The sequence below is a fragment of the Acinetobacter sp. UBA991 genome (assembly GCF_002292065.1).
GTDB classification, from domain to species: domain Bacteria; phylum Pseudomonadota; class Gammaproteobacteria; order Pseudomonadales; family Moraxellaceae; genus Acinetobacter; species Acinetobacter higginsii.
This window is the reverse complement of record NZ_DBBF01000024.1, coordinates 1-115343: the sequence shown is the minus strand read 5'-3', so window position 1 is coordinate 115343 and position 115343 is coordinate 1. Positions and strand designations below refer to the sequence as shown.

The 115343-nt window shown below is 41.3% G+C and carries 104 protein-coding genes, 2 pseudogenes and 1 riboswitch (1 of these 107 running past the window's edge); of the genes and pseudogenes, 32 read left to right on the top strand and 74 right to left on the bottom strand.

What is annotated here, in order from left to right:
• Positions 1-80 (bottom strand): annotated as a pseudogene (locus B2727_RS10130) (hypothetical protein) (it extends 294 nt beyond the left edge of the window).
• A 216-nt stretch (positions 81-296) separates the two neighbouring features.
• On the opposite strand from B2727_RS10130, the gene B2727_RS10125 reads away from it, so the two are divergent.
• The 3 genes from B2727_RS10125 to B2727_RS10115 all read left to right on the top strand — a co-directional run bounded on the left by B2727_RS10125 (position 297) and on the right by B2727_RS10115 (position 3146).
• A complete protein-coding gene (locus B2727_RS10125; protein ID WP_033133097.1) occupies positions 297-1184 on the top strand; it encodes a sulfite exporter TauE/SafE family protein in 888 nt (295 codons plus the stop codon).
• A 118-nt stretch (positions 1185-1302) separates the two neighbouring features.
• A complete protein-coding gene (locus tag B2727_RS10120; protein WP_004653380.1) occupies positions 1303-2394 on the top strand; it encodes a 3-deoxy-7-phosphoheptulonate synthase in 1092 nt (363 codons plus the stop codon).
• A 149-nt stretch (positions 2395-2543) separates the two neighbouring features.
• On the top strand, positions 2544-3146 hold the full coding sequence (locus B2727_RS10115) for a LysE family translocator (protein WP_005315656.1): 603 nt from the start codon (positions 2544-2546) through the stop codon (positions 3144-3146).
• A 24-nt stretch (positions 3147-3170) separates the two neighbouring features.
• Here the strand turns inward: B2727_RS10115 and B2727_RS10110 are convergent, their stop codons facing one another.
• Positions 3171-3989 carry an AraC family transcriptional regulator gene (locus B2727_RS10110; RefSeq protein WP_033133096.1) on the bottom strand — a complete coding sequence of 273 codons (819 nt, stop codon included), beginning with the start codon at positions 3987-3989 and terminating at the stop codon, positions 3171-3173.
• 119 nt (positions 3990-4108) lie between these two features.
• Between B2727_RS10110 and B2727_RS10105 the strand changes: the two genes are divergently transcribed.
• The 3 genes from B2727_RS10105 (at position 4109) to B2727_RS10095 (ending at position 8264) form a co-directional block, all read left to right on the top strand.
• Positions 4109-4612 (top strand): hypothetical protein, encoded by a 504-nt coding sequence (locus tag B2727_RS10105; protein ID WP_033133112.1) that lies wholly within the window; start codon positions 4109-4111, stop codon positions 4610-4612.
• 73 nt (positions 4613-4685) lie between these two features.
• Positions 4686-6797: a TonB-dependent receptor gene (locus B2727_RS10100; RefSeq protein WP_033133095.1), complete on the top strand. Its 2112-nt coding sequence runs from the start codon at positions 4686-4688 to the stop codon at positions 6795-6797.
• A 3-nt stretch (positions 6798-6800) separates the two neighbouring features.
• A complete protein-coding gene (locus B2727_RS10095; RefSeq protein ID WP_033133094.1) occupies positions 6801-8264 on the top strand; it encodes a PepSY domain-containing protein in 1464 nt (487 codons plus the stop codon).
• A gap of 62 nt (positions 8265-8326) precedes the next feature.
• Here B2727_RS10095 and B2727_RS10090 read toward each other — a convergent pair whose 3' ends face one another.
• From B2727_RS10090 to ybaK, 16 genes are all read right to left on the bottom strand, one after another.
• Complete coding sequence (locus tag B2727_RS10090; protein WP_033133093.1) at positions 8327-9070, bottom strand: adenosylcobinamide-GDP ribazoletransferase; 744 nt, start codon at positions 9068-9070, stop codon at positions 8327-8329.
• Between the two features lie 100 nt (positions 9071-9170).
• On the bottom strand, positions 9171-10754 hold the full coding sequence (locus B2727_RS10085) for a histidine-type phosphatase (protein ID WP_033133092.1): 1584 nt from the start codon (positions 10752-10754) through the stop codon (positions 9171-9173).
• A gap of 110 nt (positions 10755-10864) precedes the next feature.
• Positions 10865-11470, bottom strand: a complete 606-nt coding sequence (locus B2727_RS10080; protein WP_033133091.1) for a histidine phosphatase family protein — start codon at positions 11468-11470, stop codon at positions 10865-10867.
• Positions 11460-12530, bottom strand: coding sequence for a nicotinate-nucleotide--dimethylbenzimidazole phosphoribosyltransferase (cobT, locus tag B2727_RS10075; RefSeq protein WP_033133090.1), 1071 nt, complete (start codon positions 12528-12530; stop codon positions 11460-11462). Before cobT ends, B2727_RS10080 begins: the two co-directional genes overlap by 11 nt.
• A gap of 1 nt (position 12531) precedes the next feature.
• Positions 12532-13050 carry a bifunctional adenosylcobinamide kinase/adenosylcobinamide-phosphate guanylyltransferase gene (gene cobU / locus B2727_RS10070; protein WP_033133089.1) on the bottom strand — a complete coding sequence of 173 codons (519 nt, stop codon included), beginning with the start codon at positions 13048-13050 and terminating at the stop codon, positions 12532-12534.
• 2 nt (positions 13051-13052) lie between these two features.
• Complete coding sequence (locus B2727_RS10065; protein WP_033133088.1) at positions 13053-13676, bottom strand: 2'-5' RNA ligase family protein; 624 nt, start codon at positions 13674-13676, stop codon at positions 13053-13055.
• 84 nt (positions 13677-13760) lie between these two features.
• Complete coding sequence (mtlD, locus tag B2727_RS10060) at positions 13761-15884, bottom strand: bifunctional mannitol-1-phosphate dehydrogenase/phosphatase (RefSeq protein WP_033133087.1); 2124 nt, start codon at positions 15882-15884, stop codon at positions 13761-13763.
• A gap of 200 nt (positions 15885-16084) precedes the next feature.
• Entirely contained in the window at positions 16085-17341 is a 1257-nt protein-coding gene (locus tag B2727_RS10055; protein ID WP_033133086.1) for an MFS transporter, read from the bottom strand.
• Between the two features lie 26 nt (positions 17342-17367).
• Positions 17368-19635, bottom strand: a complete 2268-nt coding sequence (locus tag B2727_RS10050; RefSeq protein ID WP_004807313.1) for a TonB-dependent receptor — start codon at positions 19633-19635, stop codon at positions 17368-17370.
• 9 nt (positions 19636-19644) lie between these two features.
• Entirely contained in the window at positions 19645-20895 is a 1251-nt protein-coding gene (locus B2727_RS10045; RefSeq protein WP_033133085.1) for an MFS transporter, read from the bottom strand.
• Entirely contained in the window at positions 20892-21263 is a 372-nt protein-coding gene (locus B2727_RS10040; RefSeq protein ID WP_033133084.1) for a hypothetical protein, read from the bottom strand. Before B2727_RS10040 ends, B2727_RS10045 begins: the two co-directional genes overlap by 4 nt.
• Positions 21260-21898 carry an acinetoferrin biosynthesis acetyltransferase AcbD gene (gene acbD, locus B2727_RS10035; RefSeq protein ID WP_004807319.1) on the bottom strand — a complete coding sequence of 213 codons (639 nt, stop codon included), beginning with the start codon at positions 21896-21898 and terminating at the stop codon, positions 21260-21262. The genes B2727_RS10040 and acbD overlap by 4 nt, the downstream gene beginning before the upstream one ends.
• Before the next feature lie 29 nt (positions 21899-21927).
• The gene (locus B2727_RS10030) at positions 21928-23745 is read right to left on the bottom strand and encodes an IucA/IucC family protein (protein WP_005315685.1); all 1818 of its coding nucleotides are present in this window, start codon (positions 23743-23745) and stop codon (positions 21928-21930) included.
• Complete coding sequence (locus B2727_RS10025) at positions 23742-25223, bottom strand: lysine N(6)-hydroxylase/L-ornithine N(5)-oxygenase family protein (RefSeq protein WP_033133083.1); 1482 nt, start codon at positions 25221-25223, stop codon at positions 23742-23744. Before B2727_RS10025 ends, B2727_RS10030 begins: the two co-directional genes overlap by 4 nt.
• Positions 25216-27000 carry an IucA/IucC family protein gene (locus tag B2727_RS10020; protein WP_033133082.1) on the bottom strand — a complete coding sequence of 595 codons (1785 nt, stop codon included), beginning with the start codon at positions 26998-27000 and terminating at the stop codon, positions 25216-25218. Before B2727_RS10020 ends, B2727_RS10025 begins: the two co-directional genes overlap by 8 nt.
• A 339-nt stretch (positions 27001-27339) precedes the next feature.
• The gene (ybaK, locus tag B2727_RS10015) at positions 27340-27804 is read right to left on the bottom strand and encodes a Cys-tRNA(Pro) deacylase (RefSeq protein ID WP_005315694.1); all 465 of its coding nucleotides are present in this window, start codon (positions 27802-27804) and stop codon (positions 27340-27342) included.
• A gap of 165 nt (positions 27805-27969) precedes the next feature.
• On the opposite strand from ybaK, the gene B2727_RS10010 reads away from it, so the two are divergent.
• Both B2727_RS10010 and B2727_RS10005 read left to right on the top strand, forming a co-directional pair.
• The gene (locus B2727_RS10010) at positions 27970-28275 is read left to right on the top strand and encodes a hypothetical protein (RefSeq protein ID WP_004807329.1); all 306 of its coding nucleotides are present in this window, start codon (positions 27970-27972) and stop codon (positions 28273-28275) included.
• A gap of 183 nt (positions 28276-28458) precedes the next feature.
• Positions 28459-29835, top strand: a complete 1377-nt coding sequence (locus tag B2727_RS10005; protein ID WP_033133081.1) for an ABC1 kinase family protein — start codon at positions 28459-28461, stop codon at positions 29833-29835.
• 74 nt (positions 29836-29909) lie between these two features.
• On the opposite strand, the gene pobA is transcribed toward B2727_RS10005, so the two are convergent.
• Complete coding sequence (gene pobA / locus B2727_RS10000) at positions 29910-31121, bottom strand: 4-hydroxybenzoate 3-monooxygenase (protein WP_033133080.1); 1212 nt, start codon at positions 31119-31121, stop codon at positions 29910-29912.
• Between the two features lie 139 nt (positions 31122-31260).
• Here pobA and pobR point away from each other — a divergent pair, with 139 nt between their 5' ends.
• Positions 31261-32076, top strand: a complete 816-nt coding sequence (pobR, locus tag B2727_RS09995) for an IclR family transcriptional regulator PobR (RefSeq protein ID WP_033133079.1) — start codon at positions 31261-31263, stop codon at positions 32074-32076.
• A gap of 55 nt (positions 32077-32131) precedes the next feature.
• On the opposite strand, the gene B2727_RS09990 is transcribed toward pobR, so the two are convergent.
• The 13 genes from B2727_RS09990 to paaA all read right to left on the bottom strand — a co-directional run bounded on the left by B2727_RS09990 (position 32132) and on the right by paaA (position 44711).
• The gene (locus B2727_RS09990) at positions 32132-33586 is read right to left on the bottom strand and encodes a benzaldehyde dehydrogenase (RefSeq protein ID WP_033133111.1); all 1455 of its coding nucleotides are present in this window, start codon (positions 33584-33586) and stop codon (positions 32132-32134) included.
• Positions 33587-33800: 214 nt separating this feature from the next.
• Entirely contained in the window at positions 33801-34403 is a 603-nt protein-coding gene (locus tag B2727_RS09985) for a carbonic anhydrase (RefSeq protein WP_033133078.1), read from the bottom strand.
• Positions 34390-35349 (bottom strand): PaaX family transcriptional regulator C-terminal domain-containing protein, encoded by a 960-nt coding sequence (locus tag B2727_RS09980; protein ID WP_033133077.1) that lies wholly within the window; start codon positions 35347-35349, stop codon positions 34390-34392. The genes B2727_RS09985 and B2727_RS09980 overlap by 14 nt, the downstream gene beginning before the upstream one ends.
• 62 nt (positions 35350-35411) lie before the next feature.
• Positions 35412-36701: a phenylacetate--CoA ligase PaaK gene (gene paaK, locus B2727_RS09975; protein ID WP_033133076.1), complete on the bottom strand. Its 1290-nt coding sequence runs from the start codon at positions 36699-36701 to the stop codon at positions 35412-35414.
• Positions 36702-36743: 42 nt separating this feature from the next.
• A complete protein-coding gene (gene pcaF / locus B2727_RS09970; protein ID WP_016163594.1) occupies positions 36744-37955 on the bottom strand; it encodes a 3-oxoadipyl-CoA thiolase in 1212 nt (403 codons plus the stop codon).
• Between the two features lie 12 nt (positions 37956-37967).
• Positions 37968-39506 (bottom strand): 3-hydroxyacyl-CoA dehydrogenase, encoded by a 1539-nt coding sequence (locus B2727_RS09965; RefSeq protein ID WP_033133075.1) that lies wholly within the window; start codon positions 39504-39506, stop codon positions 37968-37970.
• 2 nt (positions 39507-39508) lie between these two features.
• Positions 39509-40300 (bottom strand): 2-(1,2-epoxy-1,2-dihydrophenyl)acetyl-CoA isomerase PaaG, encoded by a 792-nt coding sequence (paaG, locus tag B2727_RS09960; RefSeq protein ID WP_005212165.1) that lies wholly within the window; start codon positions 40298-40300, stop codon positions 39509-39511.
• Positions 40300-41073 (bottom strand): enoyl-CoA hydratase-related protein, encoded by a 774-nt coding sequence (locus B2727_RS09955; RefSeq protein WP_033133074.1) that lies wholly within the window; start codon positions 41071-41073, stop codon positions 40300-40302. Before B2727_RS09955 ends, paaG begins: the two co-directional genes overlap by 1 nt.
• Positions 41074-41081: 8 nt before the next feature.
• Complete coding sequence (locus B2727_RS09950) at positions 41082-42143, bottom strand: 2Fe-2S iron-sulfur cluster-binding protein (protein WP_005188882.1); 1062 nt, start codon at positions 42141-42143, stop codon at positions 41082-41084.
• Between the two features lie 23 nt (positions 42144-42166).
• Positions 42167-42667 carry a 1,2-phenylacetyl-CoA epoxidase subunit PaaD gene (paaD, locus tag B2727_RS09945; RefSeq protein WP_005188886.1) on the bottom strand — a complete coding sequence of 167 codons (501 nt, stop codon included), beginning with the start codon at positions 42665-42667 and terminating at the stop codon, positions 42167-42169.
• Positions 42668-42683: 16 nt separating this feature from the next.
• Positions 42684-43439, bottom strand: a complete 756-nt coding sequence (gene paaC / locus B2727_RS09940) for a 1,2-phenylacetyl-CoA epoxidase subunit PaaC (protein WP_033133073.1) — start codon at positions 43437-43439, stop codon at positions 42684-42686.
• Positions 43440-43451: 12 nt separating this feature from the next.
• Positions 43452-43742 carry a 1,2-phenylacetyl-CoA epoxidase subunit PaaB gene (gene paaB / locus B2727_RS09935; protein WP_005188892.1) on the bottom strand — a complete coding sequence of 97 codons (291 nt, stop codon included), beginning with the start codon at positions 43740-43742 and terminating at the stop codon, positions 43452-43454.
• Between the two features lie 33 nt (positions 43743-43775).
• Positions 43776-44711: a 1,2-phenylacetyl-CoA epoxidase subunit PaaA gene (paaA, locus tag B2727_RS09930; RefSeq protein ID WP_005188895.1), complete on the bottom strand. Its 936-nt coding sequence runs from the start codon at positions 44709-44711 to the stop codon at positions 43776-43778.
• A 265-nt stretch (positions 44712-44976) separates the two neighbouring features.
• On the opposite strand from paaA, the gene paaZ reads away from it, so the two are divergent.
• The 6 genes from paaZ (at position 44977) to B2727_RS09900 (ending at position 53432) form a co-directional block, all read left to right on the top strand.
• Entirely contained in the window at positions 44977-47079 is a 2103-nt protein-coding gene (paaZ, locus tag B2727_RS09925) for a phenylacetic acid degradation bifunctional protein PaaZ (protein WP_033133072.1), read from the top strand.
• 75 nt (positions 47080-47154) lie between these two features.
• Positions 47155-47445: a DUF1330 domain-containing protein gene (locus tag B2727_RS09920; protein ID WP_033133071.1), complete on the top strand. Its 291-nt coding sequence runs from the start codon at positions 47155-47157 to the stop codon at positions 47443-47445.
• A gap of 412 nt (positions 47446-47857) precedes the next feature.
• On the top strand, positions 47858-49270 hold the full coding sequence (locus B2727_RS09915) for a spinster family MFS transporter (RefSeq protein ID WP_033133070.1): 1413 nt from the start codon (positions 47858-47860) through the stop codon (positions 49268-49270).
• A gap of 108 nt (positions 49271-49378) precedes the next feature.
• Positions 49379-50647 (top strand): OprD family outer membrane porin, encoded by a 1269-nt coding sequence (locus B2727_RS09910; protein ID WP_033133069.1) that lies wholly within the window; start codon positions 49379-49381, stop codon positions 50645-50647.
• 276 nt (positions 50648-50923) lie between these two features.
• The gene (locus B2727_RS09905) at positions 50924-52210 is read left to right on the top strand and encodes an acyl-CoA dehydrogenase family protein (RefSeq protein WP_241345106.1); all 1287 of its coding nucleotides are present in this window, start codon (positions 50924-50926) and stop codon (positions 52208-52210) included.
• 22 nt (positions 52211-52232) lie between these two features.
• Positions 52233-53432 carry an acyl-CoA dehydrogenase family protein gene (locus tag B2727_RS09900; protein WP_033133067.1) on the top strand — a complete coding sequence of 400 codons (1200 nt, stop codon included), beginning with the start codon at positions 52233-52235 and terminating at the stop codon, positions 53430-53432.
• A gap of 62 nt (positions 53433-53494) precedes the next feature.
• Here the strand turns inward: B2727_RS09900 and gorA are convergent, their stop codons facing one another.
• Together gorA and B2727_RS09890 are read right to left on the bottom strand one after the other, a co-directional pair.
• Positions 53495-54847 carry a glutathione-disulfide reductase gene (gene gorA / locus B2727_RS09895; RefSeq protein WP_033133066.1) on the bottom strand — a complete coding sequence of 451 codons (1353 nt, stop codon included), beginning with the start codon at positions 54845-54847 and terminating at the stop codon, positions 53495-53497.
• A 159-nt stretch (positions 54848-55006) separates the two neighbouring features.
• Positions 55007-56251, bottom strand: a complete 1245-nt coding sequence (locus B2727_RS09890; protein ID WP_033133065.1) for an alkane 1-monooxygenase — start codon at positions 56249-56251, stop codon at positions 55007-55009.
• A 189-nt stretch (positions 56252-56440) separates the two neighbouring features.
• On the opposite strand from B2727_RS09890, the gene B2727_RS09885 reads away from it, so the two are divergent.
• Complete coding sequence (locus B2727_RS09885) at positions 56441-57373, top strand: cupin domain-containing protein (RefSeq protein ID WP_033133110.1); 933 nt, start codon at positions 56441-56443, stop codon at positions 57371-57373.
• 43 nt (positions 57374-57416) lie between these two features.
• Here B2727_RS09885 and lpxA read toward each other — a convergent pair whose 3' ends face one another.
• The 12 genes from lpxA to rimO form a co-directional block, all read right to left on the bottom strand.
• Positions 57417-58205, bottom strand: coding sequence for an acyl-ACP--UDP-N-acetylglucosamine O-acyltransferase (gene lpxA / locus B2727_RS09880; RefSeq protein ID WP_033133064.1), 789 nt, complete (start codon positions 58203-58205; stop codon positions 57417-57419).
• The gene (fabZ, locus tag B2727_RS09875) at positions 58202-58687 is read right to left on the bottom strand and encodes a 3-hydroxyacyl-ACP dehydratase FabZ (protein WP_004653316.1); all 486 of its coding nucleotides are present in this window, start codon (positions 58685-58687) and stop codon (positions 58202-58204) included. The genes lpxA and fabZ overlap by 4 nt, the downstream gene beginning before the upstream one ends.
• 6 nt (positions 58688-58693) lie before the next feature.
• A complete protein-coding gene (gene lpxD / locus B2727_RS09870) occupies positions 58694-59764 on the bottom strand; it encodes a UDP-3-O-(3-hydroxymyristoyl)glucosamine N-acyltransferase (protein ID WP_033133063.1) in 1071 nt (356 codons plus the stop codon).
• 3 nt (positions 59765-59767) lie between these two features.
• A complete protein-coding gene (locus B2727_RS09865; protein ID WP_004807405.1) occupies positions 59768-60268 on the bottom strand; it encodes an OmpH family outer membrane protein in 501 nt (166 codons plus the stop codon).
• Positions 60269-60312: 44 nt separating this feature from the next.
• On the bottom strand, positions 60313-62823 hold the full coding sequence (bamA, locus tag B2727_RS09860) for an outer membrane protein assembly factor BamA (RefSeq protein ID WP_033133062.1): 2511 nt from the start codon (positions 62821-62823) through the stop codon (positions 60313-60315).
• 34 nt (positions 62824-62857) lie between these two features.
• Positions 62858-64213, bottom strand: a complete 1356-nt coding sequence (gene rseP / locus B2727_RS09855; protein ID WP_033133061.1) for an RIP metalloprotease RseP — start codon at positions 64211-64213, stop codon at positions 62858-62860.
• A gap of 5 nt (positions 64214-64218) precedes the next feature.
• Positions 64219-65415, bottom strand: coding sequence for a 1-deoxy-D-xylulose-5-phosphate reductoisomerase (ispC, locus tag B2727_RS09850; protein ID WP_005315764.1), 1197 nt, complete (start codon positions 65413-65415; stop codon positions 64219-64221).
• Complete coding sequence (locus tag B2727_RS09845; protein WP_004807412.1) at positions 65416-66240, bottom strand: phosphatidate cytidylyltransferase; 825 nt, start codon at positions 66238-66240, stop codon at positions 65416-65418.
• A gap of 2 nt (positions 66241-66242) precedes the next feature.
• Positions 66243-66992 carry a polyprenyl diphosphate synthase gene (gene uppS / locus B2727_RS09840; RefSeq protein ID WP_004807414.1) on the bottom strand — a complete coding sequence of 250 codons (750 nt, stop codon included), beginning with the start codon at positions 66990-66992 and terminating at the stop codon, positions 66243-66245.
• A gap of 7 nt (positions 66993-66999) precedes the next feature.
• On the bottom strand, positions 67000-67554 hold the full coding sequence (gene frr / locus B2727_RS09835; protein ID WP_004807417.1) for a ribosome recycling factor: 555 nt from the start codon (positions 67552-67554) through the stop codon (positions 67000-67002).
• A gap of 76 nt (positions 67555-67630) precedes the next feature.
• On the bottom strand, positions 67631-68359 hold the full coding sequence (gene pyrH, locus B2727_RS09830; protein WP_004807419.1) for a UMP kinase: 729 nt from the start codon (positions 68357-68359) through the stop codon (positions 67631-67633).
• Between the two features lie 52 nt (positions 68360-68411).
• A complete protein-coding gene (gene rimO / locus B2727_RS09825) occupies positions 68412-69755 on the bottom strand; it encodes a 30S ribosomal protein S12 methylthiotransferase RimO (protein ID WP_004807421.1) in 1344 nt (447 codons plus the stop codon).
• A 328-nt stretch (positions 69756-70083) separates the two neighbouring features.
• Here rimO and glnL point away from each other — a divergent pair, with 328 nt between their 5' ends.
• The 5 genes from glnL (at position 70084) to B2727_RS09800 (ending at position 75162) form a co-directional block, all read left to right on the top strand.
• On the top strand, positions 70084-71193 hold the full coding sequence (gene glnL, locus B2727_RS09820) for a nitrogen regulation protein NR(II) (RefSeq protein WP_004807423.1): 1110 nt from the start codon (positions 70084-70086) through the stop codon (positions 71191-71193).
• Positions 71180-72673, top strand: a complete 1494-nt coding sequence (gene glnG, locus B2727_RS09815) for a nitrogen regulation protein NR(I) (protein ID WP_033133060.1) — start codon at positions 71180-71182, stop codon at positions 72671-72673. Before glnL ends, glnG begins: the two co-directional genes overlap by 14 nt.
• A gap of 145 nt (positions 72674-72818) precedes the next feature.
• Positions 72819-73460 (top strand): TetR/AcrR family transcriptional regulator, encoded by a 642-nt coding sequence (locus B2727_RS09810; RefSeq protein WP_033133059.1) that lies wholly within the window; start codon positions 72819-72821, stop codon positions 73458-73460.
• Positions 73461-73571: 111 nt separating this feature from the next.
• Positions 73572-74492 (top strand): ornithine carbamoyltransferase, encoded by a 921-nt coding sequence (argF, locus tag B2727_RS09805; protein ID WP_004807430.1) that lies wholly within the window; start codon positions 73572-73574, stop codon positions 74490-74492.
• Positions 74493-74637: 145 nt separating this feature from the next.
• Entirely contained in the window at positions 74638-75162 is a 525-nt protein-coding gene (locus B2727_RS09800) for a protein tyrosine phosphatase family protein (protein ID WP_005188959.1), read from the top strand.
• On the opposite strand, the gene ispF is transcribed toward B2727_RS09800, so the two are convergent.
• Positions 75150-75641, bottom strand: a complete 492-nt coding sequence (ispF, locus tag B2727_RS09795; RefSeq protein WP_004807433.1) for a 2-C-methyl-D-erythritol 2,4-cyclodiphosphate synthase — start codon at positions 75639-75641, stop codon at positions 75150-75152. The genes B2727_RS09800 and ispF overlap by 13 nt on opposite strands.
• Positions 75642-75739: 98 nt before the next feature.
• Between ispF and B2727_RS09790 the strand changes: the two genes are divergently transcribed.
• Positions 75740-76387 carry an A1S_1983 family putative colistin resistance protein gene (locus B2727_RS09790; RefSeq protein WP_005315780.1) on the top strand — a complete coding sequence of 216 codons (648 nt, stop codon included), beginning with the start codon at positions 75740-75742 and terminating at the stop codon, positions 76385-76387.
• Positions 76388-76434: 47 nt separating this feature from the next.
• Here B2727_RS09790 and B2727_RS09785 read toward each other — a convergent pair whose 3' ends face one another.
• Together B2727_RS09785 and B2727_RS09780 are read right to left on the bottom strand one after the other, a co-directional pair.
• The gene (locus B2727_RS09785; protein ID WP_033133058.1) at positions 76435-77679 is read right to left on the bottom strand and encodes a D-amino acid dehydrogenase; all 1245 of its coding nucleotides are present in this window, start codon (positions 77677-77679) and stop codon (positions 76435-76437) included.
• Positions 77680-77858: 179 nt separating this feature from the next.
• Positions 77859-77948: riboswitch (glycine riboswitch) on the bottom strand.
• A 136-nt stretch (positions 77949-78084) separates the two neighbouring features.
• A complete protein-coding gene (locus tag B2727_RS09780; protein ID WP_004807438.1) occupies positions 78085-78576 on the bottom strand; it encodes a hypothetical protein in 492 nt (163 codons plus the stop codon).
• A 514-nt stretch (positions 78577-79090) separates the two neighbouring features.
• Between B2727_RS09780 and B2727_RS09775 the strand changes: the two genes are divergently transcribed.
• Complete coding sequence (locus B2727_RS09775) at positions 79091-79744, top strand: hypothetical protein (RefSeq protein WP_227505273.1); 654 nt, start codon at positions 79091-79093, stop codon at positions 79742-79744.
• A 78-nt stretch (positions 79745-79822) separates the two neighbouring features.
• Here B2727_RS09775 and fumC read toward each other — a convergent pair whose 3' ends face one another.
• Positions 79823-81217: a class II fumarate hydratase gene (gene fumC, locus B2727_RS09770; protein WP_033133056.1), complete on the bottom strand. Its 1395-nt coding sequence runs from the start codon at positions 81215-81217 to the stop codon at positions 79823-79825.
• Positions 81218-81332: 115 nt separating this feature from the next.
• Positions 81333-82340: an NAD-dependent epimerase/dehydratase family protein gene (locus B2727_RS09765; RefSeq protein ID WP_005315793.1), complete on the bottom strand. Its 1008-nt coding sequence runs from the start codon at positions 82338-82340 to the stop codon at positions 81333-81335.
• 66 nt (positions 82341-82406) lie between these two features.
• Here B2727_RS09765 and tusD point away from each other — a divergent pair, with 66 nt between their 5' ends.
• Genes tusD through B2727_RS09745 form a run of 4 tightly spaced genes read left to right on the top strand, consistent with a single transcriptional unit; the run spans position 82407 to position 83804 of the window.
• Positions 82407-82775: a sulfurtransferase complex subunit TusD gene (tusD, locus tag B2727_RS09760; RefSeq protein ID WP_005203370.1), complete on the top strand. Its 369-nt coding sequence runs from the start codon at positions 82407-82409 to the stop codon at positions 82773-82775.
• Between the two features lie 43 nt (positions 82776-82818).
• Positions 82819-83169, top strand: coding sequence for a hypothetical protein (locus B2727_RS09755; protein WP_033133055.1), 351 nt, complete (start codon positions 82819-82821; stop codon positions 83167-83169).
• Positions 83170-83178: 9 nt separating this feature from the next.
• The gene (locus B2727_RS09750; protein WP_033133054.1) at positions 83179-83454 is read left to right on the top strand and encodes a hypothetical protein; all 276 of its coding nucleotides are present in this window, start codon (positions 83179-83181) and stop codon (positions 83452-83454) included.
• Positions 83455-83492: 38 nt separating this feature from the next.
• Entirely contained in the window at positions 83493-83804 is a 312-nt protein-coding gene (locus B2727_RS09745) for a TusE/DsrC/DsvC family sulfur relay protein (RefSeq protein WP_004807454.1), read from the top strand.
• A gap of 8 nt (positions 83805-83812) precedes the next feature.
• Here B2727_RS09745 and B2727_RS09740 read toward each other — a convergent pair whose 3' ends face one another.
• Positions 83813-84676 carry a DMT family transporter gene (locus tag B2727_RS09740; protein WP_033133053.1) on the bottom strand — a complete coding sequence of 288 codons (864 nt, stop codon included), beginning with the start codon at positions 84674-84676 and terminating at the stop codon, positions 83813-83815.
• A gap of 125 nt (positions 84677-84801) precedes the next feature.
• On the opposite strand from B2727_RS09740, the gene B2727_RS09735 reads away from it, so the two are divergent.
• Entirely contained in the window at positions 84802-86199 is a 1398-nt protein-coding gene (locus tag B2727_RS09735; RefSeq protein WP_033133052.1) for a PLP-dependent aminotransferase family protein, read from the top strand.
• A gap of 1 nt (position 86200) precedes the next feature.
• On the opposite strand, the gene B2727_RS09730 is transcribed toward B2727_RS09735, so the two are convergent.
• The 8 genes from B2727_RS09730 to B2727_RS09695 all read right to left on the bottom strand — a co-directional run bounded on the left by B2727_RS09730 (position 86201) and on the right by B2727_RS09695 (position 94346).
• Complete coding sequence (locus B2727_RS09730) at positions 86201-86683, bottom strand: winged helix-turn-helix transcriptional regulator (RefSeq protein ID WP_005203362.1); 483 nt, start codon at positions 86681-86683, stop codon at positions 86201-86203.
• A 181-nt stretch (positions 86684-86864) separates the two neighbouring features.
• On the bottom strand, positions 86865-88094 hold the full coding sequence (locus tag B2727_RS09725; RefSeq protein ID WP_241345100.1) for a molybdopterin molybdotransferase MoeA: 1230 nt from the start codon (positions 88092-88094) through the stop codon (positions 86865-86867).
• Entirely contained in the window at positions 88094-89017 is a 924-nt protein-coding gene (gene moaCB / locus B2727_RS09720; protein WP_033133050.1) for a bifunctional molybdenum cofactor biosynthesis protein MoaC/MoaB, read from the bottom strand. Before moaCB ends, B2727_RS09725 begins: the two co-directional genes overlap by 1 nt.
• A gap of 17 nt (positions 89018-89034) precedes the next feature.
• The gene (locus B2727_RS09715; RefSeq protein ID WP_033133049.1) at positions 89035-89574 is read right to left on the bottom strand and encodes a molybdenum cofactor biosynthesis protein MoaE; all 540 of its coding nucleotides are present in this window, start codon (positions 89572-89574) and stop codon (positions 89035-89037) included.
• 2 nt (positions 89575-89576) lie between these two features.
• Complete coding sequence (locus B2727_RS09710) at positions 89577-89828, bottom strand: MoaD/ThiS family protein (protein WP_033133048.1); 252 nt, start codon at positions 89826-89828, stop codon at positions 89577-89579.
• 24 nt (positions 89829-89852) lie between these two features.
• Positions 89853-90890, bottom strand: coding sequence for a GTP 3',8-cyclase MoaA (gene moaA / locus B2727_RS09705; RefSeq protein ID WP_374755506.1), 1038 nt, complete (start codon positions 90888-90890; stop codon positions 89853-89855).
• 282 nt (positions 90891-91172) lie between these two features.
• Complete coding sequence (locus tag B2727_RS09700; RefSeq protein ID WP_033133046.1) at positions 91173-93452, bottom strand: molybdopterin-dependent oxidoreductase; 2280 nt, start codon at positions 93450-93452, stop codon at positions 91173-91175.
• 18 nt (positions 93453-93470) lie between these two features.
• Positions 93471-94346, bottom strand: a complete 876-nt coding sequence (locus B2727_RS09695) for a MaoC/PaaZ C-terminal domain-containing protein (RefSeq protein WP_033133045.1) — start codon at positions 94344-94346, stop codon at positions 93471-93473.
• Between the two features lie 327 nt (positions 94347-94673).
• Between B2727_RS09695 and dsdA the strand changes: the two genes are divergently transcribed.
• A complete protein-coding gene (dsdA, locus tag B2727_RS09690) occupies positions 94674-95999 on the top strand; it encodes a D-serine ammonia-lyase (RefSeq protein ID WP_033133044.1) in 1326 nt (441 codons plus the stop codon).
• A 74-nt stretch (positions 96000-96073) separates the two neighbouring features.
• Here the strand turns inward: dsdA and B2727_RS09685 are convergent, their stop codons facing one another.
• Positions 96074-97906: a DUF1302 domain-containing protein gene (locus B2727_RS09685; protein ID WP_033133043.1), complete on the bottom strand. Its 1833-nt coding sequence runs from the start codon at positions 97904-97906 to the stop codon at positions 96074-96076.
• Between the two features lie 230 nt (positions 97907-98136).
• Entirely contained in the window at positions 98137-98730 is a 594-nt protein-coding gene (locus B2727_RS09680) for an RBBP9/YdeN family alpha/beta hydrolase (RefSeq protein WP_033133042.1), read from the bottom strand.
• A 300-nt stretch (positions 98731-99030) separates the two neighbouring features.
• Here B2727_RS09680 and B2727_RS09675 point away from each other — a divergent pair, with 300 nt between their 5' ends.
• Positions 99031-100047 (top strand): AraC family transcriptional regulator, encoded by a 1017-nt coding sequence (locus B2727_RS09675; RefSeq protein ID WP_033133041.1) that lies wholly within the window; start codon positions 99031-99033, stop codon positions 100045-100047.
• 73 nt (positions 100048-100120) lie between these two features.
• On the opposite strand, the gene B2727_RS09670 is transcribed toward B2727_RS09675, so the two are convergent.
• The 8 genes from B2727_RS09670 to B2727_RS09635 all read right to left on the bottom strand — a co-directional run bounded on the left by B2727_RS09670 (position 100121) and on the right by B2727_RS09635 (position 107565).
• Positions 100121-101125 carry a YeiH family protein gene (locus B2727_RS09670; protein ID WP_033133040.1) on the bottom strand — a complete coding sequence of 335 codons (1005 nt, stop codon included), beginning with the start codon at positions 101123-101125 and terminating at the stop codon, positions 100121-100123.
• Positions 101118-101444: a Rieske (2Fe-2S) protein gene (locus tag B2727_RS09665; protein ID WP_033133039.1), complete on the bottom strand. Its 327-nt coding sequence runs from the start codon at positions 101442-101444 to the stop codon at positions 101118-101120. Before B2727_RS09665 ends, B2727_RS09670 begins: the two co-directional genes overlap by 8 nt.
• Positions 101445-101449: 5 nt before the next feature.
• A complete protein-coding gene (locus tag B2727_RS09660) occupies positions 101450-102097 on the bottom strand; it encodes a DsbA family oxidoreductase (protein ID WP_033133038.1) in 648 nt (215 codons plus the stop codon).
• A complete protein-coding gene (locus tag B2727_RS09655; RefSeq protein ID WP_033133037.1) occupies positions 102094-103434 on the bottom strand; it encodes an MFS transporter in 1341 nt (446 codons plus the stop codon). The genes B2727_RS09660 and B2727_RS09655 overlap by 4 nt, the downstream gene beginning before the upstream one ends.
• Before the next feature lie 117 nt (positions 103435-103551).
• Positions 103552-104604, bottom strand: a complete 1053-nt coding sequence (locus tag B2727_RS09650) for a 3-keto-5-aminohexanoate cleavage protein (RefSeq protein WP_033133036.1) — start codon at positions 104602-104604, stop codon at positions 103552-103554.
• 60 nt (positions 104605-104664) lie between these two features.
• The gene (locus B2727_RS09645) at positions 104665-105513 is read right to left on the bottom strand and encodes a TauD/TfdA dioxygenase family protein (RefSeq protein ID WP_005315873.1); all 849 of its coding nucleotides are present in this window, start codon (positions 105511-105513) and stop codon (positions 104665-104667) included.
• Positions 105514-105524: 11 nt separating this feature from the next.
• A complete protein-coding gene (locus B2727_RS09640) occupies positions 105525-106511 on the bottom strand; it encodes a quinone oxidoreductase family protein (protein ID WP_033133035.1) in 987 nt (328 codons plus the stop codon).
• A gap of 175 nt (positions 106512-106686) precedes the next feature.
• Positions 106687-107565, bottom strand: coding sequence for a LysR family transcriptional regulator (locus tag B2727_RS09635; RefSeq protein ID WP_033133034.1), 879 nt, complete (start codon positions 107563-107565; stop codon positions 106687-106689).
• A gap of 102 nt (positions 107566-107667) precedes the next feature.
• Here B2727_RS09635 and B2727_RS09630 point away from each other — a divergent pair, with 102 nt between their 5' ends.
• Positions 107668-107793: a hypothetical protein gene (locus B2727_RS09630; RefSeq protein ID WP_017402313.1), complete on the top strand. Its 126-nt coding sequence runs from the start codon at positions 107668-107670 to the stop codon at positions 107791-107793.
• A gap of 19 nt (positions 107794-107812) precedes the next feature.
• Positions 107813-108970, top strand: a complete 1158-nt coding sequence (locus B2727_RS09625; protein WP_033133033.1) for a YbfB/YjiJ family MFS transporter — start codon at positions 107813-107815, stop codon at positions 108968-108970.
• Here the strand turns inward: B2727_RS09625 and mobA are convergent.
• The 4 genes and pseudogenes from mobA to B2727_RS09605 all read right to left on the bottom strand — a co-directional run.
• Positions 108967-109593: a molybdenum cofactor guanylyltransferase gene (gene mobA, locus B2727_RS09620; protein ID WP_033133032.1), complete on the bottom strand. Its 627-nt coding sequence runs from the start codon at positions 109591-109593 to the stop codon at positions 108967-108969. The genes B2727_RS09625 and mobA overlap by 4 nt on opposite strands.
• Positions 109590-112370 (bottom strand): nitrate reductase, encoded by a 2781-nt coding sequence (locus B2727_RS09615; protein ID WP_033133031.1) that lies wholly within the window; start codon positions 112368-112370, stop codon positions 109590-109592. Before B2727_RS09615 ends, mobA begins: the two co-directional genes overlap by 4 nt.
• A 318-nt stretch (positions 112371-112688) precedes the next feature.
• Positions 112689-114308, bottom strand: coding sequence for a nitrite reductase small subunit NirD (gene nirD / locus B2727_RS09610; protein ID WP_033133030.1), 1620 nt, complete (start codon positions 114306-114308; stop codon positions 112689-112691).
• Between the two features lie 11 nt (positions 114309-114319).
• Positions 114320-115343, bottom strand: a pseudogene (locus tag B2727_RS09605) (nitrite reductase (NAD(P)H)); the annotation flags it as partial.

Here is a 115343-nt window from a genome sequence, read left to right as displayed (position 1 = left end):
GACATAGCCATTGCATAGCTATTGGTGATAAAACACATAGCAATCAGCAATGAAATGAGGCTTCGAATAAAGATAGACATAGAGCGAAATGATCAAACATACAATCCGTGTATGAATCTCAAAATAAACCAATCACAGTTCATAAAGCAAGCTGATCTGACTAAAGATGATCTAAAAATCTAGAAAATTGGCTTTCTTTAGCTTTTTTTTGCATAAGCAAATCATTATTCATCACAACGAGTTATCTAAAAAAAGCATAAGATATGCTGATTTTTGCATAATTAGGCATATTGTCGATGTTTGGTCCTATAGAATTTATTATGGCTGGGGTATTGGTTGGCTTCTGTGTCGGTATCACAGGTGTCGGTGGCGGCTCATTGATGACCCCAATCCTGATCAGTCTATTTAAGATCGAACCGCATATTGCCATTGGTACTGATCTACTTTATGCCTCAATCTCAAAATTCTGTGGTTCAGTGGTTCATGCCAAAAAACTAAATATTGTCTGGCCAATTGTACTCTGGCTCGCGTTAGGCAGTATTCCAGCCTCTTTTGCAACCTCTTGGGTACTTGAACATTATCTCAGTCAGTCCACCCATTATAAAGCGGTATTGACCATGGTTTTGGGCTTTATGCTGACCTTGACCGGTATCTCAATTGTGTTCCGTGCGCAAATTGAAAAGTTCTTTGACAAATTCCGTAACCGTGAACAAGCGGATATGGAAAGTGAACAGCATGCATTGCAACACAAACGTCATTACATTGTGATTATGGGTATTGTGCTCGGTATCTTTGTAACCTTGTCTTCTGTGGGTGCAGGTGCTTTCGGTATCATGGCCTTAGTGCTTATGTTCCCGAACCTTCCTATGATCCGTATCATTGGTTCAGACGTGGTACATGCGGTATTACTGACAGCAGTTGCTGGTCTAAGTCATATGTCCTCAGGTAATGTCGACTTTACCCTGTTAATGTGGTTATTGGTGGGTTCAATTCCAGCCATTATTGTCGGTACACTCATCAGCTCACGTATGCCAGAACGACTAATCCGTAAAATTCTAGGCATTACCCTATTTGCTTTGGGTGTGAACTTCATGGTGAACCCAATTAAGGCGAAACCAAAGCCAGTTGAAACACATCAAGCAGTTGTGGTTCAGCAAACAAAGCACGTAACAACAACTGTTTAAGCGTTGTAATGCCGATTATTTCTACATAAATTATGCTTTTCGCTAGTTAATCAATCGGCATTTCATGCTATATTCGTAGACAAAATAACCTTTTCTTTCGATTGAATTTGTGACAGCAATGAATACTCTACAGTCAAATCCAGTTTCTCAGCCAGATATCGACGACGTTAATATTAAAAGCATTCAAACTTTGATTACCCCAGCAGAACTGAAAGCTGACCTCCCTTTATCTGATGCTGCTTCTCAAACTGTGTTACAAGGACGTGCAACTGTACGTAACATTTTAGATGGCAACGACAAACGCTTGTTTGTGGTGATTGGCCCTTGTTCGATTCACGATCCTAAAGCTGCACATGAATATGCTGATCGCCTCAAGGTTCTCAGCGAAAAAGTAAAAGACACCTTATATTTGGTGATGCGTGTTTATTTTGAAAAACCACGTACCACAGTTGGTTGGAAAGGTTTAATCAACGACCCTGACATGAACGACTCTTTCAATATTGAAAAAGGTTTGCATATCGGTCGTGGATTACTAATTGATTTGAATGAAAAAGGTTTGCCATGTGCAACTGAAGCACTTGATCCAAACTCACCACAATACTACCAAGACTTGATTTCATGGTCTGCGATTGGTGCACGTACCACGGAAAGCCAAACTCACCGTGAAATGTCTTCTGGCTTATCATCTCCTGTTGGCTTCAAAAACGGTACAGATGGCGGCTTAACTGTTGCGACCAATGCGATGCAATCAGTTAAACATGGTCACAGCTTCTTGGGCCTGAATGAAAATGGTCAAGTTGCGATTATCAATACCAAAGGCAACCCTTATGCACACGTGGTATTACGGGGTGGTAATGGCAAACCTAACTATGATGCAACTTCAGTTGCTGAAGCGGAAGCAGCTTTGGCAAAAGCTAAAGTAAGCAACAAGATCATGATTGATACTAGTCATGCCAACTCAAACAAAGACCCGTACTTACAACCTTTGGTTTTGAAAAACATCACGGAACAAATCCTTGATGGTAACAAATCAATCGTTGGGATCATGGTAGAGAGTCACTTAAAAGGTGGTCGTCAGGATATTCCTGAAAATCTATGCGATCTTGAATACGGTAAGTCAGTGACTGATGGCTGTATCGATTGGGAAACCACAGAAAAAGCATTACTCGAAATGCATGAAGCATTGAAAGACGTCTTACCAACACGTTAATTCGATCTTTTAACTGCGATGAAAACAGGCTCTTATGAGCCTGTTTTTTTTGTTCGTCAATTCGGCTAGCTTGCACAAACGTACAATACAGCCCATAGTACTTTGCCCTATTTTGATCATCCTTTGTTATTGATTCATTTAGGTTGGTCATGGAAATTTTTCTTTATACCTTAAGTGTGATGTACAGCCCAGGTCCAGTGAACTTTATGGGATTAAATGCTGGGCTAACAGGACAATTCTCCAGAACATTAGGCTTTTTTGCAGGTGTGGGCTGCTCCATGCTGATGCTATTTGTTGTATTTGGTTATGCAGGTGCGGCACTGATTCCCCATGCGTATTTGCATTTTATTGCCTTGATCGGGGCGCTTTATACCTTTTATATCGCCTATAAAATGATGACAGCGCATACCGAATTAAAAACAGATCAAACCCTATACAAAAGCCTCAGCTTTTGGAATGGTTTCTGGATTCAAAGCTTGAATCCGAAAGCGATTTTGGTGATTTTACCTGTGACCACCATTATGTACCCTGCAGCACATATCACTGGTAGCTTGATTCTGATTGTTTCATTACTCATTTCTCTCGGTGCAGCGGGTGCTCCGTTGCTTTATTCATTTGCTGGAACAGTAATTGGCAAAAAATTGAGTAATCCAATTTGGCTCAATCATCTAAATAAAATACTGGGTATCTTTTTAATTATTTCAGGTCTATTTATGTTGAGTGATTTCTTAAAAGGTATGCATCTTATTTAAAGCTTTTTTAGTCGCAAGCACAGCTTATTTCTGATGTGTATAAATCTCTTTCCATCTTGCTGGGGTAATTCCAAAGGCTTTGCTAAAGTGCCGAGTCATATGGCTTTGGTCAAAAAAACCAGCAATGATGGCGGCCTGAGTCAGTGACTCTCCATACATCAAACACCTTTTCACGATATCTAGCCGACGCATGGTCATATAACGATGCGGACTGGTGCCAAATAGCAGTCTAAAATCACGAGAAAGGCTCCAACGATCACGTTGGATATTCTGTTCTAAATCATCCAAACTGATGTTCTGACCCAGTGAAGCGTGTATAAACTCTCTAGCACGCTCCGCCGCAATATAATCATAGCGTTGCCGCGCACGTACTGGCTGACCTGCAACTTCATACAAGGTTGTCGCCAAGTCATATAAAGCATCTTCTTCTTCTAAAAGATCCAATGGATCCTGCATATTTTGCAAAAGTGTGTGGGTGACTCGATAAAGCCGTGGATCATCACTCAGCCCATCTTTGAAAAAAGGCAGTGGTTTGCCTTTCATGATCTTTTGAATCAACGCAGGTTCAACGTACATCATTCGGTAGTGAAAGCCGTCTTGAGTCCCTGCACTACCGTCATGTTTTTCATCTGGATGCAATACCATGGTCATGCCATGCTGGCTATGTCTAACCTCACCACGATAATGAAAGCTTTGCACACCAGACAAGGTTCGACCAATCGCAAAGGTATCATGTTGATGTGACTCATATGCATGATCAGAAAAGAAAGCTTCAATCCTTTCCAAGCGATCACTATCTGAAGCTCTGACAATCCAATCAGAATGATTTGCTATTTTTGACACGCTGATCTGCCTATAAAAAATTGAATTCAGCAGTCTCAGAATACCTTAATTTTGCTTTGATCTATAAGTCATTTTTTGATTATACTGCTGCCACATTTCTCCTACGACGTATCGCTGATATGAAGTCCAGTTTTCGTCAACATTTGCTTAAGTGGCGTGCCTATTTTGGCGCGATTACTTTGCTATGTTTACTCTGGCATATCTTCCTACCAACGATGGTCCATACAGGCGTCGTTCCTGCACTTTATGCAATGCCAAGCCATTGCCAAGTCACAGAAATTCAAAATGTCTCGTTGATGTCACAGACACATTCAGGTCATCATCAACAGAGTATGCACGACATGCATCACGGACCGCAGCTAGAGCATGTCAAACATGCCCAGCTGAGTGAATATGCACAACACGTGTATGCACTGGCCAGCCAAATCATGAAGCATTGTCCATTATGCTCCCATGGTTTAGATGCCGCTGTGATCGTCCCGCTGATTGCATTCATTATTATATTTCTACTGGCTTGGTTCAGTCGTGTTCGCTGCCTGTGCCATACGTGGACAGAAGATCTGCACATCGCCCGCATCTTTTATATTTTTCCGATCAAACAAGCCCCACCACTGACTTTATAAATCGCAAATTTTACTTCGTGCCCCGTTAATAACGTTGGTGCGCCCTTAGTTATTGCTTTTTATAGAGTTCATAATGAATACTCAATTCCGTTTGTCTGTATTAGCGGCTGCGTGCCTGTCTGTTGGCTATAGTTCTGCTACTTTTGCTGAAACTGTGCCATCTGATACCACCAAAACCTTAGCCACCATTGTTGTCACCGCAAGTCGTGAAGGTGAATCGATTAATAATACCCCTGCTGCGATCAGTAAAATGAATAGCAAGGAGATTGAAGATAAACATGCAACCTTTATTGGACAAGTGCTGAATCAAACCCCAGGCGTGTTAATGAATGACTTGGGCAATGAACAGCATATGATGTCCATTCGCCAACCGATTACCACAGCAGCCGTTTATCAATATTTAGAAGATGGTATTTCGATTCGTCCTGTGGGTGTGTTTAACCACAATGCCTTATATGAGGTGAATTTGGCGGGCATTGATAGTATCGAAATTTTACGTGGCCCTGCTAGCAGCTTATATGGCAGCAATGCGATTGGTGGAACCATTAATTTCCTCACCAAAGCACCGAGTACTACACCCACAGCCAATCTGGGCATCAGTGCCAGTTCTAAAGGGTATCGCCGTGTCGATGTCGGTGCATCGAATAGCTTTGATAGCGAATGGGGTGAGCATGGGTTAAGACTTTCTGCCTATGCCAGTGATCGTGGTGATAGCTGGCAAGACCATGCTGAAAGCAATAAACAGAGTGTGACACTCAGACACGACTGGCATATCTCTGATGCCACCCAAATCAAAAATATCCTCAGCTATAACCATTTAAAAGCGGATATGACCGGTAGCTTAAATCCGGATGATTATCGCAAACGTCCTGGATACAGCTACCAAACATTCACCTATCGTGAAGTCGATGCCACACGGCTTTCTTCTCAAATTAGCCATCAATGGAATGATCAGCAACAGAGTCAAGTTACCTTATATTATCGTGACAATACTACCGAACAAAATCCAAGTTATAACATCCGTACCGATGTTAAAAATGGCACACCGACGGGTACTTATAGCGGTCAAACTACCTATAACGCCTTTCAGTCCTATGGCTTAAATGCGCAGCATTCAGCGACATTTGATCAGGTCAAACTGATTGTTGGGGCGATGGCTGACCATTCTCCTAACCAAGCCAGAACCAATGATATTCAGGTATTCCGTGACCCGAATACCTTGGTATATACCGGTTATCAACAACGCCAGCGCTTACGCGACTTTAATGTAGACGTCAATAACCAAGCCCTCTATGCACAAGCCAATTGGCAAGTGTTACCGACTTTAAATTTAGTTGGTGGTGCACGCTATGACTGGATTAGTTATGACTATGAAAATAAATTAATTCCATCAAAAACCACAGGCGCACCGAATGAGAAACGTGATTTTCAGAAAGCTAGCCCGCAAGTCGGTTTTGTCTGGAACATCACCCCAGCGCTTGATCTTTATAGTAATTGGTCGCAAGGTTTTGTACCGCCAGAGGTGAGCAGTTTATACGGGGCGAATCTGGTGACACCTGACTTGAAAGAAGCCACATTTAATAATATTGATGCAGGTCTGCGCTTTAAATTATTCGATGATCGCTTAGATGGTGAAATCACCCTATATCGCTTAGAAGGCGAAGATGAAGTGATGAGCTATACCAAGCCAGATAACACACGCGAGCCACGCAATGCAGGCAAAACCTTACATCAGGGAATTGAAATTGGGGGAACATGGAAACTCAGTGATTTATATAATCAGCGCTTAAAACTCTCAGGTAGTGTGGCCAAACATGAATATCAGCAATTTCAACCGTCGAGTGTTTTAGATTATAGCGGCAACACCATGCCAAGTGCGCCTAAAACATTTGGTACGCTTGAATACCAGATCAAACCAATACCTGAGCTATTACTCTCTGCAGAAGCGGTTTATGTCGGTTCTTACTGGATTAATGATGCCAATACGGAAAAGTATGATGGCCATACTTTGCTGAATCTGCGCGCCAATTACCGTAAAAATGCTTATGAAATCTACGGGCAAATCCTGAATGCCACAGATCAGCATTATGCGGAAAGTACCTCATTTAGTAATAACCAAGTCAGTTATACCCCCGCTGCACCACGTACCTATTTATTAGGTTTACGTTATCATTTTGGGAAATAAGCAATGAATGCCAAACAACTGAAAAAACTACTGGCATTGCACCGTAGTTTTGGGATGGTGTTGGGCGTTCTCGTTTTACTTTGGTCTTTAACAGGTGTGTTGCATCCGATGATGAGTGCAACACAACCTCAGCCTGTAAAACGAATGCCTCCATCTCAACAATTGGATTTAACACATGCCTTAGCGGCAACAGATGTTCTCAAGCAACATAAAATCGTGCAATTTTCAGCCTTGCAGGTAATTGAATTAGAAAATCAGCAGATTGCCTATCGCATATTACAGCCTAATCAAAAGATTGCTGAATACTATGATAGTCAGACCAGTCAATTGCTGGTTAATGCAGAACAACAAGATGCCGAACGTTTAGCGCGCTGGTACACGGGTCTCTCTCAACAAGAAATTGTATCCAGTCAAATCATCACCGAATTCAGCGATGATTATCCGAGTGTCAATCGTTTACTGCCAGTTTGGCGTGTTGATTTTCAAAATGGTTTACGTGCCTATGTGGATCCTTCACAAGCACGACTGGCCACGCTGTCTAATGATCAAATGATGTGGATGGCAAAAATATTCCGCTTAGGTCATACCTGGACGTGGGGTGATCAAACTTGGACAGGTCAAACTATTCTCATGCAAATCGCTTTGATTGGCATATTGTGCATGCTTTTTATGGGGATTGGCTTATTCTTTAAGATTCATAATCGGCGCAATCACCGTCTAGGGCAAAAACCGATCCAATTTCTACATCGCTATTTAGGTATCAGTTTAAGTGTCTTTATTCTGCTCTGGGTGTTCAGTGGTTTCTATCATATCTGGCAAAAAAAGCCCGATATAAAAAATATTCAACCTGTGTTCCATACGGCTGATCTAAGTACCAAAGTATGGCAGCAGGTTACTCAGCAGCCCATTCAGCGTCTGGATCTTGTGCCCACCACCTTTAGCCAGACACATACTCGTGCTGCATGGATGATTCAAGCTATCGGACAAGCTCCTTTACAAGGCAGCATGACGGCGGCAAACAAAGCGCATGATCATCACGTGACCAAAACAGCAGCTCCCGCGATTCAGTTTATAGATGCGGGTAATGGTAAAGCGCTTGATATTCTCGAACAAAGCAAACAATTAGCTGCTAGCTACTTAGATTTAAAGCCAGAGCAGATTAAACAATCCTCATGGGTGACAAGTTTTGGAGGAGAATATGGATTTATCAACAAACGCTTACCTGTGATCAAGGTTGAGACCCAGTTAGAGAATCAACTCAGACTGTATATAGAACCGAGCAGCGGTGTGATTGCAGCTCAGGTCACACAACAAGATGCCTTAGAAGGATTTAGTTTTGCTTATTTACACAAATGGACATGGTTGCCGATAGATAAAACGCTTCGAGATATCATTCTAGCTACGATTGCAGCACTGGTTGCCTTACTCGCTGTGTTGGGTTTCTGGGTTCAACTGCATAAACGCTAACATCACTCAAAGTGATTCTTCTGTTTACAGGAGGATCACGCCAATCCAAGTGATCAATTTTTTTAAATGATATAGAACGAAGCAATCACAGCACTGAGAAGCACGCCAGTTTCAGCCAGCTCAATTGCAGCACCTATAGTATCCCCAGTAATCCCGCCAATTCTTTTAATAAATAATGATCGCATATAAAAAAGCAGCACTAAAAAAACCAGTAAGGCAATTAATCCAAGCCATTTAAACATACAAAGCAATGCTATTGTAATGACAAAAACCATCCAAAGTTGTTTTTTAGGCATAAAATCTGTCATAGAACGGCCTAAGCCTTGAGCACGTACATAAGGCGTAGTAAGGAATAAAAACAGTGGCACACTGCGCCCAAGCATAGGCAAGACGATTAAAAAAACAGCCATTTGTTGTTCAAGCAAAACGTATAAGGCCACAAATTTCAGCAAGCAGACGACAACTAAACTCAGCACCCCGATTGGACCACATGCAGGGTCCTTCATGATTTTCAAGGTTCGTTCAGGATCACCAAATCCACCGACCCATGCGTCGGCTGTATCCGCTAAACCATCCAGATGTAATCCACCTGTCAGCCAAATCCAGAGTACGAGAATCACTGCCGCACTCAAGATGATCGGAAGCTTTGCCAATAACATGGCAGATGCAAACAAAATCAACCCAAGCAATAAACCCACCAAAGGATAAAACAGCATGGCCTGACCATTCTGTTTTGCGCTTGGCATCGTTTTGAGTTCAATTGGTAAAACAGTCAAAAACTGCAAGGCAATCCAAAAAGGTGTCATGCAACCTCTCAATGACAACGGGTTTATCATGCATGGATTATGAAGAAATAAAATTGGGAATAGCAAGCTATTCCCAAATGAAAAGACTGAATATCTTAGTTTATTGAATTTGATAACATTGTTTAAGCTTCAAATAATCATAATAAAAACTGTTCGTACTATAACGTGCGTAGTTACAACTCGACTTAAACAACGTTTCTTTCTCGTTATAGAACATTTTTACCAAGGTTGTGCCTTGCTTGTCTTGATAGATATCCCACTGTAGATTCGCTGCCATGGGTGACACCACCTCACCTCGCCAAGTGCTGCTGTTGTAGCTATAGGTTTGACGTAAAGGCAAAGGTTGCATCATATTGTGCAACTCTAAACTGGTCGCCAATGGAATGATAATTTCGGCATGGGCAAAACGTAATACCGCACGATGTGCTTGCTGCTGATCTACAATCGCATCGACTTGTTTAAATAAGTCCTGCTTTAGGCCTTGAGCAATTGCACTGGTGACGTTCTTCGATTCGGTAAAACTTGGCCCTTTGCTATAAAAATCATTGGCATCGTTAAATTCAGCATAAAATTTTGCAGCATCTACAGGCATATACTGATCAAAATTCACACCCTTCAATTCAGTTTTCATACCGCCTGATATTGAATATAACTCATAGACATAGGCCGCAGCATCCACAGCACTGGCAATACTGTTTTTACCCTTACCTTTTTCAGTGATGGTTTCACCTTTAGGCGAAGTGACGCTATATGAACCAGTATTGCTAAATACATAGCCCGTGGTTCCCAACTTTTGAATAAATTCTGTTTTGAACAGTGGATTCAATACGCTCTTTGCCACTTGTTCAGCACGACTATTTTTCGCAAGTTCATTTAACTTATTGACCAGACCTGCATCCTCTTCTTCAAAATGCTGATAGGCTTGGCTGGCATCGTAAATTGCCTGTTGTTGTCCTGATAAAGGCTGTGCTAAATCTTGATCTTTATTCAAACTATGAAAATAAAGCTTAAAACGATCCACCCCACCATCTTCAATCGTTGGCACACTACTACTAGCTAAACTGGTGTATGAAATTGGGGTGATGTGTGCCTTTAATTGCGGTTGCTGTTGAATCAATTCAGCAGTAAAAAACTTGGCGCTATCTACCGCACGGTCTACACCCGAACTTTGCACTAAAATTGATGTCGGTTGTTGTGCTGCGGTTTTAAACAGATTTGGTAAGCGTTGTAATAAGCGATCAGCAATACCACGATGCTCCTGAATACCTTGCATCGTTTCATTGCCATAGCCAAACTGACGAATGCCATCCACACCATAACCCAAAAGAATATTGGCTTTCATCATGCTTTCTAAATCTGCTCCCAGCTTTTCGCCTAAAGGTGTGAGTGCATGTTCAGCTTTGGCTTGTTTCCAAAGGTTATACAGCGCTAAATCATATTTAATACTGGATAAACCGCGTGAGCCATGACGTGCAACCAGTTCTGTAAATACAGGCTGAAAGCCTTGCGGAATGGCTTCATATTTTTTGAAATCTTGTTGTGGTTGGTATGGAGTTTTAGTCTGATAATATTTTGATTCAGCGTTATTTTCAGGGGTTGTTTGCGATTCTGAGTGATCGTCGTTATTACATGCCGCTAATACAATGCTCGCGCATAACACACTGCTTTTCAATAATATATTCATGAATGATTTGCTTATAGGTCAAGAAATGCCATGTATCATAGGCAGTCGCAATGACAATTCGATTACATGACCCAAGCAAATACTGGAAACAGAATAAGATTTTATGACTACTAAGTTGCTGTCATTTCAGAAAAGTGAATTTGATTGTCAACTTGAGTTAGCTTTAAAGCATATAACGTTCCTAACTCTGCGGGCATGGTTAATAGTTCATCTAGTTTGTGCTGACGTGCCAAACAGGTCAGCAACTTAATCACCCCACCATGCGTCACAATCAATGCTCTATTCCAGTTATGTTGCTGCATTTGAACATAAATTTCAGTAAAACCGTGCATGACACGCTGTTGAAATTGATTCAACGACTCTCCATTCGGCGCATGATATCGAGTTGGGAATTGCCAGAAATTTGCCAATAATTCAGGTGCTGTTTCATAAATAGTTTGAGTCGCAACACCTTCCCAATCACCAAAATACATTTCCTTGATTTCAACATTGAGTAGTAAGGGCAATTCGAGTTGTTTGGCTAATGCGGCCGCAAAGTTTTGGCAGCGTTGCAAGGGCGAGCTGATGATCACATCCCAGTGTACCTGAGCATCAAGCTGCTGTTGAACGGTGGATTGCATTTGCAACCAACCGTGTTCAGTCAAGGCATCATCGAGATGCCCACGCAAAGTATGGCTCAGTGTGGTTTCACCGTGCCGCAGCAAATCAAGGTGCAACTTTATCACCTGTCACAGCAGCTTCAGCAAAGGTGGCCATTTGGTTATGCAACACACAAGCCAGTTGCAGCATCGACAATGCAGCTCCTGCACCACTACCTTCACCAAGACGCAAATTCATATTTAAAATAGGCTGAGCCTCTAGGGCTTTTAGCACACGATGATGGCCATATTCAGCCGATTGATGCCCAAACAGCATCCATGCACGACTGTGGGGCTGAATGCGTACCGCACATAAAGCGGCAACCGAGCTAATAAAACCATCCACCACGATTGGCAAACCAAGTTGTGCACAGCGAATATAGGCACCCGTCATTGCAGCAATTTCCAAACCACCAACAGCAGCCAAGATTTTTAAAGCATCGTCAGCAACAGCTGCTTGATGTTGTTTCACTGCCTGATCAATGACAGAGATTTTATGTTGCAGCTGTTGATTATTAATCCCTGTTCCCACACCGGTCAGTTGTGCGGCATCTTCATTCAACAATAAACACGCCAGTGCTGAAGCTGAACAGGTATTACCAATCCCCATTTCACCTGCAATAAAAATATCAGCAGCTTGTGCTTTGGCGCGATCAACGCTGTCTTTACCCAATTGCAAAGCTGCTAAGCATTCTTGCTCCGTCATTGCAGCTTGTTGAGCGAAATTGGCTGTACCTGCACGAATGCAATGGCGCTCAACCCCTACATAATCATAGGCCTCACCTACAGTTCCACAATCCACAACCTGTAAATGTGCATGATGATGTTTGGCAATCACACTAATAGCTGCACCACCTGAGGCAAAATTTTGCAGCATTTGACGGGTCACGGCTTGCGGATAAGCCGAAATATTTTCTGCAACCACCCCATGATCGCCTGCAAAAATCGTAATCCAAGGTTGTTGAATTTGAGGATGTACTGTGCCCTGTAAGCTCGCCAATTGAATGGCTAGCTGCTCAAGTTGCCCTAAAGCCCCTGTAGGTTTGGTCAATTGCAGTTGACGTTGTTCAGCTTGTTGTTTGGCATCTAAATCTGGTTGTTGTACTGCAGCTAAAAACCATTGTGCTTGTTCAGTCATGTTATTTCTCATCTTTTAAAATCATTGGAAAGCCTGCGACACAAAACATGACTTTATTGGCAAGTTGCCCCAAGGTCTGATGCAAACGCCCTGCTTCATCGACAAAACAACGGCTGATTTCTCCCATCGGTACCACTCCAAGTCCAGTTTCATTACTGACCAAAATAATTTGAGAGTGTAGTTGCGGTAAGACTTCAAATAGTTTTTGCATCTGTTGTTGTTGCAAGGCTGGGTCTTCAGCCAATAAAAGATTACTCAGCCACAAGGTTAAGCAATCGACCAAAATCAGCTGATCAGGCTGATCCAATTGTAAAAGCCGGTCGGCAAGATAAATCGGTTCTTCAAACACTTGCCAATGGGCTGGACGTTGCTGTTGATGATGCGTAATACGCTGCTGCATTTCTGCATCTAAGGCCTGCGCCGTTGCAATATAAATGACCGATAAACCTGTCTCTTTGGCGGTTTGTTCTGCCAAACGACTTTTACCTGAGCGGGCCCCACCTAAAATTAGTTGCAACATATCTAACCTAGTTCAATTTGCTGATAAGGATACAGTAATCCTTGTAAAATCTGTGCCTTATAATAGCCGAAAGTCAGTTTTTTGACCTGAATCTTCATGGTTTTTAACGGAAGCTGTTGTATCCGCTGCAATACCCTATCACTCGGCCAAGCTTCATCATACAAACCTAAAGTAATATGCGGACAATATTCAAGTGCTGCGATCTCTTCAGATACATGGGCAAATTGCTGCCGAATTTGGGTTAGTACACCCTGCTGATCTTTAATCTGTAGGAACAAAGCACTACTAAAGCTATCGATCTGTGTGATTTCCAGCTCAAAAGCTGTGAGCTGTAATGCTTCAATCTGCTTAATCTGCTGCTGTAATTGTTGAATCTGAAAATCATCGTCGTATTGCTTGACAGCAGGCTGCAAGAAACCACACACAAATAAAGTAATGTGATATTGGCGTTGCTGTGCAGGAAGTAATAGATCTGAAAATTGTGCCTGGATTTCATCTAAATATTGAATCAATTCAGGTTGATCAATCTCTATATACCAAAGCCCATAATCTGAGCGACCCTTGTGCCATTCAGGATAATCGCGTATTGCGGTCGCAATCAACTGGGTGTCTGCTTGTAATAACACAACTTCAGCATCATAGATAAAGTTGTGTTATTCAAACATAAACCCAGATAGAAGTTAAGGTACTTTCACCGTGATCATTGCCGCTTATACAGTTAGAGGTTTCAATTCCTCCAACTGTGACATGAATGCATTATCATTGAGTTGCGCCTGAATTCCGTGATAGAGCTGGTTTAATAAGGCTTTCTTCTGATTTTCAGTAATGTCCATATGCTCAATATTGGTCTGGACATGTTTTACAATCTTAATCTCGTCCAGCTCAAGCATTTTCAGCGCATAAGCATAGCCATAAATTGCACCTTGCATTAACTTCTGGTAAGGAAGTTGTTGCTGCACATGAGATTCTAAACTGCCTAAAACACGCTCATTCAGATTGAGTTTTCTAAGCGGATCACGAGCTACACGCTCACATGGATCTTTATAGGCGGCTCGGCAAGAATGCAGAAAACTTTCCGCCATCCGATCCAGTTCTTTGGCTTGGTTGGGAATCATATTAGCCAAACCCAATTTAACTTCGTTGACCACCTGCTCTACATATTTCATGATTTTGGAATCGGCCATGGCGATACCAATGGTTTCATGTCCAAGTGCACTGGCATACCACGCTAACATGGCATGACATCCATTCCATAGTCGATTTTTAATGATTTGAATCTCAGAAATCTGATCCACCAAAATCATTTGGCGCATTTTGCTCAACAATGGACTGCGATTTTCCACGTAAATCGGCATATCCATTTCACTATGGAATAGGATCAAGTCCATATTTTGTAAGAATTGCCCTGTTTGAAACTGCCCACGCATGTCTTCTAAACAATGAGTAATCTGCTGTTCTTGCTTTTCAGTGAGGGCGGTTTCCTCTGTAAGTTCAATCGTTTCTGGATTGAGATCATTTTGATATTGTTTAAATAAATTGTGCTTGATATTGAGCTGACGATATAAGGCTTGATCCGTCAGTTTTGACACCATTCGATTGACCACGGTATCGCAAAAATAATGTTCACTTAAAATATGTTCTGCAATATCTTCATCCGTCATAGAAAGTAAGGCTTCACGGATATGTTTTAAGACCAAATACTTTGCGCACACTTTATTCAGAATAATCAAAAAGGTAATCGGCTCATTGTTGTCTGCATCAGCTGACATAAAACGGGCCAATAGTCCCTTCGCAATCGTTTTCGCCTCGGACTCAATTGCCTGTTCTGGCAAACACAGTGCGATCAGGCTAGATTGCATATACATCTCTAACATCTGCTGTTCATTGTCAGCATCAATCACAGTGAGATTATCAATACGCTCATCATAGGAAGACTGACCATATCGAATACTATAGCTGCCAAAACTGTTCACGGATTCCAAATAAAGACGATTTCGGGTTGATGCCAGAATCCGTTTTGGGCGTGTGTAACCATCCCAATAGGACAAGATCTGTGCTACATATCCCCCACCAATGGCACCAAAGCCATGAATCCCAACAGTCAATTGATTGACACTTTGCGGAAATAATTCTTGTAATTGTGGCATACCCATTTCAGGGACATATTGATCCAAAGCATTCAGGCACTCATACATGTCCTGATAGTAAAAATTTGCTTTAGAGAGCATATGATCATTGGGTTCTTTAATATCTTTGAATAAAATCGTGATACCGCCAGCATCATAGGCTGAACAAATCCCGTTTTCCGAATCTTCAAACATTAAACATTGTTGCGGTTGTAAATTTAGCTTCTGCGCCGCTTTTAAAAAGATTTCTGGATGTGGTTTTCCTTTTTCAACTTCATCCCCACAGACCAACAAATCAAAAAATTTATAAACATTGGCATTAATTAGATATTCTTCTGCAATTGCTCGACGACTTGAGGTCGCAACTGCCATTTTTAGACCAGACTTTCTTAAACGTTCTAAAACTTGAACCAAACCTTTTTTAATCGGCACACCATTTTTACGTACAGACTCCAATTCCACCTCATCTGCACGTTTGCGAATGGCAGTATAAGGAACATCTGTACCATAAAACTTTTGTGCCAGTTGCTCCGATGCTTTGGCACTTAAGCCGAGACACTGCATCAAATATTCATCAGAAAATTCCTGTCCAATCAGCTCTTTTGATGCCTGTTTCAATGTCTGAAAGCGTAAGCGCTCGGTATCAAACATTGTTCCATCCATGTCAAAAAGTGCTCCTTGAACAGGATAATCATGAAAAATAAGCATCTTTACTCCTTTATCTATCTTGTTATGACGTTTTATAGGGTACATAAAAAATCCCGTTAAAATCCAAAACGTCAATAAATGAAATAAATTTGATCAAAAAATAAACACAAAGGCGACTCATCATAGCAATATATGACTGAAACAGTCGGAATACTTGCATTATGAGGAAAAAGATGAGTCATTTTTAGCCAAAATCCCTTTTATTCATCAAATAGCAATGCGGTTTCATCCTCTTTTCGAATCAACATCCAACTAAAATAAAGGCCAATCGACATGGTTAAAAACAGTAATAGATAGAATGGGAAATGGGTATTAAAGCGGTACAGGAATGTACTGAGTAAGGGGCCAACAATTAAACCCAATGCCTGTGTTGCCGTACAAAAACTTGCCATCTTAACCTGTGATTGCTGGGATACGGCTTGAGCAGCACCTGTGGTAAATGCAGGTAATAAACACGCCACAGAAATACCATAAAAAATATAACTTGCCTGAAATACAAAAATTGTAGGTGCGTAGAGTGAAAGTAATAGACCAAAACACATTGTGACTAAACCAATAATCACCAAACTATTTAATTTGAGTTTAAACACTTTCACGATTAAAAGTTGGGTCAGTACTAGACAAATGCCAACGACCAACATGCATTGAGAAAAATAAACTGCACTCTGTTGGCTACTGAGATAAAACTTATCCTGAATATAAAAACCTGCCGTCATATTTAAAGTCACAATTGCAACATAAGTGACAAAACCTAGAGTTAACCAGATCAGACTTTGCTTCAGAATTGGCTCATTCGCTCGTGCATTATCTTTATCTTGTTGCGGATTGAATGACTCAGCCTGAACTTGCGGACTTTTACTAAACAGGATGCCGAGTGCAATACTGACTAAGCCAAGTAAAGCCACAGCAATCCACATTGGGAAAAGTAAACCACCAAACAATAAAACTGAGGTTGCAAACGGGCCGATAATCATCCCAAAACTATTCATCGCACCAAACATCGCCATTTGCTTGCTACGTTCAGCGGCTTCACTCGCATGTGTCATTACATAGCTTTGCAGACCAATTTGTGGCAAAGCCATAAAAATACCTGTAGAAGCACGACTCAATACCAGTAAGATAAAAATCAATAACGTGGGTAAAATCGCTTGTGATCCAAAATACAGAATCAAGGTGAAAATAGCCCAAGTAAAGGTCATTCCCCAAAAGCCATAATTGACGAGTTGGTTGGGAGATAGCTGATTTTTCTTTTTCGCAATCCAGATCGAGGCAATTGCCATACAGATTGCCCCTGCTGAAACAATCACACCACCTTGGAATTCAGATAAATGTAATTGTCGTGTCAATGGGGCAAGTAAAGGGAGAATCATGGAAAAACAAGTTCCATTGATCAAAGCAGCTAGCGCTAAAAACTTTAAATTATTGTTCATCATGAAAATCATCAAAAGAAAAGGCATCTAAAACAGATGCCTTTTTGATTAGATTAGTATTTGAGGGTATAACTCAAACCATAAGTACGACCTTGTGCAGCTAGACTAGAAATATCGCCATACACTGTCGAAACTGCTTGGCTATATACAGACTTATAATCAGTATTCCAAACGTTATAAACACCAAATCCTAAAGTACCCGGACCGGCTTTCGCATTGGCAATCACATCCATAACTGCAAAACCTTTAATTTCAGCAGGTGGGCGACTACCATTTTCAATGGCTTCTTTACGCGCTTTGTCTGTACCGCCAATTGCCAAGGTTTGAACACGCAAACCTAGACCATCGTTAAATTGCCAATCTGAATAGACAGTTCCTTTTAAGGGTGCAACACGGATGGCATCTAACTCTTGCCATTTGCCACTGGTATTTTTAAATTGACCACGTGTATAAGCCAAAGTACCACCGACATTCCATGCATCAGTCACCGCATACTTCACATTACCTTCTAGCCCATAAACACGCTCATCGGTATCAATCACTTCGATTGCAAAGTTTGGTGGACCAAATTTCAAAGATTTATCCGACTTGTTATAGAACGCAGTAAGCCCTGTGGTTAGAGCATTGTCTTGTAGACGCCAACCTAGCTCAAAACTATTCACTTTAATTGGATCAATGGTTTGATTGCTTACGACAAAGTTTGCTGGAACGTCTCTGAGCATACGTTGTACATCTGGCAAGTTTGCACCTTGAGAGAAATTGGCAAAGACTTGTTGAGCATCTGTTAAATGATAAACAGCCCCTAAGTTAAATAAAGTCGCATCATGCTTGACCGACCCACCTTTTAAAGTTACTGGATTATATGTTGGAATAAAATCTGCAATCATCGCTTCAGAATAAGGAACAGAATCCTGCACTTGGCTATCAATTCGCTCATGGCGCACGCCTGCCTGTAAATTTAAGCGATCAGTGACTTCAAATTGACTCTGTAAAAAGAAACCTAACTTCTCAGTATCTACATCTGGACCAAAACCATAATTATTTAATGGTTTGAACTTCAGACCATTACTACTCATAAAAGTATTTAGATCATAAAGCTGTGCGGTTTGCTTGCCTTTTTCTTTGTCATAATCGACACCATAAGTGAGATGTAAAGCGCGTTCCGCAAGGTTTAATTTGCTTTGTAAAGCTAAACGCGCACCAAATACATCAATATCAGTTTCCGATTGAGTAACAATATACATCCCTTTTTGAGGATGGGCTGCATGTGCTAAATAGTTTGCACTTGGATAAAACCGACCTTTTTCAGTACGATAGTAAGCTTCTGCATTTAAAGTCTGACCAAAGAAATCTTGGTTTTCATATTGCGCATTTACAGCTGCACGTTTTGTTCTTGGCTGACTGTCTAGTTCCAAACCTTTCACTGCTTTCTGGCTTGGTTTTGCACCTCTAAGTAAAACAGCTAAGCCTGGTCCATAGTCTGCACCATAGTCACTGTCTTGTTCATCATTATAATATTGTGCACCAATACTAATACTTTGCTTATCAGCAAACTGCCATCCCAAGCGACCATTGACATCGATGGTTTCCGTATCTTGACGGTCAGTCTGAGCAACTTCAGGTCCAATTCGATCGCCATGACTGTCTTGAATCTCACCGCGCTTGGTATAGCTTGCCCCTAAGAAACCATTCCAGTCCCCTTGTTTAAATGCAGCAGATTGATATGCTTCATAAGCCAAGGCATCATTTTTAAAGTTATCGCCTGAAGTTACACCGAGTTTTGATTCAAAATGAACACCCTCGGTCGACCCTTTTTTAGTAATGATATTGATGATCCCGCCTGTTGCACCAGAGCCATAAATGCTACTTGCACCAGAGACCACTTCAACACGCTCAATCATATCAGGGCTAATACTATTTAATTGACGTGAACTATCACGCGAACCCGTTTGTGGTACACCATCAATCATATACTGGACTGTACGACCACGCATGGTCATTCCATAGTTACTGGTTGTACCAGAGCTTGGTGTAAGCGATGGAACTAATAAGCCTAAAATATCTGCTGTGCTTTTACCCGCAGCGGCTTGTTTTGCAATATCTTCTTGTTCAATGCGGTACACCGTACCTGCAATTTCAGCAATACTTTGTGCTGAACGCGAGGCTGTCACCACAATAGGTGCAAGTTGTGTTGGTTTCTGACTTGTAACAGCAGCAGTCGTTTGAACAGATGCATCTGTTTCAACTGTTTGAGCATATAGCTGAGTACTGATTGCTAAGCTTAACAGCGTTAATGATGTCGAAAGTGAACGTACTTTCATAAATTACCCCTAGGTGAGTTGTTTCGTTTGTTTTGCTTTGTGGATTAACACTTGGCTGAGCAAGACGCTCAACACAGATGCTGCTGCGAGAATGAGATAGAAATTTCCATAACCAAATGCTTTGGCCAAGAAACCAGACATTGCACCGCCAATGAAATAAACCAGGAGTTCAAAACAGACCAAAATGGTGAAGTCTGTTCCAGCTTGTTCCTTAGAGCTGGTATGCATGAAGTGCGCATATAAAGCAGTCATCGCGATATAACGAATCGCCAAAATAACTACAACAAATAGCCCCAATAACATTTGCCACTGATTAAACCAGCTGAGTAAGACCGCGATGCCCAGTAAGGCATAGACCAAACTGCGTGCCCAACCAGCCCAAATCAGTAATTGTGTTGCTGCAATTTTTTTTAACAGGAATGCGGCTGTCACTGCTGCCAATAACCCAATGCCCGCGCCAATCACAGACATCAGTACGCCAATCTCTGCCAATGACCATTTTTGATCAATCAACATCGGATTGAGCATGGCCATTGCTGGCGCTTCGACTACGCGATAACAGACAATCAAAGCCAAGGCCCAAAGCATCTCAGGGCGCTTAAAGGCTCGAATCAGACTCGGCGCTTGTTTGGCAATTTTTTCAGTATTGGTTTTTTCTTTAATTTGAAACACTGCAAGCATGGTGAATGCTGTCATTGCAGCTAAACAAATCAGCGCTGTTTGCCAACCATACAATTGATAAAGCCACAAAGTTGCAGCACCACCAATCATACTGCCCAGCGCCACGCCAATACTTTGTGCCATACTGCCTAATCGGTATTCGGATTCAGAAAAGGTTTCGACGGTATAACCATCAATCGCAATATCTTGGGTTGCGGCAAAGGTTGAAATCCATAAACCGACAATAACAAATACACTTAGACCATAATCGAATTGTGTCAAAGCCAAGGCAACGACACCTAATACCAAGGCTATTTGGGTGAATAAAAGCCAAGTTTTGCGTTTTCCAAGTGCCTTAAAATAGAAACGATCAATTAAGGGTGCCCAAAAAAACTTAAATGCCCATGGGATATATAGCAGCGACAACATGCCAATCCAGCGTAGATCGACCCCTTGATGACGTAGAATTGCAGGTAAGGCAACATTGTAAAAGTACAGCGGCAATGCATGTGCAAGGTACAACACCACCACCACAGATAAGCTCAGTGCAGAGACTGTTTTGATTGGAAAATCTTGGTCAGGTTTTATTTGTTGATTCATAAGTACCTCTGCATCGCCCATTGCACGGCAGCGGTCTTTTCTAAACTGACAAAATAAGGAACATGCCAAGCTTTTTGCAAAGCTGGCGTGTCTAATCGAATACGATCTGCCTCATCTTGGGCAATTCGGGCAAGGCCTAAACAATACTGGTAAAAATCTTGTTTATATTGTTTGTACCATTTCCCCTGAATCACCCGATATTCTTCTGGAAATTCAGTGTTTGGCTCGGTTTGCATAATCAGCACAAAACTTCTTTTTTGTTCGAAATATTGTTGAATATGCATTAACCATTGCTCAAATTCTGCCACTGAGACATGCTCGGCAAAGCGCATGTCCAAGATGTGCATCTCATTGATAGATAGGCTCATGTAACACTCAGGATTTTGGCTGGCTGATTGGCTAGCTGTTGTTGTGACGTTTGGTAATATTCACCAAACTTGTTATAAAAAGTTTCTCTAAAGCAGTAATACAACATTGCCGTTTTTTCTGGCATAGGAATTAAACGTTGAGTTTCGTAGCAGAGTTCTGCAACCACAGCGGCATAAGGTTTAACCGTATGATCAGGCTCACCCACAATTTTCTTGGCTTGTGAATGTTCAAAAATATAGAAGCTGAGCAAACGAATGGTTGGACGTAAAAAGCCCTTACCAAACACAGATTTATCACCAAATAGCAAATGCCAACCGAGATCATTGTCATCACCTTCGTAATAACGACCTAAACGATCACGCTTACCTTCATAGATCTCGGTATAGCCCACATCTTTGCCATCCACACCCACAATCAATAAACGTTGATGGTCATCCGCCAGCATCTTGTCGAAGTAAACCTGTAAATCCAGTTCTGACTTATTCAATTGCCACTGTGGAATGACATGTGGCTCATGCATCCATTGATGTAGCAAAGGAATATCTTGTGGGTATTGCACTTGGCGTAAGTAGTATTGTGTGCCATCTTCGTGGTATTCAAAATAATCTGGTAATTGCTGAGAAATAGTTTTCATATCGAACCTTTATAAATTTAGAAAAAGACTTAACCCGCTTTAGATTCAGCTTGTTGAGCTGACCATTCAGCCAATGTTTCAGGGCTCACGGGATTTGCAATTGGATCAAGGAAAACAGGCACAGGACGCTCTGCTTCATCGTTATAACTGGTGGTAAATAAACGAACACGGTTTAAACAAATTTTGGTGTACGTTGGGCGCAGCATGGCAAATTTTTCAGCTCGTTCAGCCAGTTCTGGATGTTGTTGGTTAAACGCAACAATGGTGTTGGAAATGGTCTGCCAGAAATCGAGTTCTGAATATTCTGGATAATCTTGTAAGAACACATTACAGATATAACGGTAATGCACCATGAACAGCCCAGTGAAAATGAAATGACTTAAATCTGTTGCTTCATGACGTAATAACAAACCGCCTTCAGATGGCAATTGAGCCAATTCAGGGAAATCTTCATCCACTAAATTGATGTCATCAATGAAGTCTTTTAATACCAAGGCTTTTGGCACACCATTTTCATGTACCAACATGGTATTTTCGCCATGCGGTGAAAAAGCCAAGCCGTAGCGATACAGGCAAAGCAGTAACGGACTGAGGCAGACTTGAGCAAATTGTGCTAACCAAGCCAGAGGACTCAAACCAGACGCTTGAATCAGTACACTTAGGATCGATTGACCTGAAATATCTCGGTGTAATAGTGCTGCTTGAGAAAGCACTTGTTGTGATGGATCAACATAGCGATCGACACTTTCACGCCACAAGCAACCAAACAATTCTTTAAATTGATAAGGTGCACCTTCAATTCGGTCAAAACAAGGTTGGTGAATGGTTAAGCTCGCCACTTCACCCAAGAAAATCACGCCAGTTTTTTGTAAGTCTTGATCTTGCTGATGGATTTGCTTTAACCACGCGGTTACAGCTGGGGCTGCAAGATTACGTTTTGATGGGAGTCCACGATAAACAGCGGTATTGAAAATACTAACAGGCAGTTTAATGTAATGACGTTGTAGGTTTGATGTGTTGCATAATGTCCGAATAGACTGCATTGGCACATAGCTGTCTTGGCTAATGTTCAGCTCAATAATTTTTTGGTCAACAATTTCATTGGCATAAGTTGGAACCAGCCATTGATGCCATTGCCAAGCATGTACAGGAATCAAAAAGTAATTTTGCGGATCTAAATTCTTTTCTTTCAAAATTTGGATGAACTGTTGCAGCTCATTAGCATCAAATTCATGTTGATATAAACCACAAGCATCCCACTGCTTTGTACTACGGAACTCAGCCAAATCACGATGTACGGCCAACCATAATACTTTGACTTCTGGTGATAGCTCTGGTGCAGCACTTAAATAATCGTCATAACCAAAGCCCATGCGGCCTTTGCTCATAATCAACCAAGGGTGACCACGTAGCATGCCTTCAACTTTATAGTGCGGTTCAGTCAGCACGGCTGTGCTTGGTAAACGCGCTTCATTAAATAAATGCGCTTCTGCCAACCAAGTATTATTCATTTCCTTAATCAAATACGCTTTGGTGAAAGGCTTTACGTTTGCCTTGTCAGACATTGCGACAATAAACTCATGTAAATTCCAAGCAGGCTGATCACTGTGCTGACCGTTGCTTACATCACGTACTGAGCCTTCCTGAATATTCCAGTGTCCAAGCAAATATGGGTGGCCTTGGAATTCATAATGACGATTGCCTAAATCCAACTGATAACGTCCTGTTGATAAGGCTTTAACTTCAATAATTTCTTCATATAGAAACTCTGCAATCGCCATTTCAATGAGACGCTGTCCAGCGGCACGCCATTGCTGCTGATTAATTTTTAAAGTTGCAAAGTTCATATCAATTTCTCATAAGTTGAATGTACAGACACAGTTTGTGTACGTGTATTTGCACAACGACTACCTGCATGCGTTGTAATCGTGCTCTGTTCTGTTTTCTTTAAAATAGACTGGTTTTGGCTCACAGCTTTTTCAGAAACACCCTCGACTGAAAGTGCTTGGTCATCTGCCATTTGGATTTTAGGATTCTGATTGAGCTCAAAATGCTGGAAGGTCTGCGCCTGCTGATCGAGTTCATAAAGCGACTCACCAAGCAACTGGTTAATAATCGTCGCTGCACGGTAAGCGCCAAGCCCTAAGTCTGGTGTACCGACCCCATGGCTATGCATTTCCTGATTCTGGACAAAAATATGACCATTTAGATGATGTACAACACGATAGTCTTCAGTGATTTGCCAACGCTGTTTATGATCAAATTCAATATAAGGTTTCAGCAACTGCATAAAACCAAAATCAGGGGTAAAGTAACCTGTTGCAGCAACCAGGAAATCACAATCTAAATGGAAAGCCTGTGTCGTGGCACGATGTTGGAAATGCAGTCGAATTTTTTGCGTATCTAAGACTTCTGCATCTTTCAAATCACATTGGCTATGTAAATGTGTCTGCAAACTTTGACCCGCAATGCTACGGTGATAAAGTTTTTGATAGATTTCACGGATGGTCTTTGCACTAATGCCCTTGTATAACAAAGACTGCTGCTGCAATTGTTGCTCTTTCTTTTCAGCTGGCAAAGCATAAAAATGCTGTGCATAGTCTGGGCTAAAATGTTCCAGCCCCAATGGTGCATATTCCATTGGAAAGAAGCCCTGAGAACGAGTAAACCAGTGTAGGTCGAACTGATGATTGGCTGTATCTTGCTGCTCATCAAACAGATCAATAAAGACTTCGGCTGCGGATTGTCCTGAACCAAGTACCACAACATCGCCGTGTAAATCTGTATCGGCATGCGTCATATATTGTGCAGAATGCAGACATTTTTGTGGTTGCTGTTGCTGCACTTTGGCCAAGCATTCAGGCAAGTAAGGCACATTACCGCTTCCGATAACCAGATGACGGCATAAATAACTGTGCTGAACACCCTCCGATTCCACCACAACTTTAAAGCCAATGGTTTGAGGTTCGATCTTCAAAACACGAGATTGATATTCGATACAATCAAGTTGTTCTGCAACCCATTGACAGTAATGGTTATACTCACAACGTGGAATATGCGGTTGTTCTAAAAAGTAAAATTTATATAAACGTTGCTGATGGCGCAGATAATTCAAAAAGCTAAATGGGCTGGTTGGATCAACCATTGAGACCAGATCCGCCATGAACGGCACTTGCAATACCGTATTGGGTAACTGCATTCCTGCATGCCAGTCAAACTGGGCTTTCTGCTCAAAAATTGCATAGTTCAGTGTGCTTTTATTATGCAGTAGGCTGGCCAGACTCAGATTAAATGGCCCTAGACCAATTCCAATAAAATCAAGCATAACTGACATCCTTCTGTGAAATACGCAGCGGATTTGGCAGTTCGACATAGACAGATTGGTTCTCGACAGGCGCAATCAACTCATCTAATTCATGTAAACGTGTGAGCAAATTACCTTTATAAGGCAAGGTTGCATTGAACAATAATCCCTGTAATAAAGTACTGTCTGGATATTGCTGCAATTGTTCCTGCAAGAAACTTGTTAGATGCCCAAGTAATTCATCCTCAGTAATATAGCCTGTTGCACCAATCGCATTGATAATGCCGAACAAGGTATTGCCAAAGAAATAATAACTAAAACGGTCATCCACGAAATCTTTAGGCCCGACGGCAAACGCTTTTTCTTTCAGCTCAGGCAGCGCTTGCAGAATTTCAGTGGCGAACTCTTCGATATAATAAAAACCTTGGTTATCACGTAGCCATAAGCTTTTTGGGAAATGATTCTCTAGTTCCAACAGCACATTTTGCTGATGCGATTCAAATGCCATACCATGGCGATGATAGACATACATCAACGGTTGCAAACTGACTTCGAGAAAACGATTAAACCAATCCAAAGCAATTTCTGAGAAATCGGTTTCATGATGTGCTTTTGCAATTTTTGCGAATAAAGCATTAAAACGATTTAGAGGTTTATTTGGATGATCCTGACATAAGGATGCAATACAAGTGACTTGCTGTTGAGGATGGAATGGCTGATCGCGGAAAATACAGATACTTTCGTTCACCACCTCATCATCAATTTTCAAAGCAATCCATGCTGGATCATTCACTGCTTTTAAGCTTGGGCAATGCTTTAAAATATTCTGACCAAATTCACTGTGCCATAGACGATGAGTGAGTTCACCACGGTGGCATTCTTTCGCTAAATTGACTCGAATAGAGTTGGTAATCATCACCGAAAGCGATGGTTTTACCATCCACGGCGCATTAAAACTCGCAAGTGTTCGGATCGAAGTGGTTGGAGAAAATTGCCAGCCTCGTAAGCCAACATCAATTAACTGTCCCGTTTGTTTTAAACGTTCAAACCAAGGCTTACTTTGCAAATAGCGGGCTTGCCAAGGATGTAATGGGAGTAATTTATATGCTGTGTGGGTCTTGAGCAGATTGAGATCATTTTCAGACAAATACCACTGTAACGCTGTTTTTAATTGAGCTGAAATACTTTCATCCGTAGCGCTGCCTTCTGAGATATAGTCCTGATGAACCAGCCAATAATGTAGTTGCGTCTTGCCTTTATGTTCAGGTGAAAACTTTAACCAGTCTTCATGTACAAAACCTGTTCTACTTTTCGGCGCTGGATGCATGCTATGCCCTAGAATCAGTGCCTGTTCGGTTTCAATAAAATTCTGGCCTGCTTTTACCAAGTCGTCGAAATCAGCTTCGCGCTGCGCTAAAAACTGTTGTAATGCATCACGACTCTGAATCCACTTCTCCAGCAAAGAAGCTGCATCTAATGGAATAGAGGACTCAAAAACCAATTCCTCAAGCAATAGCCCGACAATTGCAACAGTACTAAATGGTTTGACTTGTCCATGGATAATAATTTGTGGAAGATCTGCTAAACGATGTCGCCCGACTCGACTGACATAAGATAAAGGGAAATTACATTGCGCTTGAATAGAATGGATAGGGATTGATAACAGCGTCAAACCTTGGCTAAACGCTTGTTGTTGTGGACTTTGCTGACTGTTATCTAGCAAGTGACCTTTGCCAGTTTCTTGCGTATATGCATTGACGAAATGTTGCATCGCCAACCGATTGGCAAGTGATTGCATCTGACGGTATCCTCTTTCAAGAGAGTTAATTTGTTTTTCGAAATGTTTTAGGCCTGAAACACATCTTAAGCACAAGGGAGTTTGCGATTAAGATAGAACTAATGATAATTATTATCATTTACTATTTCAATTCCATAAAAGAACCTGAAAAATGCGATCTAATTTATTGAATTAATTTGTTTTAAATATTAATTTAGCTTAATAAAGATACAAAAAGATAATAATAATTCTCATTAAATAAAATGATAACTTTTTAATTGCTAATTGCTTTTGTAGATTCTTAAAAAAAATAGATATAACAATAATTTATAAAAAACATTGTCTGTAAAAATTATTTTTCTAGTCTAAAACATCAAAAAATTCAGCACTCAGTAATTTTGCGAGGTCCTGTGGATTAAGACCAATATCCAGTCCCCGTTTCCCACCACTGACATAAATTTTATTGAATGTTTGCGCCGTTGCATCAATAACCGTCTTTAGTCGCTTCTTCTGCCCCAATGGACTAATCCCCCCCACAAGATAACCTGTTAAGCGCTCCGCATCTTTAGGATTCGCCATTTGTAGTTTCTTACAGCCTACTGCTGTCGCCACTTTTTTTAGATTAAGTTGATGGTGCACAGGTAAGATTGCAATGAAATAATTCTTTTCATCGGTCACCATTAATGTTTTAAAAACTTCTTCCACCTTTAAGTTGAGTTTTTCTGCAGCTTCTAACCCGAAACTTTTTGCATTCACATCATGTTCATATTCATGAATAGAAAATTGTATTTTATTTTTTTCCAATAGTTTACAAGCAGGTGTCATAACAATTCTGTATTTTTGTCTAATGTTGGTCGTGTGATAAGTGTAGCATTTTTAAATAAAGGTTTAAATTTGCTTAGGCTATTTTTGATATAAATCTATTCTTGATAAATACTCTAACAACCTCATATATTGGCTAACGGTGGAATAAACAGGCTCAATGGTTATATGAGTTATAAGCATAATAATTTGATGGCGATGCGTCAGAATTATTGGGATGATGAATCATCCAGCACAGTACAAGCTGAAAAACAATTTCTCAGAGAGATACTTGTTAAAGAAGGCGTTTTCAAAGATGCGACTTTAGACGACACCAAGTATTTTTTCTTTACGCTGCCAAGTATTATTATCGTTAAAGCGTATGCAGTTGGGTTTCACCACAGTCAAGTAAAACAGATGCTAGTGAAACATATTCACAGCAATCGTGCTGCGTTGATGAGGAAATCTTCACTTAAGATTCAGTTTAAAATTTAGAACATTTGTATAGTAAATAGCAAATTTCTACTTAGGCTATTTTTATGAAGATACCCTATTGCACAAATTTAGACTGATAATTCAAGAGATTGAACTATTTTAATACGTTCAAAAGCGGTAATATCCGCTACAATTCAAGTCTCGGCTTTCAACCCTCCGATTTCAGCATAGGACTTTTCTTTCATGTCAGATCAGAACGATAAGCTTAAGAATCTAAAAACCTCATCGGTGGATCGTCGCTTATCTATTGCAAAAGCTTCTCTACTTGCTGGAACACGCTGGGCGACAGCAAGTGCCACTTCTATATTCTCGAGCGAAGAAGAAAAAGAGAAGAAACGAAAAAAGGCCATGGCTGAGCAGGCACACTATTTAGTTTCTGAAATTGGTAAATTAAAAGGTTCAATTGTTAAGATTGGACAAATGATGGCTTTATACGGTGAACATTTTTTACCTGAAGAAATCACACAAGCCTTAAACACATTGAATAACCAAACAGTTGCACTGGCTTGGCCTGCAATCAAAACACATTTGCAAGAACAACTGGGCTCAAAATTAAATGATCTCACTATTGATCATGAGCCAATTGGAACAGCATCACTTGCTCAAGTACATCGTGCTACACGTAAGTCAGATGGTTTAGAGCTGGTCCTAAAAATCCAGTATCCTGGTGTTGCTGAAGCCATTGATTCCGACATGAATCTGTTCAAAAACATGCTGAAACTAACACGTATGGTGCCTCAAACCCGTGAATTTGATCAGTGGTTCGATGAAGTTCGTGAAATGATGCATCGTGAAGTCGATTATGGCATTGAAGCGGCAACCACACGTCGTTTTGCTGAGCGATTGAAAGATGATCCGCGTTATGTAGTACCTGAAATTATTGAGGAATTTTGCGCTGAAAAAGTGTTGTGCATGACCTTTGAGCGTGGCGTACCAGTCAATAGTCCAGTGATGCTTTCCCTGCCCCAAGAGCGTCGCAACCAACTCGGCGAAGCTTCTTTAGAAATTGCGGTACGTGAGCTATTTGAATGGGGTGAAATGCAGACCGACCCGAACTTTGGTAATTACTTGGTTCGTTTAGGCAATGGTGATGACGTTAAAGATAAAATTGTGCTACTCGATTTTGGTGCGATTCGACAATTCGACAATAACTTGCTCACGGTTGCACGCAATCTGATCCATGCGGGTTATGACCATGATAAGAATGCCATGGTCAAAGCCATGACAGGTTATGAATTCTTTGATGCCATGCCTGAAAATGTTAAACCAGGTATGGCAGATGTTTTCCTGATTGCAACAGAAGCATTTAGCTGCCCGAGTAACAATCCTGATATGCCAATTGGTATTATGGATGATCAGGACCGTTATGACTGGAAAAAGAGCCAATTGCATAATCGAGTGATGCAACAGGCTGGGCAATCGATGGCTTCACGCTATTTCTCGGTTCCACCAAAAGAGTTTATGTTCATTAGCCGTAAATTTATTGGTGCTTATACTTTTATGATCGTGATTGATGCGAAAACCAATGTACGGAAAATGATTCCGCAGTTTGCTGAATAACTTACCTATGCTGTATTTAAAAGGCCTGTCTAACTGATTAGACAGGCCTTTTTTATTTGCTTTACAGAACCGACTTAGGCACGAACTTCTTCAGTACTATTTTTTATTTCATAAGGCAAGCCGACATAATTTTCTGCCAAAGTCGTCTTGCCCGCCGTAGAGCCAAGAATATAGCTAAGTTCGGCTTGTTTAATCTTATGTTCAAACTCACTTTCTGTTTCAAAGCGATGCAACAAATGCGTCATCCACCAAGAAAAACGCTCGGCCTTCCAGACCCGTTGTAAACATTTTTCTGAATATTCCTGAATGCCCTGATCTGAACCTTCGACATAATATTCAATCAATGCCCTGGAGAGATAAGCAATATCTGAGGCTGCCAGATTCAATCCTTTTGCGCCCGTTGGCGGGACAATATGTGCCGCATCACCTGCTAAAAACAGCTTGCCGAAGCGCATCGGTTCAGTCACAAAACTGCGTAGCGGTGCAATACTTTTTTCGATCGATGAACCTGTTACCAACTTTTCTCGGCTTTCAGCATCTAAACGCAATTTCAGCTCTTCCCAAAATCTCTCATCTGACCAATCTTCAACTCGATCATTAAGCGGCACTTGCAAGTAATAACGGCTACGTGTTTCTGAACGCATACTGCATAAAGCAAAACCACGTTCTGATTGGACGTAAATCAATTCATCGGCTACAGGTGGTACATCGGCTAACACGCCTAACCAGCCAAATGGATACACTTTTTCATAAGTCTTGATTTTATCCTGAGGCACACTGGCTCGGCATATTCCATGATAGCCATCACAGCCTGCAATAAAGTCACAGTGAATTTTAAATACCTGCCCTTGATGTTCAAATTGCACTTTAGGTGTCTGATAAAAATCGCTAACCTGTACATTGTGTGCTTCATAAAATGATTTAAGTTGTGCGGCCTCACGTGCCATCATCAAATCTTTGGTCACTTCTGTTTGACCATAAACCGTGACTTGCTTTCCACCTGTCAATGCAGATAAATCAACGCGGTGCTTCTGTCCATTGGTGAGTATCTCAATGCCTGAATGCGGCAATCCTTTCTCGTTTAGATGCTGGTCAACACCTGCCTGCTTAAGTAAATCAACAGATACTTGTTCCAAGATGCCAGCACGTATTCGCGAAGCGACATAATCTGCACTACGTTGTTCAATAATAATATGCTCAATACCTGCTTGATATAAAAGCTGCCCAAGTAGCAATCCAGCTGGACCCGCACCAATAATCGCAACCTGCGTTGTTAAAATTTCCATGACATCTTCCTTGTGATCTCCTGTCATTTAACTTACTGCTTTTAAGTTTTGTGCACGATATAGCCAAGTCGAAAAGAACCGTTTATCATTTTATTTGTCCGGATAGCGGACAAAACATCACAATAACAGGAATGGAAGCATGGTTAAGGTTGATGCTGTGATAGAGCACCCCAATTCGCATGAACAGATTCGTCAGGAAGACTACATTGCAGGTTTGGCAAAAGGTTTAGCTTTACTGGAAGCTTTTGGGGTTGATCGACAACGTTTAAATGTCACTCAAGTGGCTGAACGGACTGGAATTAGCCGAACAGCAGCACGGCGTTATCTTAAAACTTTAAAATATTTAGGCTATTTAGACACAGATGAACATTATTACTGGCTCACGCATCGTGTATTACGTTTTTCTAGTTCTTATTTAAGTTCAGCACATCTACCTAAAATTGCCCAATCCTTCCTTAATCTTTTATCTGCCCAAACGTCATTGACCTTTTCATTGGTGGTCTTAGATGATAATGAAGTGGTACCGATCGCCCGTAGCTATCTGCCTCAACAAGATAATCTAAGGGTGAGTCCTTATGGCATGCATTTAGGCAATCGTCTACCTGCACACGCAACGTCAACAGGGAAAGTCTTATTGGCTGCCCAACCAGAGACAGCTCAACACGACTGGATTAAAAGGTTTGGTTTAAAACGTTTAACCCCTTTTACAATAACGGATGAAAATAAGTTCTTTGAGGTGCTGAAAGGTATTTCACAAGCAGATTATTGCCTTTCTAAAGAAGAACATGAACTCGGTGTCATCGCAATTGCAGTACCTGTGATCAATGCTCAAGGAAAAGCGATTGCCGCTGTAAACTGCATGTCACAGACCAATCGTGTACAAGAGGATTATTTAGTGCAACAGATTTTACCGCTACTACGCAACACCGCCAATGAACTGCGTAATGTGATTTAGCAGCATTTGTCCCTAAAGTTTTAGGGACAAATCACAAGGAATTTGTTAACCCTACTTAAAATGGATAATGTGGTGCTTGCGCCTGAATGGTCATCCATTGCCATTGGGTAAACTCATCCTCATTTGCAGGCCCACCAATCCGTGTAGCATTGCCTGATGCACCAAAGCCGCCAAAAGGATTCACAGTTTCATCATTTACGGTTTGATCATTGATATGCAATAAACCTACATTCAATTGTTGGCCAAGCTGCATGCCGCGCCCAACATTTGCAGTAATAATCCCCGCTGAAAGCCCATAGTCACCATCATTTGCAAGTTCAACTGCCTGTTCATCCGTGCTAAAAGGAATCAGAACGGCAACAGGACCGAAAATCTCTTCTGTAAAAATCGGATTGTCCTGTGTTACATCAGCTAAAACCGTTGGCTCAAAGAAAACACCATTGGCTTGTCCACCCACTTCTAGTTTTGCTCCATGCGCAATCGCATCCTTAACCAACTGCTCAACCCGTTGCGATTGCTTGGCATTAATCAGTGGGCCAATCGTGACATCACTTTGCAAAGGATTACCCACCACAAAATTTTTGACTTTCTCAAGCACACATTGTTTGACTTGAGGATAAATCTTCTCCTGAATCAGGATTTTTCCAGAAGTCATACAAATTTGACCCGAATGCAAAAAAGCACCCCACGCGATATTCTCTGCTGCAAGCTCAATATCGGCATCGTCCAGAATAATCAGTGAGTTTTTGCCACCTAACTCAAGTGATACTTTTTTCAGTGTTTTAGCTGCATTGGCACCCACAATACGACCTACATGGGTTGAACCAGTAAACTGGATACTGGCAATATTTTTATCCAAGGTCAGGGCCTCACCCACTTCAGCACCACCAGGCAGTACATGTAATAATCCTTGTGGTAAACCAGCCAATTCAAAAATACGGGCAATTGCATAACCGCTACAGACTGCAGTGCGTTCATCAGGTTTTAGTACCACCGCATTTCCAAGCGCTAAGGCTGGTGCAACCGCACGCAACGCAAGATATAATGGAAAATTAAACGGCGAAATGACACCAACTACACCTAAAGGCACTCGCTTGGCTAAACTCAATTTACCTGCCGTAGTTGGCAATAATGTGCCCTGATCAACGGCTGGTAATCCAATACAATGCTTTAATACCTGTATTGAGATATTAATCTCAAAACCTGCTTTTAATTGTAGCGAACCACTTTCTTTCACCAGCCACTCGATAATTTCAGCCTGATGCTCCGTTAGGATCTGAACTGCGCGCTCAAAAACCACCTGACGCTCTTGATAACTAAGCGCCCACCATTGCTTTTGTGCAATCTTGGCTTGCTGAGCTGCATCGACCACATCGGATGTATCTGCATATCCAATCTGCCCTAAGGACTCACCAGTCGCAACTTCAACCACTTGATAACCGTTTTTGGCAGATTGCCATGTACCACGAAATAATTTTTGATCCCAAATTTCTTTTGTTAAAATAGACATCATTAACCTCGTTGTATTTCCTTAAATAAAGTATTCACTTTTAGGCGGGTTTACATCCAAAAATGTACTGGCAAATACTTGCCTGTATTTTTCTGACGAAGAAGTAGAAAAACTTACACTCCATCATCAACTAATATTTAAAAACAAACTGTTGCTTTTTGATGTCTTGTTATCGCAAATGTTCAAAAGAAATTGATCAGCTCAAATGGTCTATTTAGGCCGTTGTTGGCTTGATTTGGTGATCAGACTGAAAATCTTGATAGGTCTTACGATCATGTGAATTTTCAATCAAAGGCAGGACTTCTGTCATACTGTTTAAACAACGCTGTGCAAGCTCAATATATTCTTGAGTGCCCTTTATTTTCCATGCGCGTTCTTGTTCTGTTAAATCTCGCACAACTTTTGCTGGGCTCCCCATTGCCAGTACATTGGCAGGAATTTGATCTTTGGTTTTGACCAAACTATTTGCGCCAATTATGCTATTTTCATCAATCTCGGCATAATCCAAAATGACGCTATTCATACCAATCAACACATTTTTACCGATACGGCAACCATGTAAAGTCGCAGCATGACCAATATGTCCCATTTCTTCAACAAGGGTGACGCTTTGCGGAAAGCCATGAATGATGCAACTGTCCTGTACATTGGCATTTGCTTTGATATGAATACGGCCAAAGTCCGCACGCAATGAGGCAAATGGCCCAATATAAGCTCCAGCTTCAATAATCACATCACCAATTAAAACCGCAGTGGGATGAACAAATGCACGGGGGTGAACCACAGGAATCACCCCATCAATGCTATAGCAAGGCATGACTCAATCTCTCATTACTTTGGGTTAAGCCACCAAAACGACGCCAGAAATGTGCAGTTGCATTTGGCATTGGCCCTTCCGATGTTGCCGCAACCGATAAGAAATAGTCATCAGCCGCTTCAAAGACTTTTTTGTAAATGTTCATGGATAATGTACGGGCATTGACTGCAGGCCAGTCCGCCGATAATAGTTCTAAGGGCAATGCAGGATCTTTCAGTAAAATACGACGATAGTAATGAATCAATAAGGTCCGAATCTGGAAGGCTTGAATCGGTTCAATATTTTCGTCATCCTGCATCAAAATCACGCCAATCTCTCGAAACATATCCAGAAATTGCAGATAACGTTGACGTAACTCATCAATCGGCCAATTGGTTTCTAACATACGGCCAATCGTTTCGGTTGAGTTATTAAACAGCTGTAAGGTCTCAGCCTTAAACACCACCACCTGTTCACTCATATTTAAGTCAACCAACAGCTTTTGTAGCTGCAAGCGGTTTGAACCTGGATAAGCCATCAGATTGGTAGAAATATTAGCAAAACCCAACCATTCCAGTTCTTTCTTTAAAAATGCCTTATTGTCTGTATCCAAACTCGACATCAAAATCAGGTCCCAAGAATGATCCCACTCTTTCATCTGATCATTATAAATCCGTTGCTCAGCCTGCAAATATTTGGAACGACTGGCATCGGTAATGCGGTAGAAACTGGTCCTGCCAATTTTATCTGAACCAAGCCAATCACTTTTAACCAAACGAAAAACAGAAGTTCGTACAGCACGATCATTAAAATCAAACAACTCCATTAACTGAATCAAGCTGGCAAGACTGATATTTCCACCTCGATGCAGCACTGAATCGCCAAAAATAGTCGAAATCAATGAGGTACCACTTAAGGGTTCATTCTGAATAATTGAATCAATAATTTGCTGTAACTTTACACTCATACTTTTATCTTGGCATTTAGATTCAGGATATAGGGAATACTATACCCTGAATGATTATAATGTTAAGCAATCTGACGCATATCAATGACGCGTTTTGCTTTACCCTCAGAACGTGGCAAGGTCAATTCATTCACCACTTCCACCGTAACAGAAATCCCAATCATGGTTTTAATCCGCTGCATTAACTGCTGAGCCAATTGCTGCGCCTGCTTGTCACAGTTATGGCACATTTCGGTACGGATATGCAAAGTATCCATATGCCCTTTCTTTGCCACCAGAATTTCATAATTCGGTACCAGACTCGGCACTTGTAAAATCTGTTCTTCGATCTGTGTCGGGAATACATTGACACCGCGAATAATCAACATGTCGTCACTACGCCCTACAATTTTATCCATACGGCGCATGGCAAGATTCTGACCTGCCAATAAACGGGTTAAATCGCGGGTACGATAGCGGATAATCGGCAAACCTTCTTTGGTGATGGTGGTGAATACCAGTTCGCCCAATTCACCATCTTTACATACTTCACCTGTTTCAGGATTGATGATCTCAGGATAAAAATGATCTTCCCAAATGGTTAAGCCTTCACCTTCGCCCAGACACTGCATCGCAACCCCTGGCCCCATAATCTCCGATAAACCATAAATATCCAGCGCTTTGATATTTAAACGTTCTTCGATTTCACGGCGTAACTCGTTGGTCCAAGGCTCAGCACCAAAAATCCCAACTTTTAACGAGGTATTACGGGCACTGCCTAATTGCTGCTCCAGTTTTTCAATAATGCTGACACAATATGATGGCGTCACCATAATTGCCGTCGGTTTAAAATCCTGAATCAGTTGCACCTGTTTCTCCGTCTGCCCACCTGACATTGGAATCACGGTTGCACCTAAGCGTTCAGCGCCATAATGTGCGCCTAAACCACCTGTGAACAGACCATAACCATAGGCGACCTGAATCATATCTTTGGCACTTAGACCTGCCATACGCAGGCAACGTGCTACGATATCCGACCAAGTATGGATATCTTTTTGGGTATAGCCAACGACAGTGGGTTTCCCTGTGGTACCTGAAGAGGCGTGTAAACGAACAATCTGCTCCTGTGGCACCGCAAACATTCCAAAGGGATAGTTATCTCTTAAATCCTGTTTGGTGGTAAATGGGAACTTGGCCAGATCATCCAAGTTGACGAAATCATCGGGATGTACACCTGCATCGTCAAACTTTTTCTTATAGACAGGGCTATTGGCATAAACATATGTCAAGGTGTCTTTTAAGCGTTTGGTTTGTAGCGCTCGTAACTCCGCAAGCGTCATTTTTTCTACATCTTGTGTTATCAGGCTATCCACTGCCGTATCTCCTATGTCGTTATTACACGAGAACCATCTACATTAATTTAAATTTTCTAAAATAAGGGCCACACCTTGGCCGACACCAACACACATGGTGCACAGTGCATATTGACCACCACGTCTTTTTAATTCTCTGGTGGCAGTAATCACCAAACGAGTTCCGCTCATACCCAGTGGATGTCCAAGGGCAATCGCACCACCGTTCGGATTAACACGTGCATCATCATCTTTTAAACCCAACTCACGCATACAGGCCAAAGACTGAGCTGCAAATGCCTCGTTCAGCTCAATCACATCCATTTGATCTAAGCGAAGACCTGTTTGTTTTAAAAGTTTCTGAACTGCTGGCACAGGCCCAATGCCCATATATTTTGGCTCAACACCTGCACTTGCAATCGCGACCACACGTGCCAAAGGTTTTAATCCGTGGCTATCGGCAAACTGACGATTGGTTAATAACACACAGGCCGAACCATCATTGACACCAGAAGCATTGCCCGCAGTGACTGAACCACCCTCTTTACGGAATGGGGCTTTGAGTTTTGCCAAGCCTTCTAGGCTAGTCTCTGCTCTTGGATGCTCATCTTGGCTAAAAATGGTGATGTTCTTTTTACGATCGACCAGTTCAACGGGCAAGATTTCATCTGTAAAAAAACCATTTTGTTGCGCCACTGCCACTTTTTGTTGACTACGAATCGCAAACTCATCCTGATCTTGTCGGCTAATCTGGTATTTCTCAGCCACATTCTCAGCCGTTTCCGGCATGCTGTCGGTACCATATTCGGCTTTCATCTTTTTATTAATAAAACGCCAGCCAATCGTGGTATCAAATATTTCCGGACTGCGTCCAAATGCTTCTGTCGGCTTGGCTTGAACAAAGGGCGCTCGGCTCATTGACTCCACGCCACCTGCCAGTACAAATTGAGACTCGCCCGATTTAATTGAACGTGCAGCCAAGCCGACTGCATCTAAACCAGATGCACATAAACGATTCACTGTCATTGCAGGAACAGCTTCAGGTAAACCAGCCAATAAGGTTGCCATACGCGCCACATTACGGTTATCTTCACCCGCTTGATTGGCACAGCCTAAAAACACTTCATCCAATTCTTGCCAAGGTAAATCAGCATGCTTTTCTTTTAAATATTTAATCGGCAATGCAGCAAGATCATCAGTACGCACTGAACTTAATGCACCTGCATAGCGACCAATTGGGGTACGAATAAAATCGCAAATTAAAACGTCTTCCATGTTGACTCCTGTCTATGCAAAGGCTTTTAAATCTTTTGAATAATCACCGCGAATACACTGCTGCTTCGCCACGTATTGTTTGAGATAAAGACTTGCACGATATTTTTCTTCGCCATAGATGGCATATAAATTGTTTAGCGTTGCCAAGACGTATTCAGCACCCAATTGCATCATCCATTGATACGGCCCTTTAGGATAGTTCACTCCATATTTCATGGCATTATCAATATCTTCCATACTCGCAACACCATGCAGACTTGCTTCACAGGCTTCATTAATCAGTAAAACAATAGTACGCAAGGTTAATAGTGCTGGATGATCACTGATCCAAAGTACCTTGATCTGGGATTGGGCAAAGAAATCCTCAACAGTTGCAAGATCATCCGCTTGGCAAAGATGGTTATGGCTAAGAACCACCGCCTGTGCCTGTTCAAAATGATGATGCCAATCCATCAATACCGTTTTACGATTTGGATAATCGATATTGACAGATTCTCCATGACTTAGACGCAAATCAACATCATCAATTTGGATGATATTTTCATTGCTTGCTAAAGCACGACTTAAGCCCAGACGTTCTAATAAATTCGGGCATTGCGCCCATGTACCTTTGACTTGAACATCAGCATGAAAAGACGGCGCAGTAATAAGCTGAGGCTGAAAAGTCGCATACTGATTTTTTTCATCATAGCGATAAAAGCCTTGCTTTGATTTACGTCCCCATGTACCAGCATCAACCAATTCTTTCTGAATCAGGCTTGGGCGATAACGCGGTTCATAAAAGAAGGCTTCATAAACACTTTGAGTGACTGAGAAATTAACATCTTGCCCAATTAAATCGGTTAACTCACACGGCCCCATCGCAAAACCACCGCACTGCTTTAAGGCATAGTCGAGCTGGTCATAGGTTGTGACCTGTTCTTGCAAAGCGCGAAATGCTTCTGCATAAAACGGACGGGCAATACGATTGACAATAAATCCAGGCGTTGACTTGGTTAACACAGGAATTTTGTTCCAAGCCAGCATGAGCGTTCTTAATGACTGACATAAAACTTCCGTTGTTTTTAAACCCTGTACAATTTCGACCAACTTCATCACAGGTGCAGGATTAAAGAAATGCAGTCCAACCACTCGCTCAGGATGTGGAACAGCAGATGCGATTGCTGTCACTGAAATAGATGAGGTATTGGTGGCTAAAATAGTATGTTCGCTACAAATCGTCACCAACTGCTTAAACAAAGATTGTTTCACTTCCAGCTTTTCAACCACCGCTTCTATCACCAAATCGACACTTGCCAATGCTTCGATTTGATCAGCAATGGTCAAACGTGAAAGTGCTTGCTGTGCCTGCTCAGAGGTTAGCTTGCCTTTTTCTGTCAACTTCGCGAAGGTCTGATGCAATCCATCAACCGCCTGTTTGGTCTTTTCACGATCGAGATCGTAGAGAACCGTCGAATGACCATTGACCATCGCCAATTGAGCAATACCGATCCCCATTGTTCCAGAACCAATCACGGCAATTTTGGCATGAGACAAATCTAGATTCATCATGCTTAGCGCCCCTGAAAGTCAGGCTCACGCTTATTCATGAAAGCTTGCACCCCTTCACGATAATCTTCTGAGCGTCCTGCGATACGTTGTAAATCTCGCTCCAAGAACATCTGCTCATCAAAGCTGTTATTACTGGATTGGTGGATGGCTTTTTTAATCAGTGACAGGCCAAAGGTGGGCTGTTTGGCTAAACGTTCTGCCAGTTCAGTGACTTTTGATTTCAGCTCAGCATCTTCGGCAACATCCCAAATCATGCCCCATTCTTTTGCGGTTTCCGCAGGAAGTTTATCTCCCAGCAAAGCTAGCCCCATTGCACGGGCTTGACCTACTGCACGTGGCAGAAACCAGGTTCCACCTGAGTCTGGAACCAGACCTAAACGACAAAATGCTTGTACAAAATTGGCAGATTTCGCGGCGACAACCAAATCACAAGCCAAAGCGATATTTGCACCTGCACCCGCTGCCACACCATTTACCGCACAGATCACGGGCTTGGGCATATTGACAATCATTTTGATCAGCGGGTTATAGTAGGTTTCAATCGAGTAACCTAAATCAGGCGCAGCAGCATTTGGATCAACCACACGATCGCCAAGATCTTGCCCTGCGCAGAAACCGCGGCCTTCACCACTAATCACGACACAACGAATATCTTGGTTTTTACTCCAAAAGCCCAAGACCTCAGCGACTTCACGGTGCATATCCACGTTAAAACTATTCAGTGCCTTTGGTCGATTAAAAGTTAAATAACCCACCGCATTTTTTTCTTCTACGATAATATTTTGATAGTCCATCATTCACCTCTAAATACAGGCTTTCTTTTTTCAAAGAATGCGTTAATTCCTTCTTTTCGATCATTTGTTGCCGCCAACCAAACAAAATTCTGGCGTTCAAGCTTTAACCCCTGACTCAGTGTTGTTTCATGAATACTTTTGATCGATTGTTTAATTACCCGAATCGCCAAGGGTGCTTGTTGAGCAATTTTCTTGGCTAATTGAATGGCATATTCCACAGTTAATGCTGTAGGGACCACTTCGCTGCAAATACCGTGTTGCTCTGCCTGTTGTGACGAAAGCATCTCCCCTGTCATCGCCCAGCGCATGGTCAATTGTTGCCCGACTAAGCGTGCTAAGCGTTGTGTGCCGCCTGCACCTGGTAACATGCCTAAACCAATTTCTGGCAAGGCGAATTTGGCATTTTCACCACATAGTACGATATCTGTGTGTAAAACCAGTTCAAATCCCGCACCCAAGGCATAACCATTCACAGCTGCAATAATTGGTTTACTAAACGCATCAATCTTCTGCCATAGTTTTGGACGGATATCGAGTTGTAAAGCCACTGAATCCATTTCTGCTAACTCAGCAAGATCAGCACCTGCTGCAAAACAATATTGATTGCCTGTTAGAATAATGGCTTTGACTCTGGCATTGTGTTCTGCCTCTTCGAGCAATTCGCATAAATATTGCAAAGTCGCATTATTTAAAGCATTCCGTTTTTCAGCACGATTGAGGGTTAATAGCATTACACCATCAATTGTTATTTCGGCTTTGATCAGCTCTTGCATAGCCACCTCTACTCATCAAAGCTCAAACGGACATTTGAGCCTTTAGGTAAGGTTTGACAGCTCAGCACATAGCCCTTTTCGACTTCATCATCTTCAAGACTGTAGTTCAAGAACATATCAACATCACCAGAGAGCACCTTACAACGACAGGTCGCACACACGCCGCCTTTACATGCATAAGGTAAATCTGCACCTGCACGTAATGCTGCATCTAAAATGCTTTCATCGTCTTGAGACACTGACACGATCAGTTCACGACCATCCAGTACAATATTGACTTGTTCTTCCTTACGATTCGCATCAGCATCGACTGCTCGTTTACGGACATGACCGGTATTAAAACGTTCAGTATGAATCTTGTCTTTACTTAAACCATAGGTCGGTAACAGGCTTTCGACTGTGTCCATCATTTCATCTGGGCCACAGGCAAAAACATGATCAAAATTGCTTTCTAGCACGTCATGATCAAACAATTGCTTTAATTTTGTTTCATCTATTCGACCATTCATCAACTCACTTTCGTTGAATTCACGGGAAAAAATATTGATCAACTGGAAGCGTTCTTTAAATTGATCTTTCAAATCCATAATTTGCTCAGCAAACATGGTTTGTTTCCATGAACGATTACCATAGAGCAAGGTAAAATTCGATGTCGATTGTTCAAACAAAACCTGTTTAATAATCGACAAAATTGGGGTAATACCACTGCCAGCAGCAACACCTAAAAATGCTTGACCGCCAGATCTGGCTGCTTTTTGAAAAAAAACACCCTGTGGTGGCATCACATCAAGAACATCGCCAACTTTTAAATAATCATTGGCCCAATTTGAGAATTGGCCTTGATCCATCTTTTTCACTGCGATACTGATATCTTCTTTCGGTGCATAACTACAGATCGAGTAGCAACGACGAATCTCACCTGCCTCAGTTAAATGGCGAATCGTTAAATGTTGACCTGGCTGAAATTTAAATTGTTCTTGTTGCTCAGGCACAAGATCAAACGCAATACAAATGGCCTGATCTGTCTGAGGGGTAATACTTTTTACTTTTAAGGGAATAAATTGGCTCATGGCTGATTTCCTTATCTAAAACTTTAAATACATTTAAAATAATCAAAGGGCTCAAGACAGTCCTGACATTTGTACAAGGCCTTACACGCGGTCGAACTAAACTCCGTGAGCAGCTTGGTATTTCGACTTTTACACCGCGGACACACCACACCATCTTTTAAATGAACATGTGTTCCACACTGATGTGCTAAACCCTCTGGCGGCGCGATACCATAGTCTTGTAACTTCTTCTTGCCTATTTCAGACATCCAGTCGGTTGTCCATGCTTCAGATAAATCAACAATCACCTTTGCGGGAGTGAGGTCTTCTGCTGCCAACGCCTCGACAATCTGCGCTTTTAATAAATCAGTTGCAGGACAGCCACTATAGGTAGGTGTTAATCGAACAATAATTTCTTGCTGATCATTCAGTTCCACCCCACGAATCATGCCCAAATCCACTACAGATAAAGCAGGAATCTCAGGATCACTGACCGTTTGCAGAACATCCCAACACTGATCGATACAATGACGAATCATTTGCATGGCTCAACTCCTTGTCTTACCAAGTCATTTCAGGATAAGTGCGTTGAATGGCCTGCATTTCAGCCAACAAATATCCTAAATGTTCCGTATGTAGACCCTGTTTGGCACCACGGCGATAAGCGCCATTTACAGGAACCGTCAGCTCAAATCGTTTTAATTCTTCAGCAATTGTCTTGTCCCATTGTGCTTTTTCATTAGACAAGTCGCTAATTAAACCCTGCTCAACCAGTACATATTCTTCAGCGGTCAATTCAAACAACTCTGCGCTAAAACGCCACAAGCTATCTAATGCGACCTGTACACGCTGATGTGCTTCTGCTGTACTTAAGCTCAGACGCTCCATCCAGCTAGTTGAAAAGCGAATGTGGTATTTCACTTCTTTCAATGATTTCATTGCCAACGCGGCAATCTCAGCCACTGTACTTTTGCTTAAAGAGGTCATTAATAACAAGTGATAATGATCCATTAACCATTGGCGCACGATAGTTTGAGCAAAATCACCATTTGGCTGTTCACAAATCAATAAATTGAGAAATTCACGTTCTGAACGGAAGTAAGCCAATTGATCTTCATCACGCTGTGCCTCTTCATATTGCCCAGCTAAGGTTAAAAAGTTTCTGGATTGCCCAAGCAGATCCAAACCAATATTCGCCAAGGCAATATCAATCTCTAGCTCTGGTGCATGACCACACCATTCCGCTAAACGTTGCGCCAATACCAACTGGCTATCGCCAATATGTAATAAGAACTTAGATAAAATAGGATTATTCATTTCCATACTCCCTTACATATGCTCGATGCCATCAGGAATATGATAGAACGTAGGGTGACGATAAACTTTGTCTAGCGCTGGTTCGAAAAATTCAGCTTTTTCATCTGGCTGTGATGACTTAATCAATTCAGAACGAACCACCCAAATACTGATTCCCTCATTACGACGGGTGTACACATCGCGTGCATGTTGCAATGCAATTTCATCATCAGATGCTCTTAAGCTACCGACATGACGATGACTTAGACCTTGTTTGCTACGGATAAATACTTCGTAAAGCGACCAGTTATTTTTATCTTCCATTTTGATGTCCTCAATTTTGTCCATAAATTTTGCTTAAGCGACTTGCGTTACGGCTTGCTGCTTTTTCGCGTAGATAACAGCTGCATCTCGAACCCATTTACCGTTTTCCCAAGCTTTGCGTCGTGCTTCTATACGCTCGTGGTTACATGGACCTCGACCAGCAATAACTTCATTGAATTCGTGCCAATTGATTTCACCGTGGATATAACGTCCCGCTTCTTCATCCCACTTCAAATCAGGATCTGGAACGTCTAAACCAAGCTGCAAAATTTGAGGAACCGTGTTATCGACAAACTTTTGACGTAAATCATCGTTACTGAATCGTTTAACTTTCCAAGCCAGACTTTGCGCACTGTTTGGAGAATGCTCATCGCTTGGCCCAAACATCATTAGTGCTGGCCACCAAAAGCGATTTACAGCGTCTTGTGCCATTTGTTTTTGTTCAGGTGTTCCAGCAGCCAGCACCATCATGGCTTCAAAACCTTGACGTTGATGAAAGCTTTCTTCTTTACAGATACGTACCATGGCACGTGCATATGGGCCATAAGAGGTACGGCACAACGCTACCTGATTCACAATCGCAGCACCATCCACCAACCAGCCAATCGCAGCTACATCGGCCCAAGTCACCGTCGGATAATTGAAAATTGATGAATATTTCATTTTTCCATCAATCAGTTTTTCCATCATGTCATCACGGTCAGCACCTAATGTTTCTGCTGCACTGTAGAGGTAAAGTCCATGCCCTGCTTCATCTTGAACTTTTGCCAGTAAAACCGCTTTACGCTTTAAAGTCGGTGCACGCGTAATCCAGTTTCCTTCAGGTAACATGCCAACAATTTCAGAATGACCGTGTTGCCCAATTTGGCGAATCAAAGTTTTACGATAGGCATCTGGCATTTCATCTTTCGCTTCTATCGTGATGTCATTGGCAATATTTTGCTCAAATTTCTGATACTTATTTTCCATTTGTGTCTTCCCTTTAGGTCTCACCCTTAAATCCATTTTTCGATACATTAAAAATAAAGTCAACAACATTTTATGTATCATATTTTAACATCTCTAAGAAATAGAGATATAGCTTTGTTTTAATTAATTATATTTAAATAATAAAAATCAACATGATTTCTTTTCTATAAAATTAAGTTGACTTTTTATTCAATAGGCGTGAAATTATGAATCATATTCTTAGTATTTCAAAAATTGATGTATCACATAAAAATGGAGTTTTCTCATGCTTGATCAAGCACTATTAGAAGGAACATCTAAATCAGCAGCAGAGCAACAACCTGCATCAAAAGTGATTCAGCTTGGATCTTTTGTATATGGAACGTGGCATTCAAGCCATGAAGATGCACGTACTGTGGTTCATGCCATTAGCAATGAGCCAATTTATACTGTCAGCAGTCATGGCATAGATATGCAACAGGTTGTTGAATATGCCAAGCAGAATGGTGCAACACTGGCAAATTGGACCTTCCATCAACGTGCCAATGCTTTAAAACAAATTGCACAGCACCTACTTGAGCACAAAGAAGATTTTTATCAGCTTGCCTATGCAACAGGTGCAACACGCAAAGATGCCTGGATTGATATTGAAGGTGGAATTCAGACCTTATTTGCTTACTCAAGTTTGGTACGACGAGAACTGAATGATGAAAAAATTATTACCGAAGACAGTTGGATTCAACTCTCAAAAAATGGCACTTTTGGCGCCAAGCATATTTTAAGCCCGAAAGCGGGTGTGGCAGTTCATATCAATGCATTTAACTTCCCAATTTGGGGAATGTTAGAAAAAATTGCCCCGACGCTATTGGCTGGCGTGCCATGTATTGTTAAACCTGCAACTGACGGTGCTCAACTTACCCAAGCAGTTGTTAAAGCGATTGAAGATACACAACTTCTACCGAAAGGATCACTACAACTCATTTGTGGACAAATTGATGATCTTTTTGATTATCTAGGTCCACAAGATTGTGTAACCTTTACAGGCTCAGCCTATACTGGCCAAAAACTCCGTAACCACCCACATCTCAATAAATATTCAATTCCATTTAGTATGGAAGCTGATTCTGTCAACAGTGCCATCCTAAGCCCTGAAGCAGATGAAGCCACAGTTGATCTGTTTGTACGTGAAGTTTTCCGAGAAATGACTACCAAAGCTGGACAAAAATGTACGGCCATCCGCCGTGCTTTCGTACCCCAAGCACAACTTGAGCAAGTACAACAAAAGCTGATTGCTAAACTGGAAAAAGTGATTGTGGGCGATCCACAGAAACAAGACACCACAATGGGAGCATTAGCAAGCCCTAAACAAAAGTTGGATGTTGCAAACAAAGTTGCAGAACTGGCTAAAGATGCAAAAATTGTTTTTGGTGGTACAACAAATTTTAAATTTAATGCAGCTACTCCTGAAAATGGCGCATTCTTCCCACCAACACTTCTTCTCTGTGAACAACCATTGCAAGCCACGCATGTACACACCACCGAAGCCTTTGGTCCCGTGTGTACGCTTATACCATATCAATCCATTGATGAACTTGCCGATCTAGTGGCACGTGGTGAAGGTAGTTTGGTTGCATCCGTTGTCAAAAACAGTCATGAAAACATTGAACAGATTATTCAGAAAATAGCACCTTGGCATGGTCGAGTTCATATTCTGGATGAAGAATCTGCCAAAGAAAGTACAGGTCATGGCTCGCCACTGCCTCATTTAATTCATGGCGGTCCTGGTCGTGCTGGTGGCGGTGAAGAACTTGGTGGAATTAGAGCAGTAAAACACTATATGCAACGAACTGCCATTCAAGGTTCGCCAAATAGTTTGACTCAAGTTACCCATTCATGGACAGCAGGCTCAAACATCAAGCAAGACCGCGTACATCCTTTTAAAAAGGATTTTGATGAACTGGTCATTGGTGAGCGTTTACTGACAGCGCGTCGTACAGTGACCGAAGCAGACATTGTCAATTTCGCCTGCTTAAGTGGTGATTATTTCTATGCACATACTGACAAAATTGCAGCAGCAGATTCATTCTTTGGTGAACGTGTCGCACATGGCTATTTTATCGTATCTGCAGCAGCAGGATTGTTCGTCGATGCCGCACAAGGCCCCGTGATTGCCAACTACGGTATGGACAACTTACGCTTTGTTGAGCCAGTGAAAATTGGTGATTCAATCCGTGTTGAACTGACCTGCAAACAAAAAACACCAAAACCACAAAAAGACTTATCACAACCTGCACATGGTGTGGTGGTATGGGATATAAAAGTAAAAAACCAACGCGACGAACTGGTTGCCACTTACGATATCCTAACGCTGGTCGCTCGCGCAGCTTAATACATGAGTGTTGATGGATATGACATCGTATCCGTCAACAAATCAACACTTAGTCTCTATCCATCAGGAAAGCCAATGAGCGCATATATCATTTTGATTCGTAAAGAACTGAAAAATAAAGATGAGATGAAAACCTATACATCTTTAGCACGCAAAGCTAGCCAAGGCTTTGATGCTGAACCGATTGTGTTTTATGGTCAGTCTATTGCATTGGAAAATATCGAAAGCGACGGCGTTGCCATCATTAAATTTAGCAGTATGCAGGAAGCTCAAAATTGGTATCACAGTGATGCCTATCAAGAAGCTAAAAAACACCGAGATCTTGCAGGCGAATATATGGTGATTCTGACTGAAGGATTAGACTAGACAATTCAAACGAAATTAAATTACATATTTTTTTTAATTATCTAATTTAAGAATCGCTTTAAAATTATTTTAACAATAATATAAATAGTCACGCCTATACTTTTTTAAACTAAAAATCTCCCACAGCCAATGCAATGTTTATTTACATTTTATAAAAACATGAAAATTAAATAAAATAATTAAAATAAATACAATAATAACAACAATAAAAATAAAATTAACCTTAAATATAGATTTCTTATTTCCTGTAAAAATCATTCTATTTTTTCAGTCAAATTAAAAATTAAGCTTTATTTAAGAATAGCTATTGAATCAGATCCATAAAATAAAATAGACCAAAAATGACACTAAATTATAAAAATAAAATTTATTTAGTATCACTTAATACTCAGTCATCATAGGAAGATGCAGAATGAATGATAACCACCCAGAAAGTATGCTCAGGAATGAGCAAAAGGCAGAACTATCGCCTGAACAAGTGATTCATATACATCCAGAGCCGCATTTAGAGCGCGAACGTTATGGCTACCAATGGTATGTCGTCGTGATTTGCATGTTAGCTTATATTCTTTCATTTGTAGATCGTCAAATTTTATCCTTGATGATCGAACCCATTAAACATGATCTGATGCTGTCTGACACTCAATTTAGTCTATTGCAAGGTCTGGCTTTTTCTTTATTCTATGCCTTTATGGGCATCCCAATTGCCGCACTCGCTGATAAGAAATCACGGATTAAGATTATTTCGATTGGCATTGCATTCTGGAGCTTAGCAACGGCTGCATGTGGCTTAAGTAAAAATTTTGCTCAGATGTTTCTCGCACGATTAGGTGTGGGTGCTGGTGAAGCTGCATTATCCCCCGCTTTTTACTCCATCGTGACCGATTTATTCCCCAAAGAGAAACTAGGCCGTGCGTTAGGGCTATATGCCATTGGTGCTTTTATTGGCTCTGGTTTGGCTTTTTTAATTGGCGGTTATGTGATTAGTCTTTTAAAAAATGTTGATTCAGTCGTCCTGCCAGTCATTGGTCAATTAAGAACATGGCAACTCACCTTCTTTATCGTCGGGCTTCCAGGTGTTTTACTCGCTTTAGTTATGATTTTAACGGTAAAGGAACCGACACGAAAAGGCTTAAAAGTTGATCAAAATGGGCAGGTAATCCAAGCATCATTTAAAAACTCTATTGCCTTTATCAAAACTCATAAAAAGACCTTCTTTTGTCACTTTATTGGTTTCTCTTTCTATACCATGATGCTGTACTCGCTACTTGGATGGGCACCTGCATTTTACATGCGACACTTTGGCCTAGATGCCAGCCAAACAAGCTATATTCTCGGCAGTATTATTTTGGTTGCAAACACGGCTGGAGCACTATTTTGTGGATGGCTCATCGATTATTTCTCTAAAAAGGGTTATAGCGATGCAGCGATTCGAGCAGGAATGATCGGCTGTGCTGCACTTATTGTTCCAAGTGTGCTGTTTACCCAAGTCGATAATATGTACTTATCCTTTGCCTTAATTTTTGTGGCTATGTTTTTCTCGACCTTTCCAATTCCTGCATCGGCTGCTGCAACTCAAATGCTTACCCCAAACCAGTTACGTGCTCAGGTCTCAGCGAAATTTCTACTGGTTTCAAATTTGATTGCTTTAGGTGTAGGTACAACCGCTGTTGCGCTATTAACAGATAAATATTTCCAAAATACATTGATGGTGGGTAACTCTATCTCGATTGTAAATGCAGTTGCAGGCTTACTCGGTGTATTTCTGCTCTACAAAGGCTGTAAATATTATCGTGAAAGTATCCAACACGAACAGCTCAACTAAGTCATTGCTATTTTCCTTCCTTCAATATTCATAAATGAAGGAAGGATATTAATCTGAATTTTAAAATAATAACGCCTAGGGATGGCATACCAAGATTGGATATGGATTATGAATCACGTACATAAATTTAACCCGCTATACTTAAGAGCAGCAATTTTATTCGTCATGCTTGGATTCTCCAGCCCGATAGTTGTTGCAGCTGAAAATGCCCAATCTACTCAGGAAGAGTGGAAATTCACCCTGAAAAATGCCTATATCAACCGCGACTATGACAATCAGAACCTCAAAGATACAGGCAGTTGGTCACAGGCAGCCTCGCTATTTTATACATCTCAACTACATGACACGCCGCTACAAATCGCAGATAAGCCCGTCACAATTGGTGCAGATGCTTCTGTTCAATATGCGGTACGTTTAAGTAAAGACAAGCATGTAGCCGATACCATCTTGCCATTTGATACACAAACTCAGTCACAAGCATCTGACTTTTTAAAATATGGAGCAACGTTTAAACTCGGTTATAACAAAACCTTATTAAGTATTGGTGAACTGTGGCTTGATCAGCCTGTAACTGCTGTTGATAACAGCCGCCAATTACTCGCTTCCTATTGGGGAGCCAACTTAAAATCACAACTCTCTGATCCACTCTATGCCGAAATAGGCCGAGTAACCAAAGTATCTCCTCGCAATGAAGAAGATTTTCGCAAGTTCTCCTTTACTGCCAATGGCAAAACCGAATATTCCGATGATTTAAATTATCTGGATTTACGCTATCAGTTCACCCCATCCCTTAAAGCAGAATATTACTTTGCTAATTTAGAAGACTTATACAACAAGCACTATCTAGGCTTAGATCATACATGGAAGCAATCCAACCTCTCACTAAATTCCAAGTTTAAATATTTCAATGCCAAAAATGATGGCAATAACTTTGATATTGATGCCCAAAATATTGGGATTCTTGAGATGCTCAAAGTTAAAAATCAGTCCTTTGGATTGGGTTATCAGCAGATTATGGGTGAGTCCGCCTATCCACTGCCTGACGGTTTTCTGCCTGAAACCTATTTTATTAACTGGAATGCCACAGGCTTCTTTAAAAAGAATGAAAAGTCTTATCATCTGATGTATGGCTATGATTTTAAGGACTACGTGCCTGGGCTAAATGCGATGGTGAAATATGTCTATGGTCATGATTTTAAAGCAACCAATGGTGAGAAAAATCATGAGACTGAATCCAATCTCATTCTGAACTACGCCTTTCAACAACCCTATCTCAAAGGCTTTGCACTGCAATACATCCGCATTGACTATGATGTGAAACACGGTAATGACTTTGGCGAGGACCGTTTATTCGTGAACTATAGTAAACGCTTCTAAGAAGAAATTATGATCACTGGCAGCCATTCCGATATGACCCAGTGATCATACAACGATTCAATACCATCAGCACTCTGTCAGTTTGGTCAATTTTTTTTAATTTCATTTTTTATTATTTTATACAAAACATTAAAAAACAAATAGATAAAATATCATAGTTGGTCAGATTACCCTTTATCTTTCTCCAATCGGCATGTCAAACAAGACATAGTCTTTTTCATTGGAGCATGTCAGCATAATTTTACAACCATCCTCTAGGATAAAACCATGTCGAATATGATGAATAAAGCTCAGGGATTTGGGCTATCTTTGATCACAAAAATCGCAGGAAGCGAAGTACTTGATCAACTCAAATTAAGAAAATTTGTAGAGAAATCATTATATCAAGGTTCAAAAACGGGCTTTAAAGTGCTTACAAAAACACAAAAAGCATTTAAGCCACAAGCGATCGATAAACAACGTCTCCCAAATCAGGTCAATAAAAATTTGTTTGATCTCAGTCTGACTGAAGAACAGCAAATGACCGTTGACGCGATGTCACAATTTGCTGAAGAAGTTTTATATGCTTTGGCGCATGATGCGGACCATAATGCCCAATTTCCAGAACAACTATGGCAGCACCTAGTCGATTTAGGCTTGAATTACTATGCTTTACCAGAAGCTTTAGGTGGTGTGGCAGCTGAACAAAATATTGTCAGTAATATCCTGATTGCTGAAAGTCTTGCCAAGGGAGATTTTAGTCTAACCGCTGGCCTACTGAGCCGTTTCAGTGTAATTAATGCGATTACGCGTTGGGGTTCAACCCAAGTCCAATCGATGTATTTACCTGTGTTTGCAGAAGATACTGATGTCACCGCAAGCTTTGCTTTTCAAGAAGCAACGCCAGCCTTCAATCCATTCCAGTTAAAAACCACAGCAACCGAAGCCAATGGACAATTCTATATCACTGGTGAAAAAACCTTGGTGGTTCTAGGTGATACTGCGGATGTATTCCTTGTGAGTGCAGAGTTTAATGGTCAGCCTGATATATTCGTGGTGCAATCCAATGAAAGTATCTCCATTAAAGCCAACCCTGCAATGGGATTAAAAGCAGCAGAAACAGCAACACTCCAATTCAATCAGACTCCTGCCTTACGTTTAGGTGATAGCGATTTTGATTACACCGCATTTGTTGATCTTGGCAATCTGATGTGGTGTGCCATGGCTGTTGGGACCTGTGAAGCCATCAAAGCATACTGTATCAAATATGCCAATGAACGTACTGCCTTTGGTGAACCGATCTCGCACCGCCAAAGTGTCGCCTTTATGATTGCGGATATGGCCATTGAAATCGATGCCATGCGCATGTTGGTGCTCAATGCAGCAAGTTTGGCAGAAGTTGGTAAACCGTTTCATCGAGAAGCCTATTTAGCCCGCCTGCTCTGTGCAGAAAAATCAATGAAAATCGGTACAGATGGTGTGCAGATCTTAGGTGGTCATGGCTTTACCAAAGAACATCCTGTTGAGCGCTGGTACCGCGATCTACGTGCAACTGCAGTTTTACATTCTGGCTTACATGCTTAATTGACGACCTAAGGAGAATACAATGAACTTACAAAGTCCTAAAAAATTCAAAATGATGGTCGATCAGGCACATGAAGTTGCATTGAATGTACTACGCCCAATCTCACGCAAATATGATAAAGCCGAACATGCCTATCCAAAAGAACTCGATATGCTTGCTTCGTTAATTGATGGTATGAACGAAGGCGGCGAAGGTATTAATGCTGGTGCAGCAGTGGGCAAACGAGGCGAAACTGAATCAGGCAATAAAAATGGCAATAATATGTCAACCGCACTGGGTGTAATTGAAATGTGCTATGGCGATACTGGCCTATTATTGAGTATGCCACGCCAAGGCCTTGGAAATTCTGCTATTGCCGCTGTCGCCAACGATGAGCAGTTAGAAAGCTTCAAGGGTACTTGGGCGGCTATGGCTATTACAGAACCCGGCTGTGGCTCTGATTCTGCGGCAATTCGTACCACTGCCACTAAAGATGGTGATGAATACATCCTCAACGGTGAGAAAATCTTTGTCACTTCAGGTGAGCGTGCTGACTCTGTGGTGGTTTGGGCAACTTTGGATAAAAAACTAGGTCGTGCTGCAATCAAATCTTTTGTTGTACCAAAAGGTACAGCAGGAATGAAAGTCGAACGTCTTGAGCACAAACTGGGGATTAAAGCCTCGGATACTGCCGTAATTAGCTTTATTGACTGCCGTGTTCCTGCTGCCAATTTGTTGGGTAATGCAGAAATCGATGTTGCCAAAGGCTTTGCAGGCGTGATGGAAACTTTTGATAATACCCGTCCACTGGTTGCGGCAATGGCCATTGGTTGCGCCAAAGCATCTTTGGAACGTATCAAAGAAATCTTTAAAGATCAGCTTGATGCAGACTATAAAACACCATATTTACAGACCTCAAACCTTGCTGCACAGATTTATCGCATGGAAGCTGAATGGGAAGCTGCCCGCTTGTTAACGATCAAAGCAACGTGGATGGCAGACAATAAAAAGCCAAACTCTAAAGAAGCTTCGATTGCGAAGGCAAAAGCGGGTCGCGTATGCAATGAGATCACACTGAAATGTGTCGAACTTGCTGCCAGTGTTGGTTATTCTGAGGATGAATTACTGGAAAAATGGGCACGTGACTCAAAAATTTTGGATATTTTTGAAGGTACCCAACAAATTCAGCAACTGATCATTGCCCGTCGCGAATTAGGTAAATCATCAAGTGAATTGAAGTAAGAATTTGATGAGTCAAAAAAAAGGACGTTGCAATAACGTCCTTTTTATATCCAGACCATCACTTAGCGCATGGTCACGAACTCTTCCGCCGAGGTTGGGTGAATCGCAACAGTATTATCAAAGTCTTTCTTGGTTGCTCCCATCTTCAAGGCAACAGCAAAACCTTGTAAAATCTCATCCATGCCAAAACCAATCCCGTGAATACCGACAATTTTTTCATTTTCACCCACACAGACCAGTTTCATCTTGGTTGGCTGACGATGTTGAGTAATCGCACTATACATCGCAGTAAAAGATGAGTTATACACTTTAACCGCCTCTTGACCATATTGCTCAATGGCTTCCTTTTCAGTAATCCCCACTGTTCCGATTGGAGGGTGGCTAAAGACCACAGTTGGAATATTGTTGTAATCTAAATGTTCATCTGACTTATGATTAAAGAGTCGTTCGGACAATCTTCGCCCTGCTGCAACAGCGACAGGTGTGAGCTCCATTTTCCCCGTAATGTCACCTACCGCATAAACTCCTTGCTGTGAGGTATTCTGGAATTTATCAACTTGAATATAGCCTCTCTCATCCAACTGGACATTGGCTTTCTCCAAATTCAAACTCGCAGTATTTGGCTCTCGACCCGTTGCCCAAATCAGACAATCCACTTTATGGGTTTCACCATTTTCCAAATGCAGCACAACTGTGCCATCGGCATTTTGGGTAACTTTTTGAGGAACAGCTTGGGTATGTACAGCAATACCATCTGTTTGCATCACTTCGACTAAGGTTTCACTTAAAAAAGAATCAAAGCGTCTTACAGGTAAATCCTTACGAATGAACAATCCAACCTGAGAACCCAAAGCATTCAGCACACCTGCCAATTCCACTGCAATATAGCCCGAACCAATCACAGCGGTGGTTTTTGGTAAAGCACTTAACTCAAAGAAGCCATTCGAATCTATGCCATATTCCACTCCATCTATCTTAGGTAGTGAGGGCTGTGTACCTGTTGCAATCAGGATATGATCTGCCGTAAAGCGATCACCATTAACCTCAATAGTATTTTTATCAATGAAATAAGCTGCACCTTGAATAAGATCGACTTGATTTTTGCTTAGGCTATTTTGATAAGATTGATGTATTCTATCAATATAGGCCTGCCGATTTTTGATTAAAACCTGCCAATCAAATGACTCAACTTTAGTATTAAAACCATAATCAGGACCATATTTCTGAATCGATTCAGTGACATGGGCGGCATACCACATCACTTTTTTAGGAACACAACCAACATTGACGCAAGTCCCGCCTATTTCAGATTTTTCAATTAAGGCACATTTTTTTCCATACATCGCAGCACGATTCACTGATGCAATGCCGCCACTCCCACCACCAATCGCAATATAATCATAATGTTTTGTCATCTTTGCCTCATAAACCAATTACAAGATTATTTTTAAGTTATACATAGATATACAGTAAGAATATTCAAAATCTGTACTTGGTTAAGCTTTTTATACAAGAAAATAAAAAAGGCACTGACGATTGCTCATCAGTGCCCTGCTTTGGGAAAGCAGTTCGTATTATGCTGTAGTTGCTGTCTCGCTAGAAACTTCAGTCAGCGACTGATCAACCACACCAAATTTCTTAAAGATTTTTGCACGACGTTTCGGGAAAATATTGGCTTTATTCAAGTCACCTTTATAGTGATCAAAGACGCGCTTATCCATCATTTTTGACCATAGTGGTGGAATCAAAGCTGGTAATAACATACTTGCATAACCACTTGGCAACTCAGGTGCTTCATCAAAATGACGTAAAGCTTGGAATGGACGCGTTGGGTAAGCGTGATGATCCGAATGACGTTGTAACTGATACAAGAATAAATTGGTCACAATATTATTATTGTTCCAGCTATGTTCTGGCATGGTACGCTCATACTTACCATTCTTATCCTTTTGACGTTTTAAACCATAGTGTTCGATATAGTTAATAATCTCAAACAAACTAATGCCATAGAACGCTTGAGTCGCTAAATAAGGAATGACCCCTTTACCAAACAGACCAACCATTGAACCATGAAACGCGGCACTCATGCCCCAACCTTGTAGCAATTCATTGTCCCTTGACCAGAACTCTTTGCCTTTACGTTTTAAACGCGTCGTTTCAATTTCAATTGCTGATTTGAAAGAGCCAATGACCGTACGTGGCCAAAACTCATAGAACGTTTCACCCATTTGTGAAGATGCTGGATCTTCAGGTGTCGCAGCACGTTTATGGTGACCATAAGGATGTTCAACACGGAAATGGTTATACCCTGTTGGTACCAACGCCAAATGCGAAAGAATATGGTCAATACGATCAGATTTATGACTTAGCTCATGTGCAGTATTAATGGCAATCCCATTAATTGCGCCCATTGAAATACCTAGAAAAATCTTATCAATGAAAGAGGTTTCTTTACGGCTTGATAAATAACATGCATAAACATTGGCTGCATATTGTAGTGGAATAAAGCTTTTAACCAATCGAGAATAATATGGGTCTTTTTCTAACAGCTTAATATCTTCATCGGTTGGATTATTGGCATCTTTCCCAATAATCGTATCAATTGTTGGAATCACAATGTGTAAAACAATTGGACCACCTAAAGCAAAGATTTTTTTCAATGGACGTGGTGCAAATTGATAACCTGCCAAAATACCAATTCCGATTACAGGCAAAGCTGGGCTAATGGCCCATAAATAACGTTTACGATCCAACTGAGTTTTTGACTTTGGAATGCTTACTGGCGTAAGTTCTTGCTCAACATTTACTGGCGCATTCATCATCGAATCCATGTCTTTGTATATATAAGTATATTTTGAGGAATTATGAAATTCATGACAGTTGCAAGCGTCCAAAAAAGCTATGTCAAAGTCTTTGGCATCATCCACCCTGTTTTTGTCCTATAAACACATATTGAGTTATTGGCGCAGCTCTCTATAATTTAAATGAATACATCGTTAAAAAATCATATGGATGCTTTAAGTAAAATATTTGCTGATATTCATTTAAATCACACTGAATATATCTACTTGAAAACTCAAGGAGAATGGAGTTTTATCTGCCAAGATCAAACCGCCTTAATTGTTCATATTGTTTTAGTTGGTTCTTTTTTTATTCAAATTGACGCACAAAATAGTTTAACTGCACATGCGGGTGAAATTGTGGTTATTCCATCAGGAAAAGCACATACAGGCGCAGATAATACGATTACTAAACTGGTCGATGCTGTTGATATTTCAAAGCTGTTCGATGGTCATAAAGAAGAAGCCATCGAATTCGGCACACAGTCATCCGAAAAAAATCTCATTCTGACGGTACGCTGCCAAATTGACACTATTATGGCGCGTCCTTTTATTCAGGCCTTACCACCCATTATTCATCTCCAACACGGAGATACCAATGCACCAGAATGGCTACAAATTGGCTTACATTTCCTTGCCTTAGAAACACAAAATATTCAAGCAGGCCGCGATATCATCATCGATCATTTGGTCAACATTTTATTAATCAAATGTATTCGAGATCATATTCAACAAATCTCAAGTCAACATGGTTGGCTCAGCGCTTTAAATCATCCTGAGCTCAGTAACAGTTTGGCAGCCATTCACAACCATCCAGAAGATGCTTGGACGGTTGAATTACTTGCCGAACAATGTTGTATGTCACGTTCAAAGTTTGCTAGTCTATTCCACGAAGTGATTGGTGAATCACCTCTTGCTTATCTACAGCAACATCGTATGCGCTTAGCCAGCCAATATCTGCGTAAAAGTAATTATTCAGTTCAACAAATTGCCAATAAAGTGGGTTACTCATCAGAAACTGCATTTAGTCAGGCTTTTAAACGTACTTTTGAACACTCTCCGAAACAATATCGTCAGCAGTTTGTAGAACAGGAAAATTAAGCATAAAAAAAGACACCGCAGTGTCTTTTTTTTAATCTAGCAATTAGCGAACAATACCGCGAGTTGACTGTTCTAAAGAGTCAATAAACAATTGCGCTTCAGGCGTCTTCACTAGAATTTCATTACGAATCTGTTCAATCGCTTGTTCAGTGGTTAAACCAGATTTATAGATTAATTTATAGGCTTCTCTTAAACCTTGAATGGTATCTCTAGACCAGCCCTTACGACGCATTCCTTCGATATTCATACCAAAGGCACGTGCAGGATTACCAGAGGCCATGATATAGGCAGGAACATCTTTAAGAATTAAAGCAGCTCCACCGATCATGCTGTAAGAGTCAATTCTACAGAATTGATGAATGCCCGCATTACCGCCGACAATTACATGATCACCAACATGCACATGCCCAGCGACACCCACATTATTGGCAAAAATATTATGGTCCCCAATGACACAGTCATGTGCAATATGCGTATTCACCATTAATAAGTTATGGCTACCAATCTTGGTCAAACTATGATCCTGAACTGTACCGCGGTGCAACGTACAGTGCTCACGAATCGAATTATGATCACCAATTTCTAGCCAAGTTTCTTCGCCTTGATATTTCAAATCCTGGCAAATTTCCCCAATACTCGAGAATTGGAAAATATCATTATTTTTACCAATTCTCGTAAAACCACCAATAACAACATGTGAATGTAATTTGGTACCAGAGTCAATACTTACATTTGGACCTACAATACAATATGGACCAATTTGTACATCAGAAGCGATTTCTGCAGACGGGTCAATAATTGCTGTAGGATGTATTAAATTTTGACTACTCATGTCTGCTCTATTTTCTGGTGGGAAATAATAATCTCTGCTGTCGCGGCAACCTTGCCATCAACACTAGCGGTACAATTGTACTTGTAAATGCCACGTTTTTGCATCACAAGTTCAGATTTTAAGATGAGCTGGTCACCCGCAACAACTTGTTTTTTAAATCTGATTTTCTCAGCACCCGCAAACAGGAACAAAGAACCTGCTTTTGGCTTTTGATTTGTAAGTACAAAACCTAATATACCAGAAACTTGTGCGAGAGCTTCAATGATCAGCACACCTGGCATAATTGGATAGGTTGGAAAATGCCCTTGTAAAAACTCTTCATTAATCGAAACGTTTTTATAACCGACAATACTATTTTCAGTGACTTCGGTAACACGATCGACTAATAAAAATGGATATCGATGGGGTAAATATTCACGAATCGTAAGAATATCCATCGGTAATTCAGGCATTGTAAATGCTGGAGAAGTAGACTCAGTCATAATAAATTATTTACGCAACTTAAAGGTTGATTCAAGGGACTCTAATTGAGCTTGCATATGATCAAGTCTTTTAGTGATTTGGGTCAATGGCACATCTGCTAATTGTCTTAAGCGCACAATCGTCTTTTTCCAGTGACTATTTTCAAAAAGTCCCATGCCAGAAGAATATGTTCCAGCTTCAGAAATATTTTTTGTGACCATTGACATTGCTGTAAGTGTCACGTTATCTGTAATTTCAAGGTGTCCAACCACACCTGAAGCACCGCCCATGATACAGTTTTTGCCAATTTTCGCGCTTCCTGCAATTCCGCAATTCGCGGCAATCGCAGTATTCTCTCCAATTTGAACATTGTGAGCAATTTGCACAAGGTTATCAATAATGACACCATCTTCTAAAATTGTGTCATCGAGTGCACCACGATCAATACTACAATTTGAACCAATACGAACATCATTTCCAATACGCACTGAACCAAGTTGAGCGATGCGATGCCACTTCCCTTGATAAGGAGCAAAACCAAAACCTTCAGTGCCGATGACCGTATTGGCATGAATACGAACACGGTCTTTTAATTTTGCAGCACCTGTTATGGTAACATGCGCATCAATAAAGCAATCTTTACCAACTTCGACTTCATCATCAAGAAAAGCGTGAGCTTGAATAATGGTATTATTACCCACGACACAGTTTTCACCGATCACAACATAGTGCCCTATATAGGCATCATCAGCGATAATTGCAGATGGATGAATTCGAGCAGTACTCTCGATACCGCATTGAGTTATCTTTTTTTCAAATAAATGTGTAAGTGTGGCAAATGCCAAATAAGGATTATCAACAACAATAAAATTTTGTTTGTTTACAAGCTGCTGTTTAAGTGCTGCGGTAACAATATATACACCAGCGTGACTTGCTTCAGCTGCCGCCAAATATTTTTCACCATTTACAAAGCAAATATGCTGTTTTTCTGCGTGTTCTAAACTTGCCAAATTAGAAATTTGGAAATTCTTCTCACCAAAATGCTCACCTTTGACAAGGTGAGCAACTTCTTCTAAACGATAAGTACGTCTATTCATTGATTATTTAATAGCATTGACCTTTTGGATCATTTTATCAGTTAAATCATACTGTGCGTCAGAGGCAATCGTAGAATTTTTATTTAAAATAAAGTCTAAATTACTTTCTTTACGCAATTGTTCAGCAGCTTGCTTCACACGTGACTCAAAAGTTGTATTCATCGCCTGTAAGCTTGACTGAACTTTAGTCTGTAAGCCCTGTTGAGTCGAATTAAATTCACTTAACTTTGCCTGATATTGAGCAGTAAGTTTCTGAATATCAGCCTGATTCATTTTTTGACCATCAGTCTGTGCTTTTTGCTGCAAAGATTCTAATTCTTTACCCAATTGCTCCAATCGAGTCGAAGTTGGTTTAACTGACTGGGTGAGGCTCGCATTTTGTTGTTTTAGATAAGTACTGCTTTCAACAACTTTCGCTAAATCAACCACACCAAGTCCTGCAGCATTTACAGACGCAGAAACCGTGAATCCCAAACCTAACATGAGCATTGTTAATGTTTTCATTATGACATCCTTTATATATATTACAGCGCTAAATAAGGTCGACCTTAGAAGGTACGACCGATTTCGAATTGGATTGATTTAGTATCATCGCCTTTTTTATCATTCAGCGGGAATGCATAGCTCAATGATAATGGACCAATCATGGTAATCCATGTGAAACCAACACCGACGCTATAACGCATATTACCAAAATCAAAATTGTAGTTGTCTTTACAATACTGCTTAATATCAATATTGCTATTATTCATTTTCATTGTGCCAGTTGGAACATCACATTTCGTATCGAAAACTTGAGCACCCTCGGCAAACAATACTGGACGTACTTGACGTGTCCAATCCCCTTTAAATGGTAAAGGAATCGCAAGTTCTGTACCGAATTGGACGAGTGCATTACCACCAACCTCTTCTGGGTCAAGGTCAGTTTGATCAGTTTTCTGGAAAATTACACTTGGATATCTTGGGCCTAGAGAGCTATTGTTATAACCACGAACAGAACCGTAACCACCCGCATAGAAGTTCTTATAGAATGGTAGATCATTACCATAGCCTAACTTACCGTAACCACGAAGGACAAAACCACCCCAAAGTGATTTAAACGCTTGCGCATCATATGTTACTTTTTGATAATCAACATCGCTACCTGGCAAGCCAATTTCTAAACCGACACGATGTGACATACCTGAAGTTGGGAAAATTGGTCGGTTTAATGTGTTATATGACCAACCCAAGTTCAAGTTATAGGTTAAGAAAGTACCTTCAAATGCATTATCGTAAGTTGTTAAAGGAACCTTACACTGCAAAGTCGTCTCGTCAATTTGTGAATTACCATTCTCATCTAAAGGACAGTAGCTTGAACTACCAGTCGCTTTACCACCATTCGCTAATAAGTAATCACGGATATAAGTCGAAACGCTCGGACCAGTACGTACTTTGGTTTGATCAACACCTAAAGAGGCACTTAAGCTTTGGTTTTCATCGATTGGATAACCGAAACTTACACTACCACCAATACTATCGGTGACGTAGTTGTTAACGTTATAGTCTTTATTCAGCTTGGTTTTACGGTAATAAACGTTATAACCACGGCTGACACCATCAATGGTGAAATACGGGTCAGTTACGCTTAAGTTATAGTAATCTTGTGTTTCAGAACGTGACAAATCGACCGCAACACGATTACCTGTACCCATAAAGTTGGTTTGACTTAAACCCGCTTGGAAAGTTACACCACCATTCTGAGAGTAACCTACTGCAAGCGTAGTCGTACCAGAATGTTGTTCTTCAACATTGACATTTAAGTCAACTTCGTCTGTAGAGTTTGGAACACGGACAGGTTTAACATCAACAGTTTTAAAGAAACCTGTACGCTCTAAACGCACTTTAGATAAGTCAATTTTCTCATTACTTGCCAACGCACCTTCCATTTGGCGCATTTCACGACGCAATACTTCATCCGCAGTTTTACTGTTACCTGTGAAGTTAATACGACGTACTGTTACTTGTTGACCAGGATTGATGTAGTAATTTAAACCAACAATACCAGTTTGGTTATTAATATCAGGTACAACATTCACTTCAGCATAGTAATAGCCAGCATTACCATATTTACGCAATAACAGCTGCTTAACCGCATTTACTCGTTCTTGTGAATAAGTTTCGCCATCTTTATATAGTTTTAGTGCTTGTAACTCTTCAGGTTTATAAAGTGCATCACCTAAGAACTTCGTTTCACCAAATTTAAACTGACTACCTTCATCTACTGAAACTTCAATGAAGATGTGCTTTTTATCTTCACTAATATTCAATTGCGAATTGATGATATTAAAGTTGATATAACCTTTGTTTAAATAGAGTGCACGTAAAGCTTCTAAACTAGCCGCCATTTTCTCACGTGCATAACGGTCGTTACGCGTAACAATCGATGCCCAACCACTTTCTTTGACTGCAAAAGCCTGCTTGATATCACTATCACTAAAGACTGTATTACCAATAATATTGATATCAAATACTTTAGCCGCCGTACCTTCATTAAAGTTAAGCTTTAATTCAACACGGTTATTTGGACGCGCAACAGTTTCAACCGTTACATCCGCATCATAACGACCTTGCTGGGTATATTGTTGTTCAAGCTCAGTTTCAATGGTCTGCAATGCAGACTTCTTAAACACTTCACCTTCAGCAATACCCATCTTCTTTAAGCCTTGTTCTAAGGCTTCTTTCGGAATAAGTTTATTGCCTTTAAATTCCAATTTAGAAATAACTGGACGTTCAACAACTTTAAAAACTAAAACATCATTTTCTTTATAAGTTTTAATATCGTCAAATAAACCTGAGGCATATAAAGTGCGGATTGACTCAGCAATCATTGGATCACTTACTCTATCGCCACTATTTATTGGTAACATAGAATAGATACTTGCAGGTGTTAAACGCACTAAGCCATCAATTCGTATATCTCGTGCAAGAAACTCATCTGCTGCGTATGCTTGTTGTACCACTGCCATCGCACTAACCAGTGCCAAAGGCATTAATAAATGTGTGTGACGCATGCCCATATATTTTCCAGTAAGTTAAATTCCATTTGCGTTGTTATAAACGCATGAAGTCGTTAAATAAAGCCAAAAGCATCATGCTACCGAGCAGTACCATACCAACTTTTAGACCAAACATCTGTATTTGTTCAGAAACAGGTTTACCACGAATTGCTTCGATAAAGTAATAAACTAAATGACCACCATCCAACATAGGAATCGGCAATAAGTTTAGAATCCCCAAACTTACACTCATCAAAGCCATGAATGAAATAAAGGTTTGCCACCCCATTTCTGCACTTTGACCAGCAACTTTGGCAATTGTGATTGGACCAGATAAATTATCTAAACCAATTAAGCCTCGCACCATTTTAATGATGGAGTTGAAAATCATGCCTGAAAGCTGTGTTGTCTTTTCAAAAGCTACCACAAGCGCCTCAACAGGCGAATATTGAATGGTCTGCTTGTAATCATTTGGAATCGTGATTTTGCCAGCATCACTTTTCACGCCGAGCATCCCAGTCGTATTACCCATATTATCGCGTTGCCCTTGAGGCATCACTTGTAGATGTACCAATTGACCTTGACGTAGCACATCAATATTCAAAAGCTTTTCTGGTGATTTTTGAACCACATCAACCACATCAAACCAATCTTTCATTGCAACATTATCAATTGCAACAATTTGATCTCCAACCTTCATTCCTTGACGGACTGCCGCGCCATCCGCACTCAGTTCTTTGACTGTTGCAGGAATAACAGGGCGATAAGGTAAGAAGCCAAGTACATCTAATGGCGATTGGCTCTGATCTTTCAAAAATTCTTTAATCGGTAAACTAAATTGCTTCTCGGTTCCAGCACGATCAACAATGATTGAAACCTGCCCAGTTTCACCTACACGGTTGACCAAAGCATAATTCAACTTTTCCCATGTCGATGTTGTTTGACCATCAACCATCAACACTTTATCGCCTACATGTAGATCAACTTGTGCTGCTGGCGTATTCGGCATGACTTTACCAATACGGGTATTCAGCTGTTCTTGCGCTGGCAAGAATAAAATCCAAAACAGGAATACTGCAAAAATCAGATTAATTAACGGGCCAGCAGCAACAATCGCAATCCGTTTCCACGGAGATTGACGGTTAAACGCATAAGGTAAATCTTGTTCAGCAACATTCCCTTCACGCTCATCCAGCATTTTGACATAACCACCGAGTGGTAATGCTGAAAGTTGATATTGGATGCCTGATTTTTTAGATTGCCATTTCAACAAAGTTGGGCCAAAACCAATGGAATAGACCAGGACCTTAACACCCAGTTTACGCGCGACCCAATAATGACCAAATTCGTGAATTGCGATCAGAGGACCAAGCAATAAAATCGCTGCAACAATCATAAATAGTGCATTCATACGATTTAGCCTCCTATACCCACAATATACTTTTCTGCAATTCGTCTTGCGATCATATCAGTCTGTAAAATGATGTCTATGTTTTCTGCTTTAGCATTTTGTACAGTTTGCAAAGTATTTTCGACTACTTCAGCAATCTGAGTAAATCTAATTCTTTGTTGCAAAAATGCTGCAACTGCAATTTCATTTGCAGCATTTAAAATCGTTGGTGCTAAACCGCCTGCGCGCATCGCTTGACGTGCTAAATCCAATGCTGGAAATTTAACAAGATCAGGTGATTGGAAATTTAATTGAGCTGTCTCAAATAAATTTAATGCAGGAACGTGTGTTGCCAAACGTTTTGGCCACGCCAATGCATGTGCAATCGGTGTGCACATATCAGGATTACCCATTTGTGCCAAAGTTGATCCATCCACATATTGCACCATGGAGTGAATAATACTTTGTGGATGAACAACAACTGTAACAAAATGTTCTGATATTGAAAACAAATGGCAAGCTTCGATCAATTCTAAGCCTTTATTCATCAAAGTTGCAGAATCTACGGAGATTTTTTGCCCCATAGACCAGTTCGGATGCTTACATGCTTGTTGCGGCGTTACGTCTTTTAATTGCTCTAAGGTGTGATTCAGGAAAGGACCACCAGATGCAGTCAATAAAATTTGCGAGACACCTAATTGTGGCTGCCCCGTTCTTTCTGCATTTAGATAATTATGTGGTAAAGACTGGAAGATTGCATTGTGCTCAGAGTCTACAGGCAATAATAGCGCATTATTCTCTTTTGCCGCCTGCATCATAATGTCGCCAGACATTACCAATGATTCTTTATTCGCGAGTAGAACACGCTTACCAGCTTTTACTGCAGCAAGTGTTGGCAGCAGACCAGCAGCACCGACAATCGCTGCCATCACTATATCAACATCAGCATGTTCAGCGATTGTGATCAAGCCTGTTTCATCAGTTAAAATTTCAATCTGTTTTAGATTTTCTTGATTGAAACGTTGTTGCAACTCCAATGCTTTCTCATTTGGCACAACAACAATTTTCGGATGATATTTTTTACAAATTTCTAAAAGTTCATCTAAACGACTATATGCAGAGACTGCAAATACAGTGTATTGATCTGGGTGTTGTTCCAATACTTTTAAAGTACTTTGGCCAATTGAACCCGTAACACCCAATATACAAACAGCTTGAGTCATTTAAAGATCTACACCAATAAGTTTTAATATATACATACCTGTCGCAAAAATCGGTGCGGCAGCAAGCAAAGAATCGATACGATCCAATACACCACCATGCCCTGGAAGAACACGACCTGAATCCTTAATTCCCGCACGACGCTTAATCATAGATTCAAACAAGTCACCCAATACCGAAGCAAACACGGTAATAATTGAAAGGACCAAAAATAAGATCAGTTGTATAACACTTAAATTTAGATAGAAATACTGCACAACCAACATAATGATAATGGTTGTTGCAATACCACCATACAAACCTTCCACAGATTTGTTCGGGCTCACAAAGGGTGCAAGTTTTTTCTTACCGAATTTACGCCCAACAAAGTAGGCACCACTATCCGCTCCCCATACCAAAAGGAACAAATACATCAGCCACCATGGTGAACTATGCCACACGCCATAAAGGGCGGTCACTGCAGCAGAAATAAGAATAAATCCAACAATATGTAATGATACATTGTACCAACTATCAGATTGTGGGAAATTCTTAACCCAATAGATACTACCCAACCAAGTGAGAATGGATGCAGCCCAAAGTAAAAGTGCTACATCATCAAAAAATAATGCCAGTGTTGATATTAGCGCAACACATCCCCCATATACCCAAGCCTTAGGTTTTGACACAGGCGTTGTAGTTCTAGGCATAAGCTTAAACCACTCATAACCTGCAACCCCCGCGGCTAAAATCATAAGCACAAACATTGGATAATGTGATTGCGTTGCAAACATGCAACTTAAAACAACAGCAACTAACACCAATGCGGTAATAATCCGCTCTAACATTATTAATTCTCTATTTTCGCTTGTTGAATCTGTTCTGAGGTTTTACCAAAGCGTCTTTCACGTCCTGAAAAAACACGAAATGCGCGATCCAACTCTTCTATGGTAAATTCTGGCCACAAGGTATCGGTAAAATACAACTCCGCATACGCAGCTTGCCACAATAAGAAGTTAGATAAACGGTAATCTCCGCCTGTACGAATTAACAAATCCACAGCAGGAAGATCATTTAGACTGACATATTTATCAAATAAATCAACATTTATCTGATCTGCTTGAAGTTTTCCAGCAAGTACTTCTTGCGCAATCACTTTTGCTGCATGTGCCATATCCCACATACCACCATAACTAATGGCAATGGTAAGCGTCATTGAATCAAAAGCTGCGGTTTTCTGCTCTGCATATTGCATTAAATCACGCAACTCATTTGACAACCGAGAACGGTCTCCAATGAAGCGTAGCGCGATATTGAACCTCTCCATACGCGGTAATTGCTCATGAATTGTTTCTTCTAACAACTTCATTAACAAATCAACTTCGTACTGTGGTCGATTCCAGTTTTCGCTTGAAAATGCAAAAACTGTTAATGCACGAACACCTTCTTTTTTGCAATGTTCAACAATAGGATCCAAGACATTTTTGCCTTCACGATGCCCATCACCTTTTTGCATTTGCTTTTTTTTGGCAAAACGATTGTTGCCATCCATAATGATGGCAACATGTTGGGGAAGAAGCGGTTCTTCTTGCAAGGTCATAATAACATTAGACCTTCATCAATTCTGCTTCTTTCGCTGCAAGACGCTTATCAACCTCTGCAACATATTTATCAGTCATTTTCTGAATCTCATCTGACGCACGGCGATCATCATCTTCAGAAATTTCTTTTTCTTTCAACAATGCTTTGATATCACCTAACACATCACGACGAATATTACGAATCGCAACTTTGGCATTTTCAGCTTCGCTACGCGCAACTTTTTGCATGTCACGACGAGTTTCTTCAGTTAACGCAGCCATTGGTACACGGATTGCGTCAGCAGTAATTGGGTTCAATCCCAAACCGGCTTCACGAATCGCTTTATCAATCGCAGCAACCATCGAACGTTCAAATGGTTGTACCAATAGTGTACGCGAATCCTCAAGCCCAACGTTTGCCACTTGATTCAATGGAACATCAGAGCCATAGTAAGAAACCATCACACCATTTAAAATAGATGGGTGCGCACGACCTGTACGAACTTTAGCAAAGCCTAACTCTAACGAGTCAAGCGACTTCTGCATACGCTGTTCGCCATCTTGTTTGAGATCGTTAATCATATGATCTTCCTTACTTATTCATAGGTATTACAAAATATTTAGACATTAGTATAAAGAGCTTTATGGCTCACGTACATTAGTTCGTTACGTGAGTACCCTCTTTTTCGCCCATTACAACAGAAAGCAATGCACCAGATTTGTTCATATCAAAAACTTGCAATGGAACATTATGGTCACGGCATAAACAAATTGCCGTAAGATCCATTACACCCAGCTTCTCATCAAGAACCTGATCAAAAGTTAAATGATCATATTTAACCGCATCATCGTATTTACTTGGATCTTTGTTATAAACACCATCAACCTTAGTTGCTTTCAAGATCAAGTTTGCTTCAATCTCGATACCGCGCAAGCAAGCAGCTGTATCCGTAGTAAAGAATGGATTACCTGTACCAGCAACAAATACGCATACTTCATTTTGGCTTAAATGACGAATCGCATCACGGCTTGAATATGGTTCCACCACCGTACCAATCGACAATGCAGACATAAGACGTGTTTTGATATTGCGGCGCACCAATGCATCGCGCAGTGCCAAACCGTTCATCACAGTTGCCAACATGCCCATCTGGTCACCAGTAACACGACCAACCAAGCCGTCTTTCTGTAGTTGGCTACCACGGTATAAATTACCACCACCAACAACAATACCAACCTGAACACCTAAACCAACCAAGTGAGCGATTGAAAGTGACATTTGATCTAATACTTGGGCATCAATACCCATATCTTTATTACCAGCTAAAGCTTCACCCGAAAGCTTTAGCAAAATTCGTGCATAACGTGGATTTTTAGAAGCTGACATACCTATACTCCAAACCGACTAATCTCAAAACTTTCTTAAATTTAATTCAACATCAAGCAGATTTAATCTGAATTAACTTTGCATACAAATCATATTCATCTGCATCGGTAATCTCGACTTCTAGCAAATCGCCAGCTTTAATCACACTCTTATCAATATCTTCAACAAAAACATTGCCATCAATTTCTGGTGCATCCGCATATGAGCGTGCCACAGCAACTGGGAATTCGTCTTCTAGACCATCCACCAATACAGTCATAGTTTGACCAATACGTTTTTGCAGTTTTGCAGCAGAAATCTCTTGCTGGACTTCCATAAAACGCTCATAGCGATTTTGTTTAATTTCTTCTGGCACATGATCAGGTAGATCATTTGCTGTCGCACCTTCAACTGGTGAATAGGTAAAACAACCAACGCGATCGAGCTGAGCTTCTTTGAGCCATTCCAACAACATTTGGAAATCGTCTTCAGTTTCACCAGGGAAACCAACAACGAAAGTTGAACGAATCACCAATTCAGGGCATTTTTCACGCCACAATTTAAGACGTTCTAAAGTATTTTCACTATGGGCTGGTCGCTTCATCAATTTTAAGATGCGCGGACTGGCATGCTGAAAAGGAATATCTAAATAAGGCAGGATTTTACCTTGTGCCATCAAATCAATGGCAGCATCTACATGCGGATATGGATAAACGTAATGCAAACGAACCCAAATCCCAAGCTGGCCAAGCGCTTCACACATGTCATAGAATTTGGTTTTTACTGGCTGACCATTCCAAAAATCTAGCTTGTACTTGGTATCAACACCATATGCAGACGTATCTTGAGAAATCACAAGGACTTCTTTTACACCGGCGCGTTTAAGTGCAGCTGCTTCATCCAACACTTTCCCTACAGGACGAGACACGAGGTCGCCACGCATGCTTGGGATAATGCAGAATGTACAACGGTGGTTACAACCTTCCGAGATTTTTAAATAAGCATAATGCTTCGGTGTTAAACGAACACCTTGCTCAGGAACTAAATCAATAAATGGATTGTGCTTTGGAGGAGCTGGCACATACTCATGCACTGCTTCCATTACATCTTGATAAGCTGCCGCACCTGTTACTTTAAGCACATTTGGGTGCATTTGGCGAATTTTGTCTTCGTCTTTACCTAAACAACCGGTGACAATCACTCGACCGTTTTCGCTCATGGCTTCGCCAATGGCATCTAAAGACTCTTGCACTGCAGATTCAATAAAACCACAGGTGTTAACAACAACCAAATCTGCACCGTCATAATCTGATGCAACCTGATAACCTTCAGTCTTTAACTGAGTTAAAATTCGTTCAGAATCTACCAATGCCTTAGGACAACCTAAAGATACAAAACCGACTTTGGGGGTCTTCATGAATCTGCGCTCCACTTGAATCGGCGTATTGTATGACTTTTCTTTGCTTCCGCATAGCTGCAAAGCCATCTCTTTGTGTAATGCACCAAAATACGACCAAATTTTTAAACAAAATTCAACAACGCACCAATTTGGAACATAATAAAATATTGAAATAAGCAGATGTATGTGAAAAATACCGTATAAATCGATTCTTTCAGATTTAAGTGATTGAAATTTAGTTAATACAAAGTTGGCTTGTATTTTGCATAAAGTACATTTTAGAAGTTAATGGCTATTCATTAAAATTTATATTTATTGCGCCATTTTAAAACAGGATGATTCACAAATGGATCAACAGAACACTATCGACTATCGACTCTTAGTAGATAATCTGAGCACTGCCATTTTATTGGTCGATAGTAAGCTTAATATTTTTTATTTAAATTCTGCTTGCGAAGCATTATTTGATATCAGCTTGCTCCGCGCCTCGGGTCAACCTGTATTAAATTTACTGCATGCGCATGATGATTCATTTAATACACATGAAGCATTATTAAACACTTTAGAAAGTGGGCAACACTATACCCGTCGTGAAGCCGTGATCAATGTGAATTTTAAACCGATTCATGTCGATTACACTGCATCACAACTCAATGCAGGCAAAAGCTATCATCCACTCCTGTTAATTGAACTCAATCCGATTGACCGCATGTTGAAAATTTCGAAAGAAGAAAACCTAGTTCAACAACATCAAGTCGCTCGACAGTTAGTTCGCGGTGTAGCACATGAAATTAAAAACCCACTAGCAGGTATTCGTGGCGCAACACAACTACTTGCCCGTAGTTTGGGTGATGATAACTATCGTGAATTTACTGACATTATTATTAGTGAAGTCGATCGTTTGACCAATCTTGCGGATACCATGCTTGGCTCTCGTCAGTTACCAAGTTATGAACATGTCAATGTACACGAACCCTTAGAGCGCGTTCGCTCACTCATTGCAAATCAAACTAAGAAAAAAATTAAGATCACACGCGACTATGACTTGTCCTTGCCTGATGTCATGGCCGATCGGGACCAATTGATTCAGGTCATGCTCAATATCAGTGTTAATGCCGTACAGGCCATGACTGAGAATAAAGACTTTTTTACCGACTCAGAACCAGAGCTGGTTTTAAGAACCCGAATACAACGCCTTGTCACCATTAATGGTGTGCTGAATCGCTCAACGGTTCGCATTGACATTGAAGACAATGGCCCTGGTGTTCCTGAAAGTATCTTGGAGTCTGTTTTCTATCCGCTAGTCACTGGCCGCGCCAAAGGCACAGGACTGGGTCTCAGTATTGCTCAAAATATTATGCATCAACATAACGGAATGATTGAGTGTCAATCAGTTCCAGGAAAAACCGTATTTAGCCTATATCTACCTTGGGAGTTAAACCATGTCACGAAATAAAATTTGGGTAATAGATGACGATCGTGCCATGCGCTGGGTACTGGAAAAAACCTTTAAAGAAGAGGGTTTTGATGTCACCAACTTTGAAGAGGCACAAACTGCGCTTGAGCGTTTACATGATGATGCGCCCGATGTGATTTTAACCGATATCCGTATGCCAGGGATTGACGGTTTAACCTTCTTATCTAAAGTTAAAAATACGCATCCAGATCTACCTGTCATCATCATGACAGCACACTCTGATTTAGAGTCAGCTGTTTCGAGTTATCAAACAGGTGCTTTTGAGTATTTACCAAAACCATTCGATATCGATGAAGCATTAGCTTTGGTTAATCGTGCGATTTTGCATATCAATAAGCTGCAACAACAAGAAGCAACCAAAACCGCTTCACCTTTGCAATCGACCGAAATTATTGGTGAATCACCTGCAATGCAGGAAGTATTCCGTGCAATTGGTCGCTTATCACAATCCCATATTACCGTATTGATTAATGGTGAATCTGGTACAGGTAAAGAGTTGGTTGCCCATGCACTGCATAAACACTCACCTCGTCGCGCCAAACCTTTTATCGCACTAAACATGGCAGCCATTCCAAAAGACTTGATTGAAACCGAGTTATTTGGTCATGAAAAAGGCGCATTTACAGGTGCAAACACACAACATCAAGGCCGCTTTGAACAAGCCAATGGTGGTACTTTATTTCTTGATGAAATCGGCGACATGCCGTTTGAAACGCAAACACGTTTGCTTCGTGTTTTAGCAGATGGTGAGTTCTACCGCGTAGGTGGTCATATCCCAGTCAAGGTGGATGTACGTATCGTGGCTGCAACCCACCAAGATTTGGAAAAACTGGTGAATGAAGGACGTTTCCGTGAAGACTTATATCACCGTCTAAATGTCATTCGTATTCACATTCCAAAGCTGTCTCATCGTAGCGAAGACATTCCGATGTTAGCGCAACACTTCTTGGCACGTGCGGGCAAAGAGCTTGGAGTCAGTCCTAAAATTTTACGCACAGAAACTACGGATTATATGCAACAACTGCCATGGCCAGGTAACGTGCGCCAGTTGGAAAATACTTGTCGCTGGTTAACGGTGATGATTACGGGTCGTGAAGTCTATCCGGAAGATCTGCCTGCTGAGCTTAAACAAGCGTCTGTGCATAAAAACAATGATGCTCAAGCTGCGTCTAATACCAGCCCTGCTTTGGTTGAACGCATTGCCGTTCATCATTGGGATGAATTATTGGCACAATGGGCAATCCAAAAGCTTAAAAATGGTGAAATGAAACTTTTAGACATCGCCACACCTATGTTTGAGCGCACGCTGATTAATGCCGCACTACAACAAACACGTGGACGTAAACGCCATGCCGCTGAGCTTTTAGGTTGGGGACGTAATACTCTTACCCGCAAACTCAAAGAGCTCGGTATGGATTCTACCGATGACGATGACGACGAAGAAATTCGTTCTGCATAATTAAAAGACAATGAAAAAGCGAGTACAAGTTACTCGCTTTTTCATTTGGATTGAGAAATTTTGAAACACTCATCAATTCCATAACCATACAATGGATATGGTTTTTGTTATACTAGAATCAACCCCAACCACCCCAAAGTAGATAATGTCTGATATTTGCTATCCAAGCTGTGCTAAACCTCAAACTCGCCGCGGAGAAGAACGTCGTCTCGCACTATTATTGTGCGCAACCGATTTATTCCTAGAAAAAGGTTATGAGGCAGTCTCTTTGGATGATATCGTCAATCATGCTGGTGGTTCAAAAACATCTATTTATAAATATTTTGGCAATAAAGAAGGTCTATTCACAGCGATTTGCGATTATCGCAGAGAAGTTTTCTTTAAAGGTGTTTGTTTTCCTTATACGCCTGAAAAACCTGATTTAAGAAGCTACCTCACACAAACCCTTCAACGTTTTTATCACCACATTATTCAACCTGAAAATATCGCTTTCATGCGGATGTTTACCGAGCAAACTCAAAAAGATGCACAGCTCGCTCATTATTTCTATGATCAATGTGCACTCAATATTCAAAATACTATTGCTTTTGCACTTGAGTATGCCCATAACAGCGGCGAGATTTATTGTACGAAACCAAAATTCTCTTCGACCATGTATTTTGGCATTTTACGCGATGTCGAGTGGCGCAACTTAATGGGCTTAGACGTACCAGCCGATGATGAAGAAACCATTGATTATATTAACTATTCTGTAGATTTGTTTTTAAAAGCCCACCAAAAGGTCTAATTCTTTTGCTTTTTTTTACGCGTATAGTATAGTATTCAATTCCTTTTTTTCTACACCCATTAATCATCACTTAATTATTGTTTTTATTCAATAATTATTGGGGGAGCAAATATGGCGCTTCGGCATTTTCTTACTTTACGAGACCTATCCTCTTTAGAATTGCAGCGTATTTTAGATCGCGCACAAGAACTTAAACGCATGCAACATAGCAATACGGTCTATCAACCTTTTGCTGGTAAAGTTTTGGGAATGATTTTCGAGAAATCGAGCACACGTACGCGTATTTCTTTTGAAGCAGGTATTTGCCAATTTGGTGGTAACGCAATTTTTCTTTCACCACGCGACACGCAATTAGGGCGTGGTGAACCGATTGAAGATTCTGCTCGTGTCATTTCGAGCATGCTGGATATCGTGATGATCCGTACTTTCGGTCACGATATTGTAGAGCGTTTTGCATCTTACTCGACCGTACCTGTCATTAATGGTCTGACGGATGATCACCACCCTTGCCAGTTACTTGCTGATTTGCAAACCTTCCAAGAACACCGTGGCAGCATTGAAGGTAAAACCGTAGCGTGGATTGGTGATGGCAACAATATGTGTAACTCATATATTGAAGCGGCACATATGATGGGCTTTAAGCTTAAAATCGCATCGCCTGAAGGTTATGAGCCACAAGCAAGATTCCTCACTGAGTTTGCTGATTGCGTAGAAGTCTTTAATAAGGCTGAAGATGCAGCTGTCAATGCAGATCTTATCGTAACTGATGTCTGGGCTAGCATGGGTCAGGAAGAAGAACAGAAGTTACGTGAAAAAGCATTCTCAGATTTCCAAGTCAATGAAAAACTTATGGACTTGGCACACCCTGATTGCTTATTCATGCACTGCTTGCCCGCACACCGTGGTGAAGAAATTTCTGAACACATGTTAGACCACAAAAATGCTGTGGTTTGGGATGAAGCAGAAAACCGTTTGCATGCACAAAAAGCGTTGATGGAATTCTTACTGAATGAGAATCTGAAAAAAGACTAAGTTTAAAAAAAACAGCATCATTCGATGCTGTTTTTATTTGTGCGTTCTAAATTGAACACTGAAATAAAAACACTTATAGTAAGACAAGCCCATTAGATTAAGTTTCTCATGATATGAGAACTTCACTCAATACACAGCGGACGTTATGACTTCACTTGAACAAGCCCTATCTCAAATACCAAGCTTTTCTTTGGTGCATGAACATCTGTTTAGCTCTGCTCAACCGACTGCTGAGCAACTGCAACAGATCAAAGAATATGGTTGCAGTACTGTCATTAATCTTGCGACCAGCAAATCAGATAACCATCTATCTGAGCAAGATCAAATTTGTTTAGACTTGGGTTTAAACTACATTCATATTCCAATCGGCTGGGATGTGCCTTGCTCTGAACAATGTCTTTTTGTTTTGGATCTCATTGATCATCTAGTTCAAAACGAGATCATTTGGTTACATTGCGATGACAATATGCGTGTCAGTAGTTTGATGTATCTCTATCGCCAATTCTATATGAATATCGACCTACCCACCGCCCAAGAACTTTTACACCAAATTTGGGAACCGAACGAAACTTGGACAGGCTTAATTCATAGCATTACTTTACAACTACAAGGCCGTAAAGCAACACAAGAACTAGAACAATCATTAATTAACAGCAATCACTTTGCTTGATGCGAAATTAACACCGTTGCCGTTGCCAAGATCCCTTCTTGGCGACCAGTAAATCCCAATTTCTCAGTTGTTGTGGCTTTAATACTGATTTGAGTCACATCAACATCTAACACATCTGCAATGCTTTGGCGCATCTCTAGATTATGCTTCGCTAATTTAGGACGTTCGCAAGCAACCGTGATGTCTGCATTATTCAGCTGATAGCCACGATCCAAAATCAATTGATAAACATGTTTGAGTAACAAGCGACTATCTGCACCTTTATATTCAGGGTCTGTATCTGGAAAATGCTGACCAATATCACCGAGTGCCAACGCGCCCAACAAGGCATCACTCAGCGCATGTAATACCACATCCCCATCCGAATGTGCCTTTAAACCATGCGTATGTGGAATTTGAACACCCGCCAAAGTAACAAAATCACCTTCTTCGAACGCATGTACATCCATCCCTTGTCCAATCCGAATTTGAGCAACCATATGATTTTCCTTTTACAATATACCGAACAAATCTTGTATTCAGGCTTTCTATTTCGCTATAGTACGTTGAGCAAATTAGACTGAAAGTATAAGTGATTATGCTGTTTAACACTGTAAGAAATCAATTAAAGAAATCTGGCTACATCATCACATTGAGTTGTTTTTGCTCAACATTTGCCTATGCGGAATCAATTGACTGTACGAGCAAGGATTTGGAAGCGCAAAAAATCTGCGCTAAGCAATATAAAGAGCAGCGTCTGAAGCTCAATGCCAAGTTTTTAACCGCTTATTTGGTGACCGATGCTCCATTACAGTTATTACATGACACCCAAACCTTGTGGCTGAATCAAGTACAGCAATGTAAAAGCAAAAGCTGTTATCAGCAGCAATTTGATGCACGTTTGGATGATTTGAATTTTTATACCTCAATGAACCAAACCTTGACACAGCATTATTTGAAATATGAACACGGTAAACTAGCAGCTCAACCGGTGCATTTACAGATCCATCAGTTGGATAAGGATAAACTCAAAATAGAAGGCACGGCATACCGCAATCCCAATAATCGTCTAGAAACTCAAACCTTGTCTTTATTGGCATATAGTACGCCTGAACAAAAAGGCCAAATCATTGATAATGAAAAAAAATGCCAGTATCAGTTTGATTTTCAAAAAGCCTTATTGATTATTAAATCTACGCAGAAAGATTGCGGCAGATTTACAGGGATCTACCGCCTGTACGATTAGTGGTCTTAACATTTAAAAGCCGATGTTTTCACATCGGCTTTTTTGCTTCAGTTTGGGAATTTTTCAGCAATTTCTTGGCTAATCAATACCGCTGTTGCCGCAGATAAAGTCCAGCCCAAATGTCCATGTCCAGTGTTATAAAACACTCGTGGTTGCTTACCCTGTTTTACCACAGGCAGCATATTCGGCATCATTGGACGCAAACCGGCCCATGGCACAACATGCTCAGTCGAAATATCAAAGTTTTGGTTGACCCAATTAATTAAAGGCTGAATACGATCTGCACGAATATCTCGGTTATATCCATTAAACTCAGCTGTACCCGCGATACGTAAACGATCAGCACCGAGGCGAGAGGTCACAATCTTGGCACTTTCATCAAGTAAGCTCACCCATGGCGCATTTTTTACACTACGCTCATCTTTCAGCTGCACCGTAATTGAATAGCCTTTGACTGGATAGACATTCACACTATCACCGAGCATGTCGGCTAATTGGTAGCTTCCTACACCACCACAAACCAAAACTAAATCGGCAATAATTTCCGTGATTCCATCCGCACTTGGATTGACATTTTCGGAACTGTTTTTACAGTGAACAATCGCTTTGTCTTGCGTAAATTTGACATCAACAACATCTAAGCCAAAACGATATTTCACACCATTTTGCTGAGTTTTTTCAGCCAAGCCAACAGAGAATTTATGAATATCTCCTGTTGCATCCCCAGCCGTGTAATATCCCCCAAAATAATCACCTGTTAGCGTAGGTTCAATGGCTCTCATTTCGTCAGGTGTAATCGCATTTCGTTCAAGTTTTCCTTCAACCAACACATCATTGACCTTTTTGGCAATCTCATAGTCTTCCTTGGTGTGATACATATGTAAAATGCCACGCTTTTCCAAGTCAAACGAAATACTTTCTTTTTCTGCAATCTCAAACAAGCGTTGTCTCGCCAAAAGTGCCAAACGTACAGTCTCAATGGTATTGGCTTTATAATTTTTAATATGCGTTAAGAATTCGATCAACCAGCGATATTTATGTGCACTAAAGGATGGATTGAGCAATAAAGGTGCATCCTTTTTACTCATCCATTTAATACCTTTAAGTACGGTTGCCTTTTGATTCCAAACCTCGGCGTTACAGGCAGACAACTGTCCGCCATTGGCAAAAGACGTTTCCATGGCTGGAAAGAGATGACGATCGATCACCGTCACTTCATAACCTAATTTATTTAATTCATAAGCAGACGTTACACCCGTAATCCCCGCACCAATGACAACAACATGTGGCATAGCAAACTCCTAGAAATGCATAACATTTCTTAATGCATAGCCCCATCTGTCATGGTACCTGAGAGTTTCGGCAGATGATTACCAATTAATCATTGAGCCTTCCCCTTCGGTGAGTGTTTATCATAGAAGAAAAAAGTTGTTAATTTCTACAAGTTGAGCACTGCTCTCCAGATTGTATTTCTATTATTACAGTCCTTCTGCCTGAGAGTTTCCGGGGTCGTTGCTCCTTCGGCGAGTTCATTGAAGAACTTCTCTCCCGCAATAATATTTATATCCTTATAAGCAATATATATGCCGCCTAAAAATACCGACACTAAATTCTTGTAATTGTTTGTAGGCGAAGAAGTGTTCTATTTCAAGTTACTTAAGCCATAAAAAAGCAGACTCTAAGTCTGCTTTCAAATATTAAAATTTACATTGCAAAATTTGTTCTGGGAACTGACCTTTCCAGAGTTCGCGTAACGTTGGTAAATAGAATTTCTCCCCAATCATGACTAGTTCAGCATCAATCAGCGCATGAATTTCATGCATCAACACATAATCCAAAGCAATGAGTGATAATTGCGGCTGACTTTGGGTTATTTGCTTACGTCTAACTTGCGCTTTTTTTACCAGTTCATTGGCAAAGTTTTTGTCTTTATAGGTGGTGATCGCACTTAAACGTAGCTCGATAATGCCCCAGCCTTCCAATAATTTTTTAAAAGTCTCAAAGTCTTTTGATGTTGCTTCCCATGTCACATTGTCTAAATTACTGTCTTCAGGTAGTACGGGCAATAATAAATCTGCAGTGCTAGGAAAGATTTTCTTTAAATTCAACAGAAACTTAACAGGATTTTCATTCGGAAGATCAGAAAATTGGATGTTGGTTTGGGTATCTGTTAAATAGATAGAGAGCATCAAAAAAAATCCTAAGGTAAAATACTGTTTTATATAAAGTTAATTTCAGCTCTGCACAGTTTTGGCAAAACAAAAAAGATAAAAACAGAAGGAGATGATCATTCTAACAATTATGACAATTTATTCAATGTTAGTTTCGCTCTAAAGACTTTCCTCTACACATTAAGTAGCTCCTACAAAATCATAATCTCAAGCATAAAACATAGTCAAAGAGAGATCTTTGACCTTAACCAACTGCCTACCACATCATGGAGAATAATTATTTACATCATCATCGTGTAGCAGATACATAAAAGTTTGCTATCCGTTCTCTACCTTTGGAATAATAGAACTGACCATGCAGGTCAGTTCAAAATTACTCATTTCACAGCTTTTTGAAGATAAAAAAACATGTGAAATATCTATTAATTCAATAGGCTTTAAAACAACGGACATCATTTACTGATTACCTTATGTCCGTTCTGAATAGGCTTTGTAGGAGTTAATCAAAGTGATTAAGATCAAAGAATTGATAATGTCTGAACGTATAGTCTTAGATAAATCAAAACTATTAGATACATTAGACAGCACATCCATCTCATTAAAAAATAAACTTGTATTTCTACCTTTTATCGCCCATTTCGTTATGAATTTTGGTGACTTTAATAAATATGTATTGCCATTTAAAGCGCCAACAAATGAATTGGAAAATCTCGTAAACATACATGCAGCAGAAGATGCCGAACATTGGATTTGGTATGTGCATGATTTAGAAAAACTAAGCTATGATCTTCCTGAAAAATTTACGACAACTTTAAAAAAATTATGGTCAAAAGAAAATGAAGAAAACCAAATCCTTTTTTTCGAGTTAGTCCATCTAGTTCACAACCAACCAGCCAATATTCGACTTGCAATTATCGAAGCAATCGAGATTACAGGTCATATCATCTTTTCAAAATTGAGAGATATCACCCAACATTCTAATTACCAGTTAAGTTATTGTGGAGACATCCATTATCATAAAGAAACAGGTCATACCATTGGAGCTGAAGAAAAAATCATAGATCAGCTAACCTTCTCAACATATGAAAGTGAAATTGCAACTCAATCCATAAAACAAGTCTTTAAAGCATTTAGTCGCTGGTATCAGTACTTGGATTTCCTTATTTGTACACATCATAGATCCTGACCAACTACAGTACTTGATATCTCTATTTTATAAAGAAATCCCTCTATTAAAGAGGGATTTCTTATTCAGGAATCAAGCTTACTTACTATTCGGTGACACCATATTTTCAGGTTTCACCACCTCATCAAATTGTTCAGCAGTCACTAAACCAAGTTCAACCGCGACCTGCTTTAAGGTTTTATTTTCCTTATAAGCCGTTTTCGCAACTTTGGCAGAGTTTTCATAGCCAATCACAGGATTCAATGCAGTGACCAACATCAATGAGTTATGCAAGAAATGATCGATCTTGTCACGATTCGGTTCAATACCCACTGCACAGTGATCGTTAAAGCTATTGCAAGCATCGCCCAACAATTGAATCGATTGCAGTAAGTTATAAGCAATCACGGGCATAAATACATTGAGCTCAAAGTTACCTGAAGCACCCGCTATATTAATTGTGGTGTCATTCCCTAAAACTTGAGCAACAACCATGGTCATCGCTTCGCTTTGGGTCGGATTAACTTTACCTGGCATGATACTTGAACCAGGTTCATTTTCTGGAATACGAATTTCACCAAATCCGCAGCGAGGGCCACTTGCCAACCAACGAATATCATTGGCGATTTTATTTAAGCTTGCAGCAAGTGTTTTTAATGCACCTGATGCAAACACAGCAGCATCACGACCAGCCAACGCTTCAAATTTATTCGGTGCTGTCACGAATGGCAGACCGGTTAATTCAGCTAATTGCTCCGCTGCTTTAACCGCATAATCTGGATGTGCATTTAATCCAGTACCAACCGCTGTCCCACCTAAAGGCAATTCATATAAACCAGACAGTGCTTGTTGTAAACGCTTCAAACCATGCTCTAATTGTGAAACATAACCACTAAATTCTTGGCCCAAGGTCAAAGGTGTCGCATCTTGTAAATGGGTACGGCCAATTTTGACGATATCATCAAATTCTTCTGACTTACGCTGTAATGTATCTTTTAGCTTCGCAACGGCTGGAATGAGTAATTCATTAATTTGAATACTTGCAGCCACATGGATTGCAGTTGGGAATGAGTCATTGGTTGATTGTGCACGATTGACATGATCATTCGGATGAACTGGTTTTTGTGCACCCAATACTTGACCTAATTTCTGATTGGCGATATTGGCAATCACTTCATTACAGTTCATATTGCTTTGCGTACCTGAACCAGTTTGCCAAACCACCAATGGAAATTGTGCATCCCATTGTCCAGCAATTACCTCTTCAGCAGCACCAACGATATATTGGCTTAAATCTTCAGGAAGTTGTTTTAATTCAGCATTGGTAATGGCAGCAGCTTTTTTCACCAAACCCATTGCTCGAATCATGGCACGTGGCAAGCGTTCTTGACCAATCTTAAAGTTTTGTAAACTTCGTTGCGTTTGCGCACCCCATAAGGCTTCATTCGGGACCTCAATGTCACCCATTGTGTCGTGTTCAATTCGCATTTGCATAAACAACCTCTACTCTATTTGGTTAAAGTTCTCACGGGCTGAAGCAAAGTGATGCTTTGGCTAGTTGCCGTTATCCTAATCAAAGCAGATATAATTGTAAATAATAATCATTATCCTAATTGCCTTTTAAGGTATTCAGATAAAAGCGCCATTCATCTTCAATCATCTGTGCTAAAGGTCGTTTTGGTGACCAGTTAAGAATCTTCCCTGCCTTATCAATTATTGCACCTAATTGTGCAATCTCATCATGCTGAAATACTGCGGGCTGAACATGCACTTTCGCCTGAGTCACTTTCTCAATTTCATTTAATAAGTTTTGAATTGAGGTCAGTTGTGAATGTGCGATGTTGAATGACTCCATACAGTTGTTCTGCGTACTTAACCAATTTAGAGTCATTAAAATGGCATCACATGCATCTAAAACATGCAGAAAGCTTCTCTCAACAGTTCCATCAGTAGTTGCGGCCTGATTCTGCAATTCAATACATTCACGCTGCATAGCAGCAACTTGTAAAGCTAATGGCACGATATTCTTAGGCAATTGAGTGACAAACTCACCTAACACACCATGCTCAAATGCACCAACAATATTGGACAACCTCAGATTTACAATCCTCCACTCGGGATCGACACGATAAGTATCTGCAATAATATCTTCAACCATTTGCTGAGATCGAACATAAGGGTTCGAATATTTATAATTAAATTCAGTCTCTTCCTTAAGCTCAGTACTTGATTGCCCATAAACCGCCAGACTGGACAAATTGATTAACTGTCTCACCCCCATGCGTTGCATGGCTCTTAACAGGCTCATAATGCTGCTAACATTGTCATTATAATATTCAAGAGGTTTTAAAGTAGATTCTTCTAATGATTTAAAACTGGCAGTATGAATCACAGTGTCGATGGAATATTGTTCAAAAACTTTATTAAGTGCAGGTGTATTTCGAACATCAAGTTTCGCAAATGGAATATACATTCCTGAGATATATTCTAAACGTTCTAAAGTTTGTAAGGTCGAATTGGCTAAATTATCCACAATGACGATTTCTTGCCCGTGAGCCAAAAGGCTCAAAGCAATATGTGAACCAATAAAGCCTAAACCACCTGTCAGCAAAATCATTGTATACTTACCTTCCTTTATATCTGTCCATCATTTTTTGCCAATTATGACCATAGTGAATATTCCATGAGCACACTATTGCTAATTACTTCCTCTCCTACGTCGATTATGGCTTGGCATGCTTTTGGTCTAGCTCAAGCGCTTCAAAATAAGGATGAAGAAGTTCGTGTCTTCTTTTACCAAGATGGTGTTCAGGTTGCGAATGACTTACAGTGGTTTCCCGATGATCAACGCAACTTAAAACAAGAATGGCAAAAGCTTGGCATCCGACTCCCTGTCTGTGTCAGTGCTGCCCTTGCTCGGGGTATCACTGATGCGGACAATGCAAAACGTCATTCACTTCAACATCACAACTTAGCCAATGGCTTTGAACTTGTGGGTCTCGGAGAACTTGCTGACGCAGTACAAAGCTGTTCTCGTTTAATTCAATTTTAATTAAAGTTCTTTACTAGCGTGTTGCTTTGAAAAGGTAAATTGTGTGAAATCTGTACTCGTCATTCTAACTCAACCTAACTTAACAAGTTTGCAAATCAATGAAAGCTTGTCCGCTACTATGGTTTTAGCAACCTTTGGTATTTCTGTCAAAGTATTATTAAAATGTGCAGCAATTAACTTATTGGATAATAAATTAGAATTTGATCAACTTTTACACGAGTTTAAAATTGCATCCAACTTGGTTGAAAGTTTTGAGTTCTATGATTTAACCCCAATTTTAATTGAATCAAAAAATCAAGAACTTAACGCTGTTAAAAATACAGAACAGGAAATTGAATTTGTTGATCTCTGTTCTGAATTCATTCAATCATTTGATCATATAATGTACTGGTAAGGCCACTCCATGCAAGCAACAACACTGTTCCTCGTGCAATCTAATGCTGATCAAATTTGGTCGGATTTAATTAAAATGGCACAATCTGATGACTATATTGTGATTATGGGTAATGCAGCAATTCAAATACCTAGCGCGATTACAGCAACTTATTACAACATTTATTGTTTAACAAATGAGCACAACTTACTTGATGATGAAATTAAATCTCGGATTCAAGCGATCGATTATGCACAATTTGCGGATTTAACTCTAAAATTCAAACGTTGTGTTTCTTTGAAATAAGACATCTTCAATTCATTTTAAATTTGTTAGGCTATTTTATGCAGTTAGAGTTAGACCAAGACGGCCATTTAGTTGATTACACCATTTGGAATCAAGACGTTGCACAAGAATTAGCGAAGTCTTTAGATTTGCAGTTAACCGACTGGCATTTTGAGATTCTTTATGCAGTACGCCAGTTTTATCAGCAATTTGGACATTCACCTGCAACACGTCCGCTGATTAAGTTTTTAATGAAAACCGTCAGTCCTGAAATTGATAATGCAGCATTACAGCAGAAATTTAATACAGGTTTAGTCGCTCGACATTTAAGTCGTTTAGCTGGCGTACCTAAACCTGCAAATTGTTTATAATTTTTTATTTACGCAAATTTCTTGGCACAAGCAACACAGGCAATTACTGCAATCGTGACGCCAAACATGGCAGGACTTACTTGTTCATGTAATAAGACTGCGGCAATCGCCAAACCAAAGATCGGTTGCAACAGCTGGAGTTGCCCAACAGTTGCAATCCCACCTTGTGCCAAGCCCTTATACCAAAAGAAAAAACCAATCAGCATACTAAATAAAGACACATAGGCCAAACCAAGTTTTGCCGATGTTGAAATTTGATCAAAGCTCATAGGCATATAGAGATATGAAATGAGCAGCATGATCGGCAATGTAATAATCAATGCCCAGCAAATCACCTGCCACCCTCCCAAATGTTTAGAGAGTTTTCCGCCTTCGGCATAACCAAAACCACAGAATATAATTGCCAATAACATGAAAATATCACCATAGTTAAAGGCCCAACTCCCTGTTTGGACTAACATATACCCAAAAACCAGTGAAGCACCTAAAACTGCGAATAACCAAAATACGAAATTCGGTCTTTCTCCACCTCGTAGCACACCAAAAATAGCAGTCGCCAAAGGCAATAAGCCTACAAAGACAATGGTGTGTGCAGCACTGACATATTGAAGTGCTAATGCTGTAAATAACGGAAAGCCAACTACAACCCCAATCGCAACATAAAATAATGGCAACCAATCTTTTCGTGTTGGTAATTGCTGACGTGATAATAAAATCAAGGCCAAACCAAGAAGACCCGCGATTGCGGCACGAGCAGCAGTTAAAAAGGTAGGGCTAAAATCCATAACCGCAACGCGTGTGGCTGGTAGTGAACCGGCAAAAATAATCACACCGATCAGACCATTCATCCAACCACGACTTAAAGTTTTCATTTAAATTCTCCAAATCTATATGAAGAATTTAAACTGTGATATGGTTTAAGCACCATACACAGTACAGTACAATTCCAAATAACCGTATTGGCTTACTACCCCATACAGTTTAAAGATAGATCGAGATGAAAAGTACAAAAATTGATTTCGTGATCCAGCACATTCAGGAGCAAATCAAAACCCGCTCTTTACTGCCAGGTTCTCGTCTACCTTCAGTTCGCGCTTTAGCTGGCTTGCTGCATTTATCTGTTTCAACCATTGTTGAAGCTTATGAACGTCTTGCCTCTCAAGGGATTATTGAAGCTAAAACAGGATCGGGCTTTTTTGTTGCAGGACCACTTGCACCCTTGTCTATCTCTGAAATCTATCCAAAGATTGATCGAAGTATTGATCCACTCTGGATTTCTAGACAAGCTTTGGAAGCAAAGCCAGATGTATTAAAACCAGGATGTGGTTGGTTACCTGATGACTGGATGCCACACGAAAATATCCGCAAAGCCATTCGTAAGATATCTAAAGCCACTTCCAACATTTTGACTGATTACTCAACACCTTTAGGCCTAGCACCTTTACGTGAATTACTTTCAAGAAGAATCTTGAGCAAAGGCATTGAAGCGCGTCCAAATCAGATCTTATTGACAGATTCAGGTACGCAGGCGATCGATTTAATTTGTCGTTATTTTCTTAAACCGAACGATGTAGTTCTGGTTGATGATCCCTGTTATTTCAACTTTCATGCCCTACTCAAAGTTCATCAGATACAAATCATCGGTGTGCCTTATACGCCGACTGGACCTGATCTTGAAGCATTTTCGCAGGCAATCCAAAACTACAATCCACGCCTCTACATTACCAACTCAGGCATTCACAACCCGACTGGTGCTGTGTTAACGGCATCAACGGCTTATCAGGTGTTAAAACTGGTTGAGCAATCTAATTTGATTGTCATTGAAGATGATATTTTTGCAGATTTAGAATTGCATAGTGCCCCTCGTCTCGCAGCTTTGGATGGCTTATCTCGTGTCATTCACATCGGCAGTTTTTCAAAAACTTTATCTGGCTCAGTCCGTACAGGATACATTGCAACCAAAACAGAATGGATTGAAGATTTAACTGATATCAAAATCGCGACTTGCTTTGGAGGGAGTAATTTATCTTCAGAAATTTTGTATGCTGCATTAACTGATGGAAATTATCGTAAATATCTAGAAGAATTAAAGGTCCGTTTGTCTAAAGCAATGGATGCAACAATCAAACAACTTGAGAAACTAGAAATCAACATCTGGGTTAAACCCACTGCTGGGATATTTGTATGGTGTGAATTACCACACCACTTCGATACAGCACGTATTGCACAGCGCTGCTTAGACAATGGCGTGATTTTGGCTCCAGGAAATGCATTTAGCCAGAGCCAAAATTTCAAAAACTTTATTCGTTTTAATGTGGCGCAATCACTGCAACCCAAAGTTTTTGAGGTTCTATCTCATGCCATTCAACAAGAGACAGAACGACAAAATTTATAAATCAAGCACTTTGCTTTTTTTGCTCGATAAAAGCGAAATAGCCGGGTCCAGCCGCGACACGAACATCTTTGGCTTGAATCGGTTCATCACACTCAGAACACACCACTTTGGGGTTGATTTTTCTGCCACAGGTTTTATGGGTAAATTCAACAGGTTTGCCCAGTCCCATATCCATCCATTTATCGGCCCACTGCACCATCGAGAGAATGATTGGATAGAGATCTAAACCCTTGTCTGTCAATTGATATTCAAAACGCTCTTGACGATCAACATACGGCACTTTAGTCAAAATCCCATGCTCGACCAAACGCTTTAAACGCTCTGAAAGTACATGACGTGTCAGTCCTAAACTACGCTGAAAATCATCAAAACGGCGTATACCCATAAATGCGTTACGTAAGATGAGCATTGTCCAACGATCACCCAATACTGAAAGCGTCCTCGCCACTGAACATGGCTGGTCGCCAATTTCGTCCCATTTCATTATTATCACCTAATCATTTTTTTAAAGTTTTATTTAAAAGACATCTATGTCTTGAACCGTCATGTTTAGAAACTAAACAATATAAAATATACACTAAACCACCTTATCCATCAGATGCAATATTGGCACTTGGCTAAAAATACCAATATTCAGTCATTTTACATAAATTCATCAAAACAATTTAGTTGTAAATGAATAGCCCAGAAAGGATTTGTCCTGCTTCTAATTTCGTATTGGCTGGGATACGTACCAGACTATTTGCTTGCATTAAGTTGCTCAGCATATGTGATTGTTGCTTCGCTAAGCTTTGTAGCTTGAGCTGCCCTTGATCAAAATAAGCATGCATTCTTAAGAAACGTTCTCGTGCGTCTGACTTCAAATCATGTGTCAGTACGCCACTCAACCACTGCAAGGGTTGGCGTTGGTTCTGCAAGGCATCAAGCAAAGCTTTGCCATAGACTTGCATACACACATACACTGCGGCAGGATTGCCGGGTAAACCCAACAAATAGCAACGATTATCTTGCTGTGTGTATTCGGCAAAGAATAATGGCTTTCCGGGTTTTTGTTTTACCTTCCAAAAGATTTGTTCAAAACCTGTTTCAAATGCACATGGGCGAACAAAATCATAATCGCCAACAGAAACACCACCCGTGGTTATGATCAGATCATATTGTTGTTTTAAGCGCTCAAAACACTGCATCACCTCTGCGGCTTCATCTACAATATGTAAGATTTCCGCATCTATGCCATAGTCTTGCAACCAAGCTTTCAGTAATGGGCCATTGGCATCAAAAACTTTCCCTGCCTGCAAGTCCTCAGGAGTTTCAGCAACTTCATCCCCTGTAATGACCACAACCACTTTAGGTGATTGAAAAACATCAATACTTTGCACACCCGCCATACTTAGCGCTGCCAGTGCACCAATATTGATTCGTTGTCCAACATCCGCCAATTGCTGACCCCGTTGCACTTCTTCACCGACAAAACGAATATCCGCTTGAGGCTGAATGTGTTCAGTCAAGCGAATGGTTTGATTGGCTTCAACGACGACAATTTCTTGTCGAGCAACATGCGTTGTTCCCTCAGGTGTTTTCCCGCCTGTAAAAATACGAATCGCTTGCCCATCTTTGAGCTGATAATCAGATTCACTACCCGCTTTAATTTCACCAATCACGTCAAAGACTGCATCTTGCAGATGATCGGCAGCACTATTCAGTGCATAACCATCGACAGCACTTTGTGAGAAACTCGGTAGATCCACATTTGAACAGACAGCTTTGGCTAAATAGCGATTCAGACTATCGGCTAAAGACAATGTCTCAATCTTTAAAGCTTTCGGTTGGGTTTGCACCAACGCTAATGCCTCATCAATACTGATCAAACCTTTTTCAGCACCACATCCTGACATTATTCATAACCTCCTGGATGTGGTAAATCACGACATACATCAAAAATATGGACGAGGGCTGGTAAAATGGCAGCCATCGATTCACTCGCACCACCACGACTTCCTGGTAAAGTCACCAACAATGAGCGATCAATAAAGCCTGCAACACCGCGTGACATGGCTGCATATGGCGTGCGTTTTTGTCCAAATGAACGTGCCGCCTCCATTAAGCCGTCGAGTTTGCGTTCTAATAGTGGTTCTAGGGTATCTACAGTGATATCCCGCCTACCAATACCAGTACCTCCGACCGTCATAATGCATGCATAAGATTTGGTCAGCTCTAACACTAAATCTTTGAGCTGATCAGCTTCATCAGGCAAAATCTGATAATGAATCGGATCAAAGCCTGCTTCAGTCAAAGTCTCAACCACGGACCTACCTGCGGTATCGGGTTTACGACCCGCTGCAACTGTATCTGACAGTACAATTACAGCCGCTGAAACAGGTTGGCGCAACGTACGTTTAAAGTGTGATTTTCCACCCTTTTTCTTGAGCAATTTACACTGATCTAAACACAGTTCTTCTGGCTCACAGTGCGGTTTTAACATGTCATATAAGGTTAAGCCCGCTAAGCTCGCAGCCGTTAGAGCTTCCATTTCCACACCTGTTGGGCCAATGGTTTCAACTGTGGTCAGAATCACCACATGGTCGTCATTTAGATCATAATCAACATCAGCGCGGTAAATCGGCAATGGATGGCAGAGTGGAATCAGCTCATCGGTACGTTTAGCCGCTAGAATCCCTGCAATACGTGCCGTTTTTAAGGCATCGCCTTTTTCGGTATTACCATCTCGCAATAACTGAATGCAATGCGCTGGCGCATGTAAAATCGCTTGTGCTTCTGCAACACGATAACTCTCGGGTTTCATCCCAACATTTTTCATTTTAACTTCCTGACGCTTTATTCGTGTGTATGCTCATGGCTACAATTTTCATGGTGATGCACGGGTAAATCCCTCTTTAATAAAGGGGGACTTAGGGGGATTTTCGCTTGAACATCATCGGTTTGATCTTTACGAATACAACAGCCTTCTACATATTGACTGGTGCCATCCATAAAAAACTCTTCTTTCCAGATCGGCACTTCATGTTTGACCCGCTCTACTGCCTCTTCACAGGCTTGAAAGGCTTCACGGCGATGTGCTGCATAGGCAATCGCGATAATCGCGGTTTCACTGACATCCAAGTAACCGATCCGATGCATGACACGTACATAAGAAACCTGATATTTATCTTTGATTTCCTGTTCAATTGCGCGAATCATCTTTTCTGCGACAGGCGTATAAGAGGTATATTTCAGTGCTTTAACCGCTTTTCCTTCATGGTGATTACGCACAGTTCCAATAAAAATATCAACCCCGCCACATTCAGGAAATGATTGAATCGGATCAAAGTGATCGAGGCTTAAAGCCTGATCTTGGACGCGGGCAAATTCACGCATATTTATCCTCCCGCCACTGGCGACAACAAAACTAAAGTACAGGATGTAGCTAATGCAGTTTGACGTGTCACGATATCCTCACCAATCGCACAGGCGCATTTTTCCATCGTGGGGCTGGCATCTGGATAAAGATTAGTAATATGTGACAGTACATCTTTGACCATTTGGTCTTTTGCAAACTCAAATGCCAGCGCTTTGGGTAATAACCGTTCAATTGCACCAAAGGCTTCTATTTTTATCTCAATGGTTTGCATATTTTCTCCAAACAACTTCCCTCACTAACCACCAAGCATATGCATACTAATTTTACGTACTTGCTGATGTTGTATTGCATGATAACCCTGCGCTTTCTTCCAAATATAAGGCTTAATTTTTTGATCAAGTTGATGGAATGCTAACGATTTGAGCTCAGCTTTTTGTTTGATTGCCTGTTGCAGATCAGGTTTTATATTTAGACCTTGTTTTGCAAATAAACAATTATATAACTCACCTTGAGCCGTCAGTCGAATTCGATCACAGTCCCCACAAAATGAATGGGTAATGGTTGAAATAATACCGAGTTTATATTGGCCATCAAGCTGATAGAGCCGTGCAGGTTCATGCTGTTGTTCTAAGACCTGAATGTCATAATACGCTGAGAGCTGCTTTAAGATTTCCGCTTCACTGACCACGGCTTGATCTGTCCAGTGCTGATCACCATCCAGCGGCATAAACTCGATAAAACGCAACGGAATATTATGTTGTTTGGCCCATTTCACCATCGGCACAATTTGGTCATCATTCTGACCTTGCATCAATACACAATTAATTTTGAACGGTAGACCAGCTTTTGTTGCGGCTTCAATACCAGCAAATACAGGGGCAAGCTCTTTTTTAGTCAGTTGTTTAAATTGAAGCGGATCAAGGCTATCCAGACTGATATTTAGATCATCCAAACCTGCTTGTTTTAATTGTTCTGCATACTTGCCCAGATAATGTCCATTGGTGGTGATTGAAATACGTTTTAGCCCCAAAGCTCTTAAACTTTGCAAATCACGGATAAAATGCACCACACCTTGACGCATCAAAGGCTCACCACCAGTGATACGGATATTTTCAATGCCCTGTCCAACCATATATTGACAGAAAATAAACAGTGCCTCGAAACTGAGTAAATCGTGCTTTTTCATCCATTGTGGATGCTCAGGCATACAATAAACGCATTTGAAATTACAGCGGTCGGTCACGGAAATCCGTAACTTACGCTTAATACGACCATACTGATCTTGCAAGATCGCTAAGCTCGTTTCAGGTCTCTCATGCTTCATCATACGCACTCATTTTGTGAATCTTTTGACTGGGCTTAGCACAGCTTCTGTGCATCCTTGTTGTACTCATCACAGTGAATTATTTTTTATTGCAATAATTATTCCAATCACACAGCAACTTTATGATGATGTTGCTTATTTAATTGAATAAGTCACACTTTCAATCTACAAATAAAAATTGCACCTGTCAGCATATTTTTGTTCAGTTTATATTGCACCAATTTCAAACATGATTTAACTAATATGAAAGAATTTGGTGCATTTAAGCAAAAATATCAATAGGCTAATCGTCTAAGCTGTGAGTCGCTCTAAACGTACAGGCACATATTTATGATATGGTGTCTTGGATAATGGATCACAATGCTGAGCAGAAGTAAGACGATTCAATTGTGGCCCAATCGGCTCTCCACCTCGATAGCGTAATCCGTATCCATGCGGTAACGACACCACGCCTTTGCGCATTCCCTCATCAAGTTCGACCGTCACTTGAATCTTGCCGTGCTCAGAAATACAGTGCAGTACATGACCTGTTTCAACGCCAAAACTCAATGCATCATCAGGATTCATTCTCAAACGACCTTCAGCATCAACTTTACGCCATGCAGGATCACGATAAATTTGATTGGCGTTATAACTACGACGTTCACCCGCAAGCAAAATGAAAGGATATGCATCGGTTAAGGTCAAAGACTGTTGTTTTAACTGTGCTAACTCGATAAACATCTCAGGAATCGCCAAACGAATTTTCTTGTCTTTATAAGCAATCAAGCTCCACACATCAGCATAGTCATGTTGTGATAACACCACACCTGAACGTTGCTGCAAAATGGTCTGGAATAATTTTACCCCCAGATTAAATCGATTACCTTCGTATCCTGCTTGCTTAACCGCTTGATAATGTTGAGCTGCATATTGCATACATAAGGGTAATAACAGCGCGGTAGATGCGGCATCATTCGGCAAAGTCTTACCCAAGGTACGATATACAATGGATGCCGCATAGGGAATTAACTTTTTATTTTTCGCAAAACTGACCCCTAGCGCACCGAAGTAAGCAAGATACGCGGTATTGGCCGAATCTTTTTCTGCAATTTTATTCAATATCGGAAACTGCCGAGGGATCACCTGCATGGCTTCAAGCAAGCGCGTGTAGATCTCGGCTTCAGGCAGGCTATTACCTTGTGCTTTAAAAAGTGGATGGCGTAAATGAAAGCCATTCTTCGGAAATTCCAGATTAAAGCCTGTGAATTCCCACTTTTCAAATTGGCTATGTGCAGGCAACACATAATGCGCTAAACGTGCTGTTTCAGTCATGGCCACATCGACTACCACCAATAGCTCAAGTGACTGGAATGCTTGCTCATATGCTGCGGTATCAGGATAGGTCAACAAAGGATTACAGCTGTCCACAAACACCGCACGAACCCGTTTCTCGCCCGCTTTTAAGATTTCATCGGGCAATATATTCGGAGGAAAAAAACCTGAAATCGGGAACATTTTATGATGTACGGTACGGCGATATTTAGGATTACGCTCATCGGTATTGCTTAGGATGGGAATAAACATGGTATGTAGATTATTAGCACCTTGTTTACCAAAATTTCCTGTGAGTAAATATAAAAGCTTTTCCAAATAACCATTTAAAGTGGTATTTAAGGTGTGTTGAATACCAAGGTCAATCCGGACACACGCACGATGTGCTTGAGCAAAATCACGGGCAATCTGGTAAATCAGTTCGACTGAAACATCGGCTTTCTGAATATATTCTTCGATTGGAATCGCTAGAAAAGCCTGTTTAATCTGATCAAAGCCATGCGTATGCTGCTGAATAAACTGCTGATCATATAACTCTTCTTTCAGCATGATCGCGATCATAGCTGACATCAGATAAGCATCGGTTCCTGGTTTTAATTGCACATGAATATCGGCTTGCTTAGCCGTTTCGGTCACGCGTGGATCAAACACCACCATGGTTCGGTTTGGATCTTTTCTGATATGTTTTAAGGTATCTCTGGCATTTGGAATACCGTGCGCCTGAAAAGGATTGGTTCCGATAAACAGCACATAATCTGCATATTCCACATCTTCAGTGGTATGACAAGCTTGACTGCCAAACAGACGTCCATTCACCCAGAAATCACCTGTTTTTTCCTGCGCCAAAGAGTTGTAGGCATAGAAACTTTTCATGGCGTAGAGCAACTGACGACCATAGGCTGCACCCAAGTGATTGCCCTGACCACCACCACCAACCGATGCAAATGCAGTTCCACCATGGATATTTCGAATCTGTACAAGCTGCTCAGCAATTTCCTGAATAGCTTGATCCCAACTAATCTCTTGATAGGAACCATCTGACTGACGTTTTAACGGAGTGGTTAAACGATCAGCATGTTGTTGGTAATGCTGTAAACGTGCGGCTTTTTGACAGATATAACCTTGCGAGAAAGGATGATCATCATCGCCTCTAATTTTCTTGAACTGATTATCTTCAATTTCTACACTGAGTCCGCAATTACGTGAACATAGAATACAAGCGGTTACATCCTGTTTGATTGCTGTAGCAGTCGTCATTTTTCTCACCTTATTATTTTATGAATATTGACCCATTAAACAGATTTGCCCTGCCGAACCGACAACACGGACATACTTTTGCATCTGCTCAGTACTGGTTTCAACTCGATTATGTTCTGAAGGAAGTTTAACTGGTTTGAGGAATCGAATATCGATTTGCTGTATTGTTTCAGGCAACAATTCAAAGCTACGTGCAAACACACCAAAGCCATGCAGCACTTTTTGACCAAAGTTTGATAGTTTGGCTAATGGTGTAATCCAATGAATCGGATTAAAGTCGCCTGTTAATAAGGCAAATTTCAAACCATCATCCGCTGCCGCAGACCATTCACCTAAACGCTGCCAAGTTTTATGATCTGCTGTTTCTACACGTTTAGTTTTCTCAAAATGCGGCAGAATAAATGCCATATGCAGCACTGTTTCGACTAACTCAGGTTGTGTGATTGTACCTGTGGTAATTTGCACGGAAACACGCGCTAGTCCATTACGTTCATCGACATTGGCAATCTTGGCTTGGATCAGCAACTTTTGATCTCGTGGAAGCTTGCCATGAATTTTCAGGCTGACGCCCTGATTGATGACTTGACTCAATGGGTAATGAGTTTGCAGCAATAATCGCGTTGCAAACGAAAGTCCCCATTGTGACACCATATGCGGTGGGATGGTGTCTTGATATTTAGTCAGTTCAGCACCACTCCATTGTACATAGTGGTCTATCAATTCAAGGCTTGGTGGGTCAATCACTTCATTCATCGATGCTAATGACTGCCAGTCCACTGGAGCAATCTTTGTTTTTTTAAGACTACGTAAGCCTATTTTTCCAAGTCCTGCCAAAGTTGCCCGATGTTCAAATAAAAATTGCAATGGAATCTGTTGGTAACGAATCGCAAACATATGAAACTCCTGTTCCTTTTATTTTTCTCAGTTCTCAAACCATAGTTGAGTTAATTCTAGTCCTGATTAGACAAGCCTGATATGGTCAAAAATCAATTAAGTTCCAAAATAGAACTCATTTTAATAAAGGTCAAGTGCACTAGTCAGAAATTAACAAAAGTTAATCTCCAATCAAATAATATCATTCAGCAAAAGTCTGCATTAAAAACGTGAAAAATCATTGTTCTTGGTTTAATCTTAAGCATACTGGAAGACTTATCCAAATGCATAGAATCGCTTTGGGCAATTCGCTGTTATTGATGTATGTAAAATTTTATGAGAAACCGAATGGATTCGAATCAAATTCAAAACCTTGTTACACACTATCCCATTGTTAAAGACCTGATTGAACTTAAAGAGACAATCTGGTTTAACCCGTCATTCACCACGCTTGAGCAAGGCTTGCCCTATGTTGGGCTGACACAAGCCGATATTGATGATGCTCGCGACCGTTTACAGCGTTTTGCACCCTACCTCATAGCTGTTTTTCCAGAAACCCTTGCAGCTCAAGGCATCATTGAGTCTGATCTGATCGATATCCCGAATATGCAGCAATCACTTGAAACGCACTTCGAGCAAAAAATTGCAGGCAAACTATGGTTGAAAAAAGATAGTCATCTCCCTATTTCGGGATCAATTAAGGCACGAGGTGGTATCTATGAGGTACTTTATCGAGCCGAGCAGCTTGCGCTACAAGCCAATTTGCTCACTCTTGACGATGATTATGCCAAACTGAATAGTCCAGAATTTAGAGCGTTTTTTAGTCAATACAGCATTGCGGTCGGCTCAACAGGCAATCTTGGTCTCTCGATTGGTATCATGAGCGCACAGTTGGGTTTTGATGTGACCGTGCATATGTCAGCCGATGCACGACAATGGAAGAAAGATAAGTTACGTGCGCATGGTGTAACCGTGATTGAGTACGAACAAGACTACGGTGTTGCTGTAGAAGCAGGCCGAAAGGCAGCATTAGAAAATCCAAATTGTTTTTTTATTGATGATGAAAACTCTAAAACCCTGTTCTTAGGCTATGCCGTTGCGGGTGAACGTTTAAAGAAACAGTTAGATCAACAGCGTATTGTTGTGGATCAAGCACATCCTTTATTTGTTTATTTGCCTTGCGGTGTGGGTGGCGGGCCTGGTGGCGTTGCATTTGGCCTAAAAATGGCTTTTGGCGATCATGTACATTGTATCTTTGCCGAACCTACTCATTCCCCATGTATGTTACTCGGCGTATCAACTGGTTTACATGATGAAATTTCAGTTCAGGACATTGGCATTGATAATATTACGGCGGCAGATGGCCTTGCTGTGGGCCGCGCTTCTGGCTTTGTTGGTCGTGCCATGCAACGATTATTAGATGGTTTTTATACACTGGATGACCCAACCATGTATCGCTTGCTCGGAATGCTCAACCAGTCTGAAAACCTGAAACTTGAACCTTCTGCGCTCGCAGGTATGTTAGGGCCAATTTTAATCAGCAACCATCAAGCTTATATCGATTTGCATCAATTTACTGAACCGCAGTTACAGCAAGCCAATCATATTGTATGGGGAACGGGTGGTGGGATGGTTCCAGCAGAAGAAATGCAAAATTATCTGGCAAAAGCTTAAAGCACTGATTGAACAGCCAAACAGCGCGACGCAAGCCACGCTGTTTGAATACTTATATGATTTACTTAAACGAGTTAAAAACTATATTTAAAGGCAAGTGATATAAAGTCTCTGTCATCAATGGTACTAAAGTCATTTGATCCAAAAAAGTTTTGATACAGAACTTCTGCTGAATATTTTTGTCGAAAGTTGGCCGATACTGCGGCAGCCAGACTCATTTGCCCTTGCTGAAAATTTTGGCTATATCCAGATACATCATGGCGGAAAGTTAAACTGGGTGTAATCACCGTTGCAGGTAAAAGGTCTTGATAACTTAGAGCTGCACGTAAGCGATAACCATATGACCATTCACTAAAGAAACCATCTTTATTGCAATAACGTTCATTCAAACGATCAACAGCATCATTCGGAAGGTTTGCTGTGCCATATGGCGTACACTTAAACTCACCTGTTTCTGAATCATAAGCGCCTGTTGATAATTCACTGCGACCAAAAACCCCAACCCGACCAAAGCGATGATTGCCAATATTGGCGATATGATTCACAGCGAATTCTGCACCCCAAGACAAACCATCTGCTTTTAAAATGCCTGCAATGCTATCAGTGGCGCCAATGGAGAATTGTGTGACTGGCAAGCGGACATATCCTTGCAGATACTCGCCAAACTCAGCAGCAACACCTGCAGGTTTCAGTGGTGTTTCTTTTGAGAGCACCTGAGCATAGACAATATCTGTTCCATTCAGCTGTAAGGGTTGATTGGGTTTATAGCTCAACTCACTGAATAGCTGGGTTGTACCGACCTTTCCACTCAGGCTTAGACCATAGATCTTGATATTTTCAGGATAAATAGAAAAAAAACGTGCCGTTTTAAAGTTTTCAACGCCAGCAGCAGTCACGGCGATACCATCAAAGTTTGCATTTCGATTATGATAGTTGGCGAAATAAAAACCCAATTCAGCTTGATTCAGGCTCGATAAATTTCGTTTCAGTGCAACACCGTATTGCCCACTGTCTTTTGCATAATGACTGGCTGAACGAGGGATATAAGTTTGCGCCTTGGCAGCAGTTTCAGTTAACTTGTCACCCGGTGTTACTGTTAACATAATCGGTCCACAATTTTCGGGAACAAAATCTGAAATTGCAAAAAACGTCCCACAGCCATCTACCACCGACGGTCTAAACTTGAATTGATAGAATCCTTCTAATTTTAAGTTTGGTTGAATCACGGCTTCAAAAGACAACATCTCAACTGGAATTATCCGTTCTTTGGCTTCACTGGCAGGTCGATTAATGGCTGCAAAATCAAAGGCGCTGACCGAGTTCAAGCCATTTTGGAAAAATTGGGATTTCCCCCAATTCAAGCGATGTTTACCCAGTTTTAGCTTCAGAGACTGCTTGGAATCAAATTCGATATTTTTCCAGAGATAGGCATCCCATAACTCGATTCCTTTAAACTTCACCAAGTTTGGCCATTCAGAATCATCGAAAGGTTTTAAATCACCTTGCCCAGTTTCATAGGCATGGTCATACCAATACTTGGCGCTCAACACCGCACCTTGCTGTGCTCCGTTTAAACGAAATTCGGTTAAACCTTTAACCATTTGTGAAATGGCATCCCCGCGATCAAAGTTAGCACGTCCATCATCACCGTTAATATCTACACTCATGCCATTCTTGCCAATATGATTGGCATCGGGTTTATATAACAATGCGGCTGATGGCGCTTGGGTACTCCAACTTGCCCCCAGCGCAATCGTGCTATTGCTCTCTAAACGCCAGTCTTCATTGATTTGATAACTGGCTGCTGAAGCATCTGAAAGTGAACACAGCAATCCCAACAGCAGCGTTGTTTGAGCTAAAATAGCAGTGGTTATTTGTTCATTTGGATGTTTAATATGACAAACCATACCATCTCCATATCGATATGATGTATGAATAATTAACACCTGACCCATTCAGCAAAATGCAATCATTTCAGGTCGTTCTATTTTTGTTTTAAGCAACTGGGCTCAAACCCAGCCTTCCGATGGGTCTTTATGCTTCAAGGCGTGTCGTACTTAAATGCGAAATTAAAGAAATCTAGCCAAACATAGCTCGGCATAAGACAATGTTTTAGGTTGGTTTATAGCAAGATTAATTATGCAATCAGGCTCGGTTGATCGACCTTACAATCCAGTTGCTGAATCAATTGTTCTGCCTGAGGCCATGGACCAAACCCAGATACAGGATTGAGATGCCCGACAGCACCTAAATTAATCAATACACTGCCCCATGTTTTCGCCATTGCCGCCACGGCATTAAAATGCGCTAGTGGATCATTAACACTAGCAGCCACAATACTTGGAAATGGCAGCACTTGATTAGGCAATGGCGACCATCCTGCTTGTCTAAGCATTTTGGGCGAAGGATAATGTTCTGGCCAAACGTCATTCAAGTCAGGTGGTGTCACCAGCAATGCCCCTTGAATAGCGTGTTGATATCGCGCGGCCCAATGTATCGCCATCAGTACCCCTGCGCTATGCGCCACCAGAATCACTGGACCCTGTATTTTTTCCAGTTCAGCCTGTATCGCAGCAACACGTTTTGCACAGTTGAGCTTATCTTCTTGCAAAGGTGGTACTGAACGGACCTTGGCTAAGCGTGTTTCTAAAATGGTTTGCCAATGCGAAGCCACATGGTCCCGCAAACCTGGGATAATTAAAACTGTCGCCTCTGTTTGTATTTTTTCCATCTTTACACCAATCAACCCTTGTTTTGATAAAAATAACGGGGATGCATCACGTCATATTCAACATAGAGGGTCAATAGAGCGACGGATATACATGGCACGACAGGCACTTTTCATTTGATGACAGCACACTTCAAACGATCTCATATATATCAATATGCTTAGCAGAAAAAGTCGCTTCAAAAACAATAATCATCATGCCAACATCAATTTATATAAGCCTTAGTGCTTTTCTAAACAGCATATTTTAGTTATAAATAATGCATAACTAGGAAGGTTATTTTAAAAAATCGGGAGATCAGCATGGTGCCACTCGCCCATACTGCTGTGCTTAAAAATTATTTAGCTGTCAGCCAGCAATTAGACCTGAATCCATACCAACTGTTGTCCGATGCAGGCATCTATCCTGCACAGCTACAAGATAGTGCACAGCGTATTCCCGTAGACAAAGCGGTGACGCTACTGGAACAATCAGCACAGTTAAGTGGTTGTGAATACTTCGGGTTACATATGGCAGAACAACGCCAACTCGCAGATTTTGGTGAGCTGAGTTTATTATTGAGTTATCAACATACCTTGCGTGATGGCTTATACACCCTTGTGCAGTATCGAAATCTAATCAATAACGCATTGGAAATGTATATTGAAGAAGTCGGTCATACCGTCATTATTCGAGTCGAGGTAATTACTGCAGCGACAGAGTACAGTCGCCAAGCGATCGAGCTTGCTTTAGGCATTACCCATCGTTTCTGTGCTGCTTTTTTGCAGAAATGGCACCCTTTGAGTATTCATTTTACCCATGATGCCCCGTATGATACGGCGATGCATCAACGTATGTTTGGTTGTTCGCTAGAGTTTGGCAGCGAGTTTAATGGTATTGTTTGCAATGCAACGGAATTAGATAAAACCAATCCACATGCCAATACTACGATGCTGGCACATGCCAAACGTTTTCTTGAAACGGATCTATTGCATCGTGAAAGTGAATCTTCAATTATTTTTGATATTCGTAAAAGTATTCATCTGCTGTTACCGATGGGACGGGCCACGATTGATCAAGTCGCCCATACTCATGGCATCAACGTCCGAACCCTACAACGCCGACTGGAAGCTGCGCATACCAACTTCAGTGTGTTGATCAACGATGTACGTCGTAATCTGGTTTTTCGCTATCTAAAAAACCTAAATTACTCTCTAGGACAGGTCTCGGACATTTTAGGTTATTCAATGCCAAGTTCATTTACCCGTTGGTTTAGCAGTGAATTTGGTATGTCACCCACCACTTGGCGGAATAATAACAAGACAGTTATGAAGTCCTAAACACAAGGTTTAGAGATCAAAGCCGACTACTTGTCTTTGATCTCGACAGCATATGATGATGAGGTATTGCCCTCTAAAACATCCAATGCATTAACAGTAAAACCAGCATCACCAAGAAAATGGTTTCACCCAGCATCAGTAAAATCGGCTTGATTCCAACAGAAGCCAGTTCCTTCAGTTGTGTTTTCATGCCTAAGGCACTAATTGCAATCACTAAACACCATTTCGATAATTCATTCACCCCTTGTTGTAGCATGCTGGGAACCCAACCCGTGCTATTGATACAGGCAAGAACTAAAAAACCAACGGCAAACCAAGGCAATAAAGGTGGATGTTTACCGGTAGCGTCTCCACCTTGCATACGTGTGATCATTGCCGCACAAATAATGACAGGCAATAACATGGCAACCCGCATCAATTTAACTACGGTTGCAGTATCACCTGTTTCTGGCGACATGCTATAACCCGCTCCAACCACCTGTGCGACGTCATGGATAGTTGCCCCTAAAAATACACCTGCCTGCTGTGGCGCTAGTTCTAACCATCGTGCAATCATCGGATAAACAATCATAGCCAACGTGGACAGTGCAGAAACACCAATGACAGTGAATAGCGTGGCTTTTTCTTTTTGAGGATGTTGAGGAAATGCAGCGGAAAGCGCTAAGGCTGCTGATGCACCACAAATTGCAGTTGCACCGCCGGTCAACATCCCGAAAAGTTTTTTAAAACCCAGAATTTTAGCCGTGATCACTGAAACTGAAATCGTCACGATCACCAATGTGATCACCAGTACAATCGGTTGCCAGCCCAACGCGGTAATTTGTCCTAGCGTAATCCGCATCCCCAACAAGGCAATCCCAATGCGTAACACTGTTCGTGCCGTAAATTCGATGCCTGCTTTACATTGACTTTCACTAGAAAGAAAGTTCAAACCCATTCCCAACAGCAAAGCAAATAACATCACAGGTGCACCATAATGCTCTGAAAGAAAACAGGCTGCTGCTGCAACAACGGTACTGACAATAAGGCCTGGCATCAACTCACGGGTACGCAGACGAAAATCCATGAATTTAGTCATTGTTTTCTCCTGTATCTATCAGGATAAATAGCTGCGCTGCATCGACTTCAACTGGATAGGTCGCCACTTTTAAATGCTTTGAATTCAACATATATCCCGTCGCCAGATCAAAAACCAAACCATGGGCACAACAACGAATCGCTTGCCCTTCTAATTCGCCGCTAAATAAAGACGCACCTTGATGTGGGCAGCGATCCTCAATCGCATAAAACTGTGTACCAATATGAAACAGTGCAATATTTTTCCCCTCAATTTGGAGAAAAGCTCTCGCACCTGATACTGGGATTTTTTCTTGTGGAACCTGAAAACGAATAGTCATTGCCCTTATCCTTGTACCACCAAGGCTTCTAACATGGCTTGATAGAGCACATCGACTGAATGTGCACCAGCCAAGGTCAGGTAACCATCAAAAATAAAATAAGGCACGCCATTTGCTCCTGTATAGGTCGACTGAAAAGACGGGTTGACTTCCGACCATCCACGGCCCTGTTCATTCACCGAGTAACCACATTGCTTGAGAATCCTTTGCAACACAGCGCTATCTCCCAAGTTTTCACCTGCTTCAAAATAGGCAGCAAAAAGCTGTTCCAATAAATGCTCTGCTTGCTGCGCTGTTCCCAGTTTTAAAACGCTTTGAAACAGATGATGCGCTTGAGCCGTATTTGGCATCCATTTGATTTTTTCAAAATGCAGCTCGACACTAACTGTCTTGGCTGCCTGACGCACTTGGGTTTGGCGTTGTTTTACAGCGTCTAAACTGCCCAATCGTTTTTGATAGAACTGTTTGAAATCGACACCCGCTATAGGAATCTCAGGGAGTAACTGCATACCATGCCAATGTACAATGACCTCAACCTCAGGATCACTTTGCTTTAATTGCGCAATTGCAGTCTGTAACTGACGTTTGCCGATCAAGCACCATGGACAAATAAAATCAAAAAAGACATCAATATTTAATTCACGCATCATCATTTTTCTTCCGCACCACTTGAACGAGTGCTGTCTAGATTGGGTAAAACTGCTTGCTCAGTCAGTCGTGCAATATCTTGGTGGTAATAGTTTTTGGCATAGAGAAACACGGCTGCTGCGACCATGCTGACCAAAGGCATCCATTGAAAGGCATGATCTAAACCAATCACATCGGAGAGCTTGCCTATAACTAAAGGACCGAGTGCCAATCCCAATAAATTGTTGGCTAAGGTTAAGGTCGCGAAAGCTGTACTGTGGACGCTGTTATGAGTGAGATTGGCCACCATTGCACTGGATGGGCCATTGGTTCCTAACGCAATAAACATGCCCATGCATATCAGCAACAATTGGGATTTTCCTGCAGGCATTGCAAACGCAATCGAAAGTAGTAAACAGCTCCCGATACAGTAGCCAATTGCTAAACTCACCTTACGATCTGGGCAGTTTTGACCAAAGCGATCACTAAGCATGCCACATAGAATGCTCCCGACCGCACTACACAGTACAATCACGGCGGCCAGTACACCTGCAGAATCAGTATTCATGCCGTAATAACGATTTAAATAACTCGGCATCCACACAATGACGGTGCCGCCAACAAACAGTTGAAAGCCACTACCGATATAGGTTGCGATCACTGATCGACTTGAATAAATCGTGCTTAAACATTGTTTGCTCTGTTGCTGTTTCTGAGTGTTGTTGGATGTTTTGCTGCTTAGATTGACTCTTTTTTCTTTAACCACCATGGGATAGAGCAAAGCCAAGATCAAACCAAACAATGCCATACCACCAAATGCCCAACGCCAGCCAAAATGCTCTGCCATCACACCGCCCAGTGCCATCCCGAGAAATGAGCCGAATACCCCACCTGCCATAAATGCACTGGCCAGCGTAGCTCGCATTTCGCGTGGAAAAATCGCCACTACCACTGCAATGCCAACACTGCCATAAGCAGCCTCACCCACACCGACCATAAAACGGGCCACAAACATTTGCTGATAGTTTTCAGCAACAGCACAACCCAAAGTCGCTAAACTCCATAGCACCGCCATAATGACCAGGCTTTTCACTCGCCCAAAACGGTCGGCCAGTAAGGATAAGGGCAAAGTTAAGATCCCGACCATCAGTGCCACAATGCCGCTTAATAAGCCAAGTTGGCTATCGGTCAAGGCCCATTCAGTTTTAATCAATGGAAATACGGCATTCAGCACTTGCCGAGACATATAGTCTGAAATCAACAAGCCAAATGTCAGCGCAAATACCAGCCACGCATAACGGCGCGGGACATTCGTTGAGGTATCAACATGATCCGTATGCACGGTATATGGATGAGCATCCATAGCAACCTCCTTGTATTGTTATGATTTATATTTTTGATTGCAGTACGTGGCTTGCTATTTGAATACGCTTGCTGCGTACTGCATTTATTGTGACATTCAATCCATTGCTGCTCAGACTTAATGGCGCTGAGGTACACCTTTTTGTTTTGGTTGGCGGTTTGGTGACATACCATTAGCCTGCAAAGTTTCTTCAATACTTTGATATTGCACACCAATCCGATAGATTTCTCGTGCCTCTGGGCCTGTTGCCACTTCACGACCTAATTCATGTGCAATACGTACAGTTTGCTGAATTTGTTGTACAGATGAGAAGCGCTGACCACGATGATCGATAATGGTATCTTCATTACCAACCCGTGCATGAAAACCCATCGCCATCGACATGGTATTGAATGGCAATACATTTTTAAGCAATGATTCCGAAGTCAGGGTGCAACCATCTGGTACACGATGAATAAAATTAAAGAAATTAAATGGATTTGGCCCATCGAATCCGCCGCCAATTCCGATCCAAGTCAAATTCAATGGCCCCATGTATAGGCCATTACGTACCATCCGTTCTAAGGTCTCTAAGCCATGCATTCCAGTGAGTTGAAAATGCGGTTGAATATTATTTTGGCAAAGACGTTTTAAATGCTCTGTGACCCACGCAGGTCCTGCCGGAACGGTCATTTCAGCATAAGCTTCCTGAATTGCAGGATGTGCCAAAGATGTGCCTTCCAAATATTCTGGATAGAGCAACTCCATAATATTCATTTGTGTGGTGTTAATTGCGACCGTGACCTGATCAGGTTTTGGTGTTAATTCAGCCAGCATATGACGGGTATCATCACTCAGCCACAAAGCTGCCTCACCTTCGCTTTCAGGTGCAAATGAAATCGAGCCACCGACTTGAATAATCATCTCGGGTACGGCTTCACGCACCCCTGCGATGAGTTCATTAAACTTGGACAACCGTTTAGAGCCCTTACCATCCAGTTCACGCACATGCAAATGCAGCACTGTCGCGCCTGCCTCATAGCATTCCACCGCTTTCTGAATCTGCTCATCCATGGTCACTGGAATATCTTCGGGAAAGTCCTCTGGCATCCACTCTGGGCCATAGGGCGCAACGGTAATGACCACTTTTTCCATATTTTCTGGGTGCAAAGAATCGTCAAAGAATTGCATGTGCATCTCCTGTTTATAGTTTATAAAACGGTATTGAATTAAAAAGTTTGGATTTGGAATTTAATAGGTTGCATCACCGACGATACCTGCCCGCTCCATTTTGCGATGGCATGGCGGATAATCCATCACTGCATAATGTTGGGTACTTCGATTATCCCAAATAGCGATGCTATTCGGCTCCCAACTCCAACGCACCTGATATTCAGGAATCGCAGCTTGGGTGATTAAGTAACGCAATAGATCTCCTGCACCTGGATTGGCATCTTGCCCAAACCGTACGCGGTCTTTGGTGTGGTAATTACTAAAATGGGTAGTGAATGCATTGACGTAGAGAATCTGCTCACCTGTCTCTGGATGTGTTCGTACGACAGGATGTTCAGCATCTGGAAACTGTGCCTTCAATGCCAAACGTTTTTCGATAGGCATGGCAGCGCCAAAACTGGCTTCGATACTGTGATAGGCACGTAAAGGCGCAATCTTTTCCTTGATATCTTCAGGCAAATTTTCATAGGCCATCACCATATTGGTCCACATGGTATCGCCGCCAACAGGTGGACATTCCACACAACGCAGTACACATCCCATCGGTGGAATTTTGCGCCAGCTGGCATCGCTATGCCATGCATTTTCATACCGATCAATCGGGCTGTCAGGATGTTTATAAATTTGTACCAAACCTGGATGATCTGGATGACTACCCACCGCAGGATGATCCTCCAACGGCCCAAATCGTTCGGCAAAAGCCACATGTTCAGCCCGCGTCATCTGCTGATTACGCAAGAACACCACGCGATGTTTTAGCAATTGCGTCCGAATTTCAGTGAATAGCCCGTCATCATGAATCGCATCGGCTAAGTGGACACCATGTAGTTCTGCACCAATATTGCAAGTTAACTGTTCAATTTGCATCAGAAATCCCTTCAAATCACAAAAATGGATGAACCTATGGTTTTACGTGCTTCCAGATCACGATGTGCTTGTACGGCATCTTCAAGTGCATAGCGATGATTGATCTCGATCTTGATGCGTCCACTGCTGACATGATCAAACAGTTCCTTGGCTAAGGCTCTTTTTTCTTCTGGATCGGCAATATAATCGGCTAAAGCTGGACGGGTGATAAACAACGAACCTTTCATTGCCAGTAACACAGGGTTAAAGTCAGGAATTGGCCCTGATGCGGTACCTACGCAAACCAATAAACCACGGCGTTTGAGTGAGTCTAATGAGGCCATAAAGGTATTTTTGCCCACACTATCAAAGACCACATTGACCCCAATGCCATCGGTCAACTCACGCACCCGTTCAGCCACATTCTCATGGCTATAATTAATCACATGATCACAGCCATAGGCACGTGCTACCGCTGCTTTTTCATCCGTCGAGGTGGTCCCAATCACGTTTAGCCCCAACAGTTTGGCCCATTGCGAAACGATTAGCCCCACACCACCTGCGGCTGCATGTAATAAAATGCAATCGCCTGCTTTAAAGTCATAGATACGACGCATCAGATAGGCCGCCGTTAAACCACGCATGGTCATTGCAGCCGCAGTTTCACAGGAAATATCGTCAGGGAGTTTGATTAATGCATCTGCGGCAATAAGGCGTTCGGTGCTATAAGCGCCAAGCGTATTCAAAAACCCTGTATAGGTGACACGATCACCCACCACAAAATCGGTTACACCGTCACCCACCGCTTCGATAATGCCAGAGGCTTCAACACCTATACCATTTGGTAAGGGAATCGGATAAGTCCCATTGCGGAAATAGGTATCAGCATAATTGAGACCCACCGCTACGTGGCGTAGACGTACTTGACCAACCGCAGGTGCGCCGACTTCGATGTCCTCATAGCGCATCACCTCTGGTGTCCCTGTTCCGTAGAACCGTATCGCTTTATTCAACGTCATTTTCCTGTCCATCTTGTATTTTTATTCAGTGCCGAAGCAATATGACTAAAAAATACAATACTCAGGAGAACGTCGACTTTACTTAACACGACACGCACATCACCTTTGACGACAAATACTCAATCGATAGGATTCTTTTATAGAACGGCGCAAAGCTTAGGGGTTATTTACCAAGCTACTGATTCATGCCTTTCACATGCTCAACGAAATGATGCATATTGGTTGCCCATGTACTCATATCACGATGTGCAACCAGATAGGTATTGATCTGCGCTGTAGCCGAGTCAATGGGATGAATCTTCACACTTTGGGCAAAATGAGATTGCTGTACATAGCTGATCGGTAAAATTGCAAGGCCAACATCGAGACTGACACAGCTGATAATGCCATCTAGGCTGCCCATTTCAATCACATTGGCTGCGGGTAAATGATGGGAAGATAAGAACTGATCAATGGCTTTGCGGTAACTACAACCTTGCTTAAAGGCAATAAATTTCTTTTGAATCAGATCGTCATTTGTAAATCGTTCAGGCATATGCTTTGATGAAATAAGCACCAATTGCTCAGTCCAGACATGTAAATTGAACATCCCATCAATCGGTGCATGATGTGCCACAAATGCACAATCTAGCTTAGATGCATGGACCAAATCAATTAGATCTCGTGTGGGTGCGGTCGATAAGGCAAAAGGAAAATCTGGGCTGTGCTGTTGTAAATCGCGGATCAACACTGGCAGTCGAACCGCAGCCGTGGTTTCCATACTCCCAATCGCTAAAGGAAAATTGGCTGTCAGCTGACTATGGGAAAACGTGTCCAATAGCTCTTTTTGTAGATGCAGCATTTTTTCAGCATAACCATACAGTTGCACTCCAGCTCTAGTGGGTTGAATGGGGTTCTGCCGATGTAGCAACTCGACATTCAACTCTGTTTCCAGTTTTTTGATATGACTGGTGACATTGGATTGTACGGTATAGAGCGTTTTTGCCGCCTCGGAAAAACTGCCTAACTTCACCACCATCATAAAAATTTCTAAAGATTTAATCTGCATCGCCATCACTATTAGAGATAGTTAGTATCAATTCAAATCATTTTACATGATTAATAGCGCTTGTTTAAATAGCTATTCATTTCTCAACACCTAAAGATGGTTCAAACAATGTCTGGTACTAAGCTGTTATTTTTAATCAGTATTTTAAGTTGTTTCAGCTATGCACTCTATGTATTTGACTATAAATTTCTTGCCAAAGCACAACCTCTTGCGCATATGAGTCATAGCGACTAATTGATGGAATGAACAGGTCATGACTGAGCCAGCAAAAAACAGCAACCGCGGCCTGCAATCAGCGATCAGTGCAGCCTTGATTATGGCAATTGGTATGGGTTTCGGGCGCTTTGCGTTTACTGCGGTCTACCCGCATATGATTGATGAAGGCATCATTAATCTACAGCATGCCAGTTTGGCTGCTTCTGCAAACTATGCGGGCTATCTGTTGGGTGCTTTATTTGCGATCAAGATGAAATCCCAGCAGAGTTATCTCGGTAGTATTATTGCCACTGTAGGTACGGTATTTTGTCTGATCCTACTTAGTTGTATTAATACCATTGGCCTGATCATCTTGACTCGTGGTTTGGCTGGGATTTTTAGTGCTTTCGCCATGGTATCTGCTTCATTATGGCTGCTTGAACAGCAGAAACAAACACAACAACCCCCTATCTTGTATGCAGGCGTTGGTCTCGGGATTGCGCTCTCTGCCGAGCTTTTGGTTTTCGGTACGCATCTCAGTTGGCACAGCAAAATGCTTTGGTTATCACTCGGTCTATCCAGTCTGGTCCTTGGTTGCATTGCAATGTTTGGTTTATCGCAAGCTCAGCCAAATGCTGTTTCAACTCATGAGATATCAAGCACAAATCGCAAAGCTCCCCATGCCTACGCCCTGATTCTGATTTATGCCTTGGCAGGTTTTGGCTACATCATTACCGCAACCTATTTACCTTTATTTGTGAAACAGGCCTTACCGAATATTGATGCGGCACAGATCTGGGCAATCTTTGGTTTAGGTGCGATTCCTTCGTGTTTTTTCTGGCATCGTATCCACCGCAGCTTCGGCACACAAATCGCCTTATCCTCTAATTTAGGATTACAGGCTTTTGGTGTTGTATTGCCGATCATCCTACCAACCGCTTTGGGTTATCTGTCGAGTGCATTACTCGTGGGTGGAACCTTTATGGGAACGGTGACCATTGCCATGCCTGTGGCACAGCATATCGCTCGCCAAGCACAAAATAATTTAATTGCCTTGATGACTGTCGTGTATGGAATAGGTCAGATCATCGGTCCAATCGTAGCGAATGCCCTATTCTCGATCTATCATACGCTTAATAGCTCACTAATTAGCGCAGCTATGGCATTATTGATTGCAACAGTGATTAGTCTGAAATCAGCTGAGACGATCCATTAACCAGAAATAGATTGTTTAAAAACCTTCATCTGCTTGTATTGTTGCAGTTCATCTAATGAGTTAATACTATGACAAAACAGGCCTTGCTTTTGAAATGCCACCACCTGTGCATCCAATTGTTTAAAACAATCTCGCAAACTCAGTTTATTCTCAGCAATCGCTTGCTCCAACACAGATAAACTTTCTCGCTTAAGTAAACAAAATGGATATAAGGCATCTCCATTGATATTGACATAAGTCACTTGCGCCAGCGGTTGCTTTTGTAAAGCACGATGCAGTTTGTGTATAACCTGATTGGGAATATAAGTCACATCACAGGGAATAAATAAAGCATAGTCAGCTTGCAGATGTGACCAAGCACTTTTCATCCCCATCAACGGACCAAGGAAACCATTTTGATCATCTGCATAACATCGAATATCAGGTTCAATCTGTTTATATATCGAGTTATCACGGTGGCTATTCACCCAAATGTGTTTAACCTGAGTCTTAAAACTTTCACAAATTTTTGACAGCTGAATCTGATCATCAAACTGTTGTAGCAGTTTATTAGTACCGTTCATACGGCGCGCTTGCCCTCCCGCCAAGATCACTAGATCTGTAGCGGGATATTCTGTATTCATGCTTCTGCCTCCAATTGACAAGTTTTAATCAGACCACGAATCTCAGGTAAACAAGAACCACAATTTCCACCCGCTTTTAAACATGCTGTAACTTGTTTTTCATGGGTGATATTTTGCGTTTTGATGGCTTCAATAATTTTATTCTTACCCACTTTAAAACAACTACAAACCAATGGTCCATCGTTATTTGCCGCAGACATCGGCATTCCCGCCAGCAAAGCTTTACGATGCAAGGCACTTAATCGTTCACGTTTAAATAGACTCGCCACCCAATCCCGATTTGGCAATAAATCGACAGGTGCAATATATAAACTGGCAATCAGGATACCATCTTTTAAAATCACACTATGGCTGAGCTGCGATGAAATATCCTCCAGACTTAACCATTCATAGGTTTCATCTACAAAAGGCAGGAAGCTTTTCAAATTCTTTTGGGTCTCATCAATACTATGACGATCAGCAATTTCATAACGCATCGCTTTCGCTGTTTTGATCTTGGTCCACCACGCACAACGTTGTAAAGATGCTTTAATCTGATGTTCAAAGCCTTCACGGACATAGAGTACCCCTTGCCAAGTGGTATGGAATGGCTGAATGACCACAGGGGTATGTTTAAACTCAGGCTCACCTGAAATCGCATCCACCACAGGATTCACCACTTTACCAATCCGCGCATCAGAAGCGACTTGCTCAGTCCAGTGAATCGGGGCAAAGATTTGGCCACGACGCACACCTTGTGCCAGTGTCACCCGCAATACACAACGGCCCCATTGGGAGCGGACTTCCACTAAAGCTTTATCACGGATACCAAATTTTAATGCATCATTCGGATGAATCTCACAAAATGGTTCAGCGCGATGCGTGGTGAGGTTTGCCGATAAACCTGTACGGGTCATGGTGTGCCATTGATCACGGATACGTCCCGTATTCAACACCAATGGATAATCTTCGGAGATGGCATGCACTGGATCAATGGCAACAGTAGGAATCAGTTTGGCCTTTTTGTTTTTATGACTAAAACTACCACGATCAAACAATTGCTCCACGGCGATGCTTTGCCCTTTCTCCCAAACTGGCCATTGGGTTGGGCGTAAATGGTTATATTCATCCAGACTTAAATTCATTAAGCCTTTTAAATTGAAATAACGGAAGTTTTCGACCTGATCACGTTGGTCAACACTGGCATTTTGATAGGCTGATAAAGCCGCGTGTTCATTAAAAATGTCACAGGCATTGCTAAACTCAAAACCTGTAAAACCCAGTTTTTTCGCAACCTCTGCCACCGCCCACCAATCCGCTTTGGCTTGCTTTGGCGGATTTAAAAAGGCACGTTGCCGTGAAATACGGCGTTCAGAATTGGTGACCGTACCATCTTTCTCACCCCAACCTAATGCAGGCAACAACACATCTGCATAGGCTGTGGTATCGGTATCTGCACAAATATCAGAGACCACCACAAACTCACATTTTTCCAAAGCACGTTTGACTTGGTCTGCATCGGGTAAGCTCACCACAGGATTGGTTGCCATAATCCAGATCGCCTTGATTTTGCCGCTTTCTACCGCCTGGAACAAATCAACTGCTTTTAAGCCTGATTGCTTGGCAATCACAGGACTGTTCCAAAAACTTTGGACTAAATTTTGATGTGAAGGATTGTCCAAATCCAGATGCGCTGCCAACATATTGGCCAATCCACCTACCTCACGACCGCCCATTGCATTAGGTTGACCCGTCATTGAAAATGGCGCTGCACCTAATTTACCAATTTTTCCAGTGAGTAAATGACAGTTGATAATGCTATTAGCTTTATTTACACCTTGAGAGGATTGATTAACGCCCATTGAAAATAGCGTAATCACTTTCTCCGTCTTGGCAAACTTATCAAAAAACAGCTGTAATTTTTCTGCGGATATTCCTGTCCGTTTGACTAAAGCATTAAAATCTTGTTCACTTTCACTCGCAGCTAAAAGTGCCGCTAGACCTTCGGTATAAGTCTCAACAAAATGCTGGTCGATATAATCATGATGGTAAAGATGCTGAAACAGACCATTAAATAGAGCCACATCCTGACCGGGTAAAATTGGCAAGTGTAAATCTGCTTGCTCGCAGGTACTGGTAAAACGAGGATCGACCACCACCACAAATAAATCTGGATTCTGACTCTTAGCCTGCATGATGCGTTGATACAGTACGGGATGACACCATGCCGTATTAGAGCCAACCAGAACCACCATGTCAGTATGTTCAAAGTCTTCATAACTGGCAGGTACGATATCTTCACCGAAGGCACGTTTATGCGCTGCAACTGCAGACGACATACATAGACGTGAATTGGTATCAATATTGGCAGTGCCCAAATAGCCTTTCACAAACTTATTCACCACATAATAGTCTTCAGTCAGCAACTGTCCTGAGACATAAAATGCAACGCTGTCTGCTCCATACTGATCAATACATGCTTGAAACTGATTTGCAATTTTTTCAATTGCTTGATCCCAAGTGGTGGCTTGACGATGGTTTTTACGGCCAAACATCGGATGCAAAACACGAGTTTCCAAACCTAGCGTATCAGCTAAGTTGCTGCCCTTAATGCAGAGTCGTCCGAAGTTTGAAGGATGCTCTAGATCTCCTGCAACTTGTACTGTCGTCCCATGCGTTTTATGTTGGACACTGACATCCACGCCACACCCCACGCCACAATAGGGACATGTTGTTTTTGTAATAATTGTTTCTGCTTGATCGGAGCGACTGTGTTCTAGATTTTGAATACTGTTCATGACTGCCCCTTTTACCTAGTTAATCCGCTGAACTTTACACTCAACTAAAAAATCATTCTGAGTTCTTCTCCAGTTTCAGCTTATGGATAAACTTTCTAAAACTAGATTTTTCTCATCACACACTATCGTGACAGGCGGCATGGATGCCGCCTTGTTGAGCTGCGGTAGCAAGGATGTACCGTCAGCTTAACAAAGGATTTTTGTTACTTTTCATCCTTGAAAAGTAAGGCAATGCCTTTACAAAAATTATCGGCTCATACATCACATATGCGGCAATGCCATTCATCCTTTACCTATTCTTCTCGAATGGGTAAGCTTTCACCCTGCCTTTTTCATTGCAAAATCCTTACCAAATAACAGCTTATTTCTAAAAGTAGAAACAGGCGTTTGATCTGCAATCAACTCGGCATACCACATCCCATCTTCCGTATCACCAAACAGAACCGCACCAATCACTTTATCTTTCTGGATAATGATACGTTTGTAAATCTGACGTTTATCATCATTGAGGATGATGTCTTCATAATCTTCTTTCGGTTCAAAGTTCCCAGCAGAGAACACATCGACACCGCTGACTTTTAACTGCGTTGGTACCGTCGGTGATTTAAAGGTTAAGCTGCCATGTTCAGCCAAATGCGTTGCACAGATAAAAGCTTGTCCCCAAAGTGGCTCAACCAAACCAAAGGTTTGATTACGATGTTCGATGCATTCACCCACAGCATAAATACTTGGATCAAAAGTTTGCATGGTGTCATTGACCAAAATACCTCGGTTACAACGCAGTCCAGCACTTTGAGCCAAGGCAATATTCGGGCGAATCCCGACCGCAAAAATCACTAAATCCGCATCCAGTACCGTTCCATCTTTAAGGCGGACTTGACTGACATGACCATCCTCACCGATCAAAGCTTCGGTATTCGCCTCAGTAATGATATTGATCCCTTTTTGCTCAATACTATGACGCAACATACGGCTGGCACGCCCATCCAACTGACGCTCCATAATTCGATCCATCAGGTGTAGAACCGTGACATTCATGCCACGTTGTTTCAGTCCATAGGCCGCTTCCAGACCCAGTAAACCACCACCAATCACCACCGCATTCTTTTTGGTTTCGCAATATTTGATCATGGTATTGACATCATAAATATCACGGAAGCTAATCACGCCTTTTAGATCTACACCTTGCACAGGTGGAACAAATGGTAATGAACCAGTGGCAATAATCAAACGATCATAATCAACACTTTCGCCTTTCTCGGTATGAACAACTTTGCGAGTACGATCAATCTTGATTGCAGGATCATCCGCAATAAATTGAATCCCTTTGTCGCTGTACCACGCATGTGGATGCAACATGATGTCATCAATGGTTTTTTCACCTGAAAGTACTGGCGACAACATAATACGGTTGTAATTGCCCCAAGGCTCCTCACCAATCACGGTTACATCATAACGATCCGGTGCCATATCCAATAAATCTTCTAGGCAACGCATCCCCGCCAAACCATTGCCAATTAACACCAGTTTCAGCTTTTCTTGAGCAGCCCCATTGTTGGTAATATAGGTTTTTTGCGGAACAGACCCGACCCACACCCGACCATTTTCAATTTTGGTTGGAAAAACCAAGAGCTTTTGATCTTTATCTTCCAGACAACGCCCCGTCGCTAAACTAAAATGTTGTTTATAAATCGGCGATGCAATCACGCGTTCACCTTGTAAATCGCCAATGATGCCGCGACACATCACATTGGCTTGGCTAAATGGATCTTTATTGCTAAGCGCATAAATCCGCTTTTCGTGACCAACACGAAACAGTGCAACGGATTGACCTTCGATCAGTGCGCCCACACCCGTATTTGGTGTGATGTCATCCAACGCACACACCTCGACCCATTGATTTTCTGGCAGCATATCGATGTTCTTTAAACTGGTCATTTGAGTTCTCCTTATGCTTCAACCATTGGGATACGATCGACTGAGCGTTCAGCGTCATTCAAAGGGCGAATCTGATCGCGCACTTGGGTAAATTGAATATGTGGGTCAGCTTGCTGTTCTGCACTGGCATTGATATAGGTTTGGAAACGTTTACGAATCTCAGGATCTTCAACCGCAGTACGCCATTCATCTTGATAAGTCCCAATCACATGACTCATACGACTTTCGAGTTCTTCGGCAAGTCCTAGCGAATCATCGACAATCACTGATTTGAGATAATCCAAACCGCCTTCCATATTGTCACGCCATACGCTGGTACGTTGTAAACGATCTGCAGTTTGGATATAGAACATAAAGAAACGGTCGATATAACGAATCAAGGTTTCGGTATCAAGGTCAGAAGCCAATAACTCTGCATGACGTGGTTTCATGCCACCATTACCACAGACATACATGTTCCAACCTTTCTCTGTTGCAATCACCCCGACATCTTTACCTTGCGCTTCGGCGCATTCACGGGTACAACCTGAAACCGCCATTTTCAATTTATGTGGCGAACGTAGGCCCTTATAGCGGTTCTCAAGTTCAATCGCCAAGCCCACAGAATCATCCACCCCGTAACGGCACCATGTACTACCGACACAGGATTTCACGGTACGTAATGATTTACCGTAAGCATGACCTGATTCAAAACCCGCTGCATTGAGTTCTTCCCAGATAAACGGGAGTTGATGAATTTGCGCACCAAATAAGTCGACACGTTGTCCACCGGTAATTTTGGTATACAGATTATATTTTTTGGCAATTTGACCTACGGCGATTAAGCCATCTGGAGTGACTTCACCACCTGCCATACGCGGAACAACCGAGTAAGAACCATCTTTTTGAATATTACCCAAGTAGTAGTCGTTACTGTCTTGTAGGCCCGCATGGCTGGGTTCAAGTACAAAATCATTCCAGCACGATGCCAAAATATTGGCCGCCATTGGCTTACAAATATCACAGCCTAGACCATGACCATGTTGATGAATCAAA

Excerpts from the sequence above, each read along its gene's own strand:
- lpxA (WP_033133064.1), bottom strand. The coding sequence starts at position 58,205 with ATGAGTAGTCAAAATTTAATACATCCTACAGCAATTATTGACCCGTCT.
- B2727_RS10040 (WP_033133084.1), bottom strand. The coding sequence starts at position 21,263 with ATGAGCCTATCTATCAATGAGATGCACATCTTGGACATGCGCTTTGCC.
- paaD (WP_005188886.1), bottom strand. The coding sequence starts at position 42,667 with ATGCAAATGATTCGTCATTGTATCGATCAGTGTTGGGATGTTCTGCAA.
- ybaK (WP_005315694.1), bottom strand. The coding sequence starts at position 27,804 with ATGACACCTGCTTGTAAACTATTGGAAAAAAATAAAATACAATTTTCT.
- B2727_RS09640 (WP_033133035.1), bottom strand. The coding sequence starts at position 106,511 with ATGACGTTGAATAAAGCGATACGGTTCTACGGAACAGGGACACCAGAG.
- rseP (WP_033133061.1), bottom strand. The coding sequence starts at position 64,213 with ATGAATGCACTATTTATGATTGTTGCAGCGATTTTATTGCTTGGTCCT.
- lpxD (WP_033133063.1), bottom strand. The coding sequence starts at position 59,764 with ATGAATAGACGTACTTATCGTTTAGAAGAAGTTGCTCACCTTGTCAAA.
- argF (WP_004807430.1), top strand. The coding sequence starts at position 73,572 with ATGGCGCTTCGGCATTTTCTTACTTTACGAGACCTATCCTCTTTAGAA.
- B2727_RS09710 (WP_033133048.1), bottom strand. The coding sequence starts at position 89,828 with ATGCAAACCATTGAGATAAAAATAGAAGCCTTTGGTGCAATTGAACGG.
- B2727_RS09695 (WP_033133045.1), bottom strand. The coding sequence starts at position 94,346 with ATGTTTGCGATTCGTTACCAACAGATTCCATTGCAATTTTTATTTGAA.
- B2727_RS09890 (WP_033133065.1), bottom strand. The coding sequence starts at position 56,251 with ATGAATGCGCCAGTAAATGTTGAGCAAGAACTTACGCCAGTAAGCATT.
- B2727_RS09905 (WP_241345106.1), top strand. The coding sequence starts at position 50,924 with ATGATGAATAAAGCTCAGGGATTTGGGCTATCTTTGATCACAAAAATC.
- B2727_RS09660 (WP_033133038.1), bottom strand. The coding sequence starts at position 102,097 with ATGATGATGCGTGAATTAAATATTGATGTCTTTTTTGATTTTATTTGT.
- ispF (WP_004807433.1), bottom strand. The coding sequence starts at position 75,641 with ATGGTTGCTCAAATTCGGATTGGACAAGGGATGGATGTACATGCGTTC.
- B2727_RS09675 (WP_033133041.1), top strand. The coding sequence starts at position 99,031 with ATGGTGCCACTCGCCCATACTGCTGTGCTTAAAAATTATTTAGCTGTC.
- B2727_RS09625 (WP_033133033.1), top strand. The coding sequence starts at position 107,813 with ATGACTGAGCCAGCAAAAAACAGCAACCGCGGCCTGCAATCAGCGATC.
- B2727_RS09750 (WP_033133054.1), top strand. The coding sequence starts at position 83,179 with ATGCAAGCAACAACACTGTTCCTCGTGCAATCTAATGCTGATCAAATT.
- B2727_RS09645 (WP_005315873.1), bottom strand. The coding sequence starts at position 105,513 with ATGCAAATTGAACAGTTAACTTGCAATATTGGTGCAGAACTACATGGT.
- B2727_RS09980 (WP_033133077.1), bottom strand. The coding sequence starts at position 35,349 with ATGAGTGTAAAGTTACAGCAAATTATTGATTCAATTATTCAGAATGAA.
- B2727_RS09725 (WP_241345100.1), bottom strand. The coding sequence starts at position 88,094 with ATGTCAGGATGTGGTGCTGAAAAAGGTTTGATCAGTATTGATGAGGCA.
- paaC (WP_033133073.1), bottom strand. The coding sequence starts at position 43,439 with ATGAATAATCCTATTTTATCTAAGTTCTTATTACATATTGGCGATAGC.
- B2727_RS10105 (WP_033133112.1), top strand. The coding sequence starts at position 4,109 with ATGAAGTCCAGTTTTCGTCAACATTTGCTTAAGTGGCGTGCCTATTTT.
- B2727_RS10125 (WP_033133097.1), top strand. The coding sequence starts at position 297 with ATGTTTGGTCCTATAGAATTTATTATGGCTGGGGTATTGGTTGGCTTC.
- B2727_RS09885 (WP_033133110.1), top strand. The coding sequence starts at position 56,441 with ATGGATGCTTTAAGTAAAATATTTGCTGATATTCATTTAAATCACACT.
- B2727_RS10030 (WP_005315685.1), bottom strand. The coding sequence starts at position 23,745 with ATGAACTTTGCAACTTTAAAAATTAATCAGCAGCAATGGCGTGCCGCT.
- B2727_RS09800 (WP_005188959.1), top strand. The coding sequence starts at position 74,638 with ATGACTTCACTTGAACAAGCCCTATCTCAAATACCAAGCTTTTCTTTG.
- dsdA (WP_033133044.1), top strand. The coding sequence starts at position 94,674 with ATGGATTCGAATCAAATTCAAAACCTTGTTACACACTATCCCATTGTT.
- glnL (WP_004807423.1), top strand. The coding sequence starts at position 70,084 with ATGGATCAACAGAACACTATCGACTATCGACTCTTAGTAGATAATCTG.
- B2727_RS10005 (WP_033133081.1), top strand. The coding sequence starts at position 28,459 with ATGTCAGATCAGAACGATAAGCTTAAGAATCTAAAAACCTCATCGGTG.
- B2727_RS09985 (WP_033133078.1), bottom strand. The coding sequence starts at position 34,403 with ATGCCTTGCTATAGCATTGATGGGGTGATTCCTGTGGTTCACCCCCGT.
- B2727_RS09780 (WP_004807438.1), bottom strand. The coding sequence starts at position 78,576 with ATGCTCTCTATCTATTTAACAGATACCCAAACCAACATCCAATTTTCT.
- B2727_RS09665 (WP_033133039.1), bottom strand. The coding sequence starts at position 101,444 with ATGACTATTCGTTTTCAGGTTCCACAAGAAAAAATCCCAGTATCAGGT.
- paaA (WP_005188895.1), bottom strand. The coding sequence starts at position 44,711 with ATGGAAAATAAGTATCAGAAATTTGAGCAAAATATTGCCAATGACATC.
- B2727_RS10095 (WP_033133094.1), top strand. The coding sequence starts at position 6,801 with ATGAATGCCAAACAACTGAAAAAACTACTGGCATTGCACCGTAGTTTT.
- B2727_RS10020 (WP_033133082.1), bottom strand. The coding sequence starts at position 27,000 with ATGCAATCACTTGCCAATCGGTTGGCGATGCAACATTTCGTCAATGCA.
- fabZ (WP_004653316.1), bottom strand. The coding sequence starts at position 58,687 with ATGACTGAGTCTACTTCTCCAGCATTTACAATGCCTGAATTACCGATG.
- B2727_RS10025 (WP_033133083.1), bottom strand. The coding sequence starts at position 25,223 with ATGCTTGATTTTATTGGAATTGGTCTAGGGCCATTTAATCTGAGTCTG.
- B2727_RS10120 (WP_004653380.1), top strand. The coding sequence starts at position 1,303 with ATGAATACTCTACAGTCAAATCCAGTTTCTCAGCCAGATATCGACGAC.
- mobA (WP_033133032.1), bottom strand. The coding sequence starts at position 109,593 with ATGAATACAGAATATCCCGCTACAGATCTAGTGATCTTGGCGGGAGGG.
- B2727_RS10090 (WP_033133093.1), bottom strand. The coding sequence starts at position 9,070 with ATGACACCTTTTTGGATTGCCTTGCAGTTTTTGACTGTTTTACCAATT.
- B2727_RS09910 (WP_033133069.1), top strand. The coding sequence starts at position 49,379 with ATGAATCACGTACATAAATTTAACCCGCTATACTTAAGAGCAGCAATT.
- B2727_RS10010 (WP_004807329.1), top strand. The coding sequence starts at position 27,970 with ATGAGTTATAAGCATAATAATTTGATGGCGATGCGTCAGAATTATTGG.
- B2727_RS09630 (WP_017402313.1), top strand. The coding sequence starts at position 107,668 with ATGTCTGGTACTAAGCTGTTATTTTTAATCAGTATTTTAAGTTGTTTC.
- B2727_RS09955 (WP_033133074.1), bottom strand. The coding sequence starts at position 41,073 with ATGCAAGAGCTGATCAAAGCCGAAATAACAATTGATGGTGTAATGCTA.
- B2727_RS09685 (WP_033133043.1), bottom strand. The coding sequence starts at position 97,906 with ATGGTTTGTCATATTAAACATCCAAATGAACAAATAACCACTGCTATT.
- ispC (WP_005315764.1), bottom strand. The coding sequence starts at position 65,415 with ATGACTCAAGCTGTTTGTATATTGGGTGTTACGGGTTCAATTGGCCAA.
- B2727_RS09865 (WP_004807405.1), bottom strand. The coding sequence starts at position 60,268 with ATGAAAACATTAACAATGCTCATGTTAGGTTTGGGATTCACGGTTTCT.
- B2727_RS10055 (WP_033133086.1), bottom strand. The coding sequence starts at position 17,341 with ATGCCTTTTCTTTTGATGATTTTCATGATGAACAATAATTTAAAGTTT.
- B2727_RS09775 (WP_227505273.1), top strand. The coding sequence starts at position 79,091 with ATGTCTGAACGTATAGTCTTAGATAAATCAAAACTATTAGATACATTA.
- B2727_RS09650 (WP_033133036.1), bottom strand. The coding sequence starts at position 104,604 with ATGCAATTCTTTGACGATTCTTTGCACCCAGAAAATATGGAAAAAGTG.
- uppS (WP_004807414.1), bottom strand. The coding sequence starts at position 66,992 with ATGACCTTGCAAGAAGAACCGCTTCTTCCCCAACATGTTGCCATCATT.
- B2727_RS09735 (WP_033133052.1), top strand. The coding sequence starts at position 84,802 with ATGAAAAGTACAAAAATTGATTTCGTGATCCAGCACATTCAGGAGCAA.
- pyrH (WP_004807419.1), bottom strand. The coding sequence starts at position 68,359 with ATGTCAGCTTCTAAAAATCCACGTTATGCACGAATTTTGCTAAAGCTT.
- pcaF (WP_016163594.1), bottom strand. The coding sequence starts at position 37,955 with ATGGAAGACGTTTTAATTTGCGATTTTATTCGTACCCCAATTGGTCGC.
- pobA (WP_033133080.1), bottom strand. The coding sequence starts at position 31,121 with ATGGAAATTTTAACAACGCAGGTTGCGATTATTGGTGCGGGTCCAGCT.
- gorA (WP_033133066.1), bottom strand. The coding sequence starts at position 54,847 with ATGACAAAACATTATGATTATATTGCGATTGGTGGTGGGAGTGGCGGC.
- glnG (WP_033133060.1), top strand. The coding sequence starts at position 71,180 with ATGTCACGAAATAAAATTTGGGTAATAGATGACGATCGTGCCATGCGC.
- pobR (WP_033133079.1), top strand. The coding sequence starts at position 31,261 with ATGGTTAAGGTTGATGCTGTGATAGAGCACCCCAATTCGCATGAACAG.
- B2727_RS09715 (WP_033133049.1), bottom strand. The coding sequence starts at position 89,574 with ATGCGTGAATTTGCCCGCGTCCAAGATCAGGCTTTAAGCCTCGATCAC.
- moaCB (WP_033133050.1), bottom strand. The coding sequence starts at position 89,017 with ATGAAAAATGTTGGGATGAAACCCGAGAGTTATCGTGTTGCAGAAGCA.
- B2727_RS09700 (WP_033133046.1), bottom strand. The coding sequence starts at position 93,452 with ATGACGACTGCTACAGCAATCAAACAGGATGTAACCGCTTGTATTCTA.
- B2727_RS09950 (WP_005188882.1), bottom strand. The coding sequence starts at position 42,143 with ATGAGCCAATTTATTCCCTTAAAAGTAAAAAGTATTACCCCTCAGACA.
- B2727_RS09765 (WP_005315793.1), bottom strand. The coding sequence starts at position 82,340 with ATGATTTTGCTGACAGGTGGTTTAGGCTTTATTGGTTCACATATTGCT.
- B2727_RS10115 (WP_005315656.1), top strand. The coding sequence starts at position 2,544 with ATGGAAATTTTTCTTTATACCTTAAGTGTGATGTACAGCCCAGGTCCA.
- cobU (WP_033133089.1), bottom strand. The coding sequence starts at position 13,050 with ATGTTGCAACTAATTTTAGGTGGGGCCCGCTCAGGTAAAAGTCGTTTG.
- B2727_RS09990 (WP_033133111.1), bottom strand. The coding sequence starts at position 33,586 with ATGTCTATTTTAACAAAAGAAATTTGGGATCAAAAATTATTTCGTGGT.
- B2727_RS09920 (WP_033133071.1), top strand. The coding sequence starts at position 47,155 with ATGAGCGCATATATCATTTTGATTCGTAAAGAACTGAAAAATAAAGAT.
- B2727_RS09745 (WP_004807454.1), top strand. The coding sequence starts at position 83,493 with ATGCAGTTAGAGTTAGACCAAGACGGCCATTTAGTTGATTACACCATT.
- acbD (WP_004807319.1), bottom strand. The coding sequence starts at position 21,898 with ATGAAAACTATTTCTCAGCAATTACCAGATTATTTTGAATACCACGAA.
- paaZ (WP_033133072.1), top strand. The coding sequence starts at position 44,977 with ATGCTTGATCAAGCACTATTAGAAGGAACATCTAAATCAGCAGCAGAG.
- fumC (WP_033133056.1), bottom strand. The coding sequence starts at position 81,217 with ATGCAAATGCGAATTGAACACGACACAATGGGTGACATTGAGGTCCCG.
- mtlD (WP_033133087.1), bottom strand. The coding sequence starts at position 15,884 with ATGCTTATTTTTCATGATTATCCTGTTCAAGGAGCACTTTTTGACATG.
- B2727_RS09965 (WP_033133075.1), bottom strand. The coding sequence starts at position 39,506 with ATGATGAATCTAGATTTGTCTCATGCCAAAATTGCCGTGATTGGTTCT.
- B2727_RS10100 (WP_033133095.1), top strand. The coding sequence starts at position 4,686 with ATGAATACTCAATTCCGTTTGTCTGTATTAGCGGCTGCGTGCCTGTCT.
- B2727_RS10085 (WP_033133092.1), bottom strand. The coding sequence starts at position 10,754 with ATGAATATATTATTGAAAAGCAGTGTGTTATGCGCGAGCATTGTATTA.
- B2727_RS09615 (WP_033133031.1), bottom strand. The coding sequence starts at position 112,370 with ATGAACAGTATTCAAAATCTAGAACACAGTCGCTCCGATCAAGCAGAA.
- B2727_RS09790 (WP_005315780.1), top strand. The coding sequence starts at position 75,740 with ATGCTGTTTAACACTGTAAGAAATCAATTAAAGAAATCTGGCTACATC.
- B2727_RS09655 (WP_033133037.1), bottom strand. The coding sequence starts at position 103,434 with ATGGATGCTCATCCATATACCGTGCATACGGATCATGTTGATACCTCA.
- B2727_RS09670 (WP_033133040.1), bottom strand. The coding sequence starts at position 101,125 with ATGACTAAATTCATGGATTTTCGTCTGCGTACCCGTGAGTTGATGCCA.
- frr (WP_004807417.1), bottom strand. The coding sequence starts at position 67,554 with ATGATTAACGATCTCAAACAAGATGGCGAACAGCGTATGCAGAAGTCG.
- B2727_RS09845 (WP_004807412.1), bottom strand. The coding sequence starts at position 66,240 with ATGTTAGAGCGGATTATTACCGCATTGGTGTTAGTTGCTGTTGTTTTA.
- B2727_RS09900 (WP_033133067.1), top strand. The coding sequence starts at position 52,233 with ATGAACTTACAAAGTCCTAAAAAATTCAAAATGATGGTCGATCAGGCA.
- B2727_RS09730 (WP_005203362.1), bottom strand. The coding sequence starts at position 86,683 with ATGAAATGGGACGAAATTGGCGACCAGCCATGTTCAGTGGCGAGGACG.
- B2727_RS09810 (WP_033133059.1), top strand. The coding sequence starts at position 72,819 with ATGTCTGATATTTGCTATCCAAGCTGTGCTAAACCTCAAACTCGCCGC.
- paaB (WP_005188892.1), bottom strand. The coding sequence starts at position 43,742 with ATGGAAGATAAAAATAACTGGTCGCTTTACGAAGTATTTATCCGTAGC.
- B2727_RS09785 (WP_033133058.1), bottom strand. The coding sequence starts at position 77,679 with ATGCCACATGTTGTTGTCATTGGTGCGGGGATTACGGGTGTAACGTCT.
- tusD (WP_005203370.1), top strand. The coding sequence starts at position 82,407 with ATGAGCACACTATTGCTAATTACTTCCTCTCCTACGTCGATTATGGCT.
- B2727_RS09915 (WP_033133070.1), top strand. The coding sequence starts at position 47,858 with ATGAATGATAACCACCCAGAAAGTATGCTCAGGAATGAGCAAAAGGCA.
- bamA (WP_033133062.1), bottom strand. The coding sequence starts at position 62,823 with ATGGGCATGCGTCACACACATTTATTAATGCCTTTGGCACTGGTTAGT.
- nirD (WP_033133030.1), bottom strand. The coding sequence starts at position 114,308 with ATGACCAGTTTAAAGAACATCGATATGCTGCCAGAAAATCAATGGGTC.
- rimO (WP_004807421.1), bottom strand. The coding sequence starts at position 69,755 with ATGAAGACCCCCAAAGTCGGTTTTGTATCTTTAGGTTGTCCTAAGGCA.
- B2727_RS09635 (WP_033133034.1), bottom strand. The coding sequence starts at position 107,565 with ATGGCGATGCAGATTAAATCTTTAGAAATTTTTATGATGGTGGTGAAG.
- paaG (WP_005212165.1), bottom strand. The coding sequence starts at position 40,300 with ATGGACTATCAAAATATTATCGTAGAAGAAAAAAATGCGGTGGGTTAT.
- B2727_RS10050 (WP_004807313.1), bottom strand. The coding sequence starts at position 19,635 with ATGAAAGTACGTTCACTTTCGACATCATTAACGCTGTTAAGCTTAGCA.
- B2727_RS10045 (WP_033133085.1), bottom strand. The coding sequence starts at position 20,895 with ATGAATCAACAAATAAAACCTGACCAAGATTTTCCAATCAAAACAGTC.
- B2727_RS09740 (WP_033133053.1), bottom strand. The coding sequence starts at position 84,676 with ATGAAAACTTTAAGTCGTGGTTGGATGAATGGTCTGATCGGTGTGATT.
- cobT (WP_033133090.1), bottom strand. The coding sequence starts at position 12,530 with ATGACTGAACAAGCACAATGGTTTTTAGCTGCAGTACAACAACCAGAT.
- B2727_RS09680 (WP_033133042.1), bottom strand. The coding sequence starts at position 98,730 with ATGGAAAAAATACAAACAGAGGCGACAGTTTTAATTATCCCAGGTTTG.